Below are 112332 nucleotides of genomic sequence, written 5' to 3' on the forward strand. Positions count from 1 at the left end.
GCCGCCACCGTTCTCGCCGCCCTCGAGCCGTGGTTCGGGGTCGAGGACGCCCCCCGGCTGCGGCGCCGCACCCGCCGGCTGCTGGCCCGGGTCTGTCCCGACCTGCTCCGGCAGCGGGCCGTGCGGGCCCGCTCGGAGTCGGCGCTGCGACGCTGGGTCGACGAGCCCGGTGTCGACACCTGGCTCGGCACCTTCCCCTCCGAGGAGGCCTGCCGGGCCTGGGCCGCCGTCGACGCCCTCGCCCAGCGCTACGTCACCGACGGCGTCTGTGAGCGGATCGACCGGGCCCGCGCCAAGGCCCTCACCGACCTCGTCACCGGCCAGGCCACCATCGATGTCGAGGTCGTCCTCACCACCGCGGCCACAGCGGCCATCCCAGCCACCGCCACCGCGGCCACCGCCATCGCACACGCCGCTCCCCCAGCACGCCCGGCCCTGGCGCCGGACCCCGCGGTGGTGACGCCCGCGACCGCCGCGGGTGACCTCGTCGAGGTGACCGGGCCCGCGGCAGCCGACCCCGTCCTCGTGCCGCGCGGCTGGCTCGACGACACCATCCGCGCCACCACCACCAAGAGGGACCCGGCTGACCGGGACAGCCTCGGCCGGCCCCGGGTCGTGCCGTGCCACCCCGGCACCGGGGCCCTCACCGACCCCGGCGACGCCCTGGCCACCACCGCCTACCGACCCGGCACCGCCCTCACCGCGCTCGTCAGAGCCCGCGACCGCCACTGCCGCTTCCCCGGCTGCCACGTCGCCGCCCGGTTCTGCGACCTCGACCACGTCACCCCCTGGCCCACCGGCCCCACCACCGCCATCAACCTCGCCACCCTCTGCCGCCGCCACCACCGCACCAAACAACGCCCCGGCTGGCGCGCCGTCCTGCACCCCGACGCCACCATGACCTGGACCGACCCCACCGGCCGGCACCGCACCACCCACCCCACCGACCAGCGCCACCACGCCACCCTCCCCGACACCGGCACCGACCCCACCCCGCCGGCACCAGGCACCCCCAGCCTCGCCGTCCCCGACGGCCCCCACTCCCCCCTCGACTTCACCCTCGAACACCACCTCCGGGGCGCACTCACCGCCCCCCGCTGCCGCGTCGACCTCCACGACCTCAGGAGCCGCCCGGGCCCGGCGATCGTCCGCATCCGCTGCCGCGACCATCGGCGGCGACCGCCACCCCCGGATGCCCCGCCGTACTGATGAGCCGCCATCGGGCTGCGCAATGATGGAGCCCTGACCTCCGACGGGTCGGCAGGAGGCTGGACATGGCGACGCCGCGCACCGCCGACGGTCCCGAGGTGGGCCGCCGTCAGGGCAGCGACCCCGCGACGCTGCAGCGGCACTTCGGCACGAGCGAGGGCGTGCTCCCGCTGTGGATCGCCGAACCCGACGTCGACCTCGCCCCGGAGGTCACCGCCGCTCTGCGTGCCCGGGCCGGAACGGGGTGGTACGGCTACGAGACGAGGCCCGACGCGGTGCTCGAGTCGTTCTGGGCCTGGGCGGCGGCCCGCCACGGCTGGAGCGGCGAGGGCCTGCGCACGCTCGTCAGCCCGAGTGTCGGCACCTCGGTCGGGGTGCTCATCGAGCAGATGACCTCCCCCGGCGACGGGGAGATCCTCCAGCCTCCGGTGTTCACGGACTTCAAGCCGTTGGTCACGGCTGCTGGTCGGCGGCCGATCCGCAACGCGCTCGTGCGGACCCAGGCCGGGTACCGGATCGACCTCGACGGCCTCGCCGCGGTGGCCGCCGAGCCCTCGACCCGGATGCTCATCCTGTGCAGCCCGCACAACCCGGTGGGTCGGGTCTGGACCTCGGCCGAGCTGCGGCAGGTCGCCGAGATCTGCGTGGAGCACGACGTCTTCGTCCTCGCCGACGAGATCCACGCCGACATCACCCTGCCACCGCACCGGTTCGTGCCGTTCGCCGTGGCCGCGCGCGGCATCGACGTCGCCTGGGCGGCGACCCACGGCCCCATCAAGAGCTTCGGTCTCGCGGGGGTGTGCGACACCCTGCTGGTCACCGACCGGGCCGAGGTCGGTGACCGGTTCGAGACGCGGAGCTCCCAGCTCCATCTGACGCGGAACAACGTGTTCGGCCTCGCCGCGTTCGACGCGGCCTACCGGCACGGCGGCCCGTGGTTCGACGACCTCCTCGCGCTCGTCGCGCGGAACGTCGAGCTGCTGCGGGCGGCGCTCCCCCAGCAGATCACCGTCGCCCCGGTGGAGGGCACCTATCTGGCGTGGCTGGACCTGCGGGGGCTCGGCCTGGAGGTCCGCGAGATCCCCGGCTGGCTGGGGTCGGTCGCCGGCGTGGCGATGAGCCCGGGCCACTGGTTCGGGCGCGAGGGCGCCGGGTTCGCGCGGATGACCCTCGCGACGCCGAGCGACACCGTTGCCCTGGCCGCGGAACGGCTCACGGCCGCCGTCGCCCGCCGGTAGACCGCGGCGGGTGCTCGAGCCTCAGGCGACGCCGGTGGGGACGTCCGCCGGGGCGGTGCGCGTGACACCCGGCCGGGCCCGTCGGTCGCGACGGTGCAGCAGGACCGAGGCGCCCAGCACCGCGAGTCCGAGCACCGCCAGCCCCACCCCGACCCACGACGGGGCGGTGTAGCCGTAGCCGCCCGCGATGACGGCGCCGCCGAGGAAGGCGCCGAGCGCGTTGGCGAGGTTGAGCGCTGCGTGGTTGCCCGCCGCCGCCAGGGTCTGCGCCGCACCGGCCACCTGCATGAGCCGGAGCTGGAGGTTGATGACGAGGACGGACGCGAGGATCGAGGTCATCGCGAGGACGACGAGCGCGGGGATCGCGTACGGAGCGGCGACGGCGAAGAGGGCCAGTGAGACGCCGATCCCCACCATCCCGATGACGATCGAGCGGAGCACCGACCAGTCGCCCAGCCTCCCCGCCAGGACGTTGCCCACGAGGCCGGAGGCGCCGAACACGAGCAGGAACACGGGGACGGCGGACTCCGACAGGCCGGTGACCTCGGTGACCGTCGGCGCGATGTAGGAGTACATGGCGAACATCCCGCCGAAGCCGATCGCGCCGACGGCGAGGGTGAGCAGGACCTGGACGTTCTTCAACGCGGCGAGCTCGGCGCGCATCGTGCGCGACCGGTCCCCCGGCAGTTGCGGCACCTGAGCCGCGACCAGCGCCACCGTCGCGAGACCCAGGACCGCCACCAGCCAGTACGCCGACCGCCACCCGGCGTGCTGCCCGAGCCAGGTGGCGCCGGGCACCCCCAGCACGTTGGCGATCGGGATCCCGAGCATCACCGTGCCGACAGCCCGGCCGGCCCGGCCGCGGGGGGCGAGGTCGACGGCGACGAGCGCGGCGACGCCGAAGAAGGCGCCGTGCGGCAGACCGGCGAGGAACCGGGCCCCGACGAGGAGCTCGTAGCTCGGGGCGAGGGCGCTCAGCGCGTTGCCGGCGGCGAACGCCACCATCAGCCCGAGCAGCAGCCCCTTGCGCGGCAGGGTCGCGCCGAGGGCGGCGATGAGCGGGGCTCCGACGACGACACCGGCGGCGTACGCCGAGATCGTGTGCCCGGCCTCCGGGATCGACACGGTGACGCCGTCGGCGATCTGCGGCAGGAGACCCATCGTGACGAACTCGGTCGTCCCGATGGCGATGCCGCCGAGAATGAGGGCGGCCGTGGCGAGGGCAGGATGGCGGGGCGCGGGCACAAGGGATGCAAGCCCGTCGACGGCCTCGCGCATTCCCGCGACACGCACAGCCGTCGGGATGTCACGCGGTGTTCACACCCACAGCCACGTCCCTACGATCGGAGGATGCGCGCAGCCCAGGTCACCCGGCTCGACGGACCCGGCGCCGTCGAGGTCGTCGACGTCCCCGATCCGCAGGACACCGGCATCCCCGCCACCCGGGTCGTCATCGACGTCGCGGCGGCCGGGGTCTGCTTCCCGGACGTCCTGCTCACCCGTGGCGAGTACCAGCTGCGGCCCGACCCGCCGTTCGTGCCCGGGTCCGAGATCGCCGGGCGGGTCCGGTCGGCACCCCCCGGCTCGGGGCTCGCGACCGGGGACCGGGTGGCGGCGTTCTGCGTCCTCGGTGGCTTCGCCGAGGCCGTCGCCGTCGACCCGGCCATGGTCTTCCCCCTGCCCGACGCCACGACGTGGTCGGCCGGGGCGGCGCTGCCGATGAACTACCTCACCTGCCACTTCGCACTCCGGGAACGGGGCCGGATCCGCGCGGGTGACACCGTCCTGGTCCACGGGGCGGCGGGCGGCGTCGGCACGGCGGCGGTCCAGCTGGCCAAGGCCTGGGACGCCCGGGTCGTCGCGGTGGTCTCCACCGACGCCAAGGCTGCGGTCGCCCGAGCCGCCGGCGCCGACGACGTGGTGCTCGCGGACGGGTTTAAGGACGCCGTCGCCGACCTCACCTCGGGTCGGGGGGTCGACCTCGTCGTCGACCCCGTCGGCGGCGACCGGCTCACCGACTCCCTGCGGTCCCTCGCCCCCGGGGGCCGTCACCTCGTCATCGGGTTCACCGCGGGGTCCATCCCGGAGGTCAAGGTCAACCGGCTGCTGCTGGGCAACATCTCGGTCGTCGGGGTGGGCTGGGGCGCCTGGTGGACGCATCCGGCGGGTCCGGGCACCGGCTACCTGCGGCGGCAGTGGGACGACCTCGTGCCGCTGCTGGAGTCCGGTGCCGTCGACCCCGTCATCGGCGAGGTCCGTGGCCTCGACGAGGTTGTCGCCGCCCTGCTCGCCGTCGACGAGCGCCGGGCCACCGGCAAGGTCCTGCTCACGCCCTGACGGCGTCCCGGGGGCGCCGGGCCACGACCTCGCCGTCGTCCTCCTCCCCGGTCTCGACGAAGCCGAGGGACCGGTAGAGGTGACGGGCAGCCGAGTTCGCCGGGTCGTAGGTGAGGGCCGCCTCCTGGTAGCCGGGGGACGCCTCGAACCTCGCCAGCAGGGCCTGGACGGCGGCCCGGCCGATCCCGCGGCCCTGGTGGGCGGCATCGACGACGAGCCCGCCGATCCAGTGACTCCCGTCGCTGTCGTCGATCGCCCACATGACGAAGCCGACGACGCGGCCGCCTGCCCGGATGGCGAGCGGCTGCCAGAGCCCGTCGTACACGCACAAGCAGAGGTACCGGGTCACCGGCGCCACCCACTCCGACTGGTCCGGGCGGGGCGCGAGGTCCGCGACCTCACGCCAGGTCGCGGCGTCGACGGCCTGCAACGATACGGACGGAGCGGGAGTCATGGCCGGGCAGTCTTGCAGACCCGCCGCCTGCTGGCGGCGCCCAGAGGGCGAGGGTTGACCGGGACCGCTCGCGCGGGCATCGGCACTAGCCTCGGGGCCATGGACTTCCGGAACGTCTACGCCCACGGGTTCGCCCGGGTCGCGGCGTGCACCCTCCCCGTCGCCCTCGCCGACCCCGCCGAGAACGCGCGGCGCATCGTCGAGCAGGTCCGGGCCTGTCACGACGACGGCGTCGCGGTCGCCCTGTTCCCCGAGCTGTCGCTCTCGGGCTACGCCATCGACGACCTGCTGCTCCAGGACGTGCTCCTCGATGCCGTCGACGACGCCGTCGTCGCGATCGCCGAGGCCACAGCCGGGCTGACCCCGCTCGTCGTCGTCGGCGCGCCCCTGCGGCACGGGCACCGTCTCTACAACTGCGCCGTCGCGATCCACCGCGGCTCGGTGCTCGGCGTCGCCCCGAAGGCCTACCTCCCGACGTACCGGGAGTTCTACGAGAAGCGGTGGTTCGCGGCCGGCACGGGGCAGGAGGGTCAGTTCCTCGTCCGGGCGGGGTGGCCCGGAGCGGACGCCGACGGCGAGATTCCGTTCGGCCCGGACCTGCTGTTCACCGCCGACGACGTGCCGGGTCTCGTCGTGCACGCCGAGGTGTGCGAGGACCTGTGGGTGCCCGTGCCCCCCAGCCACGAGGCCGCGCTGGCCGGGGCGACGGTGCTGCTCAACCTGTCGGCGTCCCCCATCACGGTCGGGCGCGCGGAAGACCGTCACCTGCTGGCCCGCTCGGCCAGCGCGCGGTGCAACGCCGCCTACGTCTACGCCGCCGCGAGCGCCGGCGAGTCCAGCACCGACCTGTCGTGGGACGGCATGACGATGGCGTACGAGATGGGCGACCTCCTCGGCGAGTCCGAGCGGTTCCCCGAGGGCCCGCGCCGCACCGTCGTCGACGTCGACCTCGACCGGCTCCGCCAGGAGCGCATCCGGCAGGGGTCCTTCGACGACAACGCGGGTGCCTACTCCGCCGACGACGCCGGCTTCCGGGTGGTCCCGTTCCGGCTCCGCCCGCCGGGCGGGGACCTCGGCCTGCGGCGGGTCGTCGACCGGTTCCCCTTCGTGCCCGACGACCCGGCCCGCCTCGCGCTGGACTGCTACGAGGCGTACAACATCCAGGTCAGCGCCCTCGAGCAGCGGATGCGGGCCATCGGCGGGGGCGACCCGGCCCGGATGCCGCGCATCGTCATCGGCGTCTCGGGTGGGCTCGACTCCACCCACGCGCTGATCGTCGCGGTCAAGGCCTGCGACCGGCTGGGGCTGCCCCGCACCCACGTGCTCGGCCTGACGATGCCGGGGTTCGCGACGAGCGCGGGCACCAAGGACAACGCGATCCACCTCATGGAGTCCCTGCGCATCGAGTGGGACGTCGTCGACATCCGCCCCCTCGCCACCCAGATGCTGCGCGACCTCGGCCACCCGGCCGGCGACGGCGACGAGGTCTACGACGTGACGTTCGAGAACGTCCAGGCCGGCCTGCGCACCGACGTGCTGTTCCGCACGGCCAACCACCGCGGCGGCATCGTCCTGGGCACCGGCGACCTCTCCGAGCTCGCCCTCGGGTGGTGCACCTACGGCGTCGGCGACCAGATGTCGCACTACGGGGTCAATGCCGGCGTGCCGAAGACCCTGATCCAGCACCTGATCCGCTGGGTCGTCTCCTCCGGCCAGCTCGGGGACGACGAGGCCGGGCGCACCCTCCTGCGCATCCTCGACACCGAGATCAGCCCCGAGCTCGTCCCGGCGAGGGAGGGCGAGCGGATCCAGTCGACGCAGGACACCATCGGGCCCTACGCGCTGCACGACTTCACCCTCTTCCACGTCCTGCGGCGCGGCTACCGGCCGAGCAAGATCGCCTTCCTCGCCGAGCACGCCTGGCGTGACGTCGCGGTCGGCGAGTGGCCCCCGGGCTACCCCGAGCGCGACCGCACCGACTACGACCTGGCCACCGTGCGCCACTGGATGCAGGTGTTCCTGAAGCGGTTCTTCGCGAACCAGTTCAAGCGTTCGGCGCTCCCGAACGGGCCGAAGGTCGTGGCCGGGGGCTCGTTGTCGCCGCGTGGCGACTGGCGGATGCCGTCGGACGCCTCGGCCGCCGCCTGGCTCGCCGAGCTCGAGACGAACGTCCCGGAGTCGTGAGGAAGGGCGACCGGCACGAGCCCGGCATCGGTGGCACCGCCGCCACCGCGCTGGTCTTCGGCTCCTCCGCGGCCGTGCTCGTCGTCGAGATCGTCGCGCTGCGCCTCCTCGCGCCCTACCTCGGCCTGACCCTCGAGACGAGCACCCTCGTCATCGGGCTCGCACTGGCGGCCATCGCCGCAGGGGCGTGGCTCGGTGGCCGCTGGGCCGACGAGCGCAACGCGCGCGTCCTGCTGGGCCCGTTGCTCCTCGCGGCGGGCGTCGTCGTCGCGGCCACACCGTTCGTCGTGCGCGCCGCCGGCACCCTGGCAGGAGGCTCGTTCCTCCTCGTCGCGGCCGCGGCGACGATCATCGTCCCGGGCGTCCTCCTGTCGGCGGTCACCCCGATGGTGACCAAGCTGCGCCTCTCGACCCTCGCCGAGACCGGGTCGGTCGTCGGCCGGCTGTCGGGGATCGGCACGGCCGGAGCGATCCTCGGCACCGTGCTCACCGGGTTCGTCCTCATCTCCCGGGTCCCCGTCACCTGGATCATGGTCGGCCTCGGCGTCCTGCTCGCCGTCGGCGGCGTCGTGACCCAGGTCGGCTCGCGCCGCTCCGCCACCGCCACCGCGGCGGTCGTCGTCGGCCTCGGCGGGCTCGGCGCGGCCCTCGTCCCGAGCAACTGCGACGTCGAGACCGTCTACCACTGCGCCGTCGTCGCCTCCGACGCGGACGACCCGCGCGGTCGCACCCTCGTCCTGGACAACCTGCGGCACTCCTTCGTCGACCTCGACGACCCGACCCGGCTCGAGTTCGCCTACATCCGTGCCCTGGCCGCCGCCACGGAGTCGCAGTTCCCATCGGAGGCGCCGCTGCAGGCGCATCACCTCGGCGGTGGCGGGCTCACCCTGCCGCGGTTCCTCGCCGCCGAACGGCCCGGCACCGTCAGCACCGTCTCCGAGATCGACCCGGGGGTCGTCGCGGTCGACGAGCAGCGACTCGGCCTGCGCACCGGTCCGGACCTGCGGGTGCGGGTCGAGGACGCCCGCAGCGGACTGCGGGCGGTGGCCGACGACAGCCTCGACCTCGTCGTCGGCGACGCCTTCGGTGGGGTGAGCGTGCCGTGGCACCTCACGACCCGCGAGGCCCTGCTCGGCGTCGAGCGGGTGCTGCGGGCGGACGGCGTGTACGCGGCCAACCTCATCGACCACGGCCCGCTCGGCTTCGCCCGCGCCGAGGCGGCAACTCTGGCCACGGTCTTCGAGCACGTGGCTCTCGCCGCGACCCCCGCGTCGGTCGCCGGCCCGGGCGGCACGGACGGTGCGGGCGGCCGCCGCGGGGGGAACCTCGTCGTGCTCGCCTCGCACGCGCCGATCGACACCGCCGCCTGGGCCGGCCGGCTCGCCGAGCGCGAGGTGGGGTGGGAGGTCATCGACGGTGCCGCCCTCGAGGCCTGGGTCGGGGACGCCCCGGTCCTCACCGACGACTACGCGCCGGTCGACCAGCTGCTCACGCCGTACGCGCGCACCGCTGCCGCCGCGCCCGACTCGAAGGACTGACGGCCGCGGCCAGCGGCGGGTCAGCGGCGGGTCGCCGCGAGCGCGGCGAGCGCCTGCCCATCGAGCCGGAAGCGGGTCCACTCGTCCTGCGCTAGTGCCCCGATGGACTCGTAGAAGCCGATGCTCGGGGCGTTCCAGTCCAGGACCCACCACTCGAGCCGGGAGTAGCCCCGCTCGACGCAGACCCCCGCGAGCGTCCGGAGCAGGTCCTGGCCCAGGCCCGAGCCCCGGTGTGCCGGGTCGACGTAGAGGTCCTCGAGCCACACCCCGTTCGTCCCGGTCCACGTCGAGTACGACAGGAACCACACGGCCATCCCGACGACCTCGTCGTCGACCTCCGCCACGTGCGCGAACGTCGTCGTCACCCCGTCGTCCGGGAAGAGCGCCGCACGGACGTGCTCGTCGGAGGCGTCGACCTCGTGCAGTGCCTTCTCGTACTCGGCGAGATCACGGACCATCCGGACGATCGCCGGGACGTCGTGCGGGGTCGCGGGGCGGATGCGCTGGCTCACCCTGCGACCCTATGCCGACGTCGGGCGGGGTCGACGAGTGGACGACTGCCCCGCGGACGGCGGACGACCGACGACAATGGCGCCATGACGACCCCGCGCCCGGTCCACACGTGGCTCACCGACATGGACGGCGTCCTCGTCCACGAGGAGGAGCCGATCCCCGGGGCGGCCGAGTTCATCGAGGCCCTGAAGTCCTCCGGGTGTCCGTTCCTCGTCCTGACCAACAACTCCGTCTTCACTCCGCGCGACCTGCGGGCCAGGCTGCTGCGCAGCGGGATCGACGTGCCGGAGACCTGCATCTGGACCTCCGCCCTGGCCACCGCCGACTTCCTCGCCGACCAGCGCCCCGGGGGGTCCGCCTTCGCCGTCGGTGAGTCGGGGCTCACGACGGCCCTGCACGACGTCGGCTACGTCCTCACCGACCGCGACCCCGACTACGTCGTCCTCGGCGAGACCCGGACCTACTCCTTCGAGGCGATCACCAAGGCGATCCGGCACATCGAGGCGGGCGCTCGCTTCATCGCGACCAACCCCGACCCGAGCGGGCCGAGCATCCACGGCACGCTGCCCGCGACGGGGTCGGTGGCCGCGCTCATCAGCACCGCGACCGGGCGCACTCCGTACTTCATCGGCAAGCCCAACCCGCTCATGATGCGCAGCGCACTCAACCGCCTCGAAGCCCACTCCGAGACGACGGTGATGATCGGGGACCGGATGGACACCGACATCAAGAGCGGGCTGGAGGCGGGCCTCCGCACGGTCCTGGTGTCCACCGGGTCCACCCGGCCGGGCGACGTCGAGGCCTTCCCCTACCGGCCCACCCGGGTCGTGGAGTCCATCGCCGACGTCGTGCCGTTCGTCCACGAGCTCTCGGCCCGGGACGCGTGAGCACGCCGGAGGCCCTGTTCCACGTCGCCGACGCCGACGAGTGGGCCGCGGCACGGCGGACGGGACGGTACGAGCGGTCGACGCGGGGCCTGTCCCTCGCCGAGGTCGGGTTCGTCCACCTGTCGACGGCCGAGCAGTGGCCCGGGGTGCTGCGCCGGTTCTACGGCGAGCACGAGGGCGGGCTTCTCCTGTTGACGATCGACCCCGCGCTGCTCACCGCTCCGCTGCGCTGGGAGGTCGGCGACCCGACGACCGGCGAGGAGTTCCCGCACCTCTACGGCCCGCTCGACGTGGCCGCCGTCACCGCGGCCACCCCGCTCAGGGACCGCTGACCGCGCCGGCCGGCAGGTCGAACCAGCGGAGATGCTCGAAGTCGGCGGACAGGTGCTCGGCCGCCACGGCGAGGTCCGGCGGGGTCGCGGCCGCGAGGATGCGAGCGGCGTCCGCGAGGTGGTCGGCGAGCATCCCCTCGCCGCCGCGGGTGTCCGAGGCCGGGAGGTGCAGCACTCCCTCGTCGTCGTAGCGCACGTCGGCGAGGCGGACCCGGGGCTCGACGACCCCCCGCCGGTGCCGCCACAGCCCGGTGAGCGGGTCGAAGCCGTAGTCGCCGAGCAGCCGCCAGCCGTCCCGGGCGACCATTCGGACCGCCTCGACGATGTAGTCCGCGACGGTGTCGGAGATGAAGTAGTTGAAGTTGACCCGCACCCAGCCCGGCTTGATGCCCTCACAGCCTCCGGTGATCTCGCGCTCGAACTCGTGGCTGCGCTCGAGGTCGATGCCGAGGAGCCGGTGCCCGTACGGGCCGGCGCACGAGCACCCACCGCGCGACTGGACCCCGAAGAGGTCGTTGAGCAGGGCGACGACGAAGTTGTGGTGCAGGTGCCGGCCCGCCGGGGAGCGCACGACGAACGAGACGATCGAGAGGCGCTCCGCGTCGAGGTTGCCGAGGATCTCGATCGCCGGCTCGGCCCGCCACGCGGTGACGGCCCGCTCGAGGAACCGCTCCTCGCGGGCCCGGATCGTGTCGACCCCGACGGCGTCCTTGAGCTGGAAGACGAGCCCGGCCCGGATCGACTCGATGATGGCCGGGGTGCCGCCCTCCTCCCGGTGCTCCGGGTCGGCGAGATACGCGTGGTCCTCGGGGTTGACGTAGGCCACGGTCCCGCCGCCCGGGACGACGGGCACCCGGTTGCCGAACAGCTCGCGCCGCGCCACGAGCACCCCCGGGGTCGAGGGGCCGCCGATGAACTTGTGCGGCGACAGGAAGATCGCGTCCTTGTAGGCGAGCGGGTCGCCGCCCTCCGGAGCCGCCATCTCGATGTCGACGTACGGCCCGGCCGCGGCGAAGTCCCAGAACGCCAGGGCCCCGTGCCGGTGCAGCAGCGCCGAGATGCCGTGGGTGTCCGAGACGATGCCCGTGACGTTGGACGCGGCGCTGAACGAGCCGATGACCAGCGGCCGGTCGGCGTACTCCGTGAGCCGGGCGCCGAGGTCGGCGGTGTCGATGCGCCCGTCGGCGTCCTCGTGGATCGTCACGACGTCGGCGATCGTCTCGCGCCACGGGATCTCGTTGCTGTGGTGCTCGTAGGGGCCGATGAGCACGACCGGGCGCTGGTCCGCGGGGATGTGGCTCGAGAGGCTCCAGCGGTCCTCGAGCGCCGACGGGATGCGCAGGCCGAGGACCCCGATGAGCTTGTCGATCGCGCCGGTGCACCCCGACCCGGCGAACACGACGACGGTGTCGGCGTCCCCGTGCACCGCCGCGTGGATGACCCGGCGGGCGTCCTCCCGCAGCCGGGTCGTCTGGAGCCCGGTGCCGCTGGACTCGGTGTGCGTGTTCGCGTAGGCGGGCAGCACCTCGTCGCGGATGAAGTCCTCGATGAAGGCCAGCGCCCGGCCGGAGGCGGTGTAGTCGGCGTAGGTGACGCGACGACGCCCGTAGGGGGTCTCCATCACGTGGTCCTCGCCGATGACGGCGTCCCGCACGAGCGCCAGCAGCGCGTCGGCCCGGCGGTCTGCGGCAGAGCGGTCGACCATGCCCCCAGCGTCCCACGACGGTGCCGGGACAGCACCTCCCCCCTGGCGTGCATCACAGTGCATCGTTGCACTATCGTGCAGTGATGACCGGCCGCCCGACCTGCGTGACCTCCTCGCTGCGCGACCGCAAGCGTGCGGACACCCGCCGGGCCCTGGCCCGGGCGGCGTACACGATCGTGCGCGACGAGGGGATCGACGCGATCACCGCCGACGCCGTCGCCGAACGCGCGGGGGTCTCCCGCCGGACGTTCTTCAACTACTACCCCTCCGTCGAGTCCGTCCTCACCGCGACCGTCGCCGAGTTCTTCGCCTCGGTCAGCGGGCGGCTGGAGGCACGCCCGCTGGGTGAGCCGGTCCGCCGGAGCCTGCTGTCGGTGGTCGACGACCCCACCGACCTCGACCTCGTCGAGCGCATCGGCGTCCTCGCCGCGGCCGGCACGGCCTCCCCGCACGCCAACGCGCTCATCCTCGCCGAGCTGCACGGGTGGCTCGACTGGCTCGAGCCGTGGCTCCGCGAGCGCCTGGGCCCCGGGCCCTCCGAGCTGCACATCGCGACGCTCGCGACGTCGATCCTCGCTGCCGGGGAGGCCGCGATGCGGGTGTGGGCCCGTCACGCCGCGGACGGGCCGCCCGGACCCCCCACGTCGTTCCACGCCACCTTCGCCGAAGCCCTCGGCCACCTCGGCACCGACCTCCTGCCCGACGCCACCGCTGGCCGGCAGCGCTGACCGCGATCGCCAGACCACCCGGAAGGTCCCCATGTCCACCGCTCTATACCGCCTCGGCCACCGGTGCGCCGCCCACGCGTGGCCGGTCATCGCCGGGTGGCTCGTCGTCCTCGCCCTCGGCGGGACCCTGGCCGGCACCGTCGGCACGCCGCTGACGAACCGGATCACGATGCCGGGCACCGAGTTCGAGAAGGTCCTGACCCAGCTCGGCGACGAGGTGCCCGAGGCGGCCGGTGGGTTCGGGCGCGTCGTGCTGAGCAGCGGCGACGGCGCGTTCACCGACGACCAGCGGCGAGCCGTCGCGCAGGCCCTCGACGCCTGGGGCTCCGTCCCGCACGTCGAGCGCGTCGTCGACCCCTTCGAGGCCCAGCGCCAGATCGACGAGTCGGCCGACACCCTCGCCGCGACGAAGCAGCAGCTCGCCGACGGCCGCGCCCAGCTCGAGGACGGTCGGCAGCAGCTGGCCGAGGCCGAGCAGCAGCTGACCGCGGGCGAGGCCTTCCTCGCCGCCGCCCGGGCCGAGGACCCGGACGACCCCAGCCTGCCCTCGCTCCAGGCCCAGGTCGACGACGGTCGTCGGCAGCTGGACGCCGGCGGGGAACGGCTCGCCGCGTCCGAGCGCGAGCTGCGTGCCGGCGAGGCCCAGTACCAGGCCGGAGCCGCGCTCGCCGCCGCCTCCGCGGGCACCCGGCTCGTCAGCGAGGACGGTCGTCACGCCGTCGTGCAGGTGCAGTTCGACGACGATGCGCAGTCCATCCCCGTCGAGGACCGTGCCCTGATCGCCGAGCGTGGCGACGCGATCCTCGACGCCGCAGGTGTCACGGCGTCCTACAGCGTCGAGATCACCCAGGACATCGCCCTCGTCGGTCCGGGCGAGATCCTCGGGCTCTCGGTGGCGGTGCTCGTCCTCGTCGCCGTCCTCGGCAGCCTCGTCGCGGCCGGGCTGCCCCTGCTCGTCGCCCTCCTCGGCGTCGGCGTCGGACTCGGTGGGGCGATGGCGTTCACCTCCGTCGTCGAGCTGAACACCACGACTCCCGCGCTCGCCCTGATGATCGGACTCGCGGTCGGGATCGACTACGCCCTCTTCGTCGTCAACCGGCACCGCGTGTCCGTCCTCGGCGGGATGCCCCTGCGCGAGTCGATCGCCCGCTCGGTCGCGACGGCCGGCAGCGCGGTCACCTTCGCCGGGGCCACCGTCGTCATCGCCCTGGCCGCCCTCGTCCTGTCGGGCATCCCGATCCTCGCCCAGATGGGGGTCGTCGCCGCCGTCACGGTGGCCGTCACCGTCGTGGTCGCGCTCACCATCTCCCCGGCCGTCCTGCGGCTCATGGGCCCGCGCGTCGTGTCCCGCCGCGGCTGGCACCGGGCCGGTTTCGCCACCCCGGGCGACCCGACGACCCGGGCCGGGTCCCCCGCCGCCCCCGAGGAGGAGCACGGCGGCTGGTACGTCGCCCGGGTCACCCGCCACCCGTGGCTCACGCTGCTCGGCGTCGTGGCGGTTGTCGCGATCTCCGCGCTTCCCGTGCGGGCGATGAACCTCGGCCTGCCCGACGGCGGCAGCGAGCCCAGGGGGTCGTCGGCGTACACCGCCTACACGACGATCGCCGACGAGTTCGGCCCGGGCATGAACGGCCCGATCGTCGCCGTCGCCACGCTCCCCCCGCGGGACGCCCCGCGCACCGACTCCGAGGTGCTCCGGGCCCAGGCCGACGTCGCCTCGACGTTCGCCGACCTCGACCCGGTGGCGAGCGTCGTACCGTTCGGCGAGAGCACGGACCGCGCGACCCTCGCGTTCCAGATCGTCCCGGCGTCGGGCCCGGCCGACGAGACCACCCGCGCGACGCTCGCCGCCGTCGAGTCAGCCGCCGGCGTGCTCGAGCGGCGCAGCGGCATCGAGGTGGGCCTGACCGGACAGACCGTCGCGAACATCGAGATCTCCGACCGGCTCGCCGCGGCCCTCCCGGGTTATCTGGCCGTCGTCGTCGGGATGTCGCTCCTCATCCTCCTCGCCGTGTTCCGCTCGCTCGTCGTGCCGCTCGTCGCGACCGGAGGTTTCCTCCTGTCGGTCGCGGCGGCCTTCGGCGCGACGGTCGCCGTCCACCAGTGGGGCTGGCTCGGCCAGCTCTTCGGCGTGACCCAGCCCGGACCGCTGCTGTCGTTCATGCCGATCATCCTCATCGGCGTGCTCTTCGGCCTCGCGATGGACTACCAGATGTTCCTCGTCTCGGGCATGCACGAGGCCCGCGCCCACGGCGAGGACTCCCGGACCGCGATCCGGTCCGGCTTCGTCCACGGCGCCCGCGTCGTCTCGGCCGCCGCGATCATCATGACCTCGGTGTTCCTCGGCTTCGCCTTCAGCCACCTCGTGATGGTGCGGCCCATCGGCTTCGGCCTCGCCGTCGGTGTGCTCGTCGACGCCTTCCTCGTCCGGATGACGCTCACCCCCGCGGTGATGCACCTACTGGGCGACACGGCCTGGTGGATCCCGCGCTGGCTCGACCGGCTGCTGCCCGACCTCGACGTCGAGGGGCTCGCCCTGGCCGAGCGGCTCGGATCCCCTGCGACGTCGGCACATCCAGAACACAGCGACGCCGCAGCGGTGCCGTCGAGAGTCCTCCTCGACGACCCGACCCTCCGAAGGAGACACCGATGAACGACGTCCCGACCCGCGTCAGCCGGCGCACCCTGGCCCGGCTGGCCGGAGCCACCGCCCTCACCGGGGCTGCCGCCGCCACCGCCGCCAGGTCCGCGAGCGCCGCACCCGCGAACTCGTCGACCTTCCGCGTCGCGAGCTTCAACATCTACTCCGGACTGAGCGATGCCCAGTTCAAGGACGAGCTCAACGCGATCACCGACCGTGCCGACATGGTGGGACTCCAGGAGGTCCAGAGCCGCGGCGACACCATCGACCAGTGGGCGGCGAACCACGACTGGTACGCCTGGACGCCGGCCAACATGTGGGCCCGAGAGGTCACCGTGCTGGCCAAGAAGTCGATGTTCGACCGGATCGACAAGGGCACGATCTTCGTCTGCGACAGCGGCCCGGAGGGTGAGCCGCCGCCGCCGCGCTACATCACCTGGGCCACGTACGTGCACACGCCGAGCGGCCGCAAGATCACGCACATCAACAACCACCTCAACGCGCACATCGACGACAACGGCCATCCTTACGACCTGCCGCGCACCGCCGACGCCGAGAAGCACATCCGGATGATCAAGGACCTCGTCCTCGACAAGAAGGACAACGGCCAGGTCGTCGTCACCGGGGACTTCAACGTCGACTACGAGGACGACAAGCGCGTCCAGTACGCGAAGTTCCCGTACACCGTCCTCGAGAACCGGCAGAACGGCGTCCCGAGCCTGCGCTCCAGCTACTCCCGGATCGACGTGACGGGCCTGCCTACGCTCGGCAACCGGCGGGTCGACTACGTCTACGCCTGGATCCGCACCCCCGAGGCGCGGCTCATGGACTTCGACGACCACCACTTCGTCTACAACAGCGAGCACAGCGACCACAACGCCATCGTGGCGCGGCTCTGGATGAAGCACTGACCTCAGCGGCGCCGGGCGCTCGGGTGCGCGATGAGGTCCTGCAGCAGCTGGACCGCCCGCTCGGCCGGCGCCGTGGAGGCCCCGAGCTGACGGACGACGGCCGCGAGGTGGCGCACCGGCGCCGGCGGGGCGATGGCGAGCCGGACGACGGACGCGGGCAGGCCGCGGGCTGCGAGCCCGGGCATGACCGATACCCCGACGCCGGCAGCGACGAAGCCGATGGCGGTGTAGTGGTCCTGCGCCTGGACGCTGAAGCGCGGGCGCAGCCCGACCGCAGCGCACGCGGCCACGAGGATCCGGTGGCCGACGGCGCGCGGGTGGTCGTTGCTCACCCACGTCTCCCCTCGCAGGTCGGTGAGCGCGATCTCGGCCTGGCCGGCGAGCGGGTGGTCGCGGTGGACGACCGCGACGAACGGGTCCTCGGTGAGGTCGACGCGCCGGTGCCCGTCCGGTGGCGGCGTGTCCGGCGGGTCGATGACGAGGTCGATGTCGGGCCGCGGCCCTCGCTGCTCGACCTCGTTGAGGACGAGCTCGAGGACGAGGTCGGGGTACTCCGCGGACAGCCGCCGCACGAGCGTGGGCATCCACGCGGAGCCGGCCGACGCGAAGTAGCCGATGGTGAGCCGCCCCGAGCGGCCGTCGCGCAGGTCGCCGACGACCTGGTCCAGGCGGCTCCACTGGCTCATCGCCTCGTCGCTCTGCGCGTCCAGGACGAGCGCCGTCTCCGTGGGGACGATGCCCCGGCCCGCGCGCTCGAAGAGCAGGAGCCCCGTCTCGCGCTGGAGGGCCGCGAGGTGCTGGCTGACCGCCGACGACGTCATGCCGAGGTTGTCGGCGGCGGCCTGCACGGAGCCGCTCGCGACGACGGCGCGGAAGACGGTGAGACGGTGCGGGTCGAGCATGTCGCAATCTTAAGCGTTACTGCACAACCGCGTAGCAGAGGCGCGTTGTGCTGAACAGTTGAATCCCGGATGATCGACATCATGAACGCCATGTCCATCTCCTTCCAGAAGGCCCGCGCCCTCGCCGCCAACCTCCGCACCTCCCGCCGTGAGGGGACCGGCTGGTACCCGCAGGTCGACCGCGACCTCGCCCGCGAGGCCCACGAGCTCTACTACCTCGCGCAGACCACCTCGCCGCGGGTCATCTGACCCGCACCCCCGCCGCCTCGCGGCAGCCCGCCGACCCTCACGCCACGACCTGGCGGAGGGTCGTCGTCGTTCCGGGAGAGCGCGCCTCCAGCTCGGCCCGCTGGGCGAGGTAGAGCTCGGCGCACGCGAGGGCATCGGTGAGGGCCTCGTGGGCGCGGTAGACGGGCAGGCCCCGCCGCTGCCGCGCGGCCCACAGGCGCAGCGCACCGGGCGGTGTGGCGCCGCCCCAGACGCCGCCGACGGCACGCCGCTCGAGCTCGAAGGTGTCGACGACCTCGCAGGGCATCCCGGCGCCCCACAGCCGTTCGCAGGCGCTGCCGAGGAACTCGGTCTCGATCCGGGCGAAGTGCGCGAGCAGGACCCGCCCCGACAGGGCGGCCAGCACCTCCGGCAGCACCTCGTCCAGCCGTGACCCGGTGGCGAGCGCGTCGTCGGTGATGCCGTGCACCGTCGCGCTCTGCCCGACCTCCCCCGCGTCGCTCACGACGACGTGCCCGGCGCCGCCGAGCACGACGCGGCCCCCGTCGACCGGGACCCAGCCGAGCGAGAGGACCCGGTCGGTGCGCGGGTCGAGCCCCGTCGTCTCGATGTCGAGCGCCAGGAGGGGGAGGTCGGCCAGGGGCGTGTCGCGGCCGGGGGACCCGGCGCGCAGGAACTCGGCGAGGGGGCCGGGCGTGGCCGTGCGCAGCGCCCGCTGCTGACGTCGGGCGACCGACCGGCCGAGCCGGATCACGGGACGAACGCGGTGAGGTAGCGCCGACCCAGCGCCTGCTGGGCGAACCGGACGATGGAGAACGCCTGCCTCAGGTGGCGCTTCTCGAAGCTGGACAGCGCCCCCGGGGACACGAAGTTGTCCGGGGCTCGGCCGTCCCGGACCTGGGCCGACTGGTGCCGCAGCCGCACGTACCCCATGAACTCGAACGCGTCGCGCAGGTCGTCGGCGAGCTCGTCGCTGATGGCCCCGGCCGCGCGGCACGCCTCGATCCGGGCGCGGGTGTGAACCGCGGGCGACCCGACGGCCAGCGCGTGGACCCGGGCGAGCTCGACGACGCCGAGGATGCCGCCGCGCTTGATGTCGAGGCTGTCCCGGTGCTCGCCGGCCTTCTCGAGCACGAAGCCGCGGAAGAACCCCAGCGGGGGCTCGTGGGCCTCCGCCTGCTTCGCGAGATGGGCGATGAACGTCGTGGCCCCCGGGGTCATCCGCAGCACGTGCTGCTGGAGCCGGGTGTGCAGCCTCGGGTCGCCGTGCACCGGCCGCATGTCGAAGAAGATCGACGAGTGCAGCACGGCGTCGGGAGTCGGCGTGGTGAGCCAGGACGTGAACTCGTCCTGCCACTGCGCGAGCGGCCTGCGCCAGTGCGGGTTGGTCGCCATGACGTCCCCCTTGCAGCGGGGGTAGCCACAGGTGACGAGCCCCTCGGTGACGCGCTCGGCGAGCCGGGCGAACCACTCCAGCTGGGCGTCCTCGACGCTGTCGTCGAGGATGAGCGCGGTGTCCTGGTCAGCGGCGAGCGCCTGCTCGAGCCGGGCCCGGGAGCCGAGCGCGACCCAGCAGTACGGCACCGGGGCCGGGCCGAGGTCGGCCTCGGCCAGGGCGAGGAGCCGCCGCTCGACCGCGTCGCCCACCGCGGTCACGACGCGGCCGATGTCATCGGCGGAGGCGTCCTGCTCGACGAGCGCCTGGACGACCTTCGGCAGGCGGGCGGACACCCGGGCCACCCCGTCGACATCGGGCTGCTTCGCGATGTCGCCCGCGAGGTACACGGGGCTGCCCTCCTCGATCCGGAGGAGGTCGGTGGTCGTGACGATGCCGACGGGCCGGCCGGCGCCGTCGACGAGCGGGAGGTGGTGGATGTGCCGGGCCGTCATCTCCAGCATCGCCTCGAAGGCGAGGGCGTCGACGGAGGTGGTCACGGGGTCGGCGGTCATCACCTCGGCCACCGGCCGCTCCGGGTCGACCCCGGCCGCGAGGACGCGGCTGCGCAGGTCCCGGTCGGTGAGGATGCCGGCGAGCCGCGCCCCGTCCATGACGAGGAGGGCGGACACCCCCTCCCCGGCCATCGTCGTGGCCGCCTCCCGCACGCTCGCCGTCGCCGGGACCGTGACGAGGTCGCGCCGGGGGAGGTCGTGGAGCCTCGTCTTGAGGATCGCCGACCCCGACGTCGGCGCCTGCAGCTCGGCGACGGCGCCGCGCATCCGGCTGCGGCGCTGCTCGTCGTAGAACGCCGCCACCTCGGGGTGGGCGCGGCAGAGCTCGTGGAAGACGTCCTCGGGGATGACGAGGAGGAGCGAGTCCTCGATCGCGGTCACCGAGAACGTCGACGGGTTCCCCTGGGTCAGCGTGATGGAGCCGAAGGAGGCGCCGGCCTCCCCCCGCTCGACGAGGGTGTCCTGCGCGTCGTGCACGTCGGCGGCCCCCGAACGCAGGACGTACAGCTGGTGGTTGTCCCGGCCGCGGGCGATGAACTCGGTCCCGCGCCGCACGTACTCGACGGTGAGCCGCGCGGGCAGCCGGCCGAGGACCTCGGCCGGCAGCTCCGAGAACGGCTCGTGCCGGGCCAGGAAGTCGCGGATCTCGGACAGCTCGACGTCCAGGGCCATACGTCATGGTCCCAGGACCGGCACGAAAGCCCCAGTACCCCCGCTCGCCTGCTGGAATGAGGATCCTGGTGCCATCCCGGCACCCGAGCGAAGGAGCGACCGATGAGCGAGAACCCGACCGAGGGCCCGGCCGACAGCGGCGCCGGCGAGCCCGGCCTGCCGGGCGAGCACGACGGCGGAGCCGACGGCGGCGCGGGCACCGAGGGACCCGCGGACAGCGGCGCCGGCCAGGAGACCGCACCCGACCAGGAGGACGGCGGCGCCGACGGTGGCGCCGAGGGGCCGGCCGACAGCGGCGCCGGCGAGCCGGGCGTGCCCGGCGAGCACGACGGTGGCGCCGACGGTGGGGCGGACGCCTCGCAGTGAGCGATCCGGTGCTCGAGCCCCCGGCCGGGTCCCCCCGCGGGACGGGCCGGGGGCTCGGCGCGTTCGTGGCGACGGCACCCGAGCGCTTCGCCACCGAACAGTGGGGGCGCGCGCCACTGCTGAGCCGGGCCGCCGACCTGCCGGCACCCCGGCACGGGTTCGGGGCGGCCGCGGTCGACGAGCTGCTCGCGCGGCGGGCGCTGCGCACCCCCTTCCTCCGGATGGCCCGCAACGGCTCGACCCTCGATCCCCGCGAGTTCACGCTGGGCGGCGGGGTCGGGGCGGCGATCGGTGACCAGGTCAGCGAGGACAAGGTGCTGCGCCTCTTCGCCGACGGCGCGACCATCGTGCTCCAGGGCCTGCACCGCACCTGGGCCCCGGTCTCGGACACCGCTCGCGACCTCGCCGCGGACCTCGGCCACCCCGTGCAGGTCAACGCTTACGTGACCCCTCCGCAGAACCAGGGCTTCGACGACCACTACGACGTGCACGACGTCTTCGTCGTCCAGGTCGAGGGCGAGAAGCAATGGCGGGTCCGGCGGCCGGTCCTCGAGCATCCCCTGCGCGACCAGCCGTGGACCGACCACCGGGAGGCGGTCCACGCGGCGGCCGCCGAGGAGCCGGTCCTCGAGCAGGTTCTCGAGCCCGGGGACTGCCTCTACCTGCCGCGAGGCTGGCTGCACTCCGCGACCGCCCTCGGCGGGACGAGCATCCACCTGACGTTCGGTGTCCACGTGTGGACGATGCGACACCTGGCCGAGGACCTCCTCAGCGCTGCCGGCCGCCGGCTCGACGCCGATCCGGCGCTGCGGCAGGCGCTGGCGCCCGGGGTGGACGCGCTCGACCCGGCCGTGACCGCCGCCGCGCGGGACCAGCTCCGGGCGGCCGTCGAGCGCGCGCTCGACGACGTCACCGACGACGACCTCGCCGCCGCCCTGGCCCGCCGAGCCAGGGCTGCCCAGCGGGCCGAGCCGCTGGGCGCGCTGGCCCAGCACCAGGCCGCCGGGGCCGACGTGGGGCCGCGCTGGCGGCTGCGCGAGCACCTCGCCGCGCGATGGGAGGGCGGCACCCTCGTCACCCGGGTCGGCCGGCTCGAGGTGGCCGAGGCCGACCGGGCCGCCGTCGCGGACCTCCTGGCCGGCCGGGCTCCGGAGCCGCCCGCCGGGCTGCTCCGCCGGCTCGCGCTCGCGGGCGTCGTCGTCCCGGCGGCCGCGGACGGCTGACGGTCAGTCGGTGACGACCTCGCCGCCGGCCTCCTGCCAGTCGATGATGCCGCCGCCCAGGTCGAACGCCTGGGTGAAGCCGGCCGCGGTCATCTGCTCGACCGCCGCAGCGGACCGGTTGCCGGACCGGCAGTACACCGCGTACGGGGCGTCCGGGGCGAGGGCGCCGATGCGGTCGGCGAAGTCGGGGGCCGACACGTCGATGTTCACCGCACCCGGCAGGTGGCCCGCGGCGAACTCCTCCGGGGTCCGGACGTCGAGGATCGTCGTGTTCGGCCGGCGCAGGGCCGCCGCGAACTCCTCGACCCCGAGCTGGGAACCGTTGACGGGGGCGGCACTCGCGGCGGCCCCCGCGGTGACGCTCACCTCGGACGTGCCGGTGCCGCACCCCCCGAGGACCCCGGTTGCGGCGAGAGCGAGGGACAGGACCGCGACGAGACGGCGGACGGACATGGGCACTCCTGGGACGGGCGGGACGGCATTCACCATCATACCCGAGGGGGTATCGGGTCCGAGGTGGGCCTGAACAGACCCGCACCACACCGGAACCGGGGCGAATGTGGGCTCCGGACACACCGGTCGTCCGTGGCGGCCTGCCTAGGGTCCGATCCCATGACCGACGTTCTCGACCCCAGTAGCCCCGACCTCCGCGGCCGGACGGCTCTCGTCACCGGCGCGGCGAGCGGGATCGGCGAGTCCGTGACGCGGGCCCTCGCGGCGGCGGGCGCCCGCGTGCACGCTGTGGACCGCGACGCCGACGGGCTGCAGGCCGTCGCCGGCACGGCGGGCGTCGAGGGCATCGTCGCGGACCTGTCGGACCTCGGCGCGCTGACCGACCTGCCGCGCGACATCGACATCCTCGTCAACAACGCCGGCATCCAGCACGTCAGCCCGATCGAGGACTTCCCCGTCGAGCGCTTCGACCTGATCCTCGACCTCATGCTCGCCGCCCCCTTCCGCCTGGTCCACCAGTCGCTGCCGCACATGTACGCCGGTGGGTGGGGCCGGGTCGTCAACGTCTCGAGCGTGCACGGGCTGCGCGCGAGCGCGTTCAAGGCCGCGTACGTCGCCGCCAAACACGGCCTCGAGGGCCTCTCGAAGGTCATCGCCCTCGAAGGCGGTCCGAAGGGCGTGACCTCCAACTGCCTCAACCCCGCGTACGTGCGCACCCCGCTCGTCGAGAAGCAGATCGCCGACCAGGCGTCCCAGCACGGCATCCCCCACGAGGAGGTCGTGGAGTCCGTGATGCTCGCCCCGGTGGCGGTCAAGCGGCTCGTCGAGCCGGACGAGGTCGCAGCGCTCGCGCTGTTCCTCTGCGGGCCCGCATCGGCGTCGGTGAACGGGGCCGCCTTCACGATGGACGGCGGGTGGACGGCGCACTGAGCCCCGACCCGGCCGCCGCGGTCCCTAGGATCGGCAGGATGGCGGAGCGACGGGACGAGGGGGACGGCGACGACGGTGCGCTGCGGCTCCTCGCGCTGCTCGCCGAGGACGCCTCCGTGGCCGAGGTCGCGGCCGCCGACGCGCCCGGACCCGCCCGCGAGCTCGCGCTGCGCGTCGCCGGGGCCCGGCAGGTCCACCGGCGCCGCGAGGCCGGGCTCACCGCCCTGCTCGACACGGTCCGCGCCCTCGTGACCGAGAGCGACCCGGGCCAGGTCCTCGATGCCATCGTCCGGCGGGCCCGCACCCTGATCGGCACCGACCTCACCTACCTCACGCTGCACGACCCCGACCGCGGCGACACGTACATGCGCGCCACCGACGGCTCCGTCTCGGCGGCGTTCCAGTCGGTCCGGCTCGAGCTCGGCGCCGGCCTCGGCGGGCTCGTCGCGTCGACCCGCAAGCCCTACTGGACCGCCGACTACTGGAACGACGACCGGTTCCGGCACACCTCCGACATCGACGGGGCGGTCTCCGAGGAGGGGATCATCGCGATCTGCGGCACGCCCCTGATCGTCGACCACGTGTTCGTCGGCGTGCTCTTCGCGGCGAACCGCTCGCCGCGGCCGTTCACCCGCGAGGAGGTCGCGCTGCTCGGCGACCTCGCGACGCTCGCGGCCGTCACCCTCGTCCAGACCCGGGCCCTGGCCGATGCCGAGGCCGCCCTCGCCGCCCTCTCGGACGCACACGAGACGGTGCGCTCGTACGCCGACGGGGTCGAGAAGGCCGCGACGGCCCACGACCGGTTCGCCTCGCTGGTCCTCGAGGGCGGGGGCGTCGACGACCTCACCCACGCCCTGGCCGACCTGCTCGGCGGGTGGGCCGCCCTCGTCGACGACGACGGGACCGTGCGCAGCGCCACCCGCGGCGCCGCGCCACCCGGCACCTTCCCCGACCTGGGATCCGGCCGGCTCGTGGAGTCCGACGGCGTGTACGGCCTCGCCGTGGCGACCGCCGCCGAACGGCTCGCGACGCTGTACCTCGGCGGTGTCGGGGACCTCACGGACTCCGAGCGACGCACGGTCGAGCGGGCGGGTGTCGTGACGGCCCTGGTCCTCCTCTTCGAGCGGCAGGCCGCCGACACCCGCCAGTCCGCCCGCAACCGGGTCGTGTCCGAGCTCGTCGCGGCCCGGGGCCCGGCCGAGGACCGGGTGCAGCTCGCCAGGTCGGCCGGCACCGACCCCGACGTGCCGTACTGCCTCCTCGTCCTGCGCGGGGAGGCCGGCACCCCGGTCCGGGCGCTGGCGCTGTCCGCCGCTGCGGTGGTCGCCGACGGCTCCCTCGTCGGAGCCCACGACGGCGACGTCGTCGTGCTCGTCCCCGGGGGCGACGCCGACGGGTGCGCCCGCGAGGTCGCGGCGCGACTCGGCCGGCGCAGCGCCGTGACCGTGGCCGGGGTCGGCCCCCTGCGCGGGGTCGACGCCGTCCCGGCCGCCTACGACGAGGCGCTGCGCACCGTCGCGGCGCTCATCGCGCTCGGGCGGCGCGGCGAGGGCGCAGCGGCGACGCACCTCGGGTTCGCCGGGCTCATCGTCGGCTCCGACCCCGACGTCGGGGCGTACGTCGACCGTGAGCTCGGCCCGCTGCTCGACTACGACAGCCGACGCGGTACCGACCTCGTCGGCACCCTGGCCGCGTACTTCGACGCCGGCCGCAGCCCGCGGCACGCCGCGACCGGGCTGCACGTGCACGTCAACACGGTGGCCCAGCGGCTCGACCGGATCGGCGCGCTGCTCGGCGAGGACTGGCAGGAACCGGAGCGCTCCCTCGAGCTGCAGCTCGCGCTGCGGATGCGCCGCCTCCTCGGCCCCGCCCCGTGATCTCGTCCTGCCTCCAGTGGCAGGCTGACCCGCGTGCGAGCCCTCGTCTACGACGCCTTCGGCGCCACCCTGTACGTCGCCGACGTCCCCGACCCGGTTGCTCCGCCCGGGGGTGCGGTCGTCCGGTTGACCGCGAGCGGGCTGTGCCGCAGCGACTGGCACGGCTGGATGGGCCACGACTCCGACATCGCGACCTTCCCGCACGTGCCCGGGCACGAGTTCGCTGGCGTCGTCGAGTCGGTCGGGGCGGGCGTCGACGCCGCGTGGGTCGGCCGGCCCGTCACCGCACCCTTCGTCTTCGCCTGCGGCGCCTGCGCGGTCTGCGCCACCGGCGACGGCCAGGTCTGCCCCCACCAGCGCCAGCCCGGGTTCACCGACCCCGGGTCCTTCGCCGAGCGGGTCGTGGTGCACGCGGCCGCCACCAACCTCGTCGCCCTCCCGGGCGGCATCTCCCCCACGGCTGCGGCAGGGCTCGGGTGCCGGGTCGCCACGGCACATCGGGCCGTCGTGGCGCGCGGCCGGGTCGCCCCCGGCGAGACGGTGCTCGTCCTCGGCTGCGGCGGCGTCGGGCTCGCCGCGGTCCAGGTGGCCGTCGGCCGGGGCGCCCGGGTGTGCGCCGTCGACGTCGACGCAGCCTCCCGGGCCCGGGCGGGCTCCCTCGGCGCGGAGCACACCTTCGACGGCGGCCTGCCGGAGGCCGAGCTCGTCGCCGCCGCCCACGACTGGTCGAGGGGCGGGGTGCACCTGGCCGTCGACGGGGTCGGCTCCCCGGCGACGTGCCGGGTCGGGGTCCTCGCCCTGCGGCGGCGGGGGCGGCACGTGCAGGTCGGGCTGCTCCCTCCGGCCGCGGGCAGCGCCGACCTGCCGATGGACCGGGTCATCGGCTGGGAGCTCGACGTGCTCGGCAGCCACGGGATGGCCGCCGCCGACTACCCCGGCCTGCTCGAGGACGTGGCGCGTGGCCGCCTCGACCTCGACGCGCTCCTGGCCCCCGGGGAGCCGGTGGGGCTCGAGGAGGCCGGTCGCCTGCTCACCACGATGGGCCGGACGGCCTCCCGCGGAATGGTGCTCGTCGACCCGTCACGCTGACGGCACCGAACCGGGCACGAGCAGCCGGACGTACTCGACGTCGCCGAGGAGCTCCAGCCGGCGCCACAGCACGCTGCCCGGTACCGCCTGGGTGGCGTGGCACCGCACCGCCTCGAGCTGGCGGCTGCGGTCGACGGGGACCTCGACGAGCAGCTCCCGGGGATGGCCGGCGAAGCCGCCCCCCGTCTCGGCCCGCAGAATCGCGCCGACGTCCTCCGGCAGCGCCCAGCCGAGGACGGGGAGACCCAGCCGCTCCCCGGCGGCGATCGCCGCCCGCGAGGCCGTCTCGTGGTCCTCGTGGCCGGTCACGCCGGCGACCGGATCGAACACGAGCAGCCCGTCGGGCTCGACCCGGTGCGCCTGCTCGATGACGTCGGCCTCCAGCCGCTCGGGTGGGACGGCGGACAGCCCACCGTCGGGGTGGGCGCACATCGTCGCCTCCCCGACGCCGAGCGCCGCCGCGGCGGATCGCAGCTCGGCGCCCCGCACCTCGGCGAGGTCGCCGTCGATGTCACCCAGGGTCGAGGCCTCGCCCCGGGTGAGGCACAGGACGCGCACCTGCGCGCCCGCTGCGACGAACCGGTCGAGCAGCGCTCCCAGCCCGAAGGACTCGTCATCGGGGTGGGCGACGACGGCGAGCACTCGTCGCCACTTCGGCAGTCCGTGCTGCGGGTCAACCATGTTCCAAACATACCCTCGGGGGTATGTTTCAAGGGTCTTCGGGACCCGCGTGGGTGACACTGTCCCCATGGGACTGCGGAGCTGGTGGGACGAGCGCGCCCTGCCGCACCTGACCCATCGGGCCTGCCAGGGCGACGACATCGACAGATGGCGACGCCCGGTGTGCCGGCGGGCGACCGGAGTCGTCCTCGACATCGGCTTCGGCTCGGGCCCGAACCTCCCGCACTACCCCGACGCCGTCACGCGGGTCCTGGCGGCCGAACCCTCCGAGCTCGCCTGGGACCTCGCCGCCGGCCGCATCGCCGACTTCGGCCGGCCGGTCGACCGGGCGAGCCGCGACGCCGCGGACCTGTCCGAGGTGGCCGACGACTCCGTCGACACCGTCGTCTCGGCGTGGGCGCTGTGCACGGTTCCGGAGCTCCCGGCGGCGCTCGCCGAGGCGCGTCGGGTGTTGCGCCCCGTAGGCGAGTTCCACTTCGTCGAACACTCGCTCGCCCCGGATCGGGGGACCGTGCGGGTGCAGCGCGCCGTCCAGCCCGTCTGGGGCCGGGTCGCGGGCGGGTGCCACGTCGACCGGGACCTCCCCCGCATGCTCGAGGACGCCAAGTTCGCGGTCGACCTCGAGCAGTCCCGCTACATCGCCCCGGGGCCGCTCCGCGCCTGGGGCTGGTTCATCACCGGCACGGCCCGCCCGACGTGAGGCCGTCGCACTGCTGACACGACGACGCCGCGCCACCCGATGGATGGCGCGGCGTCACGGTCGCGGAGTCAGCGGCCGAACATCCTCGCGAGGAAGCCGGTGCTCGGCTCGCCCTCGTGACCCTGGCAGCGGTCGCCCGACGGCACGCCGCGCATGACCTGGTCGACGTGCTGGCCGCATCCGGCCCACGTGGTCTTCCCGCACTTGCGGCAGTTCACGGCTCGGCACATGGGGGTGGTTCTCCTTCAGGACGACGATCTCGGTCAGGGACAGGATACCCCACGGGGTATCTAGGAAGCGACTCGGCGGAACAGGACGACGGCATCCAGAGCCCGCCGGTGAGCGCCGTCGACGGGCCGCTCGCGCAGCTCCGCGGAGACGACCTCGACCGGCAGCCCGGCCGCCGACTCGACGACCGCCTCGGGGTCATGGAGCACGGACGCGTCCTGCGGCCCGCCGACGCCTTCGGCGAGGTTGCGCTCGGCGTGGCAGACGACCAGGACGGCGCCGCCGGGGACGGCGGCCTCGACCCCGTGGGCCAGTGCCCGGGCCCATTCGGCGTCCGGCAGCTGGAGGTAGGCGAAGAGGACGAGGTCGTACCCGGGGGCAGCCGGGGCTGCCGGGGCGGGCTCGAGCGCGTCCGACACGACGGCTCGGAACCGCCCGGCGGCAGAGCCGAGCCGGGTCGCGGCGATCTGTCGTGCCCGCTCGACGGCGACCGGGGAGAAGTCGGCCGAGGTGGCGTCCCACCCGCGCTCGGCGAGCCACAGCGCGTTGCGCCCCTCGCCCCCGGCGACGTCGAGGGCCCGACCGGGCGCCATCGGCGCCACGATCTCCTCGACGAAGGTGTTCGGGGTGCTCGACCAGACGAGGTCGGCCCCGGAGTAGCGCTCGTCCCAGGCGGTGGCGTCCATCAGGCGAGGGTGAGGAAGAGCTTCTCCATCGACTCGACATCCATCGAGCCGGCCTCGGGGTTGGTGATGCACTGCCGCAACCCGAGCGCGATGACCGCGAACCCGGCCCGGTCGAGGGCCTTGGAGACCGCCGCCATCTGGGTGACGATGTCCTGGCAGTCGCGGCCGTCCTCGATCATCTTGAGGATGCCGCCGATCTGACCCTGGGCTCGCCGGAGCCGCTTGACGACGGCCTGCATCTCGGCGGGGTCGAGCTCCATCCTGGGGCCTCCTGGGGCGACGGACGCCAGCGCGTCGATGGCGGTCTCGGGCGAGCCGGGTCGGGCACTGGTGGGGGTGCTCATGGTGTTCCTCTCACGCGGCATCGGCCGCTGACGACCAGACGGCCATCATACCCCCGAGGGTATGATGGCCGCCACTCGCACACGGGTCAGCCGGTCTGCTGCGCGGCAGCGACCTTGGTCCGGACCTCGTCCATGTCGAGGTCCTTGATGCCCTGGACGACCTGCTCGAGCGCGGCGGGCGGCAGCGCCCCGGCCTGGTGGAAGACGAGGATCCCGTCGCGGAAGCCCATGAGGGTGGGGATCGAGGTGATCTGGAGCATGCCGGCGAGCTGCTGCTCGGCCTCGGTGTCGACCTTGGCGTGCACGACGTCGTCGTGCTTCTCGCTCGAGGCCTCGAAGGTCGGGGAGAACTGGCGGCACGGGCCGCACCAGGCCGCCCAGAAGTCGACGAGGACGACGCCCTCGCCGGTGATGGTCTGCTCGAAGGTCTCGGCCGTGAGGTTCACGGTGGCCATGTCTGACTCCTTGTGACGTGGTCGGGGACTGTCCGTGAATGCCAACAGCATACCCCTGCGGGTATGTTCCCTCGGCATCCGGTCAGCAGGGGGAACACCGGCCCCGGCCGAGATCATCCCGCGGGGGGCCCGCGCGATCCCCGTCGGGCGCGGAGCGGGGAGGATGTCCTGCGTGCCCCTCCCCCTGCCGCGAGCGCTCGAGGCCGTGCTGGCCTCCGCCGACGCCGAGTCGCTGCGCCGCGCGACATCCCGACTCGTCGAGGTGTACCGGTCGGGGGCGCCCCCGGCGGCGCAGGTCCTCGCCGACCCCGTCGCGGCCACCGCCTACGCGGCCTACCGGATGCCGGCCACCCACGCCGCCCTGGTCCGGATCCTGCGGGACGCCGACCGGCTCGGAGCACTCGACGGCGTCCGGAGCCTGCTCGACCTCGGCGGCGGGACGGGCGCCGCGGCCTGGGCCGCCGCGGACACCATGCCCGGGCTGGAGTCCGCCACCGTGCTCGACGGCTCGGCCGACGCCCTGGCCCTCGGCCGTCAGGTCGCGCGGCACGGCCCCCCTGCGGTGGCGGGCGCGACGTGGGTCCGCGCCGACCTCGGCGCCCTGGCCGGGCTGCCGGCCGCGGACCTCGTGACCATCTCCTACGTCCTCGGCGAGCTCGCCGACCCCCTGCACGGGCCGCTCCTCGACGCGGCGATGGGGGCCGGCGGCCTCGTCCTCGTCGCGGAACCGGGCACGCCGCGCGGCTTCGCGGCGGTCCTCGCGGCCCGCGACCGGCTCGTCGCCGCCGGCTGGCACCTCGTCGCGCCGTGCCCCCAGCCGGGCCCGTGCCCGGTCGCCCAGCGGGACGGGGACTGGTGCCACTTCTCGGCGCGGCTGGACCGCAGCGCACTCCACCGCCGGCTCAAGGGAGCCACCCTGGGGCACGAGGACGAGAAGTACTCCTACCTCCTGGCCTCCCGGGAACCGTTGTCCCCCAGCCTGGCCCGCGTGCTGCGCCACCCGCAGACACGCAAGGGCATGGTGACGCTCGAGGTGTGCCGGGCCGACGGCACCGCCGGCCCGGAGGTGGTCACCAAGCGGGACCGGGAGCGCTACCGGGCCGCGCGGGACGCCGCCTGGGGGGACCCGTGGCGGGACCCCGGCCGATGACGGTTCCGCGCCACGCCGAGCCGTTCGGGGGTGCCCTGCACGAGCCAGGGCCCCGTCCTTGCTAGGTTCTGCAGGAAAGCCAGCAGCACGATAAGGAGCACAGCCATGACCAAGAAGGAACTCGCCCAGGCCCTCGCCGGGCAGACCGACCTGTCCGCCAGCGCTGCCGAGGACGTCGTCAACGCCGCCCTCGACATCATCAGCGGCTCGCTCGCCAAGGGTGAGGACGTCAAGCTCGCCGGTTTCGGCAACTTCGAGACCCGCAAGCGCGCCGCCCGCACCGGCCGCAACCCGCAGACCGGCGCCGAGATCCAGATCGCCGCGTCGACGTCGGTGGGCTTCAAGGCCGCCGCGCAGCTGAAGCGCGCCGTCAACGGCTGACGCAGTCAGCACGCGCAGACGGGGCGCCGACCTTCAGGGGTCGGCGCCCCGTCTGCGTTCCTGCCCGGGCTTCAGTCGGTTCAGGCTCCGGCGCCGGACATCGCCCGGTCGGTCTCCAGGAGGGTCTTCAGGCTGCTGAGCACCCACGGCCAGCCGCCGCCACCGGCTCCGGCATCGCCTCCACCCCGCACGTCCTTGGCGGTGTTGGGCGCCCCGATGCACTCGTGGGTCAACGTCAGGCAGCAGGCGTTGCCGGGGTACTCCGTGATCTCGTAGGTCAAGGTGGTCGCTGGCTCGTCGTGCCAGGCCGCCGACCACGTCTGCACCAGGCGGTGCGGCGGGTCGACCTCCACGACGGTGCCGGAGGCTGCCACCTCGCCCATACCCATCTCCCTCATCTCGGGGGTGGTGAGGTCACGCGTCGCGCCGCCGGGCGTGAGGTCGAACTCGACCTCACCGCCGTAGCCATAGCGGGTCGAGAACTCCGACGAGGTGATCGCGTCCCAGATCCGCTGGGCTGGGGCGTCGATGTAGATGGCGAACATCTGGACCTCGGGTGCCGCCTCGTCGGAAGCGGCCATCGAGGGCTCCGTGGTCGTGTCGTTGGTGGTGCTACTCATGACTGTTCCTCCAGGTCTCGTTTGAGCTCGGTCAGCGCCGTCACACGACGCTCGGTGTACTTGTCGATCCACCGGTCGTGAATCAACTGGATGGGGACCGGGTTGAGATAGTGCAGCTTCTGCCGACCCTGCTTGCGGGTGAGGACCAACCCCGCGGTCTCCAGCTGGCGCAGATGCTTCGAGACCCCGAACCGGGACATCTCCACGTGCTCGGCGACGACTGCTTCCAGGTCACCGAGACTGCGGCCCTCTTGCGCGAACAAGGCATCGAGGAGCCGCCGCCGCGTCGGGTCGGCCAGCGCCTTGAACACCTCGTCCTCCTGCACAGGACGCACTATAGGTGACCTTTTAGTCACCTATCAAGGGGTCGATCACACTCCGCCACGAGCGACCCCTTGCGCCGGTCCGGCAGCGTGGAGGCGGTGCAGCGGCGGGGACCGTGCCGCTGGCGGCCACTGACGACGGATTCCGAAGGGTCACGTTGCCCATCCTGCTCTTTCCGGCAGTGGAGGCGCCCCGTATGCTCGCGGCCATGCACCAGTACATCGACGGCGAGCGCAGGGCGGGGACGACCGGGGAGACCTTCGAGGTCCTCGACCCCAGCACCGACGAGGTCCTCGAGACGGTGGCGCTCGCGGGGCCCGCGGACGTGGACGCCGCCGTGGCCTCCGCGCAGGCCGCGTACGCGCAGTGGTCGCGAGCGACGCCGGTGGAGCGCGCCGCGGTGCTCACCAAGGCTGCCGCGCTGCTCGACGAGCGGGCCGAGGACCTCGCCCGGCTGGAGTCGAGGCAGGCGGGCAAGCCCATCCGCCTCGCCCGCGAGTTCGACGTCCCGGGCACCGTCGACAACACCGCCTTCTTCGGCGCCGCCGCCCGTCGCCTCGACGGGATGGCGAGCGCCGAGTACTCCGGGGACCACACCTCGTCGATCCGCCGTGAGCCGCTCGGCGTCATCGGCTCGATCGCCCCGTGGAACTACCCGCTGCAGATGGCGGCCTGGAAGGTGCTGCCCGCCATCGCGGCCGGCAACACCATCGTGCTCAAGCCCGCCGAGATCACCCCCCTGACCTCGCTGCTGTTCGCCGAGGCGTTCACCGAGGCCGGCGCCCCGCCCGGCACCGTCAACATCGTGACGGGCACCGGGCCCGTGGCGGGCCAGCACCTCGTCGGGCACCCGGACGTCGCGATGACCTCGTTCACCGGCTCGACGGCGGTCGGGCGTCGCGTCATGGCGACCGCGGCGCACACCGGCAAGCGCGTCCACCTCGAGCTTGGCGGCAAGGCCCCGTTCGTCGTCTTCGACGACGCCGACCTCGAGGCCGCCGTGCACGGCGCCGTCGCCGGGTCGCTCATCAACACCGGCCAGGACTGCACGGCCGCGACGCGCGCCATCGTGCACCGCTCGGTCCTCGACGAGTTCGTCCGCGGCGTCGCCGACCTCTTCGCCGTCGTCCGGATGGGCCCGACCTCCGACCCCGCCACCGACCTCGGGCCGCTGTCCTCGCGCGCGCACCTGGCGAAGGTCGCCGGCATGGTCGAGCGGGCCCGCGGCTACGCGAAGGTCGTCACCGGGGGCGCCGCGCCCACCGGGGACCTCGCCCGAGGCTCCTACTACGAGCCGACCCTGGTCACCGACGTGCCGCTGGGCTCCGAGCTGTGGACCGACGAGGTCTTCGGGCCGGTCCTGGTCGTCGTCCCGTTCGACGACGACGACGAGGCGATCCGGCTCGCCAACGACACCGAGTTCGGGCTCGCCGCCTCCGCGTGGACCCGCGACACCTACCGGGCCGGCCGGGCCACCCGCGAGATCCAGGCCGGCTGCGTCTGGGTCAACGACCACATCCCGATCATCAGCGAGATGCCGCACGGCGGGTACAAGCACTCCGGCTTCGGCAAGGACATGTCGGCGTACTCCTTCGACGAGTACACCCAGGTCAAGCACGTCATGCACGACCTCACCGGCGAGGCGCGCAAGCCGTGGCACCGGACGATCTTCACGCTGCCCGGATGAGCCGGGCCCGGCCGGGCTCGGTGGCGGTGCGCGTCCCGGCCGCCGCTAGAGTCCCGAGCACACCGACCGGTCGAGGAGGACCAGGATGACCGACTTCGCTGCCCCCGCGGTGCAGCCCGACCCCGACACGGGTGCCCGGGTCGCCGCCGACGACCGCGCCCACGTCTTCCACTCCTGGTCGGCGCAGGCCCAGATCAGCCCGCTCCCGATCGCCGGGGCCTCCGGCAGCCACTTCTGGGACTTCGAGGGCAACAGGTACCTCGACTTCTCCAGCCAGCTCGTCAACGTCAACATCGGCTACCAGCACCCGAAGCTCGTCGCGGCCATCCAGGAGGCCGCCGCCCGCCAGTGCACCATCGCCCCGAGCTTCGCCGACGAGTCCCGCTCCGAGGCGGCCCGGATGATCGCCGAGCGAGCCCCCGGCTCCCTCGACAAGGTCTTCTTCACCAACGGCGGCGCCGAGGCGACCGAGAACGCGATGCGGATGGCCAAGCTGCACACCGGCCGGCACAAGGTGCTCTCCACCTACCGCAGCTACCATGGGGCCACGGCCGGCTCGATCGTCGCCACCGGCGACCCGCGCCGCTGGGCCAACGAGCCGGGGATGACGGGCATCGTCCACTTCTGGGGCCCCTACCCGTACCGGTCCCCGTTCCACTCCGCCAATGCGCAGGAGGAGGGCGAGCGCGCCCTGCAGCACCTGCGCGACGTCATCATGGTCGAGGGGCCGCACACCATCGCCGCGATCATGCTCGAGACGGTCGTCGGCACCAACGGCATCCTCGTGCCGCCGGACGGCTACCTCGCGGGCGTCCGCGAGATCTGCGACGAGTTCGGGATCGTCTGGATCGCCGACGAGGTGATGGCCGGGTTCGGGCGCTGCGGCGAGTGGTTCGCCGTCGACCACTGGGGCGTCGCCCCCGACCTCATCTGCTTCGCCAAGGGCGTCAACTCCGGCTACGTGCCGCTCGGCGGCGTCGTCATCTCCGCCGAGATCGCCGCGACGTTCGAGGACCGGGCCTTCCCCGGCGGCCTCACCTACTCCGGCCACCCGCTGGCGTGCGCCTCGGCCGTCGCGTCGATGCGGATCTTCGAGGAGGAGGGCATCCTCGAGCACGTCCGCACCGTGTCCGACACCGTCATCGCCCCGCGGCTCGCCGAGATCGCCGAGAAGCACCCGAGCGTCGGGGAGGTCCGCGGGCTCGGGTACTTCTGGGCCCTGGAGCTGGTCCGTGACCCCGAGACGCGCGAGCCGCTCGTGCCCTACAACGCGGCGGGTCCCGCAGCGGCGCCGATGAACGAGTTCGCCGCCGCCTGCAAGGCCGAGGGGCTCTGGCCGTTCACCCACTTCAACCGCACCCACGTCGTGCCGCCCTGCACGACGACCGCCGAGGAGGTCGCCGAGGGCCTCGACATCCTCGACCGCGCCCTCAAGACCACCGACGCGCACGTCGGCTGAGCCCGTGGCGGCCGCCACGACGACACCCGGCCGGCAGCTGGGGCTCATCGCCGGCGTCCAGGTGCTCGTCCTCGGCTGCTGGTTCGCCGCCTCGGCGGTCGCGCCCGCGCTCCGCGAGGAGTGGGACGTCACGACGCTCGAGGCGACGCTTCTCACCGTCGCCGTGCAACTCGGGTTCGTCGTGGGGGCGGTGGCCTCCGCCGCGACGAACCTCGCCGACCGCTTCCCCGCGCACCGGGTGCTCGGTGCCTCGGCGCTGCTCGCGGCGGCGACCACGGCGGGCATCGCGCTCTTCGTCGACGGGCTGACCTGGGCCGTGGCGCTGCGGTTCGGCACCGGGATGGCGCTGGCCGGGGTGTACCCGGTGGGGATGAAGCTCATGACGTCGTGGTTCGACCGCGGCCGGGGCTTCGCCCTCGGGGTCCTCGTCGGGGCGCTGACCCTGGGCAGTGCGCTGCCCCAGCTCGTGACCGGCGTGGTGGCGCTGCCCTGGCGGGGAGTGCTCGGGGTCTCCGCGGGACTCGCGACCCTCGGTGCGGTCGTGGCGCTGGCGCAGGTCCGCCCGGGGCCGCTGGCCCGGCCCGCCCCGCCGCTGGCGCCCGCGTTCGTCCTCACCCTGTTCCGCGAGCGCGGCCCGTTGCTCGCCAACCTCGGCTACTTCGGGCACATGTGGGAGCTGTACGCCATGTGGACGTGGGTGCCCGCCTTCCTCACCGCGTCGGTCGTGGCCCGGTCGGGGGTGGCCCCGGGGCGGACGGTCGTCGGGGTCACCGCCTTCGTCGTCATCGGGGTGGCCGGAGCCTTCGGCTGCCTCGCGGGCGGACGCCTGGGCGACCGGCTCGGTCGGGCCCGGGTGGCCGGGTGGGCGATGCGTGCGTCGGCGACGTGCTGCATCCTCGCGGCACTGGTGTTCGGGGCGCCGTTGTGGCTCGTCGTGCCCGTCCTGCTCGCGTGGGGCGTCACCGTCATCGCGGACTCCGGGCTCTTCTCGAGCTGTGTGGCCGACGTCGTCGACCCCCGCTACGTCGGCACCGCCCTGACGACCCAGACCGCGATCGGCTTCCTCCTGACGGTGCTGACGATCAACGCCGTCCCGGTCGTCGTCGACCTCGTCGGCTGGCGGGTCGCCGTCGCGCTCCTGGCGGTCGGGCCGGTCGCCGGAGCCGTCGCGATGGCCCGCCTGGACATCCTGCTCCGCGACCGTGCCCCCGCCTGAGCCGTCTCCACCGGCCGAGCCGCCTTCACCGCCCGAGCCGCCGCTCCTCCGGGCCAGCCCGAGCCGCCCCCTCTCCGGCCCCGCTCGAACGGCCCAGCCTGCTGATCCGGCCCCGCCCGAACCCGTCCAGCCCACTGATCCGGCACCGTCCACCAGAACGTCCGAGCTGCTGCGCTGCTGGTCCCACTGCCACCCGTTCCAGCGCGGACCCGCTACCACTCTCCGCCGCACCTCTCGTTCGCCCCAGGAGGTGGGGCGAACGAGAGTCCCGACAAAGCAACTGTCGGTTGCCCCCGGATGTGGGGCGAACGAGAGTCCCCATCACGGCTGTCGGTTGCCCCCGGACGTGGGGCAAACGAGAGTCCCCACCACGGCTGCCGGTTGCCCCCGGATGTGGGGCGAATGAGAGTCCTCACAACGACTGTCGTCCGCCCCAGGGGGTGGGGCGAACGACAGGTCCCCGACATGATGAGCTCGTCCTCGTCGGGCCGCCTGCGCCGTCCGACCACTTCTGTGGGTGCAGGCCGGGCCGACGACCTCCCGCCTGGCCGCCCGGCTCAGGAGGCAGGGGCGTCCGCGCTCCTGCGCTCCGGCAGCTCGACGCCGCAGGCCTCTGCCGCGTCGCGCAGGTCCGCCCGCACCTGCTGGCGCTCCTCCCGCGTCATCGGCCCCAGAGGCCGCCTCACGTCGGCGTCCTTGAGGCACTGCTGCTGCTCGTCGCTGAGGTTGCTCCAGAAGGCGCGGGCCGTCGCGAACGGCAGCTCGACGCCGCACGCGTCGGCCGCATCGGTCACCTGCGCGCGCAGGGCCGCCCGCTCGTCGTCGTCGAGAGGTCCGATGGGGCGGGTGATGTCGGCGTCCTTCATGCACTCCTGCTGGGCGTCGGTGAGTCCCCGCCACCAGTGGCGGGCGCCGTGGCGGCCGGGGTGGTCGGCCGCGTCCGAAGAGCTCGACGGGTCGTCGGAGTCCGCCTGGACCGCGGCCACGGCGGTGACGGGGGCGGGGGCGGCAGTGGCGGTCGTCGCGACGACTCCCGTGGCGACGGCGGCGCCGCCGGCTGCGACGGTGACGAGGGCGGTGCGGAGGGCGGGCATCGGATGCTCCTTGGCTCGGTCCGGTTCGATGACAACCACCACGGTGTCGCGAGACCCTGGTGGCGACCGCAGCCGAACCTCGCGACTTCCTGGGGACCCACGGGGAAGCACCCCAGCCACAGCCTCCAGGAACTCCCGAGGTTTCCTCCAGACAGGCCGTGGACGCCCGTGGGACGGTGGGCCCGTGGCCCAGCCCGAGACCCCCAGCGTCCTCGTCGTCGACGACGAGGAGAACATCGCCTACCTCGTCGCCTCGGCCCTGCGCCTGGCGGGCATGGCGGTGACGACGGCCGACTCCGGCACTCAGGCGCTGGAGGCCGCGGCCCGCCTCCACCCCGACGCCGTCGTCCTCGACGTCATGCTCCCGGACCTCGACGGCTTCGAGGTCCTGCGGCGCCTGCGCACCGGCGGCTGCGCGGCCCCGGTCCTCTTCCTCACCGCCCGCACCGACACCGCCGACCGGGTCCGCGGCCTGACGAGCGGGGGCGACGACTACATCACCAAGCCCTTCGCCCTCGAGGAGCTCGTCGCGCGCGTCCACGTCGCGCTCCGCCGCGGCGGCGCCGTGGCCGCTCCGAGTGCCCGCCACCAGGTGCACGACCTCGTCCTCGACGAGGACCAGCACCGGGTCTGGCGCGGCGACACCGAGGTCCACCTGACGGCCACCGAGTTCAACCTCCTGCGGATCCTGCTCGTCAACGCCGGCCGGGTCGTCACCCGCGCCCAGATCCTCGACCACGTGTGGCAGTACGACTTCGCCGGCGAGACCGCGATCATCGAGTCCTTCGTCTCGACCCTGCGCAAGAAGGTCGACGCCACCGAGCCGAAGCTCATCCACACCGTGCGTGGCGTCGGCTACACGGTCCGGGAGCCCTGATGACGCTGCGCCGGCGGCTCGTCGTCGCCGTCTCGGTGCTCGCCGTCCTCGCCGTCTTCGCGGGCCTGGCGGTGGTCCTCATCCAGCGGGCCTTCCTCGTGGGGCGGCTCGACGCCGAGATCTCGGCCCTCGCCCGCAGCCCGCGGGCCGTGCTGCTGGCCTCGCAGCGCGCCCCCGACGCCCTCGCCGCGACAGCGCTCGGGGAGGTGTACGTCGGCCGGCTGACCGCCGACGGCCGGCTCACGACCGTCCTGGCGCCGGAGAACGACCCGGCCCTGGTCCCCGCCCTCGCCCCGGGCGAGACGATCCCGACGCCGCAGGGCCGCGTCACCGAGTCCGGGGTCGCCCGGCGGGTGCGGGTCGTCACCGTCCCCCTCGCGAACGGCCGGGCCCAGGCCGTCATCGCCATCCCGACGACCTCCGCCGACGTCACGACCCGGCGGCTCGCCGTCACCCTCCTCCTCACCGGCCTCGTCGTCGCCGGCTTCGTCGGACTCCTCCTCACCTGGGTCGACCGGCTGGGGCTGCGACCCATCGCCGAGATGACCGCCGCGGCCGACGCCATCACCGCGGGGGACACCGACGCCCGGGTGCCTCCGGGGCCCCGCGGTACCGAGGCGGCCCGGCTCGGGGAGGCGCTCAACACGATGATCGACACGACGACGGCCACGAACGAGCGGATGCGGCGCTTCGTCGCCGACGCCTCCCACGAGCTGCGCACCCCCCTGACGACGGTCGGTGGGTACGCCGCGCTGCACGCCGCCCGGCCCCCCGGCCCGCTCGACGCCGCGGAGCGCGCCGAGGTCGACGACGCGATGCGCCGGATCGAGGACGAGGCGGCCCGGATGCGCCGGCTCGTCGACGGGCTGCTCGACCTCACCGGCCTGGAGTCCCCGGACGCGTTGCGCCGCGCCCCGGTCGACCTCGTCCCGCTGCTTCGCGACGTCGCCTCCGACCTGCGCGTCGTCGCCCCCGAGCGCGAGGTGACCCTAGACGTCCCGGACTCCGCCGTGGCCACCGTCGACCGCGACCGGGTCGTCCAGGCCGTCGTGGCCCTGACGGCCAACGCGGTGCGGCACACCCCGGCGGGCACCCCCGTGGAGCTGCGGCTGGCCACCCTGCCGGGGCGGGTGCGGGTCGAGGTGGCCGACGCGGGTCCGGGCATCCCACCCGAGCACCTCCCCCACCTCCTCGAGCGCTTCTACCGGGTCGACCGCTCGCGCTCGTCGGGCAGCGGCGGCTCCGGGCTGGGGCTCGCCCTCGTCGACGCCATCGCCCGCGCGCACGGCGGCCGCGTCGGGGTCGACTCCGGCCCGGGCCGGGGCACCGTCGTCACCCTCGACCTCTCCGCCTGACCCTGTGGATGGAGTCGGCGGATGTCGCCGGCTGCACGTACGGTGGGGTGTTCGGGGTCGCCGGTACCGGGCCGGTGGCGTGCGTTGGGTCCGAGGAGGTCACCGATGGCTCGTGTCGTCGCCGTCGACCGGCTCGCCGCACTCACCAACCGCGAGCTCGGCGAGCTCTGCGGCACCGTCACCGTCGCTCGGGGCCTCGCCTACGCCAAGGAGGGCCGCGTCGTCGACGTCGAGCTCTCGCCCGACGGCACCGACGCCACCGGCTGGGTCGGCGGCAGCACCGGCCAGACGTACACGACCCACATCGCGCTGCACCCCAGCGAGGAGACCTCCGCCCGCCGGCCGCTCCGCCGGTGGCACAGCCGCTGCTCGTGCCCCGTCTCCGGCGACTGCAAGCACGCCGTCGCGGTGGCGGCGGCCATCCGCGCGCTGGAGCCCGCCACCGCCGGCCCCCCAGCGGCCCCCACCCCCACCTGGGAGCAGGCCCTGGGCGGCGTCCTCGACGACGACGTCCCCGCCGACATCACCCCGGTGGGGCTCCTCCTCGAGCCCGCCACCGTGGCGGGCCGGGCCCGGGTCGACGAGGGCGCCGCCCGCAGCCAGCTGCGCCTGCGCCCGGTGGTGCCCGGCGTGCGCGGTGCGTGGATCCGCACCGGCGTCTCGTGGGAGACCTTCGCGGGCGGCTACTACGGGTTCGGGGCGGTGACGTTCTCGGACGAGCACCGCGACGCGCTCACCGCCGTCGCCGACGCCCACCGCCGCTCGGTCCGGGCCTACGGGTACGGCCGGATGCCCGACGCGATCCTCCTCGACCACCTCGGCCCGGGCTGGGTCTCGCTGCTCCGCGCCGCCGACCGCGCCGGGGTCCGGCTGCTGGCCGACCTCACTGGTCAGGGCCGGGTGGCGTTCGCCCCCGACCCCGCCGAGCTCGTCCTCGACATCTCCCCGGCCGCCGACGGCGCGCAGCTGCGGCCGCACCTCGACCTGCCCGTCGCCCCGGGCACCGACACCCATCTCGTCGGGTCCCCCGCCACCGGCTTCTGGCTCCGCGACGACGACACCCTCGTGCTCGGCGCGCTCGCCGAGCCGCTCGACGCCACCCGCCAGCGACTCCTCGACCTCGGCACCATCACGGTCCCCGAGGCCGACTGGGCGCGCTTCACCGTCACCCACCTCCCCGGCCTGCGCCGCAAGGCCCGGGTCCGCAGCCTGTCCCCCGGCCTCGACCTGCCCGAGGCCGTCCCACCGCGGCTGTCGCTCACCGTCACGGCCGAGCCCGGGCACCGCACGCATCTGCAGTGGGGCTTCCGGTACGGCGGGCACACCGGGGTGCACGTCGTCCTCGGGTCCGACGACCCAGACCCCATGCGCGACCGCGCCGCCGAGCGCCGGCTCGTCGACGCCCTGCACGAGGTCCCCGCGGTCGCCGGCTTCGAGCCCCTGTGGCAGGTGCTCGCCCAGCAGCCCCGGCTCGTGCCCGAGGTGCGCCTCCACGGGTTCGCGACGATCGGCTTCAGCGAGGTGCTCCCCGTCCTCCAGGACCTGCCCGACGTCGACGTCACGGTCGTCGGGGACGTCGCCGACTACAGCGAGGTCGACGAGGCCCCGCTCATCCAGGTCTCCGCCACCGATACCCGTGGCGGCGCCGCCACCGACTGGTTCGACCTCGGCATCTCGGTCACCGTCGCGGGCGAGGACGTGCCGCTCGCGCCGCTCATCGAGGCCCTCGCCCGCGGCCACGAGCACCTCATCCTCGACTCCGGCACGTGGTTCGCCCTCGACCGCCCCGAGCTGGAGTCCCTGCGCCGGCTCGTCGAGGAGGCCCGGTCGCTCCAGGACAAGCCGTCGGACCCGCTGCGCATCTCGGCGGTGCACGTCGGGCTGTGGGAGGAGCTCGCGGCGCTCGGCGTCGTCGAGGAGCAGAGCGACCGCTGGCGCTCCACCGTGGGCCGGCTCGTCGACGGCACCGGCGTCGAGCCGGCGGAGCTGCCGGCCGGCCTCGACGCGACACTGCGGCCCTACCAGGTCGAGGGGTTCCGGTGGCTGTCGCTGCTGTGGGACATCGGGCTCGGCGGCGTGCTCGCCGACGACATGGGTCTCGGCAAGACCATCCAGATGCTGGCGATGGTGCAGCGCGCCTACGAGCGCGGCGAGCTCGAGCACCCCGTGCTCGTCGTGGCGCCCACGTCGGTCCTCTCGACGTGGGCGGGTGAGGCGGCCCGGTTCGCTCCCGAGCTGCGCACGGTCGTCGTCGAGCGCACCCGCGGCAAGGAGCGGCGGTCGCTGGAGTCCGCCATCGAGGGCGCCCACCTCGTCATCACCTCGTACACGGTCGCACGCATCGACGAGGCGGCGTGGCGGTCGCGGCCGTGGGCGGCGGTCGTCCTCGACGAGGCGCAGTTCGTCAAGAACCACCAGGCGAAGACCTACCAGGCGGTCCGGCGGCTCACGGCCCGGGCGAAGTTCGCCATCACGGGCACCCCCCTCGAGAACTCCCTCATGGACCTGTGGTCGCTGCTCTCGATCGTCGCCCCCGGGCTCCACCCACGCCCGGGCGCCTTCAAGGAGCAGTGGGCCACGCCGATCGAGCGCGACGGCGACGCCGACCGCCTCGGCACCCTGCGGCGGCGCATCCGCCCGCTCATGCTGCGCCGCACGAAGGAGGCGGTGGCCACCGAGCTGCCGCCGAAGCAGGAGCAGATCCTCACCGTCGACCTGCACCCGCGGCACCGCGCCGTCTACGACCGGCACCTGCAGCGCGAACGGCAGCGGCTCCTCGGCCTCATCGACGACCTCGACGGCAACCGGATGGCGGTGCTGCGGGCCCTCACGGCCCTGCGGCAGATGGCGCTCGACCCGGCGCTCGTCGACGCCGAGTACGCCGGGCTCGCCGCCTCCGCGAAGGTCGACGCGCTCGTCGAGCACGTCACCGAGCTCGCCGAGGAGGGCCACCGGGCGCTCGTGTTCTCGCAGTTCACCGGGTTCCTCGGCATCGTCCGCGAGCGCCTCGCCGCCGAGGGCATCGCCTACGAGTACCTCGACGGGCGCACCCGCGACCGGGCCGACCGCATCGCGGCCTTCCGCGAGGGCGCGGCCCCGGTGTTCCTCATCTCGCTCAAGGCCGGCGGCTTCGGCCTCACCCTCACCGAGGCGAACTACGTCTTCGTGCTCGACCCGTGGTGGAACCCGGCGGCCGAGGCGCAGGCCATCGACCGGGCCCACCGCATCGGGCAGACCCAGCCGGTCAACGTCTACCGGATGGTCTCGCGCGACACCGTCGAGGAGAAGGTCGTGGCACTCCAGGCCCGCAAGCGCGACCTGTTCACCCGGGTCGTCGACGAGGGTGCCGCCATGTCGACCGCCCTCACCGCCGACGACCTGCGCGACCTCCTCTCCGGCTGACCGCCCGCGGGAGGTCAGTCCGGGCGGGTCATGGCCTCCGGGTCGACCCAGCGGTCGTAGTCCTCGTCGGTGACCGCGCCGGAGGCGACGGCCGCCTCGCGCAGCGTCGAGCCGTCCCGGTGGGCCTGCTTGGCGATGGCCGCGGCCTGGTCGTAGCCGATGTGCGGGGCGAGCGCGGTGACGAGCATGAGGTCGGCCTCGAGGTGCTCGGCGATGCGGCCCCGGTCCGCCTCGAGCCCGGCGACGCAGTGCTCGGTGAACGAGCGGCACGCGTCCGAGACCAGCCGGACCGACTCCAGCACGGCGTGCGCCATGACCGGGGTGAAGACGTTGAGCTGGAAGTTGCCCTGCGACCCGGCGAAGCCCACCGTGGCGTCGTTGCCGAACACCCGGGTGACGACCATCGTCATCGCCTCGGACTGGGTGGGGTTCACCTTGCCCGGCATGATCGAGGAGCCCGGCTCGTTCTCGGGGATCCGCAGCTCGCCGATGCCGGTGCGCGGCCCGGAGGCGAGCCACCGCACGTCGTTCGCGAGCTTCATGAGTCCGCCGGCCAGGGTCCGCAGCGCGGACGACACCGCGACGAGGGCGTCGTGCGAGGCGAGCTGGACGAACAGGTTGTCGGCCTGGTGGAAGGCCAGCCCGGTCTCGGCCGCGAGGTGCTCGGCCACCCTGGGCCCGAACGCCGCCGGCGCGTTGAGGCCGGTGCCCACGGCCGTCCCGCCGATGGCGAGCGCCAGCACCCGCTCGCCGGCGTACCGGACGTCGGCCTGGGCCTCGCGCAGCTGGCCGGCCCACGCCCCGATCTCCTGCCCGAGCGTCACCGGGGTCGCGTCCTGGAGGTGGGTGCGACCGACCTTGACGACGTCCGCGAACTCGGCGGCCTTGGCGTCGAGGGCCGCGCACAGGGCGTCGACCGCCGGGTGCAGGCGCTCGGCGAGCTCGAGGGCCACGGCCACGTGCACCGCGGTGGGGAAGGTGTCGTTGCTCGACTGGCTGCGGTTGACGTGGTCGTTGGGGTGCACCGGGTCCTTCGACCCCAGCTGCCCGCCGAGGATCTCGATGGCGCGATTCGCGACGACCTCGTTGGTGTTCATGTTGCTCTGCGTCCCGGAGCCGGTCTGGAAGACGACGAGGGGGAAGTGGTCGTCGAGGTCGCCGCGGGCCACCTCGTCGGCGGCCTCGACCACGGCCTCCGCCAGGTCCTCGGGCAGCAGACCGAGGTCGGCGTTGGCGAGCGCGGCGGCCTTCTTGAGCAGCCCGAGCCCGCGCACGACCGGCCGCCCCCACACGAACGTGTCGCGGCCGATGTCGAAGTGCTCGAGGCTGCGCTGGGTCTGCGCGCCCCAGTAGCGGTCGGCCGCCACCTCGACGGGGCCCATCGTGTCGGTCTCGGTCCGGGTAGCCGCCCCGCCGGTCTCCTGCTCGGTCGCCATGACTCCACCGTATGCCCGGCCACCACGAGGTCACGGCTCGGTGACGGAGCGGGAACGCGCGGCGCGACATCCCCGTGACGAGCCGCGCTCTGCGACACTGCGAACCTGCCCATCGCAGCGTCGCGCGGCAGCCCGTCGCGACGCGTCCGACCCGGAAGGAGCGCGATGTCGACGGCAAGCGAGCCGCACGCCGGCACCGACGACGCCCGGGTCGACGCGCCGACGTTCTGGGCCACCCGGCGCGAGTGGCGCACCGCCCTCGACCTCGCCGCCTCGGCCGTCGCGACCCGCGACCTCGCCGACTGGCCCGCGGGCGACGGCCACCCCGTGCTCGTGGTCCCCGGCTTCCTCGCCGGCCCCGAGTCCACCGTCTTCCTCCGCCAGCACCTGCGGCGCCTCGGCTACCGGGCCCACGACTGGCGGCGCGGGCGCAACCTCGGGGTCACCCCGGACCTCACCGCCCACCTCGAGGACCTGCTCCTGGAGCTCTACGACCGGTACGGGCGCCGGGTGAGCGTCGTCGGCTGGAGCGCCGGCGGCATCTACGCCCGCGAGCTGGCCCGGACGCTGCCGCACTACACCCGCTCTGTCGTCACGCTCGGCAGCCCCTTCCGCGGCCACCCGGTCTCGACCCGGGCCTGGGCGATGTACCGGCTGCTCAACCGTGGCCCCGACAGCGACGCGCTGTTCACCCCCGAGGCGATCGCGGCCCGCGCCGCGCCGCTGCCGGTCCCGACGACGAGCATCTACTCCCGCGGCGACGGCATCGTCGCCTGGCAGTGCTGCGTCGCCGACCCGGCGCCGCACACCGAGAACGTCGAGGTCGGGGCGACCCACCTGGGCTACGGGCACCACCTCGAGACCCTCCGCGTGATCGCCGACCGCCTCGCCCAGCCCGAGGGCGCGTGGACGCCATGGGCACCGGCCGTCGAGGGCGTCGCGTCGGCGACCCTCGACACCGGCGCCCAGGAACAGGCAGGCTGAGCGGGTGGGTCGTAGCCGCTGGGCCTCGCCGCTGGACTCCGTGTTCCTCCTGGCCGAGAGCCCGGAGACCCTCATGCATGTCGGGTCCCTCCTGCACTTCTCGTACCCCGAGGGCGAGGACGAGACCTTCCTGCGCGACCTCGAGGCCGACCTGCGCGCCGCCCCGGTGGAGCCGCCGTGGACGCTGCGGCTGCAGACCCGGCGGGTCATGCGGCAGCCGATCCACCGGTTCGTCGAGGAAACCACGGTCGACATGGGGTACCACGTGCGGCACTCGGCGCTGCCCGCCCCGGGCGGCGAGCGCGAGCTCGGCGTGCTCGTGTCGCGGCTGCACTCGAACCAGGTCGACTTCCGCCGCCCGCCGTGGGAGCTGCACCTCATCGAGGGCGTCAGCCCCGGGCGGTTCGCCGTGTACGTCAAGATCCACCACAGTCTCGTCGACGGGTACACCGGGATGCGGTTCCTCCAGCGCGGGCTCACCGAGGACCCCGGCGACCGCGCCCATCCACACTTCTTCAGCCTCACCCGCCGGCCCCGGGCCACCGACGCCCCGCCCGAGCCGGTGGGCGACGTCGCCGCCATCCTCGCGAGCGTGTCGGCCTCCCTCACGGCGCTGCCGGCCGTCGCCCGCACCCTCGCCGAGACCCAGATCCGCCGCGGCCAGACCTCGACCCGGGCCGTGACGTCGTACCAGGCCCCGATGTCGGTGCTCAACGGGCGCACCGGCCGCTCCCGCCGGTTCGCGACGCAGCAGTACGACCTCGAGCGGCTCCGGGCCGTCGCCCGGGGGCGCGGCGTGACCCTCAACGACGTCCTCATGGCGATCTGTGCGGGTGGGCTGCGGCGCTTCCTCGGTGACCTCGACGAGCTGCCCGACCGCCCCCTCATCGCCTTCGTCCCGGTCAACGTGCGCGCCCAGGACAGCGACGGCGGCGGCAACTACTTGGGCGCGACGCTGGTCTCACTCGGCACCGACATCGAGGACCCCGCGGCGCGGCTCTCGGCCATCGCGGCGTCCTCGCGCGCGGCGAAGGCGCGGATGCGCGGGATGACCGGGGACGCGGTCATCGCGTACAGCGCGATGCTGCTCGCACCGGCCGGCCTCCAGGTGGCCCGGGCCATGACCGGGCTGCCGCTGCCGGTGCCGCTGACCCTCAACGTCTGCATCTCGAACGTCCCCGGCCCCACCAAGCCGCTGTACTGGCGGGGTGCGCGGCTGGAGGCGACGTACCCGATGTCGATCCCCGGGCACTCCATGGCCCTCAACATCACCGCGCAGTCGTACGCCGGCACGCTGAACATCGGCTTCGTCGGCGACCGCGAGGCGCTGCCGCACCTGCAGCGCCTCGCGGTGCACACCGGCGAGGCACTCGACGAGCTCGAGGCCGCCGTGGCCGGGTGACCCCGTAGGTCAGCCCTCCTGCTCACCGGTGCCGATGTTGACCATCCACGAGATGCCGAAGCGGTCGACGAGCGACCCGTACTCGTCGCCCCACATCTGCTTCTCGAACGGCATCGTCACGGTGGCCCCCTCGGCGAGGCCCTCCCAGAAGCGCCGCAGCGAGTCGTCGGTCCCACTGAGCGAGACGTGCACGTTGGAGGCTGACGCGACCCCACCCTCCTGGCCCGGAGGCAGGTCGGAGGCCATGAGGACGAAGCCGTCGGGAGTCTCGAGCCGCGCGTGCATGACGTTGTCCGAGCCGGGCCCCTCCATGCCGTACTCGCCGAAGGTCATCACCTCGAGAGCGCCGCCGAGGACCTGCTGGTAGAAGGACATCGCCTCGCGGGCGGTCCCGTCGAAGTTGAGGTACGGGTTGAGCTGGCTGGCCATGGTGGGCTCCCTCGGTCGGACGTCGTCGACCCCGGCGACGCTACGCCGATGCACCGACGGTGTCAGCCCGTGGAGCTCGGGTGCGCCACGTCGGCGACGAGCCCGACCACCTCGGGCGCCGGATCGACCCCGAGCTCGGTGCGCAGCAGGTCCCGGTAGTGCTCCACCCGGCGCAGTGCCTCGTAGGAGTTGCCCTCCTCGAGGTGCGCCCGCACGAGCGCGAGAACGGCCGACTGCCGCAGCGGCTCCGCCGTGACGGCCGCGAGCCCGGCCCGCGTCGCGAGGCCGAACTGGCGCAGCCCGGTCGCCGTCCGGCACACCGCCTCCAGCCCCTGGAGCCGCGCAAGGTGGAAGGTGTCGCGCTCGTCCTCGAGCCACTCCTCGTACCACCCCGGGAGGAGGTCGCGGGTCAGCAGGTCGATCTGGCTGGCGTCGAGGGGCCGGCAGTCGAGCGCGAGGTCGGCCACCTGTCGCGCCTCGGCGAGGTCGACGTCCGCCTCGAGCGTGACCTCCCACGACGTCGCGGTGAGCCAGCCCGGCGGCGTCTGCCAGATGGCCCGACGCAGGTTCGCCCGGGCCCGCTCGTCGAGCACGGTCGGCCACAGCTCCATGCTCATGAGGGACCGCTGGGCCACGGGCCCCTTGACGGCGAGGTAGGCGATGGCCCGGCGGGCCGCGGCCGGCAGGTGGTCGTCCGGGACGACGGCCAGGCGACCGAGGACCCGCACCTGGCGGCGGACACGCGGGCTGGACACCGGCGGCCCCCTCCCTCACCGCCCGGGATGCAGCGGGCGGCGTCAGCGTGGAGATCGGAAGATCGGGGACGTCCCGCGAGTATCGCGGACCTGTGGGGAGCGTGCAACGGGCGTACACGGGAGTGACGGATGGGGGACGCGGGCACGACGCCCGGCGGACGCACCCGGGGTCACGGCGCGGTCGCCGGGCCCACGCGGGCGGGGCGCGGTGGCGCACGGCGTGGGGACCCCCGCTGCGGACGATGGTCGGTGTCCTGTTCACACCGATCTCGGAGGGACTCATGCCGGACACCCAGCAGACGGGCATCCTCGTCGCACCGGAGACCCCCTTCGCCGAGGAGTCCCCCGGCGACGAGGCCGGCCCCGAACCGCTCGGTCTCCTCCCGTGGACCGAGACCGCGTCGCCTTTCGGCGGGCCGGGCGGCGCCTCCTTCGAGCTCGAGGACGAGGAGACCGAGCTGTTCCTCGAGACCTTCGAGGACCTGCGCGACGAGTCCTTCGACGAGGCGCTCGCCGAGCTCGTCGCCGAGACGTCCGAGGCCGCCGGCGTCGGCCTCCAGGGGGAGTCGCCGGACGCGTTCGGGTCGGCCCGGGAGCGGCTCGCGGAGTCGCACCTCGACCCGATCGGCGCCGAGGCGGAGCGGTGCATCCAGCGGTTCATGGAGCACCTGGCCCCGGTCGACCCGGAGTCCGTCTCGGAGGCCGAGCTCGAGAGCATCCTCGAGCGGTTCGACCCCGGCGCGGCCAGCGTCTCCGTGGCGGGCGAGCAGTTCCTCGGCGGCCTCATCCGCAAGGCGAAGAAGATCGTCAAGAAGGTCGCCAAGGTCGCGAAGAAGGTCGTGAGCAAGGTCCCCTTCCTCGGGGCGATCCTCAAGAAGCTCAAGGGCCTCATCCGGCCGCTGCTCAAGCGGGTCCTGGGCATGGCGATCGGCCGGCTGCCCGCCCCGCTGCGGCCGCCCGCCCGGATCCTCGCGAAGAAGCTCGGCATCGGTGAGCTCGAAGGCGAGTCGTTCGACGAGCTGGAGGACGAGGCCGAGGAGGAGACCCTCGCCGAGGGTTTCGCCGGCTCACCCGTCGGCGTCCTGGACCCCGAGACCCTCGCCGAGTCCTTCGACGCCACGCTCGCCGGCGCCATGGTCGTGCCCGAGGCGCTCGAGGAGGCGGAGTCCTTCGGTGACACCGAGGCGGACCTGCCCGTCGGCACCGAGCTCGAGCAGCTCGCGGCCGCCCGCGCGCGGTTCATGGGCCGGGTCCGCTCCGCCGGCGACGAGGACGATCTCGGCCCGGCGATGGAGCAGTTCATCCCCGCGATCCTGCCCGCGCTCCGGCTCGGGCTCCGGCTCGTGGGCCGCACCAAGGTCGTCAACTTCCTCGCGAAGTACCTCGCCCGGCTCATCGGTCGCTGGGTGGGGCCGAAGCTCTCCCAGCCCCTGTCCCGCGCCGTCGTCGACGTCGGGCTGCGGGTGATCGGGCTCGAGGCCGAAGGCGAGGGCGAGGCCGAGCTCGAGGCGGACGCGGTCCCCGCGATGCTCGCCTCCACCGTCGAGGACACCGTCCGCCGCCTCGCCGAGCAGCCCGACCACGTGCTCGAGGACGAGAGCCTCCTCCAGGTGGCCGTCGCCGAGGCCTTCGAGCAGTCGGTCGCCGCGAACTTCCCCGACGCCCTCGTCCGGCCCGACCTGCGGATCGCGCCGTCGCTGGGTGGGACCTTCGTGACACGCCACGCCCGCACCCCGCACGCCTTCAAGGCCTTCAGCCGGACCCCCGAGATCGAGCTGAGCCCGGCGCAGGCGGCGGCCATCCGCACCTTCGGCGGCGTGACCCTCGACGCGGCCCTGCGTGCCCACGGCCTCACCCTCCCCGGCCGTTTCCGGGTCCAGATCTTCGAGGCGGGGGCGGGGACGACCCTGCCGACACTGGCCCGGCTCGCGGGCATCCTCGGGCCCAGCGGCACCCACGGCGCCTACAGCCACCTCCACCCGCTCACCCGCGCCGCCGCGACCGCGCTCCTGCGCGAGCCCCGCCTGGGCGTCGACGTCCCCTCACGCTTCCTCCAGTCCCGGCACCGCATCTCGGTCGGACAGCGGTTCTTCCACCTCCAGCCCGTCGGGCAACGCCCCACGCCGGCGCCGGTGCCGACGCGGATGGCCCCCGCCTGCGACCCGGGGCAGGCGAGCGACCGCCGGATGCGCATCGACCTGCGCCGCGGCGAGGCCCGCATCGCCCTCTACTTCTCCGAGCCGGACGCCCAGAAGGTGGCCGCCGCGATCGGCGCCGACCCCGCGAGCCCGGCTCTGCTCAAGGCGCTCCTGGAGTCGCTGCGCGCGGCCGGACGGTCCGTGGGCCGCAGCGACGGCGCGGTGCAGATCCCCGGCGGCGGCCCGGACCGCGCCGGTCCCGCCGTCGGCATCCCGAACGTCGGCCGCGAAGCCGAGTGGGAGGCCGAGTGGGAAGCCCAGTGGGAGGACGAGTGGGAGCGTCGCGCCCGCAGTCGCCGCGGCCGGCGCCGCCACAGCCACCGCGTCTCCCCGGCCCAACGGGCCCGGCTCCGCCGCCGCATCCGGGCCGCCACCAGCACCGCCCTCGCGGCGTGGGCCCGCACGAACGGGCAGGGCTTCGTCCAGGCCGCGCAGGACGCCCGCTGCGGTGTCACCGTCCTGGTCCGGGTGAGCGGACTCGCGGCGACCGGCGGGACCCCGGCCACGGCCACCGTGAGCCTCGAGCCGGGGCGGAGCAAGCCGTGAGCCTCGCCCTCGCCGACGACCTCGAGCGCCAGGTCCAGCACTGGCTCGGGTCGGCCCGAGGGTGCCTCGACGCGGAGTCGTTCGCCTCGAAGGCGGCCTGGCAGTCGGTGGAGCAGGCGGTCGGCCTGCCGGTGCGCACCCAGCTCGCGCGCACCGTCGACGACCTCATCCGGGTCGGGCGCGCTGCCGAGGCGGCCGTACGGGCCGCCCGGACCGACCCCACCCTGCTGCCCGTGGCCCAGGCCGCCGTCGAGCGGTTCCGGCGGCGCTACCTCCAGGTCGAGACGACGCTGGACTTCTTCGGCCAGGCGGTCAACACCCGCACGAGCACCCGCCTCACCTCGACGATGACGACCCTGGACCGGCTCGCCCAGCAGAGCATCGAGGCCTCGCTGGGCCAGGTCGGCATCGTGGTCCCGCCCGTGCTCACCTACATCGGGGAGGGGCTCGGCGCGAGCATCATCCGGGTGGGCATCCGGCTGTGGGCCCCCGGCACCGTCAACCCCGTGGCCGCCATCAAGATCGTGCGGCACAACCTGTTCCGGCCCACGTCGCTGTTCCACGAGACGGGCCACCAGGTGGCGCACCTCACCGGCTGGAACGACGCGCTCCGCGGGGCCCTGGGGCGGGCGCTCGCGGACGACCCGGCGCTGCGGGCCATGTGGGAGCCGTGGAGCAGTGAGATCACCGCGGACGTCTACGCCTTCACCCTCACCGGGTACGCGTCGGTGGCGGCTCTGCACGACGTCGTCGCCGACTCCCGGACGATCCTGCGGTGGCCGCTCGGCGACCCGCACCCCGTGGGGTGGCTCCGGGTCCTGCTCGGCGTCGCGATGTGCCGCGCCGCGTACGGCAGCGGCCCGTGGGACCGCCTCGAGGAGGCGGTGGTGACCGCCAACCCGCTGAGCCGCGCCGATGAGTCCACGGCTCCGCTGCTCCGCCGCTCCCACGAGCGGATGGACCGGATCGCCCGGACCTGCCTCACGACGCCCGTCCCCGGTTTCGGCGGCCGCCCGGTGACCGCCGTCGTCGACCCCGGCCGGGTGTCGCCGCGGGCCCTCGGCGAGCTCGAGCGTGCCACCGGCCCCGCCCTCTGGACGTCCCCGCACTGGCGCCGCACCGAAGGCATCCGCATCGTCGCGCTCGCCGGGCTCCGGGAGGCCGAGCACGCCGAGCGCGCCGCCGAGTGGGTGCAGCGCGCCGAGACCTGGTTCACCGACACCTCACGCGCAGCGTGACCGAAGGAAGGAGAGTCCCGTGGCCGACGAGAAGCCGACCGTCCGCAGCCTGGACCGGCGGATGGGCGGGGTCGAGCAGCAGCTGGGCGAGGTCGCCGACTCGCTCGGCCGCGTGCAGCGCTCCATCCACCAGCTGAGCGAGGGCACCGAGTCCCAGTCGGAGCGGCTGTGGACCGCCCTCGGCAGCATCGGCGGCCTGGACGACATCGGCCGTGGCCTCGCCGACATCGCCGAGGTCCTGGCTCCGATGCGCCAGTTCGCCCCACCCTCGACGGCCGTGGACCTCGAGGACGGGGTCGCCGAGGCCCTCGGGACGATCCGGGCCTCGCTCGGCGGGGACCAGCGGACGCTCAACTTCACGAGCCTCGAGACCGACTGGGACGGACCCGTCCGCTTCATCGGCGAGGCCGTACCCCCGATGTACCGACCCCACGATGCGAAGGACGGCCCGCGATGATCCCCCAGCTCGTCCAGCAGATCGCCGCGGTCAACGGTGGCGACCTCGCCGGCGCCCAGGCCGCCGTGCTCACCGCCGACCCGCTCGACCTCGTCCTGCGGATGGAGCAGGTGTGGAACGAGGCCGACCTGTGGGCCCAGGGCCAGCCCCCCGCCGGCCCGGCACGCAGCCAGCTGCTCGCGACGAACGCGTTCGCGACCGGTGCCTGGCGCCCGCCCCCGGCCGCCCCCGCCCCGGTCCCGATGCCCGCACAGCCCGCCTGGGACCACCTCATCTACGGCTACGCGATCGAGAACACCCGCGCACCGCAGATCCTCGCCCGGGTCGTGCGGGCCTTCCGCAGCGGCGAAGGCCTCGGCGTGCCCAGCGTCCCGACCCAGCGCTGGCTCGACGCGACGGAGGCGCTGCTGTTCAACGCCGCCAACCCGTTCGCGGCCTGGCTGTCGACGAGCGGGGTCCGCCCCGACGCCGAGGCGGTGCGCCGCAACGCGTACTACCGACTGTTCGGGATGGACCTCGCCCACGGCACCGACGCCAACGCGCCCTACCCGTTCGACAAGGCGGAGGCCTCCAACCGCGGCTTCGTCAAGGTCTTCGAGGAGCTCCTCTTCGAGCTCTGGCGGGCCATCGAGAACGTCCGCAACCTCGTCGCCGGGAACACGACCGACGACGACCGGATCTACCGCCTCTCGGAACAGCTCGGGTTCATGCTCCGGTCCCGGCGGATCGGCGCGGTGCTCGGGCGTGAGGAGCTGGCCGCCACGACGGCGATGGGCTGGGTCGAGCTGACGGTCAGCTCGAACACCTCGGTCGTGCGGGACCTGCGGGCCGAGGCGACGAGCTCGGCCGACCGGCTGCGCGTCATCGGCGAGCGCGTCAAGCTCATGCCGCACTCGCGAGCGAACTCCTTCTTCGCGATGGCGACCGAGCTCTCGCTGCTCCTGCGGGCTCTCGAAGCCGGCTGGGTGACCTCCAGCGGCCAGGCGTGGCTGCTCTACCAGACGGCCGCGCCCCCGGCCACGCCGCCGCTCCCGCCCGGGCAGCGGCCGCTCGGCTCCGAGGTCCGCCGGGTCATCACCGAGTGGGCCGCGGCGTCCGGTCGCGACCTCAAGCAGCGCTCGGTGCCGATCACCGTCGTGCCGGCCGGTGCGCCGGTCCCGTCCCGCCGCTGAAGGAGGTGCGCGATGACGGACATGGAGACGCCGTGGCTGATGCCGGAGGCCGGACCCGACAAGGCGGAGTGGCTCGACGAGGGCCTCCTCGCGGACGCCGGGGAGGGCTTCACCGACGAGGCGTTCACGGGGCAGGCCTTCACCGAGGAGGCGTGGGTCGCGGCACCGCCGACGACCGAGGGTCACACCGGGGCCGGCTGGCCGGAGTCCCCCTTCGAGGTGCCGGTGGGGACGAGCGGCGACCACGAGGCGTTCACCGGCACCGCCGTGGAGCCGGAGGCGGAGACCGTGGCCGGGTGCGGAGCGCCGGTCAGTGGCGCACCACCGCTCATCTACCGAGGGACGAGCACGCGGCGGTCGCGCAACCCGTGGGTCGGGCGGGCCCAGACCCTGCTCAACACCTTCCTCGCGCAGCACCGCGCCGGCACCCCGGGTTGCAGCGACACCCGGCCCGCGACGCAGCAGTACATCTCGGCCCTGCGCGCCGCGCTCGGCCGGCTCGGGCAGGACCCGCTGACGACGGACTGCAAGTTCGGCGAGGGGACCGAGAAGGCGACGCTGATGTTCCAGGCCTGCCGCGGGCTCGTGCGCGACGGGAAGATCGGCGAGAAGACCTGGCCGCAGCTGCTCGCGCTGGGCTCGGCGCCGACCCCCACGCCCACCCCGACCCCGACGCCCACGCCGACCCCCACCCCCACGCCCGGCGTGCGGGTGCGCCAGGACGCCTGGACCCTCAGCGCCACCTCCACCTGGCACCCGACGCTGCTCTGGTACGCCCGGGGCGTGCGCGCTCTCCAGGCACGCGACGGCTCGGACTTCCGGGACCCCCGGTGCTGGCGGCACCTCGCCGAGACCCACGGGACGGACCTGGACCGGCGCGCGTGGCCGGCGGGGGCCCGCTGGGACCAGTGCGAGCACTTCACGTGGCACTTCCTGCCGTGGCACCGCGCCTACCTGCACCACTTCGAGCGGGTCATGCGTGACGAGATCGTCCGGCTCGGCGGCCCGGCCGACTGGGCACTGCCGTTCTGGGACTACACCGACGGGGCCAGCCGCCCCGAGGTGCGCAGCCTGCCCCCGGCCTTCCGCGCCGCCACCCTCCCGGACGGCACACCGAACCCGTTGCTCGTCGCGGCGCGTGCTCCCGGGATCAACGGCGGCGCGCGGCTCCAGCCCGACGACGTCAGCACCCGCGACGTCGCCGGCGCCCACGTGTTCACCCCCGCGTCCAGCGTCGCCGTGCACTTCGGTGGGCTGCGCGGGCCGGTCGGGTCCCACTTCGGGGCCGCCGGCAGCGCCGCTGGCGTGCTCGAACGCACCCCGCACGGCAACGTCCACGTGGCCGTGGGCGGGCGTCGGGCGGGCGCGAACCTGATGTCGCGCTTCGAGACCGCCGGCCAGGACCCCATCTTCTGGCTGCACCACGCGAACATCGACCGGATGTGGGAGGCCTGGCTGCGCGACCGTCCCGCCTCGCACCGCAACCCGACCGACCCGCAGTGGCTCGACGCGTCGTGGACCTTCGGGTCCGGGACGACGACGACCAGCATCACCACCCGGCGCCTGCTCGATCCCCGCCAGCCGCCGCTCGGCTACCGCTACTCGGACATGCCCCTCACCCCCACGCCGGAGGCCGAGGGCGAGTGGTTCGACGAGTCCGTCGAGCCGGGGCGCGAGGAGGAGGGTCCCCCCGAGCTGGTCGGAGCCTCCGAGTCCGAGATCGCACTCGGCCCGAGCGCGACGACGACCCGGATCCGGCTGGGCCGGCCGTCCGGGCCCGCCGCCGAGCGGTTCGAGGAAGGTGAGCGGGTCCCGCCGAACGTCAGCGTCTACCTCCGCCTCGAGAACATCACCGGCACCTCGATCCACACGAGCGGGGTCGTCGTGTACGTCAACCTGCCCCCGGGTGGGCGGCCGGCCGACTTCCCCGACCGCCGGGCCGGGGTCGTGTCGATGTTCGGTGTCATCGAGACCTCCCAGCGCGACGCCCGGCACAGCGGCAGCGGGCTGGGCGCCACCTTCGACATCACGAGGATCGCGCGCGCTCTGTCCGCCGCCGGCCAGTGGGACCGCAGCTCGGTCGCCGTCACCTTCGTCCCCATCCCGGACGCGACGGGGACGGTCGGGACCGGCGACGTCACCGTCGCCCGGGTCAGCGTGTTCTACGCGTGAGCCGCACCGTGACGACGGCACCCGCGACGCTGACCCGCGTCCACCGCCACCGTCCCGAGTGGCCGGTGGCGGTCGTGGCGGCCACCGGCTGGGTCGCCCTCGTCGCCGCCGTGCCGGTCGACCCGTCGCGGCTGCTGCGGGGCCCGACCGAGCACGACGCGACGGCGCTGCTCACGCACGCCGCGGTCATGTCCGCGGCGATGATGGCGCCTCTCGCGCTCGCCCCGGCTCACGAGCTGGCCGTGTCCAGCCTGTGGCGCCGCCGGTACCGGGCGGTGGCGCTGCTCCTCGTGGGCTACCTCGGGGTGTGGGTCGCCGTCGGCGCCGGCATGATGCTCGGTGCCCCCCGGCTGGTGCTGCTCGTGGGTGCCGTCCCCGCCGTCGCCGGAGCCGCCGCGCTGGCCGTCGTCGTGGCGCGGTCGCGGGACCACCTGGTTCGGCTCCGCCGCTGTGGTGCCACCCGCCCGCTCGCCCTGGCCGGCCGGCGAGCCGACCGGGACTGCCTCGACGCGGGCCTGCGGCTGGGGGCCCGCTGCGTCGCGACGTCGTGGGCGGCGATGCTCCTCGTCATGACGCAGGGCGGGGTGCTCGTCGTGGCGGCGGGGACCGTCGTCATGGTCCTCGAGCGGCGTGGGGTGCTGCGACCGGAGCGGGCCGCGCGGTGGACGGGCGCGGTGGGGCTCCTCGCCGTCGTCGTCACCGCCGGCAGCCTTCCCGGCGCCGCCGTGCTGGGCCCGCCCACCGACCCGCACGCCGGCCACTGACGGCCGTCGGGGCCCGGCCGGTCAGCCGGCCTCGACCTCGGCCGCTCCCTCGGACCACAGCGTGTGGAACGTGCCGTCGCGGTCGACCCGCTCGTAGGTGTGCGCCCCGAAGTAGTCCCGCAGCCCCTGCACCAGGGCCGCCGGGAGCCGCTCGGCCCGCAGCGCGTCGACGTAGGAGAGCACCGACGAGAACACCGGCGCGGGCACTCCGGACCCGACGGCGGCGGAGACGACCCGGCGCAGCGCCGGCAGCCGGTCGGAGACCGCCGCGGCGAAGGTCGGGGTGGCGAGCAGGCTCGGCGCGTCCGGGTGCTCCTCGACCGCCTCGGTGATGTCACCGAGCAGCCGGGCCCGGATGATGCAGCCGTCGCGCCAGATCCGGGCGAGGTCGGCCGGATCGACGTCCCAGCCCTGCTGCTGCGAGCCCTCGCGCACCATGTCGAGGCCCTGGGCGTACGCCACGATCTTCGCCGCGTACAGGGCCTGCCGGAGGTCGTCGACGGTCACGGCGCCGCCCGGGGGCTCCGCACCGAACTCGAGGGCCTCGCGGACCGCGTCCCGCCGGGCGGTGTCGCCCGAGACGGCGCGCGCCATCGTCGCCTCCGCGATGGCGGTGACGGGCACCCCGAGGTCGAGGGCCGTCTGCACCGTCCAGCGCCCGGTCCCCTTCTGCTCGGCGGCGTCGCGGACGACGTCGACGAAGGGGCGCCCGGTGGAGGAGTCGGTGTGCGCGAGGACCTCGGCGGTGATCTCGACGAGGTAGGACTCCAGCTCGGTGTCGTTCCACGCCCGGAAGGTGTCCGCGATGTCCGCGGGGGCCAGCCCGGCGGAGCCCCGCAGCAGGTCGTAGGTCTCGGCGATCAGCTGCATGTCGGCGTACTCGATGCCGTTGTGCACCATCTTCACGAAGTGGCCCGACCCGTCGGGGCCGATGAGGGTGCAGCACGGCTCGTCGTCGACGTGGGCGGAGATGATCTCGAGGAAGGGCCCGAGCTCGCCGTAGGTGTCGCCGTCGCAGCCCGGCATGATCGAGGGCCCCTCGAGCGCGCCGACCTCGCCGCCGGAGACCCCGACCCCGGCGAACCGCACCCCCTTCTCGGCGAGCGCGTCGTGGCGGCGCACGGTGTCGCGCCAGTACGCGTTGCCGGCGTCGGCGACGATGTCGCCCTCGTCGAGCAGCGGCAGGAGCTCGTCGAGGACGGCGTCGGTGGAGGCCCCGGCCTTGACCATGACGATGATCCGGCGCGGGCGCTCGAGCGACGCCACGAGCTCCTCCATCGAGCGGGCCAGGGTGAGGTCGCCCTCGTGGCCGAACTCCTCGACGAGGGCCTCGGCCCTGCTCGTCGTCCGGTTGTGGACGGCGACCCGGAAGCCGTTGCGGGCGAGGTTGCGGGCGAGGTTGCGGCCCATGACCGCGAGCCCCGTCACGGCGATCTGGGCGGTGCCCACGGTCCCTGCGGTGTCCGGCACGTCGTCTCCTTCGTCGGGTCCAGCCTTCGGGGGGGCCAACAGGCGCCGGCTCGGCGGTCTTCCCGCTCCGGTGCGGACCCACGTCAGAGCCGGTCGATGACCTCGCGTCCGCGCTCGAGCAGCGCGGCCCGGCGGTCCTGGTCCATCCTGTCCCACGACCGCGTGACGAGCGTCGACCGGGGGTTGCCCTCGAAGACGTCTCGGTGGTCCTCCACGAACGTCCAGTACAGGGCGTCCCAGTCCGCACGCCACTCGCCGGGGCCGACGTCGCTCATCGTCCGGAGGTAGTTGCTGCCCGAGACGTACGGCTTGGTCGTGATGCCCGTGCCGGCGGCGAACTGCGACATCGCGTAGACGTTCGGGACCATGACCCAGTCGTAGGCGTCGACGAAGAACGCCATGAACCACTCGTAGACCTCGGTCGGGTCGGTCCGCAGCAGGCACATCGCGTTGCCGAGGACCATGAGCCGTTCGATGTGATGGGCATAGCCGCGCTCCAGAACGCCGCCGACGACATGGTCGACCGGGTCCAGACCGGTCGAGCCGTCCCACCAGCCGCGGGCGAGGGGGCGAACGTGCCGCAGGTGGTTCGCCGTGCGCATCCGCCGGCCGTACAGGTGGTACGTGGCCCGCATGTACTCGCGCCAGCCGACGAGCTGCCGCACGAACCCCTCGAGCGAGGGCAGGTCCACACCCTGCTCGTCGGCACCGGCCAGCACCGCCTCGAGCACCTCGGCGGGGTCGAGGAGCCCGCAGTTGAGGGCCGGGGTGATCGCCGCGTGGAACACGAACGGGTGCCGGGTCGAGATCGCGTCCTCGTACGGGCCGAACTGGGCCAGCCGCTCGTCGACGAACTCGCGCAGCCCGGCTCGGGCCTGCCCGTGCGTGACCGGCCAGTCGAAGGTGGCGGCACGCCCCGGCGCGTCCGGGAAGGCCTCGCCGACCCAGGCGATCGCCTCCTCGACCTCGGGCAGCCGGCGCGGCCCGTGCCGGGGCGGGACGGCGTGCCCCTTGGGCAGCTTCTTTCGGTTCTCGGTGTCGTAGGACCAGCGGCCGCCGACGGGCCGGTCGTGGTCGGCGCCCTCGACGAGGACGTCGAGGCGCTGCCGCTGCCAGGTGTAGAAGGTCTGCATCCGCGCCCGGTGCGCGCCGAACCACTCGGTGAGCTCGGGGCGCGTGGTGAGGAAGTTCGGCGTCTCCTCGACGTCCTCGGGGGTCAGGGCGTACCCGCCGTCGGCGAGGGCGGACCGCAGGTCGCGCAGGAGCCAGTCGTCGACGACGTCGTGCACGCGGACCTCGTCCGGCGCCAGCCGGTCGACGAGCGCGGTCAGCCGGGCCCCCGTCGGCCGGCGGGCCTCGGTCTCGACGACGTCGACGTCGAACCCGTGCTCCCGCAGCCGCGTGGCGAACAGCCGCATCGAGGCGCGGTGCAGCACGAGCTTCTGTGCGTGCACCGGCTGCTGACGGAAGAGCAGGTCGTCCTCGACGAGCACGAACTTGGTCCCCGGCCGCTCGTCGAGGAGCGACTCGAACAGCTGGTGCGGGAAGACGATCCGGATCCGGCGGCGGGCCATCGACCCGGTCACCCGGCCGTGAGGTCGAGCAGGACGGCGCCGGCGACGCGGTGACCCGACACGAGCGCCCCCTGGATGGAGGCGGTGTCGCGGTGGTCCCCGGCGACGTACACGCCCTCGGCGACGCGGGCGGGGGCGGCGACCCGCAGCGGGGCCGGCTGGGCGGGGAGCGCGTCGTGGATGTCGTCCCGGCGGATCGTGCGCCAGCCGAGTGTCGAGGTCCCGAACACCTCGCCCGCCTGGCGACGCACCTCGTCCTCCGTCGGGTCGACCCCGCCGCCGAGCAGGGTCGTCACCTCGACGAGATGGCTGCCCGCCGGGGCGTACGACGGCACGGCGTTGCTCACGACCGCCGCGTTGACCATGGGGCCGCGGCGCCGGCCGTCGACGACCACCCGGTCGGAGCGGGTGGGGGCCTCGTCGGCGGCGAACCACCAGGTGCGCAGGCCCCGGGTGACCGGCGCCGGCACGTCGACGAGACCTGCGACCGCCTCCGGGCCGACGGCGACGACCACCGCGCGGGCCGTGTGCGTCGTCCCGTCCAGGCACTCCACGGCCGGCTCCCGGCCCGGTCGGAGCCCGACGACGCCGGTCGACAGCCGCAGGTCCGGGCCACCCCGGCGGCGCCGGGACCGGTCGGCCAACCACTCGGGCAGCGCCTGGATGCCCCGGGCGGGCAGCCCCGGCACCCCGAGCGCGAACATCCGCACGAGGAGCCGGACGAACGCCTCAGAGGTCTCGCCCCGGTCCTCGGCGACCACTCCCGCGAGGAACGGCTCGAGGACCTCCTCGCGGAGGGGGCCGGCGACACCCGCGGCGTCCAGCCCCTCGCGCACCGTCCGGTCGGGGCCGGTCACGACCCGGCGAGGGGTCACGAGGACAGGGGCGGCCCAGCGGGCCAGGGCCGTGACCGAGGCCGGGGTGAGCAGCCCGCTGCGCAGGGTGGCCGGGACGCGTCGTGGGTCGCGCAGCGGGTGCGCGAGCTCGACGAGACCACGGTCGCGGCGCACGAGCAGGCCGGCACCGAAGGGACGCAGGGCGAGGTCGTCGGCGTCGACCCAGCGCCGGATCGCCGGGTAGGCGGGGTTGAGCACCTGGAAGCCGCGGTCGAGGAGGAAGCCGTCGACCTCGTCGGTCCGCTGCCGGCCCCCGACGACCGGCTCCCGTTCGAGCAGCAGGACGGCGCGTCCCGCCTCCGCGAGGCGGTCGGCGCAGCGGAGCCCGGCCAGGCCCGCTCCGATGACGATGACGTCGGCGTCCACGGACAGACCCTAGGCGCAACGGCCGAATGCGGGCACCCTGGAAGGAGGGCGTCCTGGCCTGTCTAGGGTCTGCGGACGCCGTGGAGGGCTCTGGTTGAATCGAGGCCCGAGACAGGACGGAGCAGGGCGTACATGAGTGCCGAGGTCACCGCGTTCGAGGTGCACACGAGACCCGGTCCGTTGCGGGCCGAGGACACCCTCGACGGGGTCGACTCGATGCTCGACGAGGCCCTCGAGTCGCTCGGCGGGTTGCTCGAGGAGGCCGGCGTCCACCCCGCCGGTGGCGACGCGGCGACCGGCCCCCTGCACGTCGACCTCGTGCGCGAGCTCGGCGGGCAGCTCGCGAACCCCGGCAAGCGGATCCGGCCGCGTCTGGCCCACTGGGGGTGGGCCCTCGCGGGCGACGCGGATGCCACCACCTGGCCCTCCCTCGTCCGGGTCGGTGCCGCCCTGGAGCTGCTCCACCTCTTCGCCCTCGTCCAGGACGACGTCATGGACCGCTCCGACACCCGCCGGGGCCGCACCGCGCTGCACGTCCAGGCCGGGCGCCGCCACCGCAGCGCCGAGGGCCTCGGCGACGCTGCGCTGTTCGGCGACAGCGTCGCGGTCCTCGTCGCCGACCTCGCGCTCAGCGAGGCGGCCAGCCTCGTCGCGCCGCTGCCCGCGCCGGTCCGCCGGGTCTGGCGGCTCATGACCGTCGAGCTCGTCGACGGCCAGCTCCTCGACATCACCCACACCGCGAGCCGCGGCCGCGACGTCCCGACGTCCCGCCGCATCGCCCGCTTCAAGAGCGGCCGGTACACGATCACCCGTCCCCTCGAGCTGGGCGCCGCCGTCTCGGGGGCCGACCGGGCCCACATCGACCGGCTCGTCGCCTGGGGGGACCTCGTCGGCGACGCCTTCGCGGTGCGCGACGACGTCCTCGGGGTGTGGGGCGACCCCGCCGTCACGGGCAAGCCCGCCGGCGACGACCTCGCCTCCGGCAAGCCGACCATCCTGCTCAGCTGGGCCCACGAGATGCTGCCCGCCGGCGACCGGCCCCTGCTGGCGGCGTGTGACGCCGGCACCCTCGACGCCGACGGGGTCCGCGCGCTGCAGGCCGCGATGGCCGCGGCCGGGGTCCGCGAGCGCGCCGAGCAGGAGATCACCGGCCTCGCCGAACGCGCCCTGGACGGCCTGCCCGAGCTGGGCGGCGACGCGGCGGCCGTCACCGCCCTCGACGACCTCGTCCGTTCGATCGCCTGGCGGTCGGCATGAGGGTCGTCGTCGTCGGCGCCGGGCTCTCCGGCCTGGCGGCCGCGTGCCACCTCACCGCGGCCGGGCACGACGTCACCGTCCTGGAGCGCGACGACGTCGTCGGCGGGCGCGCGGGGCTGCTGCGGCTCGGCGACTTCCGGATGGACCCCGGCCCCGTCGTCATGACGATGCCCGAGCTGCTGCACGCCCCGATCCGCGCGGTCGGCGGCGACCCCGAAGCGCTGGCCCCGATGCGGCGGCTCGACCCGGCCTACCGCGCGGTCTACGCCGACGGGTCCGAGCTGCTCGTGCGCGCCGACATGGCCGACCTGCGCGAGGAGATCCGCCGCCTCTCCGGCGAGCGCGACGCCGCGGCCTTCGACCGGTTCCTCGACTGGCTCGAGGAGCTGCACGAGGTCGAGTTCGACACCTTCATCGACCACAACTTCGACTCCCCCCTCGACCTCGTCCGCTCGCCGCTCACCGCGGCGCGGCTGCTGCGGCTCGGTGGCCTCGGGGCGCTCGGGCCGAAGGTGGCCTCGTTCTTCGACGACGACCGGCTCGTGCGGATCTTCGGCTTCCAGGCGCTCTACGCCGGGGTGGCGCCGGCGGCGGCGCGGGCGGTCTTCGCCGTCATCACGTACATGGACACGGTGCGCGGCGTCTTCTACCCCGAGGGCGGGATGCACGCCGCTCCCCGGGCGATGGCCACGGCCCTCACCGACGCCGGGGGCTCGGTCCACCTCGGGGTCGAGGTCGCCGAGGTGCTGCGTCGCGGCGACGGTGCCGTCGCCGGGGTCGCGACCGTCGACGGCACCCGCATCGCGGCCGACGCCGTCGTCTGCACCGTCGACCTGCCCGTCGTGTACGACCGCCTCCTGCCGGGTGTCACCGCCCCCCGGGTGGTCCGGCGCGGCGACTACTCGCCGTCGGCGGTCGTGTGGCACGTCGGCGTCCGCGGCACCCCCGGGCCGCACGTCGGCCACCACAACATCCACTTCGGGCGCGAGTGGGACACCGCGTTCGAGGCGCTCATCGACCGCGGTGAGCTGATGCCCGACCCGTCCCGCCTCGTCACGGTGCCGACGGTCACCGACCCGAGCGCCGCCCCCGACGGGTGCTCCACCCTCTACGTCCTCGAGCCGGTGCCGCACACCGGGTCCGGCATCGACTGGGACCGCGAGTCCGGGCCGATGCGCGACCGGCTGCTCGCCTTCCTCCAGGCCGCCGGCTACCCCACCGACATCGTCGAGGAGCGCCTCGTCACCCCGGTCGACTGGGAGGCGCAGGGCATGCACCTCGGCACGCCGTTCGCCCTCGCCCACACCTTCACCCAGTCCGGGCCGTTCCGCCCCGCGAACATCGACCGGCGCGTGCCGGGGCTCGTGTTCGCCGGGTCGGGCACGACGCCCGGGGTCGGGATCCCGATGGTGCTCGTCAGTGGCAAGCTCGCCGCGCAGCGGGTGCAGCAGTACGCCGCGACTGCCCGGCCCGTCCCGCGGGCCACGAGCCGGGTCGCCCCGTGAGCGCCCCGGCCGAGCACCTCGCCGCCGGGTACGCCCGGTGTGCGCAGGTCACCCGCGAACACGGCACCACCTACTACTGGGGCGCCCGGCTGCTGCCGCGTGAGGACCGCCGCCACGTCTTCGCCGTCTACACCCTGGCCCGGCTCGCCGACGACATCGTCGACCTCGCCGGGCCCGACCCGGGGCCGGGGACCGCGGCCGAGCTCGACGCGTTCGAGGCGCGCTTCCGCGAGGCCGTCGCCGCCGGGACCTCCGAGGACCCCGTGCTCGCGGCCGTCGCGACGACCGTGCGGGAGCGCGCCATCCCCGACGAGTGCTTCACCCGTTTCTTCGGCGCGATGCGTGCCGACCTCACCCAGCGCACCTACGAGACGTGGGACGACCTGCTCGGCTACATGGACGGCAGCGCCGCCGTCATCGGCGAGATGATGCTGCCGGTCCTGCACCCGAGCGTCGACGCGCTGGCCCCGGCCCGGTCCCTCGGCCTGGCCTTCCAGCTCACGAACTTCCTGCGCGACGTCGGGGAGGACCTCGACCGCGGCCGGGTGTACGTCCCGCAGGAGGACCTGCGCCACTTCGGGGCCGACCCGCACGCCCGCGTCGCGACACCCGAGTGGCGCGCCCTCATGGCCTTCGAGATCGAGCGCAACCGCCGCCTCTACCGGGAGGCCGACGCGGGGCTCGCGGCCCTGCCGCCGGCGTCCCGTCGGTGCGTCGCGACCGCCCGGGTGCTGTACGCCCGCATCCTCGAGCGCATCGAGGCCGCGGGCTACGACGTCTTCGCCGAGCGGGCCCGGGTGCCGACCCCGGCGAAGGCGGCGCTGGCGGCCCGGATGGTGCTGGCGCGGGACCCGCTGCGGCTCGTCGGCCGGGACCGCGCCGCGGAGCGGGCCGACCGCGGCTGGGTCTCGGACGACGACGTCGTGCTCGTCGACGCCGACGGCGCCGCTGTCTCGACGGCCCCGAAGTCGGCCGTCCACCACGACGCGACCCCCCTCCACCTCGCGTTCTCGTGCTACGTCGTCGACGACGCGGGCCGGCTGCTCGTCACCACCCGGGCCGCGAGCAAGCCCAGCTTCCCCGGCGTCGTGACGAACACGGTGTGCGGGCACCCGCACCCCGGCGAGCCCCTGGACGACGCCGTGCGGCGCCGGGCCCGCTCCGAGCTCGGCGTCGAGGTCACCGACGTCCGGCTCGTCCTGCCGCGCTTCCGCTACCGCGCGCTCATGGCGGGCGTCGCCGAGAACGAGGTGTGCCCGGTGTTCGTGGCGCGGGCCGCGACCGGGGCGACGTCCCCCGACCCGGAGGAGGTCGACGACCTGGCGTGGGTGCCCTGGGCGGAGTTCTGCGCCGAGGTCCTCGCCGGGCGGCTGGCCGTCTCCCCGTGGTGCGCCGAGCAGGTGCCGCTGCTCGCCGCGCTCGGCCCCGACCCGCTCGCCTGGCCGGCCGCCGACCGCACCGAGCTCCCGCCGGCGGCCGTGCTGGGCCACGCGGTCGAGGCGGGCTGAGGCGACCGTGGACGACCGGTACCAGTACCTGCTGCTCATGGCCGGGTGCGTGGCCATCACCCTGCCCCTGGAGTTCGTGCTCCGCGCCCGGGTGTACCGGCGCCCGGCGCGCCTGCTGGCGGCGCTGCTGCCCGTCGTCGCGCTCTTCGTGGCCTGGGACGTGCTCGGCATCGTCCGGGAGCACTGGACGTACAGCGAGCGCTACACGACCGGGATCCTGCTGCCGCTGGACGTCCCGCTCGAGGAGCTCGTCTTCTTCGTCGTCATCCCGATCTGCGGGCTGCTGACCTTCGAGGCCGTCGGCACGGTGCTCGGCTGGGTCCGCCGGTGGCGGGGGCAGGATGCCTGAGTACACCACCCTGGCCGTCCTGTCGGTGCTGGCCACCGTGGCCGCGGAACGGTTCTGGCTGCGCACGGGCGTCTTCCGCACCGCGCGGTACTGGCTGGCGATGGCGATCGTCTTCGCCTTCCAGGTCCCGGTCGACGGCTGGCTCACGAAGCTGTCGGCGCCCATCGTCATCTACGACGAGAGCCAGACCATCGGGGTGCGGGTGCCCTGGGACATCCCCGTCGAGGACTACCTCTTCGGGTTCAGCATGGTCACCCTGACGATCCTGCTCTGGGTTCGTCGCGGCGCACGACACGAGGAGGTGGCCGGATGACCGGCCAGGACTGGGTGCTGGCGGACGCGTTCGACCGCGCGGCCCCGACGTACGACGCGATGGTGGCCCTGTCGCCGGGGTACCACGACCAGCTGCGCACCGCGGCCGAGGCGCTCGTCGGCCGGATGCCCCTCGCGTCCGGTGGACGCCGCGCCGCGGTGCTCGACCTCGGCTGCGGTTCGGGCGCGTCGACCCGCGCCGTGCTGGAGGCGTGGGCCGCGGCCGGGCGCGACCCGGCCACGCTGGAGGTCACCGGGGTCGACGCCTCCGAGGGGATGGTCGACCAGGCCCGGGCCAAGACCTGGCCCGGCGGGGTCGAGTTCGTCGTGGCCGACGCCGTGACGCACCTGCGGACGCTGCCGGACGCTTCGGTCGACGGCGTGCTGGGCGCCTACCTCCTGCGCAACGTGCCCGACCGGGCCGAGCTCGTCGCCGAGGTGGGGCGGGTGCTGCGCCCGGGCGGAGCGTTCGCCGTGCACGACTACTCCGTCGCCGGCAGCGTCCGCGCCCGGGCGATCTGGGCGGCGGTCTGCCACGGCATCATCATCCCGCTGGCCGTCGTCAAGCGCTCGGACGTGCCGCTCCACCGGTACCTGTACACGAGCGTGCGCGACTTCGACTCGGTCGAGCGCATCTGCGAGCGGCTCCAGTCCGCGGGGCTCGCCGACGTGCGCCACCGCTCCTACCCGGGATGGCAGGACGGTGTCGTCCACACCATCGTCGGGAGCGCCCCCGCGTGACGCCCTGGCCTCGCACCCCCCGGTACCGACCGGGTCGTGACCCCCGGGCGGTGTTCCACCCGCCCCCCGAGCCGGCCGGGGACGCGAGCGACGCGGTGGCTGCCGGCGAGCGGCACGTCGTCGTCGCCGGGGGAGGCATCGCCGGGCTGACCGCCGCGCTCGGGCTCGCCGAGCGGGGGGTCCGGGTCACCCTGCTGGAGCGCTCCGAGCGCCTCGGCGGGCGGGTGGCGTCCTGGCCGGTGACCCTCGCGGACGGCAGCCCGTCGCACATGAGCCGCGGCTTCCACGCCTTCTTCCGGCAGTACTACAACCTGCGGGCCGTGCTGCGCCGCACCGACCCCACGCTGGACCGGCTCCGCCCGCTGGCCGACTACCCGCTCGTACGCGAGGGCGGCGTCGCCGACTCCTTCGCCGGCATCCCTCGCACCCCGCCGTGGAACCTCGCGGCGTTCGTCGCCCGCAGCCCCAGCTTCGACCTCGCCGGGCTGCGCGGGGTCGACGTCGAGCAGGCGCTCGGGCTCCTCGACGTCGACTTCCCCGCGACGTTCGCCGAGCTCGACGGGGTGAGCGCGGCCGAGCTGCTCGACCGGCTCCACTTCCCCGACGACGCCCGCCACCTGGCGCTCGAGGTCTTCGCCCGCAGCTTCTTCGCCGCCCCGAGCGACTTCGCGGGCGCCGAGCTGCTCGCGATGTTCCACCTGTACTTCGTCGGGTCGGCCGAGGGGCTGCTCTTCGACGTCCCGCGCGACGACTACGACAGCACCTTGTGGGGCCCGCTCGGCGCGCACCTGCACGACCTCGGCGTCGAGGTCCTCGTGGGCCACGAGGTCACCACCGTGCTCGACGGCACCGGCGGGCGGCTCGCGGTGCACCACCGGCAGGCCGAGGGCGGGCACACCGGCCAGGTGCTCGACACCGACGCCGTCGTCCTGGCGCTCGACCCGGTGGGGCTCCGCGACGTCGTCGCCGGCTCCCCGCGGCTCGGCGGCGCCGGCGATGCGGGGCGGTCGTGGCGCGCGCAGGTGGCCGGCGTGCGGTCGGCGCCCGCGTTCGCGGTCTGGCGGCTCTGGCTCGACGGGCGGGTGCGGGCCGACCGGCCACCGTTCCTCGGCACCAGCGGGTACGGGCCGCTCGACAACGTCTCGGTCCTGGAGCGCTTCGAGGACCATGCCGCCGCCTGGTCCGCGGTGCACGGCGGGTCCGTCGTCGAGCTGCACGCGTACGCGGTCCCGGACGGCACGGCCGAGCCCGACCTGCGGGAGCGGATGCGCGCGGCAGTGCACCGCGTCTACCCCGAGACGGCCCGGCTCGGCGTGCTCCACGAGGAGTGGCTCGTCGCGCAGGACTGCGTCCTCGTGGGGCTGGAGCCCTGGGCGTCCCGGCCGGGCGTCGCGACCCCCGACCCGCGCCTGGTGCTGGCCGGTGACGCGATCCGCTGTGACCTGCCCGTCGCCCTCATGGAACGCGCGGCGACGACGGGCTGGCTCGCCGCGGACCGCCTCCTCACCGGCTGGGGCCTCCCCGGGCACGGCGTGTGGTCGGTGCCGCTCACCTCGCGCCTCGGCCGGCTCCCGGCCCTGGCCCGCCGCGGCATCCGCGCCGCCCGGGCAGCCCGTCGCCCGGGGTCAGGCCCGGGGGTCGGCGGTGTGGCGTCCCGCGGCGCGGAGCACGGCCAGGGCGGCGAGTGAGACGAACGGGTTGGTGCGCCGCCGCCCGGACGGCCCCCAGTCGGCGTAGCTGCCGCGGCTGACGACGTGGTCCGCGGTGACCGTGGTCGGGGCCTCCAGCGGGAACCCGCCGTCGGGCTGCCACTTGGACTCCAACAGGTCGAGCGCGTCGGAGCAGCGGGCGTCACCGAGACGGCCGAGGTCGGCCATCACCTGCAGCGCGAACAGCACGTCGAAGAACTGGATCGGGTAGTGGATCCGGTCCGGGCCCGGTGTGCCGGCCCAGTCCGGCACGACCAGGGTGCCGTCCGAGCGGTGCCACAGCAGACGCCGCGGCAACAGCAGGTCCGCCACCCGCTGGGCCGCCCGGCGCGCCTGGTCGTCGTCGTGGGCCTCTCCGTACGCCCACAACGCGCGGGCCGGGATCAGCGACTCCTGGAAGGAGGAGTGGGCGGCCTCCGGACGCTTGTCGCAGTTCCAGCCGCCGTCGGGCCACTGCCAGCCGATGAGCCGGTCCACCGCCTCCCGGGTCCGGTCCTCCTCCAGGCCGAGCCGCACCGAGGACCAGATCGCGTTGCCGTCCATCGAGGCGCAGTGCCGGACCCGGTCCTCCTGCCCCGGGTGCACGACCGTCAAGGGCGACTCGAGGAAGTGGGTGGAGAACAGCCAGTCGTGGACCCGGCCGACCAGCGGTCGGAGGCGCGCGTCACCCTCGGGGTGCTCGATCATCGCCAGGCAGGTCAGCGTCCAGTGCGGGCCCTGCCACTTGCGGTACGTGTGGTGCAGGGTCTTCGGGTCCTGCTCCAGGACCCGCAGCAGCGCCGTCGACATCGCGGACCCGCCGATCCGGTCCCGCATCGAGCGGGCCGTCGCCGAGTCGGGGTCCTGCCCGCTCAGCAGACTCGCCTTGTAGGCGAGGACGGGGTCCTCCGAGGCGGCCAGCCGCTCGACCAACGCCGCGGAGTCGGCGAGCCGGCGGGCTCGGACCTCGGCGGACGCGCCCATACCGAATCGTAGCCCCGGCCGGTGCGGCGTACGGTGAGCAGATGGCCGAGCCCGTCACCGTCCGCCAGCTGCGGCTGGTCGTCTCCACCCCCGATGCCGAGGCGGCCGTGGCGTTCTTCCGCGACGTCCTCGGCATGCCCGAGGAGGAGGCCTACGACGGGCCGGACGGTGCTCACGTCACGATCCTGGACGCCGGCCGGGCCACGCTCGAGATCGCCAACCCCGCCCAGCAGCGGTACATCGACACCGTCGAGGTCGGCCGACAGGTCGCCGGAGCGTGGCGGGTGGCTCTGGAGGTCGACGACGCGAGCGCCGCGAACGACGCGGCGGTCGACGGCGGAGCATCGCCGGTGGCCCCGCCGACCCGCACTCCGTGGGACTCCGTGAACGCCAGGCTCGACGCGCCGGGCGGCATCCACCTGACCCTGTTCCAGGAGCTCGGCGCCTCGGACTGAGCCGGCCGGGCCGCACATCACCGGCCCGCACACGTATCTCTGCGGCCCGACCGCCCTCCTCCCGGGTGACACCAAGGAGGAGCCATGACCACAGCTGACCCGTTCAAGGACCTGGCGGCCGACGAGGACGAGTTCGATGTCGTCCACGAGGCGGTCCTGACCGACGGCGAGCTCGCCCGGTACGGCGCCACGCGGCTGCCGGACGACGTGCGTCACCGCGAGAAGGACCGCGAGGACAAGTGTGCCGACGAGCCGGCGGTCGAGCCCGTCGACCACAAGGACCCGGCGTCGAAGATCCACCCGCTCCTGCGGGAGCGGAAGGGCAAGCGCGCCAGTGACGCGATCGAGACGGTCGTCGTCACCTTCCGGGACGAGCTGGCGATGCCACGGTTCCCCGAGCCCGACGTGGACCAGCCCCGCGACTGCTGCGACAACGCCCGCGAGCTCGAGCGGGCGGATGCGCTCGCCGACACGGTGCGGCGGCGACGCGCGGACGACTACCAGCAGCTGACCGAACGCCTCGGCCGCGTCGACGCGAAGGTGACCGACACCTTCTGGCTGATCCGCGGCGTGCAGGCCCGGATGCCGTTGGCCGGCATCGAGGAGCTGGCCGAGGACGAGGAGGTCCTGTACATCGAGCCGGACGACACCGAGGACGCGCCCCCGCAGAACGACGTCGTGGACGGGAGGCGGGACATCGTCTCGGACCCCTACTTCGGCCTCGGCCTCACCAGCGGGTGGATCGGCCTGCTCGACACCGGTGTCCGGCGGACCCACGTGGTGTTCAACTCACCGTCGCACATCGACTTCATGCGCGACTGCGTCAACGGGGGTGCCGACTGCAACACCGGCACCGCGCTCAACCCCGCCGACGACTGCTGGGACCACGGCACGGCGAGCGCCGCCATCATCACCGCCAACAACCGGCAGGGCAACGCCTTCCGCGGGGTCACCGGGATCACCCTGGACAGCTGGAAGGTCTACCCGAGCTCGGTCGACGCCTCGGGCAACTGCAACGGCTTCCTCAACGTCACGGCCGCCGTCCGCGGTTTCGAGAACGCGGTCCGCGTGCTCGACCGGGTGATCGTGGCGGAGATGCAGGGGTCGGGCGACGACCGCAGCGCCATCGCGGTGGCCGCCGACAACGCCTTCGACGCCGGCGCCGTCGTCATCGCCGCGAACGGCAACAACGGGCCGGGCGCCTCCACCGTCAACGTCCCCGCCAACGCCCACAAGGCCCTCGGGGTCGGCAACTTCGACGTCCAGTCGGGCACCCAGGTGGCGAGCCAGAGCCGCGGCCCGGCACCCGACGGCCGCTTCAAGCCCGACATCCAGGCACCCACCAACACCGAGACGGCGAGCAACGCCTCCGACACCGCGCGCCGCGTGTTCGGCGGGACCAGCGGGGCGACCCCGTACGCCGCCGGCGCCGCCGCGCTGCTGCGCAACTGGCTGCGTCGCCCGACCGGCTCGATCGACCCGGGCCAGGTCTACGCCCAGATGATCCTGTCGGGGCAGAACCCCTACCCCTTCACCAACACCGAAGGGGCCGGCCCGATCGAGCTGCCGACGAACGGGGTGGCCTGGTGGGGCAAGGTCACGGTCCGCGACGGCGAGAACGTCGACATCCCCCTCCCCGTCAACGCCGAGCGCGCCAACACCCTCGACGCGGCACTGTGGTGGCCCGAGGGCGGCGTCCGCATCTTCGGCTTCCAGCTCGACTGGCACAGCGACATCGACCTCCACCTGATCGACCCCTCCGGGGCGACGCGGGCGTCGAGCATCTCGATCCCCAGCGTCTTCGAGCGGGCCCGGGTCGGCGGGCGCATCGCCACCGGCACCTGGAGGCTGCGGATCCGGGGCTATCGGGTCCCGTCGGTGGTGCCTACCGTGTACTGGGCGGCCCACGTCCGCACCCGGTGAACGGCAGCCCCGAGGACGCATGAGCGAGAGCTGGTACGACGAGCGGCCCGAACCCGAGCAGACCGTCTCAGGGGTGCTGCGGGCGGCCCCTGCCCGCAGCACCCCCGGCGGTCGGGACCGGCTGCCCTACCGGCTGGTGCTGGCCGACGGAGGGGTCCTGCCGGTCTACGGGCCGGCCGTCGAGGACCGCCTGGACCGGCTGGTCGACGAGCACGTCGTGCTGGTCGGCAAGGTCGTCGACCTGTCGGCCGAGGGCTTCGGCCCGGAGCTGTGGGTCGGGGCGCTGGGCTGACCAGCCTCGGTCAGCCCTCGAGGGTGCCCGCGTCCCGGCGGCGCATCTCGTAGCGGCGGGCGGCGTACTCGAGGTCGTCGGCCCACAGCTGGGTCGCGGAGGCCCGCATCCCGACCCGGACGAGCCTCGCCATCCGGCGCGCGACGGCGAAGCCCCCACGGTCGGACGTCGCGACGACGGCCTCGGTCATCACCGTGCGGGCCGGGTGCGCTCCGGGCGCGGTGAGCGGGGTGGCGTGCGTCTCGACGACGCTGCCGACGCCCTCGCCGTCGGTGATCGTCATGACGATGGTGTGCGAGTCGGGGCAGGTGAACTCGGCCCGGACCGGCACCGCGAAGGTCCGGCCCAGCCGGTAGGCGACGTCCAGGACGAGACGGTCGTCGGAGGACGCGTCGTCGTCGACCCGCAGGTCGCTGAACGCGTACGGGTGCAGCCAGGCCCCGTGCCAGGGGTCGAGCCGGTTGGCCATGATGTCGCGGGGTTCGCACGTCGCCGCGAGCGAGATGACCGACGCGATGGACCCCTCGGGCCGCGGTCGCATCGCGAGCACGGGGCGGTCGGTGGGGTCGGCGCCCTCCTCGACGGGCCCGAGCCGGACCCAGACGAGCACCCCGTCGTCGTGGGCGGCGTAGGTGTTCCACGGCGGGTCGGTGTCGCGGCCGAGCGGCATCCCGTGCCACCGGCACAGCACGGTCCCGTCGACGACGTCGCAGTCGTGCAGCCGCGCCCCGAGGTGCGGGCAGGCGCCGGGACCCGCGAGGAGGGACCCGTCGGCGTCGCGCCACAGTGCGACCTCCCGCCCGGCCACCGTCCGCATGACGGACCGGGTCGCCGGCACCTCCGTGGACGCTCCGGCGACGAGCCAGCCGTGGGTGGGGCGGCGCAGGGCAGCGGCCAGCGCCTGCTCGATCCGGGCCGGCTTGGCCTGCCGCCACGTGCCGCGCAGGTGGGCGGGCGTCGTCTGCGGGAGGTACCGCACCGGGATGCGGCGGCGCACGTCCTCGCGCCAGGACCGGTCGACGCGCAGCATGCTCACCCCGTAACGCTAACCCCGGCACCGCCGATCCGACCACCCCGTCGAGCCACGGCGTGGACCCCGTGCAGCATCATGGACAGGGTGAACCCCCTGCACGGCGCGCTGCGCATCTCGGCGACCGGCGACCGCCCTCCCGCGCACGCCTGGGCCTGCTACACCGAGCCGCGCCGCTGGCAGGCGTGGGCACCTCAGATCCGGGAGGTGGACTACCCGCACGAGGTGGTGGTGCCGGGCACGAGCGGCCGCGTCACGGGTGTGGGCGGCGTGATCGCCGTCTTCCGGGTCGAGGCCGTCGACCACGAGGCCCGGACCTGGGCGTGGTCGGTGCGGTCCGGGCCGCTGCGGGTCCGGCTGGAGCACGGCATCGAGCAGCGCGGCGCCGGCAGCCTGGCCTGGGCCGACGTGCACGCGCTGTGGCCGGTCGTTCTCGGCTACGCCCCGGTGGCCCGGTGGGCGCTGGGCCGTCTCGTGAGACCGGCCTGAGCCTCGAATCGCGCAAACCCCTCGACTACCGCTAGGCTCGGCTCCAGTTGTTGAGCTTTCCGTTTGTGACGTAGTAGCAGCATGGTCCCGTCGGGGCTAGAGGCACTTTCTGAGCAGAGGTACGCACCAGGCATCACCAACTCCGGGCGTTCCGACAGTCGGTCCGCTCAGACAGAAAGAAGGCCTCCCATGGCTACTGGCACCGTGAAGTGGTTCAACGCCGAAAAGGGCTTCGGCTTCATCGCCCCCGACGACGGCTCCGCCGACGTCTTCGCCCACTACTCGGCGATCAACTCGAACGGCTACCGTTCGCTCGACGAGAACGCCAAGGTCGAGTACGAGACCCAGCAGGGCCCGAAGGGCCCGCAGGCGGCGAACATCACCGTCATCTCCTGACGATCGCCCCTTCCGCGCCGTGAGGCGCACCCACGACCGCCGTCCGGCTCTGCCGGGCGGCGGTCGTGCGTCCGGGGGTCGGGGCCCGGCCGGTCAGGCGGCAGGCAGGTGCTCGACCTCGATGACGATGGCCGCCCGGGGCTTGCGCCCGACGCCCGTCAGGCCGGCGGCGGCGTTGGCGGCGCTCAGCAGCCGCGCCTGCCAGCCGTACTTCGCGGCGAGCGCCGCACGCACCGCCCGCACGCCGGCGTCGTCGCGGACCACCTCGGCCTCGCCGCGGTACATCGGCGCCCCGTCGGCCACCTGGCCCCGCACGTCACACGGCCGCAGCTCCACCCGCCGGGTGTGAGCGAGACGCTTGGTCTTCCCGGTGTCGTCCACGCTCACGAAGACGAGATGCTCGGTGCCGTCGACGGCGGGGGCGATCCACACCGGCGTGCTCACCGGTGCCCCGGTGCGGCGGAAGGTCGTGAGCGAGACGTACGGGGCCTCGGCGAGGGGGTGGCGGCGCGGGTCCATCCGGCCAGCCTAGGCGGGTGCGGGCGGGGCGGACCGGCGCACGTAGAGCTGCTTGCGGACCCGGGCGACGACCGTGCCGTCGGGGGCGGTGAGGTCGACCGGGAACCACCGCAGCACCGTCTCACCGGCGTCGGCCGCGGCCCGGACCTCGGCCACGACCGCCGGGTCCAGGACGAACACCGCGGTCACCGAGGACCGGCCCGGCGCGACGAAGTCGATCTCGCCGGCCTTGTCCCACACGACGTACCCGGGGCCGAGGTTGCGCATCATCATGATCATCCAGAACGGGTCGGTCATCGCGAACAGCGAGCCGCCGAACAGCGTCCCGACGTAGTTCGACGTCAGCCGCGACCGGCGCAGCCGGACGACGACCCGATCGAAGCCCTCGGAGATCTCGACGATGCGGATCCCGCTGGCCAGGAACGGTGGCCAGAGGTTCATCCCCCGGCGCAGCCCGTCGGGGCTGTCGAGCGCGGCCTTGACCCGGCCGATGCGCTGGGCGGGGCGGGCGTGCGTCGTCATGGGGAAAGCGTAGGTCGCTGGCCCTGATCGACCGCCCCCGGGGAGGGCCGTTCGGCCGAGAGTCACCGGCGACCTCCCTCGGCCGGGCCGCCGCTGTTCCTATCCTGGGACTCCTGCCGTTCCCCCTCTGCCCGGAGCGCCTCATCGCATGCGTGCCCACCCCCGGTTCGTCGCCCTCCTCGGCGGCGCCACCGCACTCCTCCTGACCCAGGTGGCGCCCTCGGGTGCCGCCGCGGGGTCGAGCGACCCCGCCACCGTCACGGGGGTCCTCGTCGCGCAGGTGGCCGACGACTTCGCCCGTGACCGCAGCGCCACCGAGCTCGCGGTCCGACGCGACGGCGACGGCCGGGCCGTCCCGCTCGTCGGGCTGGGCCGCGACGACGTGGCGGCGCTGGTCGGCCGCCGGGTGCGGGCGCGGGGCACCACCGCGGCGGGCGGGGCGATCCGGGCCAAGGGCTCCGGCGTGGCCGCCGCCGGACCGAGCGGGTCGGCCAGCGCGTCCCCGGATCCCATCGAGCAGGCCGCCGCCACCACGGCGGGCCCCACCGGACCACGCAGCGTCAAGGTCCTCGCGGTCGCCATCCGCTTCGCCGACGACCCGTCGGCGGCGACGCCGTCGACGAGCGGGGTGTCGGCGCGGCTCTTCAGCGGGTCCTCGAGCGTCAAGGGCTACTACGCCGACGTCTCGGACGGGCTGTGGACGGTGTCGGGCAAGGTCGTGGGCCCGTACACCGTCAGCCGGCCCGCGGGCGGGGGCTGCACCTCGGCCGATTACTACTCCTGGGCGAACGCCGCCGTTCAGGCCGCGGCGGACCGGGGCGTCGACACCGGCGCCTACACGCACTACATGGTCGTCCTGCCGCCGGGGAGCGTGTCGTGCGTATGGGCCGGGCTCGGGCAGGTGCCGGGCAACGTCACGTGGGTCAACGAGTCCACCCCCTCGGTCTACGTCATGGCGCACGAGCTGGGGCACAACTTCGGCGAGGGGCACGCCTCGACGTACCGGTGCACGGTGGACGGGACGAAGGTGGCCCTCGGCCGGCCGTCGCAGTGCGCCAAGGTGTCCGAGTACGGCGACCCCTTCTCGGTCATGGGCGGCACGGTGCGGCTCCACCACGCGACCGCCCGCCACCACTACCTCCTCATCGCCCCGCGGACGCTGTCCCCCGGTGAGGCACGCACCGTCCGGCTCGCGCCGGCGGACTCGACCTCGGGGGTGCGCGAGCTCCGCGTCGACCGCGGCGACGGCACTTGGCTGTCGGTGGAGTACCGGCGCCCGACCGGGGTCTTCGACACCTTCGCCGGGAACGACCCGGTGGTCACCGGCGTCACCGTGCGGGTCGACAACGGGGCCGGGGTGGCGACCTACCTCGTCGACTCCCGTCCCTCGACCACCTCCGCCACCGACGCGCCGCTCCAGGTCGGCGGCAGCATCGTCGACCCGCTGACCGGGTCGCGCATCACCCTGCTCCGGGCGGACCCGTCCGGTGCGAGCGTCTCGGTCACCTCGGGGACCGCCGTCACCGGCCTCGCCGTCGGCCACGTCGGGGCGACGGTCACGGCGTGGTGGCAGCCGCCCGCCGGCGTCACCGTGGCCGGGTACGACGTGGCGGTGGACCACGGGACCCCGGAGCGGGTCGTCGCCACCCGGTGGTCCGGCCCGGTCACCGCGGGCTGGCACACCGTGAGCGTGCGCGCCGTCGCCGCCGACGGGACCCGCTACCCCTGGTCGAGCGCCTCGGTGCTCGCCCGCGGCGCGGTGGGCTGACCGATGCCGGCGGGCCTCGAACGGGCGGCGCGGGAGGCGGAGTCGGCGCTGCGCCGGGCCGGGTACCCAGGCGACCTCGTCGACCGGGTCGCGCGAGCCCTGGCAGAGCACCGGGCATCGGTCGGCGCCGACGGCGGGCCCGAGCCGATCGAGGTGACCGCCCCTGTCCTCGGCGTCGACGGGTGCGCGGCCGGCTGGGTCGGGGCCCTGCTCGAGCCCGGGGCGCCGCGCCCGCGCGTCCTCGTCGCCCCCACGATCACCGCCCTCGTCGAGACGGCGCGGGAGTCCGCGGCGCTGCGCGTCGTCGGCATCGACATCCCGATCGGCCTCCCCGACACCACGACCCGCCGAGCCGACGCGCTCGCCCGGCGGGCGCTGCCGGGGAAGGCGTCCTCGGTGTTCACCACCCTGACGCGGGCCGCGTACGGGCAGCCCGACCGGGCGGCTGCCGACACCGTCAACCGTGCCGCCAGCGGGCAGGGCGTGGGGGCGCAGGCGTTCGCCCTGCGCGCCAAGATCCTCGAGGTCGACGCCTGGCTGCGGACACGCCCGACGCTCGAGGTGATCGAGGTACACCCCGAGGTCTCGTTCGCGGCGATGGCGGGCGCCCCGGTGCTGGCGGGCAAAAAGACCCCTCCGGGCCGTGCCGCCCGGGTAGCGGCGCTCGCCGCTGCCGGCGTCGCCCGCCCGTCCGTCCTGGAGGGGCTGGGCTACGCCGCCGACGACGTGCTCGACGCCTGCGCCGTCGGGTGGACGGCGGCCCGCCACGCGGCCGGGCTGTCGCGCTCGCTGCCGGACCCGCCCGAGGTCTTCTCGGACGGCATCCCGGCCGCCATCCGCGTCTGAAGCCGCGGTCCCGAGGAATACCGGCCGTGTGTGGCGTGCGTTGACCCTGGTACCACCGCTGACGAGGAGCAGGCCATGCCCGACTGGAACCAGCAGATCATCGACGAGTTCCGCGCCCACGACGGGACCGTGGCCACGAACGGGTTCGGGCGCAACCTGGTGCTCCTCCATCACATCGGCGCGAAGACCGGGACCGAGCGGGTCACGCCGGCCGCCGCCGTCCACCCCGACGCCGACACCTGGCTCGTCGCGGCCTCCAAGGCCGGTGCGCCCGACAACCCCGCCTGGTTCCACAACCTGCGGGCGCATCCCGACGTCCGCATCGAGACCCCGGACGACGGCACCGTCGAGGTCCGGGCCCGGGTGCTCGAGGGGGCCGAGCGGGACGCCGGGTGGTCCCGGATGACGGGGCTGTTCGAGGGCTTCCGGGCCTACGAGCAGAGGACGACCCGGGTCATCCCGGTCATCGAGCTCAGCCGGCGCTGACCGCGACCGCCCATCGGTGGCTGCTCACCCCGTGACGAGCACGACGTGTAGGCGCCGTGGCCCGTGGACGCCCTCGACCCGGTCCAACTCGATGTCGCTCGTCGCGGACGGCCCGCTGATCCAGGTCTGCGGCCGGGTCGGGTTGAGCGCGGCCACGGCGTCGACGACACCGGCGACGACCTGGTCGGCGGCCACGACGCAGACGTGCAGGTCCGGGACGAGGGTGATGGCGCGCCGCCCCTGGCCCGGGCCGTGGTCCAGGACGACCGTCCCGGTCTCGGCGATGCCGAGGGTCGCGCGCGTCACGACCGCGTCGACGGCGTCGAGCTCGGCGGCGGACAGGCCGTGGTCGGGGACGCACCGGGGGACGTCGAGCCACAGCGCGTCCGGGACGACGACCCGGGTGGCGGCTCCGAGGGCTGCGGCAACGGCGGCCTCGACGTCGCCGGGAGAACACCGGGTGACGGTGGCGCGGTAGTCGGCGACCCGCTCGGCGAAGAGGTCGACGACGTCCGCGCCCGGCGGTAGCGGGTCGCGGTCGCGGTAGGTGCGGTCGACGGCGACCTCCAGCGGGCGGTCCGGCCCGAGGGCGGCCCGCACGGCGGCGAGCACGTCGTCGCGGGTGCTCATCGCCGTCCCTCCTCGGTGCCGCCACCGCGGCGCCACCAGGCGCGGAAGGACTCGCGCGGCGGCAGCGGCAGGTCACGGGCCCCGGTCCAGCGGGAGCCGGCGAACGGCAGCCACGACACCGCGCCGCGCCCGCCGGGCATGCCCCGGCCGCGGCGGACGCGGCCGGCGCCGCCCGCGGCCTTCTCGGCCAGGGCGAGCCGGCGTGCGTCGCCCAGCGTCCAGGCCGCGGCGCGGACCGCGAGCGCCTCGGCCGTGGGCCGGGTGTCGCTGCGGTGGGCGTCGACGACCGCCGTCCGCAGGTGGACGAGCACCCCCGGGATGTCGATCGCCACCGGGCAGACGTCGCCGCACGCGCCGCAGAGCGTCGAGGCGTAGGGCAGCGCGTCGACCTGGGGATCCTGCCCGACCCCGCGCAGCAGCGGGTTGATGATCGCGCCGATCGGGCCGGGGTACACCGAGCCGTACGCGTGGCCGCCGACGCGCTCGTAGACGGGGCACACGTTGAGGCAGGCCGAACAGCGGATGCAGCGCAGCGCCTGCCGGGCGTACTCGTCGGCGAGGGCCCGGGTGCGGCCGTTGTCGAGGAGGACGACGTGCACCTCCTGGGGTCCGTCGCCGGGCGTCACGCCGGTCCACATCGAGGTGTACGGGTTCATCCGCTCGCCGGTCGAGGACCGGGGCAGGAGCCGCAGGAACAGGTCGAGGTCACGCCACGTCGGCACGACCTTCTCGATCCCGACGACGGACACGAGGACGTCCGGCAGGGTCAGGCACATCCGGCCGTTGCCCTCGGACTCGACGACGACGAGGGTCCCGGTCTCGGCGACGGCGAAGTTCGCCCCCGAGACCGCCATCCGGGCCGACAGGAACTTCTCGCGCAGGTGCAGCCGGGCGGCGGCGGCCAGGGCGGCCGGGTCGTCGGTGAGGTCGTCGGGGGCGGGGCGGCCCGCAGCGGCCATCCGGGTGCGGAAGATGTCGCGGATCTCGGCGCGGTTGCGGTGGATCGCCGGGACCAGGATGTGGCTCGGCAGGTCGTCCCCGAGCTGGACGATGAGCTCGGCGAGGTCGGTCTCCCAGGCCGCGATCCCCTGCTCGGCCAGCGCCTCGTTGAGCCCGATCTCCTGGGTCGCCATCGACTTGACCTTGACGACCTCGTCGATGCCGTGGCGGCGCGCCACGTCGGCGACGACGGCGCACGCGTCGGCCGCGTCACGCGCCCAGTGGACGGTGGCCCCGCGTGCGCTCAGCGCCTCCTCGAGGGCCACCAGGTGCTCGTCGAGGTGGGCGAGGGTCCGGTCCTTGACGGCGGCGGCCTGGGCGCCCAGGTCCTCCCAGTCCTCGAGCTCGGCGACGGCGCCGGCGCGCTTGCCCCGGATCGTCCCGGTCGCATGGGCGAGGTTGCGGCGCAGCTGGCTGTCGGCGAGCGCGGTCCGGGCTGCGACGGGGAACGGCGGCATGCCGACGAAGGTGCGCCCCATCAGCACCCCACCCCCACAGCCCGTACCTGCCGCGACCAATAGGTCACAGGGGGTACAGCATGGGTCCGTACCTGGCACGACCAATAGGTCACAAGCGGTGCAGCCGCCTGTCCCTGGTGTGACCTATTGGTCGATATCGGTCCGGGACGGGGCTGTACCTGGCGTGACCTATCGGTCGATCGCGGGACGGGGACGGGGGTCATCGGGTCGCCTCCTGCGTCCACGGGTCGTCGGCGGTCGAGGCGAGCACCTCGGCGAGGTGCATGGTCCGCACGCCCGTCCGCTGCCGCGACAGCAGCCCGCCGACGTGCATGAGGCACGACGCGTCACCGGCGACGAGGACCTCGGCACCGGTCCCGACGACGTGGCGCGCCTTGTCCGAGCCCATCGCAACGGAGGTGTCGGCGTTCTTGACCGCGAACGTGCCGCCGAAGCCGCAGCACTCCTCGGCGCCGGGCAGGTCCACGAGGTCGATACCGCGCACGGCCTCCAGCAGGCGCAGCGGCCGGTCCCCCACCCGCAGCATCCGCAGCGAGTGGCACGTCGGGTGGTACGTGACCCGGTGCGGGAACGACGCCCCGACGTCGGTGACACCGAGCACGTCGACGAGGAACTCGGACAGCTCGTACGTACGCGGCCCGAGTCGCGCGACGCCGTCGACGAGCGCCGGGTCCCCCGCCCGCTCGGCGACGATGCCGTGCTGGTGGCGCACCGACCCCGCGCACGACCCCGACGGCACGACGACGGCGTCGAACCCCTCGAAGGCGGACACCGTCGTCCGCACGAGCGGCACGGCCTCGTCGAGGTAGCCGGTGTTGACCATCGGCTGCCCGCAGCACGTCTGCGCCTCGGGCACCTCGACGTCGACCCCGAGCCGGCGCAGCAGGCGCACCGTCGCGCGGGGTGCCTCGGGGAACATCGCGTCCCCCAGGCACGTCGCCATGAGCCCGACCCGCACGCTCAGCCCTTCGCGGCGCGGCGCAGGAGGACGGCGGTGAACTGCTGGGTGCTCCCCCACGGCGTCACGTGGTCCTCCCCGGCGGTGTCGACCAGCTCGAAGCCGGGGAACTGCGCCGCGAGCTCGTGGTGGGTGTAGCGGACGATGGGCAGCCCCGAGCAGGTCGTGGGCCCGTCCGGCCCGAAGGTGGCCACGACGACCCAGCCGCCCGGGGCCAGACAGCGCTCGAGCGAGACGAGGTAGTCCTCCCGCTCGTCGGGCTCGGTGAGGAAGTGGAAGACCGCCCGGTCGTGCCACAGGGAGTACTGCCGGCCCGGGTTCAGGTCCAGGACGTCCGCCACGTCGAGGACCACCTGGGCTCCGGCCGCGCCGAGCCGGTCGCGCACCGTCTGCAGTGCGGTCGCGGACAGGTCGATGGCGGTGAGGTCGGTGTACCCGCGCTCGAGGAGGTGGTCGACGAGGGTGGACCACCCCGCCCCGACGTCGATGACGGGCTCGTCACGGCCGATGCCGGTGGCGTCGACGAGCCCGAGCGACAGCTCGGGCACCGACTGCCACCACGAGACGCCGTCGACGTCCTTGGAGCCGTGGACCCCCTCCCAGAAGTCCTGACGGCTCCCGGTGTCCGCCGGCCGCCGGAGGTCGCTCACGTCGTCGCTCATCCTCCGACGGTAGTCCGGACACCACGCCGCCGGGAGCCCCGTAAGGAGACCGTCACCGCCAGGCCCGTGCCATCCGAGCCCGGACGCCCTACGGTCGAAGCATGGTCCCCACCGGAGCACAACCGGTCCCTACCCCCCTCGGTGACGTGGCCCGGCTCGTGGACGGGGGCGACATGGACTGCGGCAGTGGCCTGCTGCTCCTCATCACCCGCGCGATGCGTCGGCTCGAGCACGGCGACCTCCTGGCGGTGCGCAGCGCCGAGCCGTCGGTGCGCACCGACCTCCCGGTGTGGGCCGAGCTCGTCGGGCACGACGTCACCGCCGAGCACGCCGAGTCCGCCGACGGCCCCTGGTGGTTCGCGGTCCGCAAGGTCGTGGGCCTCGCCGCCGACACGATGTTCACCGTCGGCGACCGGACGCCGGTGGGCCGCCGGCTGTGGGCCTACACGAACTTCGACTGCAACCTCGCGTGCGCGTACTGCTGCGCTCAGTCCTCCCCCAAGGCCCTGGCCCGTCGGCTCCCGGTCGACGTGGCACGCGCCGCGTTCGCGGAGTTCCGCGACCTCGGCGGCCGCGAGCTGTTCCTCACCGGCGGCGAGCCGTTCATGCACCCCGACCTCGGCGAGCTGGTGGCCGCGGGCGCCGGGCTGGAGCGCACGATCCTCACGAACGCGATGATCTTCGCCCGCGGCACGCGCCGGCAGACGCTGGAGGGCCTGGACCGCGACGTCGCGCTCCAGGTGAGCCTGGACTCCGCGACCCCCGACCTGCACGACGCCCAGCGCGGCGCCGGCTCGTGGGCCAAGGCGCTGAGCGGCATCGGCGAGGCGCGGGGTCTGGGCTTCCGGGTCCGGGTCGCGGCGACGCTCTACGACGAGGATCCCGAGGGCGTGCGGGCCCTGCACCGGCGGCTCGACGACGAGGGCATCGCGAAGGAGGACCGGGTCATCCGGCCCGTCGCGCAGGAAGGGTTCGCCGACACCGGGATCCACGTCTCGATCGACACCCTCGAGCCGGAGCCGACGATCACTGCCGACGGCGCCTGGTGGCACCCGGTGGCCGTCACGAACCCGAACATGCGCATCGCGGACTCCCCACTCCCCCTCGCCGAGGTCTTCGGCGTCGTCACCGACACCGTGGCGGTGCAGGATGCCGCCACCCGATCCGGACGGGAGGTGTTCCGCTGTGCCTGAATCCGACACGCGTACACCAACCACCATGACGGGCCGCGCGCGGTCCGCCGTCGACTGGCTGCTGGCCCCCGCCACCGAGGCGGTGCCCCGGCACCAGGCGGTCGGCGCGACCTTCCTGCGGATCCTCCTCGGCTTCCTGTGGCTGTGGAACGTCAACTGGAAGATCCCGCCGGACTTCGGCGAGGCAGGCGGGCGCGGCCTCTACAAGTTCACCGCGTTCGCGGTCAGCGACCCCGTGCTCCCGCCGTACTCCTACGTCGTGGAGCACGTCGTCCTGCCCAACCTGGCGGTCTTCGGGTGGGGCGTCATCGTCGCCGAGACCGCCCTCGCCGTGCTCCTGCTCTCCGGCGCCTGGATCCGCGCCGCCGCCGCGCTCGGCATCGCCCAGAGCCTGGCCATCGGCCTGTCGGTGGCGTTCGCCCCGAACGAGTGGCCGTGGGCGTACCTGCTCATGCTCGGCGCCCACGTCGCGCTCCTCGCGTCCTCGTCGGGGCGGTATCTCGCGGTCGACGCGATCCGGACCGGGCTCGACCACGGCCGGACCCTCGGGCGCGTGGCCGGAGGCGTCGCGCTCGCCGCCGGCCTGGTCGGCGTGCTCGGGTCGTTCGGCGACCCGCTCGCCGCGTCGGGCCCGCAGATCGGCACCTCGAGCCTCGAGGTGGGGCTCGGGTCGTTCAACCTCCTCGGCGGCGCGATCCTCCTCGTCGTCGGTGGCCTGCTGCTGGCCACCGAGCGGATGGGGGCACGGGCGGCTCAGGGCGCGCTGGTCGTTGCGCTGCTCGCCGCCCTCCTCATGCGGATCCAGGCCGGGTTCGCCGAGCGTCTGCTCGGCGGCGGCGGCACCTCGGCGACGCTGCTGATGACCCTCGCCGTCGTGGCCTTCGTCCGGCTGCGGGCCGTCCGCACCACCTCCCATCCCCAGGAGCAGCCGTGACCCCCTCCCTGCCCCGCCGCCACGTCCTCATCGGGTCGGTTGGCGTCCTCGCCCTCGCGGCCTGCGGCGCGGACGAGACCGCGAGCCCGGCCGCAGAGGCAGGCGACGGGACCGGCGGCACCCTCGTCATCTCGGCCATCCCGGACCAGGACCCGGAGAAGCTCGGTCGGCTGTACCCGGCGCTCGCGGCGCTGCTCGCCGACGCCACGGGTCTCGAGGTCACCTACCAGCCGGTCACCGACTACCCGGCCGTGGTCCGGGGGTTCGAGGTCGGCGACATCGGGCTGTCCTGGATGGGCGGGCTCACCGGGGTGCAGGCCCGCTCCCGCGTCCCGGGGGCCCGGGCCATCGCCCAGCGCGACATCGACGCCGACTTCCACAGCGTCTTCATCGCCAACACCGCGGCCGGGATCGCGCCGTTCACCGACGCGGCCGGGTTGACGGCCCTGGCCGGTCACTCCTTCACCTTCGGCAGCGAGACCTCGACGTCGGGCCGGCTCATGCCCCAGTACTTCATGGAGCAGGGCGGCCTTGCCGTCGCCGACCTCAAGGGCGAACCCGGGTTCTCGGGCTCGCACGACGCGACGGTCGAAGCCGTCGCCTCCGGCAGCTTCGAGGTCGGTGCGGTCAACGAGCAGGTGTGGAAGGCCGCGCAGGAGGCCGGCGAGGTCGACCTGTCCGAGGTCGTCGAGCTGTGGCGGACCCCCGGCTACGCGGACTACCACTGGCTCGCCCGACCCGACCTCGACGAGCGGCTCGGCGAGGGGACGACGCAGAGGATCACCGACGCCCTCCTCGCCCTCGACGCGGCGGACCCCCGCGACGCCGAGGTGCTGGACCTCTTCGGCGCCACGACGTTCGTCCCGACGGAGAACGCCAACTACGACCAGATCGAGTCGGTGGCCGAGGAGCTGGGACTCCTCGCATGACGGCGGCCGGCCCTGCCGTGCGGCTCACCGGGGCGACCCGGCGCTTCGGTGACCGCACCGCCGTCGACGCGGTCGACCTGACGATCCACCAGGGTGAGCGGGTCGCCCTTCTCGGGCCCAGCGGCGCGGGTAAGAGCACCTTGCTGGCGCTGCTCAACGCGTCGCTGCGACCGACGAGCGGGACGGTCGAGGTGCTCGGCGCGGACCTCGCCACCCTCACCGGGCCCGCCCTGCGCGTCGTGCAGCGCCGGGTCGGCACGATCGGCCAGCGCCTCGACCTCGTCGACCAGGTGCGGGTGCTGCACAACGTCAACGCCGGGCGGCTCGGCCGGTGGAGCACCGGCAGGTCGCTCCTGGCGCTGGCGCTGCCGCGTCCCGACCCCGTCGTCGTGTCCGCGCTCGAGGCCGTGGGTCTCGGCTGGGCGGTCCACGAGCGCACCGAACGGCTGTCCGGGGGCGAGCGGCAGCGCGTCGCCATCGCCCGGCTCCTGGTGCAGGACCCCGAGCTCGTCCTCGCGGACGAGCCGGTGTCGAGCCTGGACCCGAGCCGGGCCTCGGAGGTGCTGGGGCTGCTGCGCGCCGCGACGCCGGACGGCACCCTTGTCGTGAGCCTGCACCAGCCCGAGCTGGCCCGACGCCACTGCACCCGCGCGATCGGCCTCCAGCAGGGGCGCGTCGTCCTCGACCGCCCCGCCGACGAGCTCGACGACGCCCTCCTCGCAGAGCTGTACGCCCTGACGTGAGCCTCGACACCCGGCCGGCCGACCGGCCCGCATCCACGCGGGCGGCCACCGAGCGGCCCCGGGTCACCGCCCGCCGGGTCGCGCTCAGACGGCTCGTCGGGACCGGCCTCGTCGCCCTCGTCGTCGGGTGGTCCCTCGTCCGGTCGCTGTCCACCGACGGCGCCCTCGTCAACACCGGCGGGCTCCGCCTGCTGGGGCGGCTCCTCGCCGCCGTCGGGGATCCGGCGACCTCGCCCGACTTCCTCCGGATCGTCCTCGACGCCGCGCTGACCACCGTCGTCTACGCCGCGCTCGGCACGGCCGGGGCCCTGGTCATCGGGGTCGCCGGTGCCCTCGTCCTCAGCGACGCCACCTGGCGCCACCCGCCCGGTCGGGTCGTCGGTGCGATCCGCCTGGTCCTGCGAGGGATGCTGGTCGGCGTCCGCGCCATCCACGAGCTGATCTGGGCGCTGCTGTTCGTCAGCGTGCTCGGACTCGACCCCCTCGTCGCCGTCCTGGCCATCGCCGTCCCGTTCGGCGCACAGACGGCCAAGGTCTTCGCCGAGATCCTCGACGCCGCTCCCCGACACCCGGTCTCGGCGATGCGCGCGAGCGGTGCCCGGTCGGCAGCCGCTCTGGCCTACGGGCTCGTGCCGGCGGCGATCCCGCTGCTGCTGTCGTACGCGTTCTACCGGTTCGAGTGCGCGATCCGCTCGGCCGTGGTGCTCGGGGTCGTCGGGGTCGGCGGACTCGGCCAGGAGATGGTGCTCAGCCTCCAGTCGCGGAACTGGGACGAGGTCTGGACCCTGGTCGCGGCCGTCGTCGTCCTCTCGGGGGTCGTCGACGTGTGGAGCTCGAAGGTGCGCGGCGACCTGGCCGTCGTGTCGTGCTCGGACTGGTCCGGCGGGAGCACCGGGACCCCGCGCGGCAACCGGTCCTCGTGGGCGCGGTGGTCCGCCGTCTTCGCCGCCGTCGGCCTCGTCGCGGCGTGGTTCGCCTCGGGCGTCTCGTGGGCGGGCCTGGTGTCCGCACGCACGCGTGAGCTCACGGTCCGGCTCGTCGACGACCTGCTGCCGCCGGCGCTGCCTCCGGGCGGCTGGTCGGTGCTGGGCGGAGCGACGCTCGACACCCTGGCGATGGCCGTCCTCGCGATGGTCGTCGCGGTCGGCGTCACCCTCGTCGTCGGGCCGCTGGCGACCCGGGTGCGGCCCGTCGGGACCGACGAGGGTGCGGCCCGGCTCACCCGGGCGCCGCGGCTCGTCGGCCGGGTCGGCGCCCGGGGGGTGCTGCTCGTGCTCCGGTCCGTGCCGCCGACGGTCTGGGCGGCGCTGGCGCTGCTCGTCCTGTTCCCCGGGGTGCTGCCCGGGGCCGTCGCGCTCGGCCTCTACACAGGCGGCATCCTCGGGCGGCTCGTCGCCGAGGCCTGGGAGAGCATGGACACCCGGCCGCGGGACGCGCTGCGGGCGGCCGGCGTCCGGTCGGGCCTCGCCGCCCTGGTGGCCGTCCTGCCTCCCTCCTCCCACCAGCTCGTCACGTACACCCTGTACCGGTTCGAGATCTGCGTGCGCGACACCGCGATCGTCGGGGTCGTCGGGGCGGCCGGCCTGGGGCGGCTGTTCGCCGAGAACCTGTCCGTCTTCCGGTTCTCCGCGGTGACGACGCTGCTGCTCGCCTCGTTCGCCGTGAGCGCGGCCAGCGAGGTGCTCGGCCGCCGGATCCGCCGCGCCATCTCCGCCTGAGTGTCTAAGGCGCGGAATGGCTGTCGGTGCGCCCGACGTTCGACCGGGGGCCAGAGCCTCCACGACGACCTGCACGACGACCTGCACGACGAGAGGACCCCATGAGCCGCTGGACCGCCGACCAGATCCCCGACCTCACCGGACGGAGGGCCGTCGTGACCGGCGCGAACTCGGGGATCGGCCTGGTCCAGGCCCGCGCGCTCGCAGCGCGGGGGGCCGACGTCGTCCTCGCCGTGCGGAACACCGAGTCCGGGGAGGCGGCGGCCCGCCGCATCCGCCGCACCGGTGCGGGCGGGTCGGTGGCCGTCGAGCACCTCGACCTCGCCTCGCAGGGCTCCGTCCGGGAGTTCGCCGAGCGCCAGGAGGAGCCGCTGGACCTGCTCGTCAACAACGCCGGCGTGATGACCCCGCCCCGGTACCGCGAGACCGAGGACGGCTTCGAGCTGCAGTTCGGGACGAACCACCTCGGCCACTTCGCGCTCACCGGCCGCCTGCTGCCGCAGCTGCTCGCGGCCGCAGCCCCCCGGGTCACGACGGTCTCGTCCATCGCGCACCAGCGCGGCGACGGCGCTGTCTGCGAGGGCAACCCGCGCGAGACCTACGACCCCCAGACCGCGTACGGCCGGTCCAAGCTCGCGAACCTGCTGTTCGCCCAGGAGCTGCACCGGCGGGCCGCGGCCGCCGGGTCGGGCCTGACCTCGACCGCCGCCCACCCCGGCGTCACAGCGACCAACCTCGTGGCCAGCAAGGACGGAATGGGTTCCCTCCCGGTCATCGGCGCCCTCGGCCAGCTCGCCGTCAAGGCGCTCTTCCCCGGCGCCGAGAAGGGCGCCGAGGCCGTCCTGTACGCCGCCACGGCCGCCGAGCCGGGCTCGTACTCGGGCCCGACCGGCATCGGGGAGACCCGCGGTCCGGTCGGGCCGGCCCGCCGGTCGTCGTGGGCACGCGACGAGACCTTGGCCGACCTGCTGTGGCAGCGCTCCGAGGAGCTCACCGGGGTCACGTACTCGTTCGACGCCGGCGCCGGCCGGCTGCGAGGCAACCTCGCCTAGCGCTACGTGAGGACCCAGCGCTGGAAGCCCGCCCCGGTCCCGTAGGCCACCGCTTCGGCGAGTCGCAGGTCGCGCGTCGCGTAGCCGTCCGGGAAGAGCGGGCGCCCCTCGCCCTGGACGACGGGGTACTGGAAGAGGCGGAGCTCGTCGACGAGACCCGCGTCGAGCAGCGCGTGGACCACGCTCACGGACCCGGTGCACACGATGTCGCCGCCGTCCTCGCTCTTGAGGGTGCCCACCTGCTCGAGCCAGTCCGTCCGCAGCACGGTCGTCCCGCCCCACCCCGGATCCTCGAGGGTCGACGAGACGACGTACTTGCGGACCCGGTTGAGGTAGTCGCTGACACCGGTGGTGTCGTCGTCCAGGTCGCGCCAGTAGCCGCGGAAGGCCTCGAAGGTGTCACGCCCGACGAGCAGGGCGTCGGCAGCCTCCCGCTGGCGGATGTTCTCCGCCAGCAGCTCGCCGTCCTGAGCCTGGTCGTCGAACCAGCCGCCGATCATGTCGATCCGGCCGTCGAGGGTGATGTTCTCGGTGATCGCAAGGGTGCGCACGGCACCTCCTCCTTGTCGGGGGTGGTCCGGCCACCCTGCCCGTGACGGCGCTCCGACAGGGGCCTCCGGACGGACGAACCCGGGCATGCCCCCACCCGTACCTGCACCGACCAACAGGTCACGCCAGGTACGCACCCCGACCCCGGCTCCCGTACCTACCTCGACCAATAGGTCACACCAGGTACGCCCCGACCCCGGCTCCCGTACCTCCCTCGACCTATTGGTCACGCCAGGTACGCACCCCGGGCACAGGCTCGACGGTCGGCAGCCGTGATGCCACCGCACCCTCGGCGGGCCGGTCCGATGCACATAGGCTGAGCCCATGAGCCTCAGGTCGGCGAACATCGAGCGCATCGACGGCGGCTTCTTCGACGTGCTCGTCGTCGGGGCCGGCATCAACGGCGCCGTCTCCGCCGCCTCCTTGGCCGGGCGGGGCGCCTCCGTGGCCCTTGTCGACCGGGGCGACTTCGGCGCCTTCACGAGCCAGGAGTCCTCCAACCTCGTCTGGGGCGGCTTCAAGTACCTCGAGAACTACGAGCTCCCCCTCGTCTACGGGCTCTGCAAGTCGCGCAACCGGCTCATGAAGGCCTACCCCGGCAACATCAAGGAGATCGGCTTCCTCGCCTCCCTCACCTACGACGCCCCGTACAAGCCCTGGTTCGCCGGGCTGGGCGCCACCGCGTACTGGGGCATCGGGATGTTCGGCACCAAGCGGCCGCGGGTCTTCGACGCCAAGGAGGTCAAGGCCGAGGAACCGGCGATCGACACCACCAACGTGCGCGGCGCCATCCAGTACCAGGACGCCTTCCTCGTCGACAACGACAGCCGGTTCGTCTTCTCCTTCGTCCGGTCCGCGCTCGAGGCCGGGGCCGCCGTCGCCAACTACGTCGAGGTCGTCTCGGCCGAGCGCATCGGGGACCGCTGGGTCGCCCACCTGCGCGACACCGACACCGGCGCCGAGATCACCACCTCGGCCCGCGTCCTGGTCAACGCCGGTGGCCCGTTCGCCGACGACCTCAACGAGCAGTTCGGCGCACACACCGAGCACCGCATCGTCTACTCCAAGGGCATCCACCTCGTCGTCCCGCGGCTCACGACGACCCGGCACGACCGGGTCCTCGCGTTCTTCGACGACACCCAACGGCTCTTCTACGTCATCCCGATGGGCCGCCGCTCGGTCATCGGCACCACCGACACCCGCGTCGACACCCCGTACACCGAGGTGACGGCCGAGGACCGGCAGTTCCTCCTCGACCAGATCAACGCCCGCCTCGACCTCGACGCGCCGCTGACCGTCGACGACGTCATCGCCGAACGCTGCGGGGTCCGCCCGCTGGTCGTCACCCGCGGCCACGGCGACCAGACCGACGTCGACTGGACCTCGCTGTCGCGCAAGCACGAGATCGAGCGCGACGACGACCGCGCCGTCGTGTCCGTGCTCGGCGGCAAGCTCACCGACTGCCTCAACGTCGGCGAGGAGGTCGCCGACGAGGTGCAGGCCCTCGGCATCCCGCTCGAGAAGGACCTGCACAGCTGGTACGGCGAGCCCGCGGCGCAGACCCGGGCCGAGTTCTACCGCCAGGCCCGGCTCATGCGCCTGGACTCCCTGCGCTCCAAGCCCGACACCGAGCCGCTCAGCGACCGCCTGTGGCGCCGGTACGGCCGGCGGGCCTTCGACCTCCTCGAGGCGATCCGGGCCGACCCGGCGATGGGCGAGGACGTCATGGGCTCGGCCGACTACCTGCGCGCCGAGCTCTACACCGCCGCCGAGGCCGAGATGGTCGTGACCCTCGACGACTTCATGCGCCGCCGCAGCAAGATCGACCTCGTCGTGCCGGACGCCGACATCGACGACTCCGAGGGCCTGCGCGAGGTCGCGACGATCCTGTTCGGGGACGACGCCGAGCGCCGCCTCGCCGACTACCGGGCCGCCAAGCGCCCGCGCCAGGGAGCCCAGTAGGGCCGGCGCCTCACGGCGCGTCGACCCAGCGGAAGGTGACGTCGCGACCCGGTGGCACCTGCGCCGCGCGGTCGACGTCCGCGTCGACGACGACCGCCACGACCGGGTAGCCGCCGGTCACGGGGTGGTCGGCGAGGAACACCACCGGCTCGCCGCTCGGCGGCACCTGCACCGCGCCCCGCCACACGCCCTCGCTCGGCAGCTCCGCGTCCCCGGCGGGGTCGACCGCCCCACCCGCCAGCCGCATCCCCACCCGGTTGCTCCGCTCCGTCACCCGCCAGGTCGTGCGGACGAGGAGGTCGGGGTCCCGCACCCGGTCGGCCCGAGGGCCCCGGACCGCGCGCAGGACGACATCCCCGCCGTGGTCCGGCCACGGCACGTACGGCAGCGTCGGGACCTCACCCCCGGGCGCCCCGACCGCGAGGACGTCGCCTCGTTCGAGAGGCGCGGGCCCCAGCTTGGCCAGGACGTCGCGGCTCCGGGAGCCGAGCACCGGCGCCACGTCGATGCCACCGCGGACGGCGAGGTACGAGCGCAGCCCGTCCCGGGGGGGCCCGAGCCGGATCCGCGCACCGGGGGTCGCCCGGGCGAGGGCGTGCGACCCCACGGGACGGCCGTCCACCGTGACCTCGCAGACCGCCCCCGTGACACAGAAGTCGACGGCGTCCTCGCCGACCTCGACCTCGAGACCGCCGGCGGTCACCTCGACCCCAGCCGCGCCCTCGGGGTTGCCGACGACCCGGTTGCCGAGGCGCAGGGATCCCCGGTCGGCGGCCCCCGAGCGCCCCACGCCCACCCCCGCGAGCCCCGCTCGCCCGAGGTCCTCGACGAGGGCCAGCGGGCCGGTCGACCGCACCGTGAGGGCCCTCACGGGCCCACCTCGACGAACCGGACCCGGACACCGGGGCGCATCAGCGCCGGCGGCTCCCGGTCGAGGTCGAACAGACGGAGCTCGGTGCGTCCGATGAGCTGCCAGCCTCCGGGCGACTCGCGCGGGTAGACCCCGGAGTACTCGCCCGCCAGGCCCACCGCGCCGGCCGGGACCCGGGTACGGGCCTCCACGCGCCGCGGGACGTGCAGGCGGTCGTGATCGCCCACGAGGTAGCCGAACCCCGGCGCGAAGCCACCGAAGGCCACCTGCCACAGCTGCCCGGTGTGCGCCGCGACGACCTCCTCGCGCGTCAGGCCGGTGAGCCGGGCGACGTCGTCGAGGTCCTCCCCGTCGTAGACGACCGGGACCTCCACGACGTCGCCCCCGTCACCGGTGCTCTCCGTCACCGGGTCCACCCGGTCCAGCGCGGCGCGGACCTCCGCCACGGGGACCCCGTCGGCCGCGACGACCAGCACCGTGCGGGCGGCCGGCACCACCTCGCCGACGGCCGCGGGGCGCGCCGCGCGCAGCCCGGCCGCGAAGGCCATCGCCTCCGGCCCGTCCGCCAGCTCGACGAGCACGGCCCGGTCGCCGTACGGCAGGACCTTCACCCGAAGGCCCTCACCGTCACCCCGGCCTCCGCGAGCGTCGCCCGCACCCGCCGGGCCATCTCGACCGCACCCGGGGTGTCGCCGTGCAGGCACACCGACTCGGCGTCGACGGCCACCACGCTCCCGTCCACGGCGCTCACCTGGCCCTGGGTGACGAGCCGGACGACCCGGCGCGCCACCTCGGCGGGGTCCTCGAGCACCGCTGCGGGCTCGCCACGCGGGACGAGCGTGCCGTCCGGGGTGTACCCGCGGTCGGCGAACGCCTCGCGGACGGCGCGCAGCCCGGCCGCCTCGGCCCGGCGGAGCAGCGCCGAGCCCGGCAGGCCGAGCACCGGGAGCGACGGGTCGTAGGCCCGGACCGCCTCGACGACGGCCCGGGCATGCCCCTCGTGGTGCACCGCGGCGTTGTACAGCGCCCCGTGCGGCTTGACGTAGGAGACCCGGGTCCCGGCGACGCGGGCCATCGCCTCGAGCGCCCCCACCTGGTAGACGATGTCGTCGGCGAGTTCCCCCGGCTCGACGTCGAGGAAGCGGCGGCCGAAGCCGGCGAGGTCCCGGTAGCCGACCTGGGCCCCGACCGCGACCCCGCGCGCGGCGGCCGACTCGCAGCAGCGCCGCAGGGTGCTCGGGTCGCCGGCGTGGAACCCGCAGGCCACGTTGGCGCTCGTCACGAGCGCCAGCACGGCGTCGTCGTCGCCGAGCCGCCAGCGGCCGAAGGACTCCCCGACATCGCTGTTGAGGTCGATGACCGCGCTGTCCGCCATGGTCGTCGATCCTCCCAGGTTGTGGGCGCGCCGGGGCTCAGACCTCGACGAGCACCTCGTCGAGCGGCTTGCGGGTGATGGCCGGGACCCGGGCGCCGTCCGCCGGGAGCCCGACCGGGATGACGACGAACGGTCGCTCGTTGGCGGGCCGCCCGAGGATCTCGGTGAGCCAGCGCATCGGGGACGGGGTGTGCGTCAAGGTGGCGAGCCCGGCCCGGTGCAGCGCGGCGAGCAGCAGCCCGACCGCGATCCCCACCGACTCCTTGGGGTAGTAGGGCTTCGGCTCGGTCTCGCTGCGGTGGACCTCGAAGACGACGACGAGCACCGGGGCGGTCTCGAGGAAGGGTTTGTCGGCGTCGGTGCCGAGAGGAGCGAGCGCGTCCAGCCACTCCTCCCCCGCGCGGCGTTCGTAGAACTCCCGCTCCTCGGCCTCGGCCCCCTGGCGGATGCGCCGCTTGGCCTCGGGGTCGGTGACGACGACGAAGCGCCACGGCTGGAGGTTCGCCCCGCTCGGGGCGCTGGCCGCGGCCCGCACCGCCTCGCGCACGGCGTCCAGCGGCACCGGGTCGGGCGCGAAGTCGCGCAGGCTCCGCCGGGTCGCCATGAGGTCGGCGAACTCCCCGGCCCGGGCCACCCGCTCGGCGTCGGTGAGGTCCGGTGCGCGCGGCGCCGGCTCGGTGGGGACGGGCTCGTCGGGGGTCACCGCCCCATGCTCTCGCACCGGTCCGGCGGTGGGCGGTGACCGCGCCCTGCCCACTCCAGACCCGGCTCTCCGCGCCACGGCCGGGGAACAGCCCCACGACCGCCGGGGTTGGCACCACCATGCGCACTCTCATCATCGGTGGCCACGGCAAGGTGGCCCGCCACCTGTCCCCGCTCCTCGTCGACCGCTCCCACGAGGTGACGGCCGTCATCCGGGACCCGGAGCAGTCCGCCGACGTCGAGGCCGACGGGGCCACGCCACTCGTCGCCGACGTGCAGGCGATGTCCACCGACGAGCTCGCCGACCTGCTGCGCGGCCAGGACGCCGTCGTGTGGGCCGCCGGTGCGGGTGGCGGCAGCCCCGAGCGCACCTACGCGGTGGACCGGGACGCGGCGATCCGCTCGATGGACGCCGCCTCCGCCGCGGGCGCACGCCGGTACGTGATGCTGTCCTACTTCGGCGCCGGGCCGGACCACGGCGTCCCCGAGGACCACGGGTTCTTCGCGTACGCCGACGCCAAGACCGCTGCCGACGCACACCTGCAGGATTCGGGCCTGGACTGGACGCTCGTGCGACCCAGCAGCCTCACCGACGACGCCGGCACCGGTCGGATCGAGACGTCCCGCCAGGGCGCCGACGCCGGGTCCGTCCCGCGGGCCGACGTCGCCCTCGTCATCGCCGAGGTCCTCGACCGGCCCGACACCGCGGGCCTCGTCGTCGAGTTCAACAGCGGCGACACCGCCGTCGCCGACGAGCTGGCCGCCGCCACCGCCTGAGTCGCGTGCCCTCGCCGACGCAGGCCCGACCGCCGGCCTTCGACCCGGTCCCGGCGCCGCTGCCGGGACCGCGGACGATGCGGCAGACCTGGGCGGACATCACCTTCGTCCACTGGGCCGTGGAGCCCGACCTGGTCGCGCCGCTCCTTCCCGCCGGGACCCGGCCGGACGTGCTGGACGGCGTCACGTACGTCGGGCTCATCCCCTTCCGGATGCACCGAGCCGGGTTCGGGGCCGGCCCGCCGGTGCCGTGGTTCGGGGACTTCCTCGAGACCAACGTGCGTCTCTACTCCGTCGACGCGGCCGGGCGCCACGGGGTCGTCTTCGCCTCGCTCGAGGCCGAACGGCTCGCCGTGGTGCTCGGCGCCCGGCTCGCAACCGGGACCCCGTACATGTGGGCCCGGATGCGCCTACACCGCGACGGCGACCTGCTTCGCTACGAGACACGGCGTCGGTGGCCGGGGCCGCGGGGCGCGGGGGGACGGATGGAGGTCCGGCTCGGTCCCGAGATCGCCACCCCGACGCCGGTGGAGCAGTTCGTCACCGCCCGGTTCGGGCTGCACACCCGCGTGGCCGGCCGCAGCTGGTGGATCCCCAACCACCACGAGCCGTGGCCGCTGCGTCGGGCCCGGCTCCAACGGCTCGACGACACCCTCGTCACGGCCGCCGGGCTCGGCGGGCTCGCCGGGGAGGACCCCGCGTCGGTGCTCCACTCCCGCGGGGTCCACACCGTGTTCGGGACCCCGCGAGCGCTCCGGGGCACCGGCCCCTAGAGGGACTCGAGCACGCCGGTGAGCGCCTCGAGCTGCCACGCGGTGTCGTCGTCCTCGACCGTGGCGGCCAGCAGCGAGGGGACGAACGAGGCGACGTCGACGAGCGCCCAGCGCAGGCCTCGCGCCCGCATCCGGGCGGGGTCCACGGAGCGGCCCGTCAGCCGTCCGTAGAGGCCCACGACGTCGACGGACGTGCGCGCGGCGACGAGCCACAGGTCGCGTTCCGGCTCGGCGAGGCGGGCGGTGTCCCAGTCGACGAGCACCGGGCCGGAGGCCGCCCGCACGACGTTGCCGGGGTGCGGCTCGCCGTGGGTGACCACGAGCCGCTCCGGGTCGGGAGGTCCGCTCGCGTCGAGGTCGCGGAACGCGTCCCGGACCGCCGGACCGAAACGAGCGAGCAGGGCGTCGACCGCGCCGGCGAGCGGGCCCGACCCGAGGCCCCGGCCGGCCGCCGTCGCCGTGAGGGCGCTCTCCAGGGCCTGGCGCCCCAGGACGCGTGGGTCCTCCACCGGGGCACCCCGCGGTGGTGTGCCGTGCAGGCCGCCGAGCAGGCGGACCAGGGCGCTCGCGTCGTGCCCGGACCAGCGGTCCCCGAACCGTCCGACGGCACCGTCGAGCCACGACTGGACCGACACCGCCCACCTGCCGACCACGACGACGAGGTCGCCGTTCGCGGCAGGCACCGGCCCGTGGGCCCCGTCGACGCCGCACGAGCGCGCCGCAGCAGCCACCGCGAACGCGGCCACCAGCGTCTCGTGCGCCCCGGGCTCGCGCACCTCGTCGGCCGAGACGAACCACCGGTCGCCGTCGGGTCCGGTCACCGCCCAGTGGTGCGAGCCGAAGCCCACCGGGAGGTACGTGGCCGTCGCGGCGGCCGGCGCCCACCCGGCCCGCACGACGGCGAGGACGTCGCTCTCTGCGAGGTCGGTCGGCGGGGTTCTCATCCCCGGCACCGTACGGCGGGTGGCCTTCGAGAACCACCCGTGGTTGGCTGACCCCGACCGCACGAGAGGAGACGCGCCATGTCACGTCCGTTGCACTTCGAGATCCAGGCAGACGACATCGAGCCGGGCATCAACGGCGGTCTCCTGGAGCGCCCGGCGCCCGTACCCGACGAGGGCATCACCTTCGGCATCCACCAGCCCGACCCCGAAGCCGCCTGACGTGGCGACGGAGGTCCGGACGCCCCGCACCGGCTCCGCCCACCGCGGGTCGTTCAGCTCGCGCAAGGTCTTCATCCTCGCCGCGATCGGGTCGGCCGTCGGGCTCGGCAACATCTGGCGCTTCCCCTACGTCGCGTACGAGAACGGCGGCGGGGCGTTCATCCTCCCGTACCTCGTCGCCCTGCTCACCGCCGGACTCCCGTTCCTGCTGCTCGACTACGCCCTCGGACACCGCAACCGGGGCTCGGCGCCGCTGTCCTTCGCCCGCACCCACCGGCGCACCGAGTGGATCGGGTGGTGGCAGGTGGGCATCTGCTTCGTGATCGCCGTCTACTACGCCGCCGTCATCGCGTGGGCCGTGCGCTACACCGGGTTCTCGGTGAGCAAGGCCTGGGGCGACGCCCCCGACGAGTTCCTGTTCGGGACCTTCCTCCAGGCCGGCGACCCGGGCGTGAGCCTCGACGTCGTGCCGGGCGTCCTCGTCCCGCTCGCCGTCGTGTGGCTCGCGGTGCTCGTCGTCATGTCCCTCGGCGTGCAGAAGGGCATCGGCGCGACGGCGGTCGTCTTCATCCCCGTGCTGATCCTCGCCTTCGGCGCGCTCGTCGTCCGGGCCCTGTTCCTCCCCGGCGCCGGCATCGGGCTCGACGCGCTCTTCCGGCCCGACTGGGCCGCCCTGACCCAGACCTCGGTCTGGGCCGCCGCGTTCGGGCAGATCTTCTTCTCGCTCTCGGTGGGCTTCGGGATCATGATCACGTACAGCTCCTACGTCGGCCGGCGCACCGACATGACCGGCTCCGGGCTCGTCGTCGGGTTCGCCAACTCGGGCTTCGAGCTGCTCGCAGGCATCGGGGTGTTCGCCGCACTCGGCTTCATGGCCCAGGCCCAGGGCGTGGCCGTCGACGAGGTCGCCTCCGACGGCCTCGGCCTCGCCTTCGTCGCGTTCCCGGCCATCATCAACGAGGCGCCGGCGGGCGCGCTCATCGGCGTCCTGTTCTTCGGGTCGCTCGTGTTCGCCGGGGTCACCTCGCTCGTCAGCGTCATCGAGGTCGTCATCTCGGCGGTCCGCGACAAGTTCGAGATGACCCGCCTCGGTGCCACTCTCACGGTGGTCCTGCCGTCGGCCGTCGTCAGCCTCGTCTTCTTCAGCACCACGAGCGGGGTGTACGTCCTCGACATCGTCGACCACTTCATCAACCGCTACGGCATCCTGCTCGTCGCGGTCGTCAGCATGGTCGCCGTCGCCTGGTTCGCCCGCGCACTCGGTCCGCTGGCGGCGCACCTGAACCGCACCGGGTCCGTGCCTCTCGGCCGGTGGTGGACCGTCCTCATCGCGGCCGTCACCCCGGCAGCGCTCACCGTGGTCCTCGTCCGCGAGCTGGTCGCCGACCTGGCGTCCCCGTACGAGGGCTACCCCGCGTGGATGCTCGGCCTCTTCGGGTGGGGCATCGCGGCCGTGGTCCTCGCTCTGGCGGGCGCCGCGATGCTCGTCCGCTGGCGGGCGAGCACTTCCCTCACCCCGCCGGACGACGATCCGGCCGAGCACACCGCGGAGGTGGCCCGATGACCAGTGGCGCGATCGTCATGATGCTGTTCGCGATGCTCGTCCTGTGGGGCGGGCTCGGGCTCGCCGTCTGGAACCTCGTCCGGCGCAGCAAGGCACCCGAGGAGAAGTACCGCCGGGACCTCTGAGCGGGCCGGTCAGTAGTCGACGGGGTCGCGCACGATCGGGCAGGTCATGCAGTGCCCGCCGCCGCGGCCGCGGCCCAGCTCGGAGCCGACGATCTCGACGACCTCGATGCCGGCGTCGCGCAGCAGCGCGTTCGTCGTCGTGTTGCGGTCGTAGGTGAACACGACGCCGGGCTCGACGGCGACGGCGTTGTTGCCGCTGTCCCACTGCTGGCGCTCCGAGGCGTACACGTCGCCCCCGGTCTCGATGACCCGCAGCTCGCCGACGCCGAGCGCCTCGGCGACGACCTTGGTGAAGCGGCCCTCGCCGGCGTCCTCGACCTCGACCCCCGGGTCCTTGTCGGAGGGGTGCAGGACGAAGGTGTGGACGTTGTCCATGATCGTCGGGTAGAGCGTGACGACGTCGCGGTCGGCGAAGGTGAAGACCGTGTCGAGGTGCATCGCGGCCCGCAGCTGTGGCATCCCGGCGACGATCACCTTCTCGGCGGCCCCCTGCGCGAAGAGGGACGCCGCGACCTGGGTGATGCCCTGCCGCGAGGTCCGCTCGCTCATCCCCATGAGGACCACGCCGTTGCCGACCGGCATGACGTCGCCACCCTCGACCGTGGCCTCGCCCCACTCGGCCTCGGGGTCGCCCCACCAGATGGTGGAGTCCCGGAAGTCGGGGTGGAAGGTGTAGATCGCCTTGTAGATGAGCGTCTCGTTCTCGCGAGCCGGCCAGTAGAGCGGGTTGAGCGTGAGACCGCCGTAGACCCAGCACGTGGTGTCGCGGGTGTACAGGGTGTTCGGCAGCGGCGGCATGAGGTACTCGCGAGCGCCGGTCTGCTCCCGGGCGAGCATGACCCACGGGGTGCGGAACTCCTCGGGGAGGTCGGGGATCGCGAGGCCACCGATGAGGTACTCGGCGAGCCACTGCGGGTCGAGGGTCTCGAGGAAGGCGCGGGTGCTGTCGACGAGCCCGAGCCCGACGTGGTTCGCGACGATCTTGCGGTCCAGCAGCCAGTCCCGGGCGCCGGGGATGGCCATCGTCTCGGCGAGGAGGTCATGCAGCTCGATGACCTCGACCCCGCGCTCCCTGAGCTTGCCGACGAAGTCGGCGTGGTCGCGCTGCGCCTGCTCGACCCACATGACGTCGTCGAAGAGCAGCTCGGAGGAGTTGCTCGGCGTCAGCCGGCGGTGGGCCAGCCCAGGCCGGCACACGAGGACCTTGCGGAGCCGCCCGACCTCGGAGTGCACTCCGTGGATGGCGGGCTGGTTCTGGGTCATGGGTGTCCTCCGGTCGACGGCGTCGGGAGCGTCCGGACGTGGGGACGCCGCCGCGCTGATCCCATCACAGCGCGCCCCGCGGCACCAGCATGGCCTCCGCGGGCGTCGTCCGCGGCGGAGGGGCGACGATGACCGCGACCGCGGTCGTCGCGGGGATCGCGAGCACGAGCCCGACCGCGCTGGCCAGGGTGCGGACCACCTCGGCCGAGATGTCCTCGGAGAGGAACAGGGTGTCCACGCCCTGGCCGGACAGCGCGATGAGCAGCAGGATCGGCAGCGCAGCACCGGCATACGCGAAGACGATGGTGTACACGGTCGAGGCCAGGTGGTCACGTCCGATCCGCATCGCCGACGCGAAGAGTGCGGCGCGGCTGCGGGCGGGGTCGGCGGCGCGCAGCTCCCACACGGCCGAGGTCTGGCTGATCGTCACGTCGTTGAGCACACCGAACGCCGCGATGAGCACGCCACAGGCGACGAGATCATGCAGGTGGACGTCGGCGGCCAGGGCCTGGAGCAGGCCGCCGTTCTCGTCACCGACGCCGGTGAGCCGGGCCGCGTCGGATCCGAGGACACCGGCGACCGCCGTCAGGGCGAGGCCCACCACGGTGCCCAGGAGGGCGGTCGACGTGCGCAGGCTGAGCCCGTGGGTGAGATAGAGGACGACGAGCATCGTGGCACCGGACGCGGTGAGCCCCACCGCGACCGGAGGTGCCCCCTGGAGCAGGGCCGGGGCGACGAAGCCCAGCAGGATGAAACCGCCGAGCCCGAGGCTGACGAGGGCCGCCAGCCCACGCCACCGCGCGACGATGAGCACGAGCACGACGAAGATGGCGGTGAGGACGAGCAGCGGCGGATCACGGTCGACGCCCGCGTACGAGTAGGCGCTGTCGAGAATGGCGCCCTGGGTCGCCGCATCGCCGGCCGACTCGTCGGGGAGCTTGAGCAGCGTGACGGTGTCACCGGCGCGCAGACCCGACCGCGAGACCTCCGGCTGGATCCGCACGACCTGGGTCGACCCGTCCTCCAGCCGCGTCACGAGCTGTCCGCAGTCGGGGGCGCCGGCGGGACCACCGTCGACCGAGTCGGGGGCGACCGCCGGGCACGGTTCGGTGAGCGACACGACCGTGCCCTGCGGGAACGTGGCACCGGCCACGGCGTAGTCGAGGTTGGGGTTCTTGGGGATGCTCCCCTCCGGCCAGAGCACCACGAGACCGACAGCGGTGGCCGCTGCCGTCAGGATGACGAGGATGACGACGACGACCCGCGTCACCATGGGGGTGGGCGGCAGGTCATCAGGCGCGGTGGCCCCCGGTGCGGTCCCGGCCCCGTGAGCATGGCGCCCCACGGTCAGCACGACCTCGGGCGGGGTTGAGTGGCGGCGGCGGTCGGCACGACGCAGAACCTAGCAATCCGGCTCGGTATGTCCCGAGCCGACCCGGGCCCGTCCGAGCCGCGGTCCGCTCAGGCGTCGGCCTCGGCCTCGGCCTTGAGCTGGGCGAGGCCCTTCTCGAGGTCGGGACCGATGAGCTCCTCCATCGGCTTCACCAGCGAGAACAGCCGCATCGCCGTCGACAGCTCCCCGTGCATGAGCCACTCGACGTGGGTCTCGGGCGTCTCGCCGTCCTGGGGGGTGAGGACGAACTCGACGCGGGACCTCGCCGGGAACGGCTTCTCGAAGGTGAGCGCGAGGTCGACGCGCTGGGGCTCGTCGCCGGTGATCTCCATCGTGCCCCGGCCGGCCTTGCGGTTGCCGTCCCAGGCGTACTTGGCCCCCACGCCGCGCTCGGCGCCCGAGTAGGTGCGCTGCAGGTGGGGGTCGAGGTCCTCCCACGGGGACCAGCGCGGCCAGGCATGGAAGTCGTCGATGAGGTCGTGGATCCGGCTCGGCGGGGCGAGGACGATCGTCTCGCGGCGGACGGTGTAGGGCGTGGCCATGCCCCAGTCTGGCGTCCCCGGGTGCCCGGGCGACAGAGGGCGCGCGGGAACGGCGCATGTCGGAAGCCCATCAGCCGGTTGCCGGGCACGGAGCGAGCGAGACCACAACCGGCTCCTCTGGCGTGGCGCCCTCGGTCCGGGCGATGATCGAGGTGGGCGCCGTCGGCCGTCGCCACCGCCTCGGCGCTCAGGGACCCGGTGACGAGGAGCCCAGGAGGCTGCCATGCAGGCACGACGCGGAGACCACATCGTCCTCGCCGGCGAACAGGTCGACGACCCGGTCCGTGCAGGTGAGGTCGTCGAGACCGGCGCGGACGGCGCACCGCCCTACAGCGTCCGCTGGGACGACGGACGGACCAGCACGATCTTCCCCGGGCCCGGGTCGGTGCTGCGGGTCGAGTCGGGAACGGAAGAGGAACACTCCGGGGTCGTCGCCCGCCCCGAGCTCGGGTCGATGCGGCAGTGGAGCGTGCGGGTCACCCTCTTCGAGCGCGGCGACGACACGACCGCGACCGTGGCGCTGCTCGCCGACTCCGCCGGGGCCCTGACGGCACGGGCCACGAGCCACCGGTCGGCGGCGGATGCACCCGACCCCCATATCGGCGACGAGGTCGCCGTCGCCCGGGCGCTGCACCGCCTGGCAGACCGGATCGTCGCGGACGCCGAGCGCGACATCGAACGCGCGACGGGCGAGCAGGACGTGCACGTCCGCTCGCACTGACCCGGGCGACCCGCGACGGGGCGCCGCAGAAAACCCGTCCGTCACCAAACCCCCGGCCACCGTCGGCGCGTGGCACTGTAAGCCCTTACAACGTTCTGTAAGCGCTTACAAGGAGGTGGCGCGGACATGGCCACCCATGCCGCTCGAACGCCCGCGGGGGCGACGATCTACTCGGTCGCCGACGCCGCCGGTGTCTCCATCGCCACCGTGTCCCGGGTCATCCAGGGGACCGGAGCGGTGTCCGAGCGCACCCGCACCAAGGTCCTCGACGCCATCGAACGGCTCGACTACATGCCGACGGCGGCCGCCCGCAGCCTCGCCGTGCGCCAGCACGAGGCCCTCGGCCTGGTCCTTCCCGAGCTGAGCGGGCCCTACTTCTCCGAGCTGCTCATGGGCTTCGAGGAGGCCGCCGCCGAGCATCGGCTCAGCGTCGTGCTGTCCCTCGCCGAGCACGGTGGCACCCTCGACGCCGACCGGTTCGCCCGCCTCGCCGCCACGGTCGACGGCATCGCCGTCCTCGGTGGGGTGGTCGACGACGGCGCCCTGCGTCGGATCGCCCGCCAGAAGCCTCTCCTCGTCGTCGCAGGGGCCGAGACCCCGGGGGTCGACCGGCTCGCGGCCGAGAACACGACGAGCAGCGCCGCGCTCACCGCCCATCTCCTCGACGCCCACGGCCGCACCCGCCCGGTGTTCGTCGGGGACCCCGACATCGCCCCCGACGTCCGGCAGCGCTTCGAGGGCTTCCGCGGCGTGCTCCAGGAGCGCGGCATCGCCGTCCCCGACCCGCTGCGCGGTGGGCTCCGCGAGGCGGACGGCGTCCGTGCGGCCGAGCGGCTGCTGGCCGACGGGATGCCCGCCGACGCCGTCGTCTGTGCGAACGACGAGATCGCGCTCGCCCTCACCACCCGGCTCGCCGGCGCCGGGGTCGGCGTCCCCGCGGACGTCGCCGTCACCGGCTGGGACGACGTGATGGCCGCCCGCTACGTCCGGCCCGGGCTCACGACGGTGCGCCAGCCGGTCCGCGAGCTGGGCGGCCTCGTCGCGCGCCGCCTGCACGAGCGGGTCACCGGCGCCACCGGCCCGCAGGACGAGAGCGTCCTCGCCACTCGCGTCGTCATCCGCGGGTCCTGCGGCTGCCCGGAGCCCGGCCACCCGGACCAGCGGGCCACCTGACCCATCGGTCCGACCCACCCCCCCACACCTGCCCGTCCCCCATCCCACCCCGCAAGGAAGAGAGCACCACCATGAGAAGAACGTCGACGACATCCCTGGCCCTCGTGGCCACCCTGGCCCTGACCGTGAGCGCGTGCGGCCGCAGCGACACCACCGAGGACGCAGCGGCGGCGACCGGCGCCGCCGTGGCCGACGGCAAGGCGACCGGGACCATCACCGTGTGGGCCATGGGCGCCGAGGGCGAGAAGCTGCCCGAGATCACCAAGGAGTTCGAGGCCGCCAACCCCGGGGCCAAGGTCGAGGTCACCGCCATCCCCTGGGACGCCGCCCACGACAAGTTCACCACCGCGATCACCGCGAACAAGACCCCCGACGTGGCCATGGTCGGCACGACCTGGATGGGCGAGTTCGCCGGCATGGACGCGCTCGACCCCACCCCCGGCGAGATCGACACGTCCGTCTTCTTCGACGGCGCCCAGAAGACCACCGAGGTGGGCGGCACCTCGTACGGCATCCCCTGGTACGTGGAGACGCGCCTCGTCTACTACCGCACCGACCTCGCCGAGAAGGCGGGCATCACGACCCCGCCGACCGACTGGGCCGGCCTGAAGGACATGGCCAAGGCGATGCAGGACAAGGCGGGCGCCAAGTACGGCATCGGGCTGCAGGCCGGCGGCGTCGGCTCCTGGCAGTCGGTCATGCCGTTCGCCTGGTCGGCCGGCGCCGACCTGACCAAGGACGGCGGCGAGGCCTACAACTTCGACAGCCCCGAGCTCCTCAAGGCGGCGCAGTACTACCAGTCCTTCTTCACCGAGGGCATCGCCGACAAGGCCGCGCCGGCCACCCCCACGACCGAGCCCGACTTCGCCAGCGGCAAGGTGCCGATGTTCATCTCCGGCCCCTGGATGATGTCCGCCGTCGAGAAGGCCGGCGGCGAGGGCTTCGAGGACAAGTACGACGTCATGCAGATCCCGGCCGACACCCAGTCGTCGTCGTTCGTCGGCGGCTCCAACCTCGTCGTCTTCAAGAACACCGAGAACCGTGACTCCGCCTGGAAGTTCGTGCAGTGGCTCGCCGAGCCCGAGACCCAGGTCGACTGGTACGGGGTCTCCACCGACCTCCCGTCCGTGAAGAGCGCCTGGCAGGACCCGGCCCTGGCCGACGACAGCAAGCTCGCCGTCTTCGGCAAGCAGCTCGAGACCGCCCAGGCCCCGCCGTCGTTCTCGACGTGGGAGCAGGTCGTGAGCACCTTCGACACCGAGATGGAGAAGGTCACCAAGACCGGCGCCGACCCGGCGGCCGCTCTCGAGACCGTGCAGTCGCAGGCCGAGTCGATCGGCACCGGCAACTGACATGTCCACCCTCACCGACGGCGCGGACACCGCGCGCCGCGAGCAGCTCCCCTCCCGGAAGGCTCGTCCTCGCACGGGCCTCCGGGAGGGGCGGGCGGCCTGGGTGCTCGCCCTGCCGTTCGTCCTGCTGTTCCTCGTGTTCACGGTCTGGCCGGTGCTCCAGTCGCTCTTCATGAGCGTCACGGACACCCGCGCCCAGGACCTGCGCACCCCGCTCGCCGTCGACTTCGTGGGCCTGGAGAACTACGCCCGGGCGCTGACCGACGAGAACTTCCTGCGGGCCGCACGCAACACCGCGTACTTCGTCGTCGTCGGCGTCCCGCTGACGCTGACGCTGGCGCTGGCGGCCGCGGTCGCCCTCGACCGCGGGATCACCCGGTTCCGGTCGGCGTTCCGGCTGGGCTTCTACACCCCCGTCGTCACCTCGATCGTCGCCGTCGCAGTCGTCTGGCAGTTCCTGCTCCAGCGCGAGTTCGGGCTCATCAACACCGTCCTCGGCTGGGTCGGCATCACGGGGCCCAACTGGCTCGGCGACCCCGACTGGTCGATGCCGGCGCTCATCATGATGGCGGCCTGGCGCAACTTCGGTACCGGCATGATCATCTTCCTCGCCGGCCTCCAGGCGGTGCCGTGGGCCCTGCACGAGGCCGCGGCCATCGACGGGGCCAACGCCTGGCAGCGGTTCCGGCACATCACCCTGCCGCTCATGAAGCCGACGATCCTCTTCGTCTCCGTCACGACGATGATCGGCTACCTCCAGTTCTTCGAGGAGCCCTTCGTCATGACGAACGGCGGCCCGCTCGACAGCACGGTGTCGATGTCGCTCTACACCTACCGGCAGTTCGGGTTCGGCAACTACGCCTACGCCGCCTCGCTCAGCTACCTCATCTTCGTCGTCGTGGCGCTCGTCACGGCCCTCCAGTTCCGCGCGCTGCGCGAGAAGGGGTGAGCACACCGTGAACGCCAAGAACCCCGGCAAGTGGTGGCTGTACGTCCTGCTCTCCCTCGCGGTCGTCGTCGTGGCCGCCCCGTTCGTCTGGATGGTGCTCGGCAGCTTCAAGACCACTGCCGAGCTGCGCCAGAGCCCCCCGACATGGCTGCCCGAGACCGCCACACTCGACAACTACACCCAGCTGTTCTCCCGCCTCGACTTCGGGACGTACTTCTTCAACTCGACCGTCGTCGCCGTCGTCGTCACGGCGGGCAACCTGCTCTTCTGCTCGATGCTGGGCTACGCCCTGGCGATGCTGGAGTTCCGGGGGAAGCGCGCCCTGTTCGGCCTCGTCATGGGCACCCTCCTCATCCCCGGGGTCGTCACCTTCGTGCCGCTGTTCGTCCTCGTGGCCAACGCCGGCCTCATCGACACCCTCCCGGGCCTGATGCTGCCCTTCCTGGCCGCCCCGTTCGGGGTGTTCCTCATGCGGCAGTTCATCCTCGGCCTGCCGCGGGACCTGCTCGACGCGGGCCGGGTCGACGGTGCGGGGGAGCTGCGCATCTTCGCCAAGATCATCCTGCCGCTGTGCGGGCCCGCGCTGGCGACCCTCGGCATCCTCACCTTCCTCGGCAGCTGGAACAACTTCCTCTGGCCCCTCGTCGTGGCCCAGACCGAGGACACCTACACCCTCCCGGTGGCGCTCGCCCTGTACTCCAAGGGCCAGAACGCCACGAACTACGGGCTGCTCCTCGCCGGCGCCACCGTCGTGGTGATCCCGGTCCTCATGGTGTTCCTCGCGTTCCAGCGACGCGTCATCGAGGGCATCGCCACGACCGGCATCAAGTAGCCCACAGCACTGCACGCACACCCGACCGCCACGGGTCGCCGCCCGGCGACACCGACGAACGGAGACCGACCATGACCGACCTCACCATCCCCACCGCAGCCCGCCGACAGGTGATCCTCGGGGGCGCCGCCGCCCTCGTGGGCCTCGGCGCCGCCCCGCAGGCAGCCGCGGCCGTGGCGCCCGCGCGCGGCGTCCCGAACTCCCGGCTCCACCGCTGGGCGAGGGACACCTGGCACAGCCTCGACGCGATGACCGTGCCGGCCACCGGCCTGCCCGCCGACAACATCCCCGAGTCCCTCGCCCCGGGCGACCGGTCCGGCTACACCTCCCCGACGAACATCGGTGGCTACCTGTGGTCGACCGTCGTCGCCCGCGAGCTCGGCATCATCTCGCCCGCCGACGCCAGCCGGCGGATGCTGCGGACGATCCAGACCCTCGAGGGAATGGAGCACCACGAGCCGAGCGGCATGTTCTACAACTGGTACGACGAGGCCACCGGTGACGCGATCCGCTCCTGGCCCGGCACCGGGGCCACGGTCCACCCGTTCGTCTCCAGCGTCGACAGCGGCTGGCTGGGCGCGGCCCTGCTCGTCGTGAGCACGGCCGACCGCGTCGCCGGTCCGCGGGCGAAGGCACTGTTCGAGCGGATGCGCTGGGACGCCTTCTACAACCCCGGCGACGGCGCCGACGGCCACCCCATGGTGCGCACCGGCGGGCTCATGCACGGTGGGTTCTTCGTCTTCGACCACGAGCGTCCCGGCGGGGTCTACCGCGGCACCCACATCGGCGGCGAGGACGTCTGGCTCACCACCCACCACTACGACACGATCGTCTCCGAGACCCGCATCACGAGCTACCTCGGGATCCTCACCGGGCAGGTGCCCGGCAAGCACTACTTCGCCCCCTGGCGCACGTTCCCCGCGAGCTGCGACTGGGCCTGGCCCGAGATGCAGCCGGTCGGGGAGACCCGCACCTACCTCGGGGTGGATGTGTACGAGGGCGCCTACACCTACCGCGGCATGCACATCGTCCCCGGCTGGGGCGGCAGCATGTTCGAGGAGCTGATGCCCGCCGTGTTCGTCCCGGAGGAGACCTGGGCACCCCGCAGCTGGGGCGTCAACCACCCCCTCCACGTCCGGGCCGAGCGCGAGCACGGCATGGAGGAGGCCGGATACGGCTACTGGGGCTTCTCCCCGGCGAGCGACCCGTTCGCCAACTACCGGGAGTACGGCGTCGACGCTCTGGGCATGAACCCCGAGGGCTACTTCTCCGACCGGGAGAGCACCAACTACGACGCCGGGTTCGGCGACTGCCGCGAAGGCACCAACCCGACCCCCGAGTACGGCGACGGTGTCGTCACCCCGCACGCCTCCTTCCTCGCGATGATGGTCGAGCGTGGCGAGGCCACCGCCAACCTGCTGCGGATCGAGCAGCAGCTCGGCGCCTACGGCAAGGGCGGCTTCTTCGACGCCGTCGCGGTCGGCTCGGGCACCATCGCCCGTCGCTACCTCTCGCTCGACCAGGCCATGGTCATGGGTGCCCTCGGCAACGTCCTCGGCAAGGACATGCTCCGCCGCGCCTTCAGCACCCCCGACGTCGAGGCCGCCCTGCGCCCGGTCATCGGGCTCGAGGAGTTCGGGGCGGGCATCGCATGAGCGCCTCGTCCGCACCCGAGATGTCCCCCGCCGTCGCCCACCCCGCGACCGGTGACACGCCGGCCTGGCGCGACCTCAACGGCAACGGCGTCCTGGACCCCTACGAGGATCCGCGCCGACCCGTGGAGGAGCGCGTCGAGGACCTCCTCGGGCGGCTCTCCCTCGAGGAGAAGGTCGGCCTGATGTTCCACACCGTCATCGAGGCGGGCGCCGACGGCGGGGTGCTCGAGACACCGGGCAAGATCAGCAAGTCCCCCACGAGCGACGTCGTGCTGCGCAAGCACCTGTCGCACTTCAACGTCCACGAGCTGCGGGACGCCCGGCAGGCGGCACGGTGGAGCAACGCCCTCCAGCGGCTCGCCGAGCGCACCCCGCACGGCATCCCCGTGACGGTCAGCACCGACCCGCGGCACGCCTTCATCGAGAACGCCGGCGTCTCGTTCGCCGCGGGGTCGTTCTCGCAGTGGCCCGAGCCGCTCGGGCTCGCGGCGCTGCGCGACGTGGACCTCGTCCGCCGCTTCGCCGACATCGCCCGGCGGGAGTACCGCGCCGTCGGCATCCGGGCGGCGCTGCACCCCACCCTGGACCTCGCGACCGAGCCCCGGTGGGCCCGGCAGGCGGGCACCTTTGGGCAGGACCCGGCCCTCGCTGGCGACCTCGGGGTGGCCTACCTCGAGGGCTTCCAGGGCTCCGCCGACCTCGGCCCGGACGCCGTCTCGTGCGTGACGAAGCACTTCCCCGGCGGCGGCCCGCAGCAGGACGGCGAGGACGCCCACTTCCCGTACGGGCGTGAACAGGTCTACCCGGGGGGCCGGTTCGCCGACCACCTCGCGCCGTTCCCACGGGCGATCGCGGCCGGGACCGCGGCGATCATGCCGTACTACGGGATGCCGGTCGGGCTCGAGGTCGACGGCGAGCCCATCGAGCAGGTCGGCTTCGGCTACAACCGGCAGGTCGTCACCGGGCTGCTCCGCGAGAAGCTCGGATTCGACGGTGTCGTCCTCACCGACTGGGAGCTCGTCAACGACAACCATGTCGGCGACCAGGTGCTCCCCGCGCGGGCCTGGGGTGTCGAGCACCTCGACCCCAGCGGGCGGATGGAGCTGATCCTGGAGGCCGGGGCCGACCAGTTCGGGGGGGAGGAGTGCGTCGACCTGCTCCTCGACCTCGTCCGCCGCGGACGCGTGCCGGAGGCCCGGATCGACGAGTCGGCCCGTCGCCTGCTCCGGGTGAAGTTCCGGCTCGGCCTGTTCGAGAACCCCTTCGTCGACGAGGACGTCGCGGTCGCGACGCTCGGCAACGAGGAGTTCCGTCGCGCCGGTCACGAGGCCCAGGCCGGGTCGGTGACGGTGCTGCGCAACGAGGCACCCGGCGGCCGCGGAGCCCCCGTCCTTCCGCTGCGCCCCGGGACGCGCGTCTACGCGGAAGGCGTCGGCCACGACGCCCTGACGGAGGCCGGGCTGCGGGCCGTCGCGTCACCGGAGCAGGCGGACGTGGCGCTCGTGCGGCTGGCGGCGCCCTTCGAGCACCGCGACGACCTCTTCCTCGAGGCGTGGTTCCACCAGGGCTCCCTGGACTTCCCGCCTGGGCTCGTCACCCGGATCGAGCGGATCGCGGCGCTCTGCCCGGTCGTCCTCGACCTCTCGCTCGACCGGCCGGCCATCCTCACCCCGCTCGTGCCGGTGTGCGCCGCGATCACGGCGACGTACGGCAGCAGCCCGGTCGCGCTTCTCGATGCGCTGACCGGCCTGACCCCACCGCGGGGACGGCTCCCGTTCGACCTCCCCCGGTCCATGGAGGCCGTGCGGCGCCACCCGGAGGACGTCCCGGGCTTCGGGGTCGAGGCCCTCTTCCGGTTCGGCGACGGGCTGGAGCTGCCCCTCGCCTGAGCCGGGCGGTTACAGGGCCGGGACGGCGAGGATGCTCTTGAGGTCTCCGACCCGGTCCGTGCACCACATGTCGAGGTCCGAGCCGTTCGCCGAGGCCACGAGCTTGCGGTACCCCAGGGACGACGTGTCGAGCGAACCCTGGAGGTAGTCGACGCAGAGGTCGGAGGTCGTGGCCGTCGACGACGACCCGTCGTCGGCCTTGGCCCCGTCCTTGGCCTTGGGCTTGGCCTTGGCCTTCGTCGTGGCCGGGTCGGAGGACGTGGGCTTCGCGTTCGACGTGGCACCGCCGGTGCTGGTCCGGTCCGGCGACGGGGCGGCCGTGCGGCTGGACCCGCCGGACGTCGCCGGGGCGCTCGCGCCCGTGGGCCGCGTCGCGGGGGCGCTGGTGGGGCTGGGCTCGGTGCGCGGGGTCGCGCTGGACGGCTTGGCCGCCGCGACGGCCCCGCTCGGGGCCACCGTGCGCGACGCCGTGATGCTGTGGACGCCGTCGATGGCCTGCGGCGCCGCCGCGGACCATCCCACGGCCCGCATGGCTGCCCCCGGAACGTCTGCGGCCGACATGCCCGTCAGCGAGAGCGCGGCGCCGCTCGTCGCCACGATCCCGACGGTGGCCAGGGCGGAGATCCACAGGACCCGGTGCCGCCGGTGGCGGCTCTTCACCACCGTCGTGCGCCGGGCGCTCCGGCTGGTCACCGAGCCCCCCGGGGCCGGTCGGGTCTTTCCGGGTCGCTTGGGGTGGGACGTGCGGGGTCGGCGCGACGGGTACATGGCCCGGCGACGCTCCACCCGCGTCAGCTGCACCTTCGGTTCGTCCTGCATCCCCCCACTTTCCACAGACGGGGAGCGGGGTCGCAGACGATCCGGGGGGCGATCGACCATTCGGCCGATGGAATTCGAGCCACTTGACCGGACCTTTACCTTTACTTGACGAACCTCCGGCCCCACGGAGCCCGCCCAGCCCACCCGTCCCGTCGGTCACTCCACGGTGCGGACACCTCGGGGGCTACCCCCGGGTAAGGCTCGTCCCCGGTGCTGGTCGGCCCCGGGTAAAAGTTCCGTACATTCCCCGTGGCACCGTGAACCGATACCCCCGCGGGCCCCGAGCGCGCGCCTATCGTCCCCGGTCCAGACACCCCGTGGACCGACCGACCCGGCCACTCACGCACCACACGCGACGGGGTGACGGAGGAACACCACCGTGCGACTCAAGCCCACAACCGCCGTCGGCGCCGCGATCCTCGCGGCCGCCGCCGGGCTCACCACACCCCTGACCGCCAGTGCCGGCGCCGACCTCGCCCCGGTCTCCACGCACCTCTCGGGCACCCTCGGCTCACTCACCGGGGCAGGCCAGGCGATCGTCATGGTCCACGGCGCCACCCTGGCCGATGCCGAGGACGCCGTCGCCGAGGCAGGGATGACCCGCAAGTTCGCGTTCGAGAAGATCGGCGTCGTCGGCGCCCTCGGCACCGCGCAGCAGATCCAGGAGGTCCGCGCCCAGGACGGGGTTACCTACGTCGAGGGCAACGCCCCCATCGAGCTCTTCCAGGAGACCTCGAACAAGGCCACCCGCGGGCTTGAGGCCGCCCAGACCCTCACCGGGGCCGACGGCAAGCCGCTGACCGGCAACGGCGTCAGCGTCGCCGTCATCGACTCCGGCGTCGACCCGACCCACCCGTACTTCCGCGAGGCCGACGGCTCCAGCGCTGTCGTGGCCAACCTCAAGACGGTGTGCGAGCCGCTGACCGAGACCGTGTGCACCGTCCAGCGCGTCCCCGGATCGGTCGACACCGACACGCTCTCCGGCGGGGGCCACGGCACCCACGTGAGCGGCATCGTCGCGGGCAACCCGACGACGCTCACCGACGGTGGCACGCTCCAGGGCGCGGCCCCCGGCGCCAAGCTCGTCTCGGTCTCGACGGGTGCGGTCCTGTTCATCATCGGCGCGGACGCAGCGCTCAACTGGGTGCTCGAGAACCACGCAGCCCCCTGTGGCCCCGGCGTCCCCGCGAGCACCTGCCCGCCGATCAAGGTGACGAACAACAGCTACGGCCCGAGCGGCGGCGGCGACTTCGACCCGAACTCCGCGACGGTCAAGCTGCAGCGTGCGCTCGTGAAGGAGGGCGTCGTCTCGGTCTGGGCCAACGGCAACGACGGCGGTGACGGCTCGGAGAGCCTGTCGAACCCGCCCGGTCAGGACCCGACCGGCGGGATCCTGTCGGTCGCGTCGTACTACGACCAGGACACCGGGACGCGCAACGGCACCGTGTCCGACTACAGCTCGCGCGGCAAGGCCGGTGACCAGTCGACCTACCCGGACATCTCGGCGCCCGGTGAGGACATCACCTCCGCCTGCCGGGTGTACCTCCCGATCTGCATGACCGGGCTGGACCCGCGCAACGGCCCCGGCCCGCTGGACCTCGGGACCTTCAACACGATCAGCGGCACCTCGA

Annotated in this window: 108 protein-coding genes (1 of these 108 only partly in view); 68 read left to right on the plus strand and 40 right to left on the minus strand. The window is 74.1% G+C overall.

Going from position 1 to position 112332, the window contains the following annotated elements; genetic code table 11:
* On the plus strand, positions 1–1209 hold a 1209-nt coding region (locus tag Q0963_RS07100), incomplete at its 5' end, for an HNH endonuclease signature motif containing protein (RefSeq protein WP_299444647.1).
* A gap of 65 nt (positions 1210–1274) precedes the next feature.
* A complete protein-coding gene (locus Q0963_RS07105) occupies positions 1275–2447 on the plus strand; it encodes a MalY/PatB family protein (protein WP_299444649.1) in 1173 nt (390 codons plus the stop codon).
* A gap of 21 nt (positions 2448–2468) precedes the next feature.
* Here the strand turns inward: Q0963_RS07105 and Q0963_RS07110 are convergent, their stop codons facing one another.
* Positions 2469–3692: an MFS transporter gene (locus Q0963_RS07110; RefSeq protein WP_299444651.1), complete on the minus strand. Its 1224-nt coding sequence runs from the start codon at positions 3690–3692 to the stop codon at positions 2469–2471.
* Positions 3693–3797: 105 nt separating this feature from the next.
* Here Q0963_RS07110 and Q0963_RS07115 point away from each other — a divergent pair, with 105 nt between their 5' ends.
* Positions 3798–4784, plus strand: a complete 987-nt coding sequence (locus tag Q0963_RS07115) for an NADPH:quinone oxidoreductase family protein (RefSeq protein WP_299444653.1) — start codon at positions 3798–3800, stop codon at positions 4782–4784.
* Here the strand turns inward: Q0963_RS07115 and Q0963_RS07120 are convergent.
* Positions 4774–5238, minus strand: a complete 465-nt coding sequence (locus Q0963_RS07120; protein WP_299444655.1) for a GNAT family N-acetyltransferase — start codon at positions 5236–5238, stop codon at positions 4774–4776. The two genes, Q0963_RS07115 and Q0963_RS07120, sit on opposite strands and share 11 nt — an antisense overlap.
* A 99-nt stretch (positions 5239–5337) precedes the next feature.
* Here Q0963_RS07120 and Q0963_RS07125 point away from each other — a divergent pair, with 99 nt between their 5' ends.
* Together Q0963_RS07125 and Q0963_RS07130 are read left to right on the plus strand one after the other, a co-directional pair.
* Positions 5338–7422 carry an NAD(+) synthase gene (locus Q0963_RS07125; RefSeq protein ID WP_299444657.1) on the plus strand — a complete coding sequence of 695 codons (2085 nt, stop codon included), beginning with the start codon at positions 5338–5340 and terminating at the stop codon, positions 7420–7422.
* Entirely contained in the window at positions 7419–8960 is a 1542-nt protein-coding gene (locus Q0963_RS07130; protein ID WP_299444659.1) for a fused MFS/spermidine synthase, read from the plus strand. The genes Q0963_RS07125 and Q0963_RS07130 overlap by 4 nt, the downstream gene beginning before the upstream one ends.
* Before the next feature lie 20 nt (positions 8961–8980).
* On the opposite strand, the gene Q0963_RS07135 is transcribed toward Q0963_RS07130, so the two are convergent.
* Positions 8981–9472, minus strand: a complete 492-nt coding sequence (locus Q0963_RS07135) for a GNAT family N-acetyltransferase (protein ID WP_299444661.1) — start codon at positions 9470–9472, stop codon at positions 8981–8983.
* 84 nt (positions 9473–9556) lie between these two features.
* On the opposite strand from Q0963_RS07135, the gene Q0963_RS07140 reads away from it, so the two are divergent.
* Positions 9557–10360, plus strand: coding sequence for an HAD-IIA family hydrolase (locus Q0963_RS07140; protein ID WP_299444663.1), 804 nt, complete (start codon positions 9557–9559; stop codon positions 10358–10360).
* Positions 10357–10692 (plus strand): DUF952 domain-containing protein, encoded by a 336-nt coding sequence (locus Q0963_RS07145; RefSeq protein WP_299444665.1) that lies wholly within the window; start codon positions 10357–10359, stop codon positions 10690–10692. The genes Q0963_RS07140 and Q0963_RS07145 overlap by 4 nt, the downstream gene beginning before the upstream one ends.
* Here Q0963_RS07145 and Q0963_RS07150 read toward each other — a convergent pair.
* The gene (locus Q0963_RS07150) at positions 10679–12397 is read right to left on the minus strand and encodes an aminotransferase class V-fold PLP-dependent enzyme (RefSeq protein ID WP_299444667.1); all 1719 of its coding nucleotides are present in this window, start codon (positions 12395–12397) and stop codon (positions 10679–10681) included. The genes Q0963_RS07145 and Q0963_RS07150 overlap by 14 nt on opposite strands.
* A gap of 83 nt (positions 12398–12480) precedes the next feature.
* On the opposite strand from Q0963_RS07150, the gene Q0963_RS07155 reads away from it, so the two are divergent.
* The 3 genes from Q0963_RS07155 to Q0963_RS07165 are packed head-to-tail and all read left to right on the plus strand — an operon-like array spanning position 12481 to position 16677.
* Positions 12481–13125, plus strand: a complete 645-nt coding sequence (locus Q0963_RS07155) for a TetR/AcrR family transcriptional regulator (protein ID WP_299444669.1) — start codon at positions 12481–12483, stop codon at positions 13123–13125.
* A 31-nt stretch (positions 13126–13156) separates the two neighbouring features.
* Complete coding sequence (locus tag Q0963_RS07160) at positions 13157–15778, plus strand: MMPL family transporter (protein WP_299444671.1); 2622 nt, start codon at positions 13157–13159, stop codon at positions 15776–15778.
* The gene (locus Q0963_RS07165) at positions 15775–16677 is read left to right on the plus strand and encodes an endonuclease/exonuclease/phosphatase family protein (RefSeq protein WP_299444673.1); all 903 of its coding nucleotides are present in this window, start codon (positions 15775–15777) and stop codon (positions 16675–16677) included. The genes Q0963_RS07160 and Q0963_RS07165 overlap by 4 nt, the downstream gene beginning before the upstream one ends.
* Before the next feature lie 2 nt (positions 16678–16679).
* Here Q0963_RS07165 and Q0963_RS07170 read toward each other — a convergent pair whose 3' ends face one another.
* A complete protein-coding gene (locus Q0963_RS07170; protein ID WP_299444675.1) occupies positions 16680–17579 on the minus strand; it encodes a LysR family transcriptional regulator in 900 nt (299 codons plus the stop codon).
* Between the two features lie 81 nt (positions 17580–17660).
* On the opposite strand from Q0963_RS07170, the gene Q0963_RS07175 reads away from it, so the two are divergent.
* Positions 17661–17828: a hypothetical protein gene (locus Q0963_RS07175; RefSeq protein ID WP_299444677.1), complete on the plus strand. Its 168-nt coding sequence runs from the start codon at positions 17661–17663 to the stop codon at positions 17826–17828.
* Positions 17829–17865: 37 nt separating this feature from the next.
* Here the strand turns inward: Q0963_RS07175 and Q0963_RS07180 are convergent, their stop codons facing one another.
* Positions 17866–18561, minus strand: a complete 696-nt coding sequence (locus Q0963_RS07180) for an exonuclease domain-containing protein (RefSeq protein WP_299444679.1) — start codon at positions 18559–18561, stop codon at positions 17866–17868.
* Positions 18558–20429: a DUF294 nucleotidyltransferase-like domain-containing protein gene (locus Q0963_RS07185; RefSeq protein WP_299444681.1), complete on the minus strand. Its 1872-nt coding sequence runs from the start codon at positions 20427–20429 to the stop codon at positions 18558–18560. The genes Q0963_RS07180 and Q0963_RS07185 overlap by 4 nt, the downstream gene beginning before the upstream one ends.
* A gap of 102 nt (positions 20430–20531) precedes the next feature.
* Here Q0963_RS07185 and Q0963_RS07190 point away from each other — a divergent pair, with 102 nt between their 5' ends.
* Both Q0963_RS07190 and Q0963_RS07195 read left to right on the plus strand, forming a co-directional pair.
* A complete protein-coding gene (locus tag Q0963_RS07190; protein WP_299444683.1) occupies positions 20532–20795 on the plus strand; it encodes a BatC protein in 264 nt (87 codons plus the stop codon).
* Positions 20796–20803: 8 nt separating this feature from the next.
* Positions 20804–22018 (plus strand): cupin domain-containing protein, encoded by a 1215-nt coding sequence (locus Q0963_RS07195; protein ID WP_299444685.1) that lies wholly within the window; start codon positions 20804–20806, stop codon positions 22016–22018.
* A 3-nt stretch (positions 22019–22021) separates the two neighbouring features.
* Here the strand turns inward: Q0963_RS07195 and Q0963_RS07200 are convergent, their stop codons facing one another.
* Positions 22022–22471: a rhodanese-like domain-containing protein gene (locus Q0963_RS07200; RefSeq protein ID WP_299444687.1), complete on the minus strand. Its 450-nt coding sequence runs from the start codon at positions 22469–22471 to the stop codon at positions 22022–22024.
* A gap of 159 nt (positions 22472–22630) precedes the next feature.
* Between Q0963_RS07200 and Q0963_RS07205 the strand changes: the two genes are divergently transcribed.
* Genes Q0963_RS07205 through Q0963_RS07215 form a run of 3 tightly spaced genes read left to right on the plus strand, consistent with a single transcriptional unit; the run spans position 22631 to position 26367 of the window.
* Positions 22631–23401 (plus strand): 3-hydroxybutyrate dehydrogenase, encoded by a 771-nt coding sequence (locus Q0963_RS07205; RefSeq protein WP_299444689.1) that lies wholly within the window; start codon positions 22631–22633, stop codon positions 23399–23401.
* A 38-nt stretch (positions 23402–23439) separates the two neighbouring features.
* On the plus strand, positions 23440–25278 hold the full coding sequence (locus tag Q0963_RS07210) for a helix-turn-helix domain-containing protein (protein WP_299444691.1): 1839 nt from the start codon (positions 23440–23442) through the stop codon (positions 25276–25278).
* Positions 25279–25311: 33 nt separating this feature from the next.
* Positions 25312–26367 (plus strand): alcohol dehydrogenase catalytic domain-containing protein, encoded by a 1056-nt coding sequence (locus Q0963_RS07215; RefSeq protein ID WP_299444693.1) that lies wholly within the window; start codon positions 25312–25314, stop codon positions 26365–26367.
* Here the strand turns inward: Q0963_RS07215 and Q0963_RS07220 are convergent.
* Positions 26359–27048, minus strand: a complete 690-nt coding sequence (locus tag Q0963_RS07220) for a PIG-L deacetylase family protein (protein ID WP_299444695.1) — start codon at positions 27046–27048, stop codon at positions 26359–26361. The two genes, Q0963_RS07215 and Q0963_RS07220, sit on opposite strands and share 9 nt — an antisense overlap.
* 67 nt (positions 27049–27115) lie before the next feature.
* Between Q0963_RS07220 and Q0963_RS07225 the strand changes: the two genes are divergently transcribed.
* Entirely contained in the window at positions 27116–27748 is a 633-nt protein-coding gene (locus tag Q0963_RS07225; protein ID WP_299444697.1) for a class I SAM-dependent methyltransferase, read from the plus strand.
* 68 nt (positions 27749–27816) lie between these two features.
* Here Q0963_RS07225 and Q0963_RS07230 read toward each other — a convergent pair whose 3' ends face one another.
* The 4 genes from Q0963_RS07230 to trxA all read right to left on the minus strand — a co-directional run bounded on the left by Q0963_RS07230 (position 27817) and on the right by trxA (position 29461).
* A complete protein-coding gene (locus Q0963_RS07230) occupies positions 27817–27978 on the minus strand; it encodes a hypothetical protein (protein ID WP_299444699.1) in 162 nt (53 codons plus the stop codon).
* 60 nt (positions 27979–28038) lie between these two features.
* A complete protein-coding gene (locus tag Q0963_RS07235) occupies positions 28039–28662 on the minus strand; it encodes a bifunctional 2-polyprenyl-6-hydroxyphenol methylase/3-demethylubiquinol 3-O-methyltransferase UbiG (RefSeq protein WP_299444701.1) in 624 nt (207 codons plus the stop codon).
* Positions 28662–28922: a metal-sensitive transcriptional regulator gene (locus tag Q0963_RS07240; protein WP_299444995.1), complete on the minus strand. Its 261-nt coding sequence runs from the start codon at positions 28920–28922 to the stop codon at positions 28662–28664. The genes Q0963_RS07235 and Q0963_RS07240 overlap by 1 nt, the downstream gene beginning before the upstream one ends.
* A 170-nt stretch (positions 28923–29092) precedes the next feature.
* Positions 29093–29461: a thioredoxin gene (trxA, locus tag Q0963_RS07245; protein ID WP_299444703.1), complete on the minus strand. Its 369-nt coding sequence runs from the start codon at positions 29459–29461 to the stop codon at positions 29093–29095.
* Positions 29462–29633: 172 nt separating this feature from the next.
* Between trxA and Q0963_RS07250 the strand changes: the two genes are divergently transcribed.
* Together Q0963_RS07250 and Q0963_RS07255 are read left to right on the plus strand one after the other, a co-directional pair.
* On the plus strand, positions 29634–30611 hold the full coding sequence (locus Q0963_RS07250; RefSeq protein ID WP_299444705.1) for a small ribosomal subunit Rsm22 family protein: 978 nt from the start codon (positions 29634–29636) through the stop codon (positions 30609–30611).
* A 90-nt stretch (positions 30612–30701) separates the two neighbouring features.
* Positions 30702–30992 (plus strand): HU family DNA-binding protein, encoded by a 291-nt coding sequence (locus Q0963_RS07255; protein WP_299444996.1) that lies wholly within the window; start codon positions 30702–30704, stop codon positions 30990–30992.
* 80 nt (positions 30993–31072) lie between these two features.
* On the opposite strand, the gene Q0963_RS07260 is transcribed toward Q0963_RS07255, so the two are convergent.
* Both Q0963_RS07260 and Q0963_RS07265 read right to left on the minus strand, forming a co-directional pair.
* Entirely contained in the window at positions 31073–31612 is a 540-nt protein-coding gene (locus Q0963_RS07260; protein WP_299444707.1) for an SRPBCC domain-containing protein, read from the minus strand.
* Positions 31609–31938, minus strand: coding sequence for a helix-turn-helix transcriptional regulator (locus Q0963_RS07265; protein ID WP_299444709.1), 330 nt, complete (start codon positions 31936–31938; stop codon positions 31609–31611). The genes Q0963_RS07260 and Q0963_RS07265 overlap by 4 nt, the downstream gene beginning before the upstream one ends.
* Before the next feature lie 206 nt (positions 31939–32144).
* On the opposite strand from Q0963_RS07265, the gene Q0963_RS07270 reads away from it, so the two are divergent.
* From Q0963_RS07270 to Q0963_RS07280, 3 genes are all read left to right on the plus strand, one after another.
* Positions 32145–33623 carry a gamma-aminobutyraldehyde dehydrogenase gene (locus Q0963_RS07270; protein WP_299444711.1) on the plus strand — a complete coding sequence of 493 codons (1479 nt, stop codon included), beginning with the start codon at positions 32145–32147 and terminating at the stop codon, positions 33621–33623.
* 85 nt (positions 33624–33708) lie between these two features.
* A complete protein-coding gene (locus tag Q0963_RS07275; protein WP_299444712.1) occupies positions 33709–35082 on the plus strand; it encodes an aspartate aminotransferase family protein in 1374 nt (457 codons plus the stop codon).
* 4 nt (positions 35083–35086) lie between these two features.
* Positions 35087–36298, plus strand: coding sequence for an MFS transporter (locus tag Q0963_RS07280; RefSeq protein ID WP_299444713.1), 1212 nt, complete (start codon positions 35087–35089; stop codon positions 36296–36298).
* A gap of 557 nt (positions 36299–36855) precedes the next feature.
* Here Q0963_RS07280 and Q0963_RS07285 read toward each other — a convergent pair.
* The gene (locus Q0963_RS07285; protein WP_299444715.1) at positions 36856–37392 is read right to left on the minus strand and encodes a hypothetical protein; all 537 of its coding nucleotides are present in this window, start codon (positions 37390–37392) and stop codon (positions 36856–36858) included.
* 184 nt (positions 37393–37576) lie between these two features.
* On the opposite strand from Q0963_RS07285, the gene Q0963_RS07290 reads away from it, so the two are divergent.
* The 3 genes from Q0963_RS07290 to Q0963_RS07300 all read left to right on the plus strand — a co-directional run bounded on the left by Q0963_RS07290 (position 37577) and on the right by Q0963_RS07300 (position 43026).
* On the plus strand, positions 37577–38269 hold the full coding sequence (locus Q0963_RS07290) for a response regulator transcription factor (RefSeq protein WP_299444717.1): 693 nt from the start codon (positions 37577–37579) through the stop codon (positions 38267–38269).
* Positions 38269–39624 (plus strand): HAMP domain-containing sensor histidine kinase, encoded by a 1356-nt coding sequence (locus tag Q0963_RS07295; protein ID WP_299444719.1) that lies wholly within the window; start codon positions 38269–38271, stop codon positions 39622–39624. The genes Q0963_RS07290 and Q0963_RS07295 overlap by 1 nt, the downstream gene beginning before the upstream one ends.
* A 105-nt stretch (positions 39625–39729) precedes the next feature.
* On the plus strand, positions 39730–43026 hold the full coding sequence (locus Q0963_RS07300; RefSeq protein WP_299444720.1) for a DEAD/DEAH box helicase: 3297 nt from the start codon (positions 39730–39732) through the stop codon (positions 43024–43026).
* A 14-nt stretch (positions 43027–43040) separates the two neighbouring features.
* On the opposite strand, the gene fumC is transcribed toward Q0963_RS07300, so the two are convergent.
* Positions 43041–44462 (minus strand): class II fumarate hydratase, encoded by a 1422-nt coding sequence (gene fumC, locus Q0963_RS07305; RefSeq protein ID WP_299444722.1) that lies wholly within the window; start codon positions 44460–44462, stop codon positions 43041–43043.
* 165 nt (positions 44463–44627) lie between these two features.
* On the opposite strand from fumC, the gene Q0963_RS07310 reads away from it, so the two are divergent.
* Both Q0963_RS07310 and Q0963_RS07315 read left to right on the plus strand, forming a co-directional pair.
* Positions 44628–45446, plus strand: a complete 819-nt coding sequence (locus tag Q0963_RS07310; protein ID WP_299444724.1) for a triacylglycerol lipase — start codon at positions 44628–44630, stop codon at positions 45444–45446.
* A gap of 4 nt (positions 45447–45450) precedes the next feature.
* Positions 45451–46848, plus strand: a complete 1398-nt coding sequence (locus Q0963_RS07315) for a wax ester/triacylglycerol synthase family O-acyltransferase (protein WP_299444726.1) — start codon at positions 45451–45453, stop codon at positions 46846–46848.
* 9 nt (positions 46849–46857) lie between these two features.
* On the opposite strand, the gene Q0963_RS07320 is transcribed toward Q0963_RS07315, so the two are convergent.
* On the minus strand, positions 46858–47277 hold the full coding sequence (locus tag Q0963_RS07320; RefSeq protein WP_299444728.1) for a VOC family protein: 420 nt from the start codon (positions 47275–47277) through the stop codon (positions 46858–46860).
* 62 nt (positions 47278–47339) lie between these two features.
* Positions 47340–48032 (minus strand): BTAD domain-containing putative transcriptional regulator, encoded by a 693-nt coding sequence (locus Q0963_RS07325; protein ID WP_299444731.1) that lies wholly within the window; start codon positions 48030–48032, stop codon positions 47340–47342.
* A gap of 281 nt (positions 48033–48313) precedes the next feature.
* Here Q0963_RS07325 and Q0963_RS07330 point away from each other — a divergent pair, with 281 nt between their 5' ends.
* Genes Q0963_RS07330 through Q0963_RS07355 form a run of 6 tightly spaced genes read left to right on the plus strand, consistent with a single transcriptional unit; the run spans position 48314 to position 56579 of the window.
* Entirely contained in the window at positions 48314–50776 is a 2463-nt protein-coding gene (locus Q0963_RS07330; protein WP_299444733.1) for a hypothetical protein, read from the plus strand.
* Positions 50773–52014 (plus strand): hypothetical protein, encoded by a 1242-nt coding sequence (locus tag Q0963_RS07335; RefSeq protein ID WP_299444735.1) that lies wholly within the window; start codon positions 50773–50775, stop codon positions 52012–52014. Before Q0963_RS07330 ends, Q0963_RS07335 begins: the two co-directional genes overlap by 4 nt.
* A 19-nt stretch (positions 52015–52033) precedes the next feature.
* The gene (locus tag Q0963_RS07340) at positions 52034–52471 is read left to right on the plus strand and encodes a hypothetical protein (RefSeq protein WP_299444737.1); all 438 of its coding nucleotides are present in this window, start codon (positions 52034–52036) and stop codon (positions 52469–52471) included.
* Complete coding sequence (locus tag Q0963_RS07345) at positions 52468–53643, plus strand: hypothetical protein (RefSeq protein ID WP_299444740.1); 1176 nt, start codon at positions 52468–52470, stop codon at positions 53641–53643. Before Q0963_RS07340 ends, Q0963_RS07345 begins: the two co-directional genes overlap by 4 nt.
* Before the next feature lie 12 nt (positions 53644–53655).
* Entirely contained in the window at positions 53656–55815 is a 2160-nt protein-coding gene (locus Q0963_RS07350) for a tyrosinase family protein (RefSeq protein ID WP_299444742.1), read from the plus strand.
* Positions 55812–56579, plus strand: coding sequence for a DUF2182 domain-containing protein (locus Q0963_RS07355; protein WP_299444744.1), 768 nt, complete (start codon positions 55812–55814; stop codon positions 56577–56579). The genes Q0963_RS07350 and Q0963_RS07355 overlap by 4 nt, the downstream gene beginning before the upstream one ends.
* 21 nt (positions 56580–56600) lie before the next feature.
* Here the strand turns inward: Q0963_RS07355 and gndA are convergent, their stop codons facing one another.
* The 3 genes from gndA to Q0963_RS07370 form a co-directional block, all read right to left on the minus strand.
* Positions 56601–57989 carry an NADP-dependent phosphogluconate dehydrogenase gene (gene gndA, locus Q0963_RS07360; protein WP_299444997.1) on the minus strand — a complete coding sequence of 463 codons (1389 nt, stop codon included), beginning with the start codon at positions 57987–57989 and terminating at the stop codon, positions 56601–56603.
* Positions 57990–58132: 143 nt separating this feature from the next.
* Positions 58133–59635, minus strand: coding sequence for a cryptochrome/photolyase family protein (locus Q0963_RS07365; protein ID WP_367180036.1), 1503 nt, complete (start codon positions 59633–59635; stop codon positions 58133–58135).
* Positions 59632–60885, minus strand: a complete 1254-nt coding sequence (locus Q0963_RS07370) for an NAD(P)/FAD-dependent oxidoreductase (RefSeq protein ID WP_367180037.1) — start codon at positions 60883–60885, stop codon at positions 59632–59634. Before Q0963_RS07370 ends, Q0963_RS07365 begins: the two co-directional genes overlap by 4 nt.
* Positions 60886–61017: 132 nt before the next feature.
* Here Q0963_RS07370 and Q0963_RS07375 point away from each other — a divergent pair, with 132 nt between their 5' ends.
* Genes Q0963_RS07375 through Q0963_RS07405 form a run of 7 tightly spaced genes read left to right on the plus strand, consistent with a single transcriptional unit; the run spans position 61018 to position 68245 of the window.
* Positions 61018–62142, plus strand: coding sequence for a polyprenyl synthetase family protein (locus Q0963_RS07375; RefSeq protein ID WP_299444746.1), 1125 nt, complete (start codon positions 61018–61020; stop codon positions 62140–62142).
* On the plus strand, positions 62139–63647 hold the full coding sequence (gene crtI / locus Q0963_RS07380; RefSeq protein WP_299444747.1) for a phytoene desaturase family protein: 1509 nt from the start codon (positions 62139–62141) through the stop codon (positions 63645–63647). The genes Q0963_RS07375 and crtI overlap by 4 nt, the downstream gene beginning before the upstream one ends.
* Complete coding sequence (gene idi / locus Q0963_RS07385) at positions 63644–65155, plus strand: isopentenyl-diphosphate Delta-isomerase (protein WP_299444749.1); 1512 nt, start codon at positions 63644–63646, stop codon at positions 65153–65155. Before crtI ends, idi begins: the two co-directional genes overlap by 4 nt.
* Positions 65156–65162: 7 nt before the next feature.
* Positions 65163–65504, plus strand: a complete 342-nt coding sequence (locus Q0963_RS07390; RefSeq protein WP_299444751.1) for a lycopene cyclase domain-containing protein — start codon at positions 65163–65165, stop codon at positions 65502–65504.
* Positions 65497–65817, plus strand: coding sequence for a lycopene cyclase domain-containing protein (locus Q0963_RS07395; protein ID WP_299444753.1), 321 nt, complete (start codon positions 65497–65499; stop codon positions 65815–65817). Before Q0963_RS07390 ends, Q0963_RS07395 begins: the two co-directional genes overlap by 8 nt.
* Positions 65814–66557, plus strand: coding sequence for a class I SAM-dependent methyltransferase (locus tag Q0963_RS07400; protein ID WP_299444755.1), 744 nt, complete (start codon positions 65814–65816; stop codon positions 66555–66557). The genes Q0963_RS07395 and Q0963_RS07400 overlap by 4 nt, the downstream gene beginning before the upstream one ends.
* Before the next feature lie 50 nt (positions 66558–66607).
* On the plus strand, positions 66608–68245 hold the full coding sequence (locus Q0963_RS07405) for an FAD-dependent oxidoreductase (protein ID WP_299444757.1): 1638 nt from the start codon (positions 66608–66610) through the stop codon (positions 68243–68245).
* On the opposite strand, the gene Q0963_RS07410 is transcribed toward Q0963_RS07405, so the two are convergent.
* Entirely contained in the window at positions 68183–69229 is a 1047-nt protein-coding gene (locus Q0963_RS07410) for a hypothetical protein (RefSeq protein WP_299444759.1), read from the minus strand. The genes Q0963_RS07405 and Q0963_RS07410 overlap by 63 nt on opposite strands.
* 41 nt (positions 69230–69270) lie before the next feature.
* Between Q0963_RS07410 and Q0963_RS07415 the strand changes: the two genes are divergently transcribed.
* From Q0963_RS07415 to Q0963_RS07425, 3 genes are all read left to right on the plus strand, one after another.
* Complete coding sequence (locus tag Q0963_RS07415; protein ID WP_299444761.1) at positions 69271–69684, plus strand: VOC family protein; 414 nt, start codon at positions 69271–69273, stop codon at positions 69682–69684.
* A gap of 84 nt (positions 69685–69768) precedes the next feature.
* Entirely contained in the window at positions 69769–71607 is a 1839-nt protein-coding gene (locus Q0963_RS07420; protein WP_299444763.1) for a S8 family serine peptidase, read from the plus strand.
* A gap of 19 nt (positions 71608–71626) precedes the next feature.
* Positions 71627–71899, plus strand: coding sequence for a hypothetical protein (locus Q0963_RS07425; RefSeq protein ID WP_299444765.1), 273 nt, complete (start codon positions 71627–71629; stop codon positions 71897–71899).
* A gap of 10 nt (positions 71900–71909) precedes the next feature.
* Here the strand turns inward: Q0963_RS07425 and Q0963_RS07430 are convergent, their stop codons facing one another.
* Positions 71910–72929 (minus strand): DUF5914 domain-containing protein, encoded by a 1020-nt coding sequence (locus Q0963_RS07430; RefSeq protein WP_299445000.1) that lies wholly within the window; start codon positions 72927–72929, stop codon positions 71910–71912.
* An 87-nt stretch (positions 72930–73016) separates the two neighbouring features.
* Between Q0963_RS07430 and Q0963_RS07435 the strand changes: the two genes are divergently transcribed.
* Positions 73017–73418, plus strand: coding sequence for an SRPBCC family protein (locus tag Q0963_RS07435; protein WP_299444767.1), 402 nt, complete (start codon positions 73017–73019; stop codon positions 73416–73418).
* Between the two features lie 189 nt (positions 73419–73607).
* Positions 73608–73814 (plus strand): cold-shock protein, encoded by a 207-nt coding sequence (locus Q0963_RS07440; RefSeq protein ID WP_299444769.1) that lies wholly within the window; start codon positions 73608–73610, stop codon positions 73812–73814.
* Positions 73815–73907: 93 nt separating this feature from the next.
* Here Q0963_RS07440 and Q0963_RS07445 read toward each other — a convergent pair whose 3' ends face one another.
* Together Q0963_RS07445 and Q0963_RS07450 are read right to left on the minus strand one after the other, a co-directional pair.
* Positions 73908–74333 carry a PPOX class F420-dependent oxidoreductase gene (locus tag Q0963_RS07445; RefSeq protein ID WP_299444771.1) on the minus strand — a complete coding sequence of 142 codons (426 nt, stop codon included), beginning with the start codon at positions 74331–74333 and terminating at the stop codon, positions 73908–73910.
* Between the two features lie 9 nt (positions 74334–74342).
* Positions 74343–74855, minus strand: coding sequence for a DUF4442 domain-containing protein (locus tag Q0963_RS07450; protein WP_299444773.1), 513 nt, complete (start codon positions 74853–74855; stop codon positions 74343–74345).
* Between the two features lie 148 nt (positions 74856–75003).
* On the opposite strand from Q0963_RS07450, the gene Q0963_RS07455 reads away from it, so the two are divergent.
* From Q0963_RS07455 to Q0963_RS07465, 3 genes are all read left to right on the plus strand, one after another.
* Positions 75004–76623: a hypothetical protein gene (locus Q0963_RS07455; RefSeq protein WP_299444774.1), complete on the plus strand. Its 1620-nt coding sequence runs from the start codon at positions 75004–75006 to the stop codon at positions 76621–76623.
* 3 nt (positions 76624–76626) lie between these two features.
* On the plus strand, positions 76627–77469 hold the full coding sequence (locus Q0963_RS07460; RefSeq protein WP_299444776.1) for a DUF429 domain-containing protein: 843 nt from the start codon (positions 76627–76629) through the stop codon (positions 77467–77469).
* Between the two features lie 75 nt (positions 77470–77544).
* On the plus strand, positions 77545–77955 hold the full coding sequence (locus Q0963_RS07465; RefSeq protein ID WP_299444778.1) for a nitroreductase family deazaflavin-dependent oxidoreductase: 411 nt from the start codon (positions 77545–77547) through the stop codon (positions 77953–77955).
* Positions 77956–77979: 24 nt separating this feature from the next.
* Here Q0963_RS07465 and Q0963_RS07470 read toward each other — a convergent pair whose 3' ends face one another.
* The 4 genes from Q0963_RS07470 to Q0963_RS07485 all read right to left on the minus strand — a co-directional run bounded on the left by Q0963_RS07470 (position 77980) and on the right by Q0963_RS07485 (position 81683).
* Positions 77980–78585: an LUD domain-containing protein gene (locus Q0963_RS07470; RefSeq protein ID WP_299444780.1), complete on the minus strand. Its 606-nt coding sequence runs from the start codon at positions 78583–78585 to the stop codon at positions 77980–77982.
* Positions 78582–80042, minus strand: a complete 1461-nt coding sequence (locus tag Q0963_RS07475) for a lactate utilization protein B (protein WP_299444782.1) — start codon at positions 80040–80042, stop codon at positions 78582–78584. The genes Q0963_RS07470 and Q0963_RS07475 overlap by 4 nt, the downstream gene beginning before the upstream one ends.
* A 220-nt stretch (positions 80043–80262) precedes the next feature.
* A complete protein-coding gene (locus Q0963_RS07480; RefSeq protein ID WP_299445001.1) occupies positions 80263–81006 on the minus strand; it encodes a (Fe-S)-binding protein in 744 nt (247 codons plus the stop codon).
* A 17-nt stretch (positions 81007–81023) separates the two neighbouring features.
* On the minus strand, positions 81024–81683 hold the full coding sequence (locus Q0963_RS07485; RefSeq protein ID WP_299444784.1) for a class I SAM-dependent methyltransferase: 660 nt from the start codon (positions 81681–81683) through the stop codon (positions 81024–81026).
* A gap of 101 nt (positions 81684–81784) precedes the next feature.
* Here Q0963_RS07485 and Q0963_RS07490 point away from each other — a divergent pair, with 101 nt between their 5' ends.
* From Q0963_RS07490 to Q0963_RS07515, 6 genes are all read left to right on the plus strand, one after another.
* A complete protein-coding gene (locus Q0963_RS07490) occupies positions 81785–82876 on the plus strand; it encodes a radical SAM protein (protein WP_299444786.1) in 1092 nt (363 codons plus the stop codon).
* 25 nt (positions 82877–82901) lie between these two features.
* Entirely contained in the window at positions 82902–83810 is a 909-nt protein-coding gene (locus Q0963_RS07495; protein WP_299444788.1) for a hypothetical protein, read from the plus strand.
* Positions 83807–84739 carry a putative selenate ABC transporter substrate-binding protein gene (locus Q0963_RS07500; protein WP_299444790.1) on the plus strand — a complete coding sequence of 311 codons (933 nt, stop codon included), beginning with the start codon at positions 83807–83809 and terminating at the stop codon, positions 84737–84739. Before Q0963_RS07495 ends, Q0963_RS07500 begins: the two co-directional genes overlap by 4 nt.
* Positions 84736–85482: a phosphonate ABC transporter ATP-binding protein gene (locus tag Q0963_RS07505; protein ID WP_299444792.1), complete on the plus strand. Its 747-nt coding sequence runs from the start codon at positions 84736–84738 to the stop codon at positions 85480–85482. The genes Q0963_RS07500 and Q0963_RS07505 overlap by 4 nt, the downstream gene beginning before the upstream one ends.
* Positions 85479–87200, plus strand: coding sequence for an ABC transporter permease (locus tag Q0963_RS07510; RefSeq protein ID WP_299444793.1), 1722 nt, complete (start codon positions 85479–85481; stop codon positions 87198–87200). The genes Q0963_RS07505 and Q0963_RS07510 overlap by 4 nt, the downstream gene beginning before the upstream one ends.
* Before the next feature lie 101 nt (positions 87201–87301).
* A complete protein-coding gene (locus Q0963_RS07515) occupies positions 87302–88252 on the plus strand; it encodes an SDR family oxidoreductase (RefSeq protein ID WP_299444794.1) in 951 nt (316 codons plus the stop codon).
* A gap of 2 nt (positions 88253–88254) precedes the next feature.
* Here Q0963_RS07515 and Q0963_RS07520 read toward each other — a convergent pair whose 3' ends face one another.
* Complete coding sequence (locus tag Q0963_RS07520) at positions 88255–88803, minus strand: dihydrofolate reductase family protein (protein ID WP_299444795.1); 549 nt, start codon at positions 88801–88803, stop codon at positions 88255–88257.
* 322 nt (positions 88804–89125) lie between these two features.
* On the opposite strand from Q0963_RS07520, the gene Q0963_RS07525 reads away from it, so the two are divergent.
* A complete protein-coding gene (locus tag Q0963_RS07525; RefSeq protein ID WP_299444796.1) occupies positions 89126–90763 on the plus strand; it encodes a glycerol-3-phosphate dehydrogenase/oxidase in 1638 nt (545 codons plus the stop codon).
* Positions 90764–90773: 10 nt separating this feature from the next.
* Here the strand turns inward: Q0963_RS07525 and Q0963_RS07530 are convergent, their stop codons facing one another.
* Genes Q0963_RS07530 through Q0963_RS07545 form a run of 4 tightly spaced genes read right to left on the minus strand, consistent with a single transcriptional unit; the run spans position 90774 to position 93712 of the window.
* Entirely contained in the window at positions 90774–91634 is an 861-nt protein-coding gene (locus Q0963_RS07530; RefSeq protein ID WP_299444797.1) for a biotin-dependent carboxyltransferase family protein, read from the minus strand.
* The gene (locus Q0963_RS07535; RefSeq protein WP_299444798.1) at positions 91631–92245 is read right to left on the minus strand and encodes an allophanate hydrolase subunit 1; all 615 of its coding nucleotides are present in this window, start codon (positions 92243–92245) and stop codon (positions 91631–91633) included. The genes Q0963_RS07530 and Q0963_RS07535 overlap by 4 nt, the downstream gene beginning before the upstream one ends.
* Positions 92242–93009 carry a LamB/YcsF family protein gene (locus Q0963_RS07540; RefSeq protein WP_299444799.1) on the minus strand — a complete coding sequence of 256 codons (768 nt, stop codon included), beginning with the start codon at positions 93007–93009 and terminating at the stop codon, positions 92242–92244. Before Q0963_RS07540 ends, Q0963_RS07535 begins: the two co-directional genes overlap by 4 nt.
* Before the next feature lie 37 nt (positions 93010–93046).
* Positions 93047–93712, minus strand: a complete 666-nt coding sequence (locus Q0963_RS07545) for a nitroreductase family protein (protein WP_299444800.1) — start codon at positions 93710–93712, stop codon at positions 93047–93049.
* A 119-nt stretch (positions 93713–93831) separates the two neighbouring features.
* Between Q0963_RS07545 and Q0963_RS07550 the strand changes: the two genes are divergently transcribed.
* Together Q0963_RS07550 and Q0963_RS07555 are read left to right on the plus strand one after the other, a co-directional pair.
* Positions 93832–94488 (plus strand): SDR family oxidoreductase, encoded by a 657-nt coding sequence (locus Q0963_RS07550; RefSeq protein ID WP_299444801.1) that lies wholly within the window; start codon positions 93832–93834, stop codon positions 94486–94488.
* Positions 94489–94493: 5 nt separating this feature from the next.
* Positions 94494–95261 carry a YqjF family protein gene (locus Q0963_RS07555; protein WP_299444802.1) on the plus strand — a complete coding sequence of 256 codons (768 nt, stop codon included), beginning with the start codon at positions 94494–94496 and terminating at the stop codon, positions 95259–95261.
* Here the strand turns inward: Q0963_RS07555 and Q0963_RS07560 are convergent.
* Positions 95258–96205 (minus strand): aminoglycoside phosphotransferase family protein, encoded by a 948-nt coding sequence (locus tag Q0963_RS07560; protein WP_299444803.1) that lies wholly within the window; start codon positions 96203–96205, stop codon positions 95258–95260. The genes Q0963_RS07555 and Q0963_RS07560 overlap by 4 nt on opposite strands.
* A gap of 78 nt (positions 96206–96283) precedes the next feature.
* Here Q0963_RS07560 and Q0963_RS07565 point away from each other — a divergent pair, with 78 nt between their 5' ends.
* Genes Q0963_RS07565 through Q0963_RS07575 form a run of 3 tightly spaced genes read left to right on the plus strand, consistent with a single transcriptional unit; the run spans position 96284 to position 98113 of the window.
* On the plus strand, positions 96284–96424 hold the full coding sequence (locus tag Q0963_RS07565; protein WP_299444804.1) for a hypothetical protein: 141 nt from the start codon (positions 96284–96286) through the stop codon (positions 96422–96424).
* Between the two features lies 1 nt (position 96425).
* Positions 96426–97988 (plus strand): sodium-dependent transporter, encoded by a 1563-nt coding sequence (locus Q0963_RS07570; protein WP_299444805.1) that lies wholly within the window; start codon positions 96426–96428, stop codon positions 97986–97988.
* The gene (locus tag Q0963_RS07575; protein ID WP_299444806.1) at positions 97985–98113 is read left to right on the plus strand and encodes a methionine/alanine import family NSS transporter small subunit; all 129 of its coding nucleotides are present in this window, start codon (positions 97985–97987) and stop codon (positions 98111–98113) included. Before Q0963_RS07570 ends, Q0963_RS07575 begins: the two co-directional genes overlap by 4 nt.
* Positions 98114–98122: 9 nt before the next feature.
* On the opposite strand, the gene arcA is transcribed toward Q0963_RS07575, so the two are convergent.
* The 3 genes from arcA to Q0963_RS07590 form a co-directional block, all read right to left on the minus strand.
* Complete coding sequence (arcA, locus tag Q0963_RS07580) at positions 98123–99376, minus strand: arginine deiminase (RefSeq protein ID WP_299444807.1); 1254 nt, start codon at positions 99374–99376, stop codon at positions 98123–98125.
* Positions 99377–99440: 64 nt separating this feature from the next.
* Positions 99441–100649: a YibE/F family protein gene (locus tag Q0963_RS07585; protein ID WP_299444808.1), complete on the minus strand. Its 1209-nt coding sequence runs from the start codon at positions 100647–100649 to the stop codon at positions 99441–99443.
* 188 nt (positions 100650–100837) lie between these two features.
* On the minus strand, positions 100838–101311 hold the full coding sequence (locus tag Q0963_RS07590) for an SRPBCC family protein (RefSeq protein ID WP_299444809.1): 474 nt from the start codon (positions 101309–101311) through the stop codon (positions 100838–100840).
* Between the two features lie 223 nt (positions 101312–101534).
* Between Q0963_RS07590 and Q0963_RS07595 the strand changes: the two genes are divergently transcribed.
* The 7 genes from Q0963_RS07595 (at position 101535) to Q0963_RS07625 (ending at position 109882) form a co-directional block, all read left to right on the plus strand.
* Positions 101535–102032 carry a dsRBD fold-containing protein gene (locus Q0963_RS07595; RefSeq protein ID WP_299444810.1) on the plus strand — a complete coding sequence of 166 codons (498 nt, stop codon included), beginning with the start codon at positions 101535–101537 and terminating at the stop codon, positions 102030–102032.
* A 126-nt stretch (positions 102033–102158) separates the two neighbouring features.
* The gene (locus Q0963_RS07600; protein WP_299444811.1) at positions 102159–103205 is read left to right on the plus strand and encodes a LacI family DNA-binding transcriptional regulator; all 1047 of its coding nucleotides are present in this window, start codon (positions 102159–102161) and stop codon (positions 103203–103205) included.
* Positions 103206–103276: 71 nt separating this feature from the next.
* The gene (locus Q0963_RS07605) at positions 103277–104557 is read left to right on the plus strand and encodes a sugar ABC transporter substrate-binding protein (RefSeq protein WP_299444812.1); all 1281 of its coding nucleotides are present in this window, start codon (positions 103277–103279) and stop codon (positions 104555–104557) included.
* A gap of 1 nt (position 104558) precedes the next feature.
* On the plus strand, positions 104559–105506 hold the full coding sequence (locus tag Q0963_RS07610; protein ID WP_299444813.1) for a carbohydrate ABC transporter permease: 948 nt from the start codon (positions 104559–104561) through the stop codon (positions 105504–105506).
* Positions 105507–105513: 7 nt separating this feature from the next.
* The gene (locus tag Q0963_RS07615; RefSeq protein WP_299444814.1) at positions 105514–106338 is read left to right on the plus strand and encodes a carbohydrate ABC transporter permease; all 825 of its coding nucleotides are present in this window, start codon (positions 105514–105516) and stop codon (positions 106336–106338) included.
* A 71-nt stretch (positions 106339–106409) separates the two neighbouring features.
* Complete coding sequence (locus Q0963_RS07620; protein WP_299444815.1) at positions 106410–107993, plus strand: glucoamylase family protein; 1584 nt, start codon at positions 106410–106412, stop codon at positions 107991–107993.
* A gap of 20 nt (positions 107994–108013) precedes the next feature.
* Positions 108014–109882 carry a glycoside hydrolase family 3 protein gene (locus Q0963_RS07625; RefSeq protein ID WP_299445002.1) on the plus strand — a complete coding sequence of 623 codons (1869 nt, stop codon included), beginning with the start codon at positions 108014–108016 and terminating at the stop codon, positions 109880–109882.
* A 9-nt stretch (positions 109883–109891) separates the two neighbouring features.
* On the opposite strand, the gene Q0963_RS07630 is transcribed toward Q0963_RS07625, so the two are convergent.
* Positions 109892–110575 carry a hypothetical protein gene (locus Q0963_RS07630; protein WP_299444816.1) on the minus strand — a complete coding sequence of 228 codons (684 nt, stop codon included), beginning with the start codon at positions 110573–110575 and terminating at the stop codon, positions 109892–109894.
* Between the two features lie 505 nt (positions 110576–111080).
* Between Q0963_RS07630 and Q0963_RS07635 the strand changes: the two genes are divergently transcribed.
* Positions 111081–112332 carry the 5' portion of a S8 family serine peptidase gene (locus tag Q0963_RS07635; RefSeq protein ID WP_299444817.1) on the plus strand. Its footprint extends 209 nt past the window's final position, so 1252 of the gene's 1461 nt are visible here — the first part of the coding sequence; it begins with the start codon at positions 111081–111083; the stop codon falls past the right edge of the window.

It is taken from the genome of uncultured Phycicoccus sp. (assembly GCF_947495705.1).
Lineage (GTDB): Bacteria > Actinomycetota > Actinomycetes > Actinomycetales > Dermatophilaceae > Phycicoccus.

Coding starts and splice junctions, on each gene's coding strand:
- Q0963_RS07320 (WP_299444728.1), bottom strand. CDS start 47,277: ATGGCCAGCCAGCTCAACCCGTACCTCAACTTCGACGGGACCGCCCGC.
- Q0963_RS07330 (WP_299444733.1), top strand. CDS start 48,314: ATGCCGGACACCCAGCAGACGGGCATCCTCGTCGCACCGGAGACCCCC.
- Q0963_RS07155 (WP_299444669.1), top strand. CDS start 12,481: ATGACCGGCCGCCCGACCTGCGTGACCTCCTCGCTGCGCGACCGCAAG.
- Q0963_RS07175 (WP_299444677.1), top strand. CDS start 17,661: ATGAACGCCATGTCCATCTCCTTCCAGAAGGCCCGCGCCCTCGCCGCC.
- Q0963_RS07595 (WP_299444810.1), top strand. CDS start 101,535: ATGCAGGCACGACGCGGAGACCACATCGTCCTCGCCGGCGAACAGGTC.
- arcA (WP_299444807.1), bottom strand. CDS start 99,376: ATGACCCAGAACCAGCCCGCCATCCACGGAGTGCACTCCGAGGTCGGG.
- Q0963_RS07165 (WP_299444673.1), top strand. CDS start 15,775: ATGAACGACGTCCCGACCCGCGTCAGCCGGCGCACCCTGGCCCGGCTG.
- Q0963_RS07375 (WP_299444746.1), top strand. CDS start 61,018: ATGAGTGCCGAGGTCACCGCGTTCGAGGTGCACACGAGACCCGGTCCG.
- Q0963_RS07455 (WP_299444774.1), top strand. CDS start 75,004: ATGCGTGCCCACCCCCGGTTCGTCGCCCTCCTCGGCGGCGCCACCGCA.
- Q0963_RS07540 (WP_299444799.1), bottom strand. CDS start 93,009: ATGGCGGACAGCGCGGTCATCGACCTCAACAGCGATGTCGGGGAGTCC.
- Q0963_RS07470 (WP_299444780.1), bottom strand. CDS start 78,585: ATGAGCACCCGCGACGACGTGCTCGCCGCCGTGCGGGCCGCCCTCGGG.
- Q0963_RS07590 (WP_299444809.1), bottom strand. CDS start 101,311: ATGGCCACGCCCTACACCGTCCGCCGCGAGACGATCGTCCTCGCCCCG.
- Q0963_RS07205 (WP_299444689.1), top strand. CDS start 22,631: ATGACCGACGTTCTCGACCCCAGTAGCCCCGACCTCCGCGGCCGGACG.
- Q0963_RS07415 (WP_299444761.1), top strand. CDS start 69,271: ATGGCCGAGCCCGTCACCGTCCGCCAGCTGCGGCTGGTCGTCTCCACC.
- Q0963_RS07485 (WP_299444784.1), bottom strand. CDS start 81,683: ATGAGCGACGACGTGAGCGACCTCCGGCGGCCGGCGGACACCGGGAGC.
- Q0963_RS07105 (WP_299444649.1), top strand. CDS start 1,275: ATGGCGACGCCGCGCACCGCCGACGGTCCCGAGGTGGGCCGCCGTCAG.
- Q0963_RS07550 (WP_299444801.1), top strand. CDS start 93,832: ATGCGCACTCTCATCATCGGTGGCCACGGCAAGGTGGCCCGCCACCTG.
- Q0963_RS07610 (WP_299444813.1), top strand. CDS start 104,559: ATGTCCACCCTCACCGACGGCGCGGACACCGCGCGCCGCGAGCAGCTC.
- Q0963_RS07600 (WP_299444811.1), top strand. CDS start 102,159: ATGGCCACCCATGCCGCTCGAACGCCCGCGGGGGCGACGATCTACTCG.
- Q0963_RS07420 (WP_299444763.1), top strand. CDS start 69,769: ATGACCACAGCTGACCCGTTCAAGGACCTGGCGGCCGACGAGGACGAG.
- crtI (WP_299444747.1), top strand. CDS start 62,139: ATGAGGGTCGTCGTCGTCGGCGCCGGGCTCTCCGGCCTGGCGGCCGCG.
- Q0963_RS07115 (WP_299444653.1), top strand. CDS start 3,798: ATGCGCGCAGCCCAGGTCACCCGGCTCGACGGACCCGGCGCCGTCGAG.
- Q0963_RS07140 (WP_299444663.1), top strand. CDS start 9,557: ATGACGACCCCGCGCCCGGTCCACACGTGGCTCACCGACATGGACGGC.
- Q0963_RS07350 (WP_299444742.1), top strand. CDS start 53,656: ATGACGGACATGGAGACGCCGTGGCTGATGCCGGAGGCCGGACCCGAC.
- Q0963_RS07445 (WP_299444771.1), bottom strand. CDS start 74,333: ATGGACCCGCGCCGCCACCCCCTCGCCGAGGCCCCGTACGTCTCGCTC.
- Q0963_RS07460 (WP_299444776.1), top strand. CDS start 76,627: ATGCCGGCGGGCCTCGAACGGGCGGCGCGGGAGGCGGAGTCGGCGCTG.
- Q0963_RS07210 (WP_299444691.1), top strand. CDS start 23,440: ATGGCGGAGCGACGGGACGAGGGGGACGGCGACGACGGTGCGCTGCGG.
- Q0963_RS07620 (WP_299444815.1), top strand. CDS start 106,410: ATGACCGACCTCACCATCCCCACCGCAGCCCGCCGACAGGTGATCCTC.
- Q0963_RS07505 (WP_299444792.1), top strand. CDS start 84,736: ATGACGGCGGCCGGCCCTGCCGTGCGGCTCACCGGGGCGACCCGGCGC.
- gndA (WP_299444997.1), bottom strand. CDS start 57,989: ATGGGCCGCAACCTCGCCCGCAACCTCGCCCGCAACGGCTTCCGGGTC.
- Q0963_RS07430 (WP_299445000.1), bottom strand. CDS start 72,929: ATGCTGCGCGTCGACCGGTCCTGGCGCGAGGACGTGCGCCGCCGCATC.
- Q0963_RS07275 (WP_299444712.1), top strand. CDS start 33,709: ATGACCGACTTCGCTGCCCCCGCGGTGCAGCCCGACCCCGACACGGGT.
- Q0963_RS07300 (WP_299444720.1), top strand. CDS start 39,730: ATGGCTCGTGTCGTCGCCGTCGACCGGCTCGCCGCACTCACCAACCGC.
- Q0963_RS07235 (WP_299444701.1), bottom strand. CDS start 28,662: ATGGACGCCACCGCCTGGGACGAGCGCTACTCCGGGGCCGACCTCGTC.
- Q0963_RS07410 (WP_299444759.1), bottom strand. CDS start 69,229: ATGGGCGCGTCCGCCGAGGTCCGAGCCCGCCGGCTCGCCGACTCCGCG.
- Q0963_RS07285 (WP_299444715.1), bottom strand. CDS start 37,392: ATGCCCGCCCTCCGCACCGCCCTCGTCACCGTCGCAGCCGGCGGCGCC.
- Q0963_RS07160 (WP_299444671.1), top strand. CDS start 13,157: ATGTCCACCGCTCTATACCGCCTCGGCCACCGGTGCGCCGCCCACGCG.
- Q0963_RS07495 (WP_299444788.1), top strand. CDS start 82,902: ATGACGGGCCGCGCGCGGTCCGCCGTCGACTGGCTGCTGGCCCCCGCC.
- Q0963_RS07270 (WP_299444711.1), top strand. CDS start 32,145: ATGCACCAGTACATCGACGGCGAGCGCAGGGCGGGGACGACCGGGGAG.
- Q0963_RS07230 (WP_299444699.1), bottom strand. CDS start 27,978: ATGTGCCGAGCCGTGAACTGCCGCAAGTGCGGGAAGACCACGTGGGCC.
- Q0963_RS07515 (WP_299444794.1), top strand. CDS start 87,302: ATGAGCCGCTGGACCGCCGACCAGATCCCCGACCTCACCGGACGGAGG.
- Q0963_RS07200 (WP_299444687.1), bottom strand. CDS start 22,471: ATGTCCGTCCGCCGTCTCGTCGCGGTCCTGTCCCTCGCTCTCGCCGCA.
- Q0963_RS07170 (WP_299444675.1), bottom strand. CDS start 17,579: ATGCTCGACCCGCACCGTCTCACCGTCTTCCGCGCCGTCGTCGCGAGC.
- Q0963_RS07190 (WP_299444683.1), top strand. CDS start 20,532: ATGAGCGAGAACCCGACCGAGGGCCCGGCCGACAGCGGCGCCGGCGAG.
- Q0963_RS07490 (WP_299444786.1), top strand. CDS start 81,785: ATGGTCCCCACCGGAGCACAACCGGTCCCTACCCCCCTCGGTGACGTG.
- Q0963_RS07525 (WP_299444796.1), top strand. CDS start 89,126: ATGAGCCTCAGGTCGGCGAACATCGAGCGCATCGACGGCGGCTTCTTC.
- Q0963_RS07475 (WP_299444782.1), bottom strand. CDS start 80,042: ATGCCGCCGTTCCCCGTCGCAGCCCGGACCGCGCTCGCCGACAGCCAG.
- Q0963_RS07605 (WP_299444812.1), top strand. CDS start 103,277: ATGAGAAGAACGTCGACGACATCCCTGGCCCTCGTGGCCACCCTGGCC.
- Q0963_RS07625 (WP_299445002.1), top strand. CDS start 108,014: ATGTCCCCCGCCGTCGCCCACCCCGCGACCGGTGACACGCCGGCCTGG.
- Q0963_RS07565 (WP_299444804.1), top strand. CDS start 96,284: ATGTCACGTCCGTTGCACTTCGAGATCCAGGCAGACGACATCGAGCCG.
- Q0963_RS07345 (WP_299444740.1), top strand. CDS start 52,468: ATGATCCCCCAGCTCGTCCAGCAGATCGCCGCGGTCAACGGTGGCGAC.
- Q0963_RS07150 (WP_299444667.1), bottom strand. CDS start 12,397: ATGGTCGACCGCTCTGCCGCAGACCGCCGGGCCGACGCGCTGCTGGCG.
- Q0963_RS07400 (WP_299444755.1), top strand. CDS start 65,814: ATGACCGGCCAGGACTGGGTGCTGGCGGACGCGTTCGACCGCGCGGCC.
- Q0963_RS07225 (WP_299444697.1), top strand. CDS start 27,116: ATGGGACTGCGGAGCTGGTGGGACGAGCGCGCCCTGCCGCACCTGACC.
- Q0963_RS07450 (WP_299444773.1), bottom strand. CDS start 74,855: ATGACGACGCACGCCCGCCCCGCCCAGCGCATCGGCCGGGTCAAGGCC.
- Q0963_RS07575 (WP_299444806.1), top strand. CDS start 97,985: ATGACCAGTGGCGCGATCGTCATGATGCTGTTCGCGATGCTCGTCCTG.
- Q0963_RS07185 (WP_299444681.1), bottom strand. CDS start 20,429: ATGGCCCTGGACGTCGAGCTGTCCGAGATCCGCGACTTCCTGGCCCGG.
- fumC (WP_299444722.1), bottom strand. CDS start 44,462: ATGGCGACCGAGCAGGAGACCGGCGGGGCGGCTACCCGGACCGAGACC.
- Q0963_RS07120 (WP_299444655.1), bottom strand. CDS start 5,238: ATGACTCCCGCTCCGTCCGTATCGTTGCAGGCCGTCGACGCCGCGACC.
- Q0963_RS07220 (WP_299444695.1), bottom strand. CDS start 27,048: ATGGTTGACCCGCAGCACGGACTGCCGAAGTGGCGACGAGTGCTCGCC.
- Q0963_RS07295 (WP_299444719.1), top strand. CDS start 38,269: ATGACGCTGCGCCGGCGGCTCGTCGTCGCCGTCTCGGTGCTCGCCGTC.
- Q0963_RS07425 (WP_299444765.1), top strand. CDS start 71,627: ATGAGCGAGAGCTGGTACGACGAGCGGCCCGAACCCGAGCAGACCGTC.
- trxA (WP_299444703.1), bottom strand. CDS start 29,461: ATGGCCACCGTGAACCTCACGGCCGAGACCTTCGAGCAGACCATCACC.
- Q0963_RS07395 (WP_299444753.1), top strand. CDS start 65,497: ATGCCTGAGTACACCACCCTGGCCGTCCTGTCGGTGCTGGCCACCGTG.
- Q0963_RS07310 (WP_299444724.1), top strand. CDS start 44,628: ATGTCGACGGCAAGCGAGCCGCACGCCGGCACCGACGACGCCCGGGTC.
- Q0963_RS07465 (WP_299444778.1), top strand. CDS start 77,545: ATGCCCGACTGGAACCAGCAGATCATCGACGAGTTCCGCGCCCACGAC.
- Q0963_RS07240 (WP_299444995.1), bottom strand. CDS start 28,922: ATGGAGCTCGACCCCGCCGAGATGCAGGCCGTCGTCAAGCGGCTCCGG.
- Q0963_RS07560 (WP_299444803.1), bottom strand. CDS start 96,205: ATGAGAACCCCGCCGACCGACCTCGCAGAGAGCGACGTCCTCGCCGTC.
- Q0963_RS07585 (WP_299444808.1), bottom strand. CDS start 100,649: ATGGTGACGCGGGTCGTCGTCGTCATCCTCGTCATCCTGACGGCAGCG.
- Q0963_RS07260 (WP_299444707.1), bottom strand. CDS start 31,612: ATGAGTAGCACCACCAACGACACGACCACGGAGCCCTCGATGGCCGCT.
- Q0963_RS07440 (WP_299444769.1), top strand. CDS start 73,608: ATGGCTACTGGCACCGTGAAGTGGTTCAACGCCGAAAAGGGCTTCGGC.
- Q0963_RS07125 (WP_299444657.1), top strand. CDS start 5,338: ATGGACTTCCGGAACGTCTACGCCCACGGGTTCGCCCGGGTCGCGGCG.
- Q0963_RS07480 (WP_299445001.1), bottom strand. CDS start 81,006: ATGGCGACGTGCCTGGGGGACGCGATGTTCCCCGAGGCACCCCGCGCG.